Raw genomic sequence first — 115,343 nt, forward strand, 5'->3', positions numbered from 1 at the left:
CAATGGAGAACAAAGGCCTCAATATCTTTAACTCCAGTTGTTTATTGGCAAGCCCTGAAACAACGACTGATGACGGTTACTTGCGTGTTGAAGCAGTTGTTGCACATGAATACTTCCATAACTGGTCGGGTAACCGTGTCACCTGTCGTGACTGGTTTCAGCTGAGCCTTAAAGAGGGTTTTACCGTTTTCCGTGATCAGTCGTTCTCTGCGGATACACATTCAGACGTCGTAAAACGTGTGGAAGATGTGTCTTTTCTGAAGACGGCGCAGTTTGCCGAAGACGCTAGCCCAATGGCGCACCCGATTCGCCCCGCTTCATTTATCGAAATCTCAAACTTCTATACACTGACGATCTATGAAAAAGGTGCTGAAGTGGTGCGTATGATTCATACGCTGTTGGGAGAAGAAGGTTTCCGCAAAGGCTCTGACTTGTATTTCGAGCGTCATGATGGCCAAGCAGTCACTTGTGATGACTTTGTTAATGCGATGGAAGCGGCTAACGGTGTTGATTTGAGTCAGTTTAAGCGTTGGTATTCTCAAGCAGGTACGCCGCGTTTAAAGGTCACGGATCATTATGATGAGCAAGCTCAGGAATATCATTTAACCATTGACCAAATGACGCCGCCAACGCCTAGCCAGCCGACTAAGCTGGCGCTACATGTGCCAGTGAAAGTAGGGCTTGTGGGTCAGAACAACCAAGCATTAAGCTTTACCTTTGACGGCCAAAGTATCGACGAAGTGGTGTTACATGTTAATGATACTGAACAAACTTATGTGTTAGAGAACGTATCTGAGAAACCTGTGCCATCTCTACTGCGCGGTTTCTCCGCGCCAGTGAAATTAGATTATTCCTACAGCACTGAACAGCTATTGCAATTGATGTCTGGTGATCTTGATGGTTTTAACCGCTGGAGTGCATCGCAGCAACTGGCTGTCAATGAGCTTAATGGTTTTGTTGAGCAGTTCCAACAAGGCGGAGCACTGTCAACTGACACTCGTCTAGTCGATGGGTTTAAATCATTGCTTGCAGATGAAACACTTGACCCCGCGATGGTAGCGTTGATTTTGTCATTACCAAGCCAAGCTTACCTATCTGAATTAGCGGATGAGATTGACCCGCAGGCCATTAAAGCCGCTCGCGAGCACCTTCGTCAACTAACTGCTCAGGCTTTAGAGGCCGAGTTCAAACAGGTGTACAAAAGCAATACGGTAACCGCTGACTATCAAGCAAGTGCCGAGCAAATCGCGAAGCGCTCATTGAAAAATGCCGCCTTGATGTACTGGGTGGCGTCAGGCAGTGCAGAAGCGAAAAGCGCAGTGGTGCGTCAGTACCGCAATGCGGATAATATGACGGATCAGTTTGCAGCATTAAGTTGCATTGTGCACTTTGAATTAGCGGAAGCAGATGAGTTACTAAACGCCTTCTTCGAGCAATGGAAGCATGAATCATTAGTGGTTAATAAATGGCTAATGTTGAGTGCTGCACGTGAACAAGATGGCGGTCTTGAGCAAATTAAGCAGTTAATGCTTCACCCAAATTTTGACATCAAGAACCCGAATAAACTGCGTGCGGTGCTAGGTGGTCTTGGTCAAAATGTGGCGACGTTCCATAATCTTGATGGCAGCGGTTATACGTTTTTGGCAGACCAAATCATTCTGATGAATAAGCGTAATCCGCAGATTGCATCGCGCCTGTGTACACCATTGACTCGTTGGCAGCGCATGGTGCCAGCATTAGCTGAGAAAATGAAAGCAGAACTGGAGCGAATCGCAAGAGAAGATCTCTCAAAAGACGTTTATGAGGTGGTATCTAAAAGCCTTGCTTAAATAATAGAAAAGCGCTGGTCATACCAGCGCTTTTTTTTGTAAGGTAAACGTCAAGTAAGCACACTACAATAAAATGATTACCTTTCGGAATAAGAAGATTAGCTGGAGTGGGAGTAATAATAATGAAAAAGCCATATCGCTATGTTGTGCCGGTCGCCTTAGGTGTTGTCTTAACTGCCTGTAGCACCCAAACAACATATCAAGACAGCGCTGTTCAACAAAACAAGTTGCACTCTGTGCCAGCGGCTTCGCAAAATACTTCCGAACAGGTTTCGTCTTCAGATAATCGTTCTGAAATGGAAGCATTGCGTCAACAATTAACTGAGAATGCCGATCAAATGGCTCGTTTGACGGCTAAGTTAGATGATAAAGATCGCCAGCTTTCTCAATTAATGCAGGGAGGCAAAGAAGCCAGCTTGCTGCTTCAGATGCGTCAGGTCGAAGCTGAGCGTGATGCCTTGGAAATTCAGTATAATCAACTGCGCTTGGAGAACGATCGACTCACATCTAAAATTGAGCGCTTAGAAGGTGACGTTCAGACTGCTCAGCAGACGATTTCAGAGCGTAAAGTTGATTTTATGACGCTTAATAAGAGCTTCAGAACCTTAGACAGCGCACACTTTGCTTTGTCAAAAGGTTATCGAGATCTTTCTGTTGAGCATGCGCACCTTAAAAGTCAGTATAAAATGCTGCAAGACAAAAACCTTCAGCTTGCTGAAACCTTGGACTCCTTAGGGCAAGAGAATTTAACGCTTGGTGGTGCATTGTCAGAGGCGCGTGCTCAGCACCAAGTGCTATGGGATAAAATTCGCGTACAAAGCAATGTTATCGATACGTTGCAAAATCAAAATGCCGAGTTACATCGAAAAGGGCGGCTTGTTATTGCAGCGGATGATTCAACACCCAGTGCGGCTTCTAATAGCGCGCAATTAGAAGCGAAAGTAGCGCGATTGCAGGCCGAACTGTCGGCGCAAAACAATTTGATTTCAGGGTACCAATCTGATGTCGTGAAATTAGAAGCGGCTCTTCAACGTCAAGAAGACGATTTAGGTGAGCAGCTACAATCAATTGAGTCTACCTATCAAACAGCAACGCAGCGTAATCGTGAGCTTGAGCGTGAGTTGGAGCAACTTAAACAGGGATTGGCATTACAACAAGGCAAGGCTGAAGCTTTGGCTCAGAAGCTGCAATCAAGCGCAACCGAGAAAGAGCAGATGATGGCTAAGCTAGCAGAGCTTAGAGCGCGCAATGATTCCTCCGCCCAAGCAATTAAAACACTACAAGCTCAATCCGTTGTACAGGCTGAAGAAAAAGCCTTACTTGAAAATCAAGTAAACAACCTTATTCCCTTTGAAGGGGCTGTTTTATCCCTACAAAACCAACTTAAAAGCGAGCTGACCAATGTTCGATGGTCATTGCCTACCTCTGCAAATCTTCATGATACGTTTGAAATACAATTATCTGCCAATGTAGAAAATTCCGTTCAAGGTCAAACTTATTATGCCGAGCTATTTGTCGACAGCGCCTTAAATATGATGAGTGCTGCAGAAGCTGAGTCTATTGTTAATCAAGATCAACTCAATTTCCGTTGGCGTTTAAGTGGTCTAAATGAACGACCTAATGCAACAATGAATGTGTCGGTCACACAAGAAGTGAATTATGACGGTGAAATTATTTTGCGGAAAATATACCGCGACACTGAAAGTGTCGAGCTGATTTCCACTGATTGGCTTGATAAATATGGTTTTTGGGGAGCTGCAATCTTAGGTGGTTTGTTGTTGGGCTTTGCTGTTGGAAAATTAGGTCAAGGTCATCGATCTGAAAGGCGTGTATAAGCAACCACCTTGCTTGATCGCGGCAGTGATCCACAATCACTCAACTTGCCATTACTAAAATTCAACTACTGAGGGTGCGGGTTTGTTATAGTAGGTTCGCATAAATTTTAGAGGTAGTGGCAGTGGTTAAGTCAGATTCGTATGGCGTTATCGAAAGTCGTTTAAAAGATAATATCCTAATTCTGGATGGTGGTATGGGTACCATGATCCAGAGTTATAAATTTGAAGAGCAGGATTATCGTGGCGAGCGCTTTAGCGATTGGCATAGTGAATTAAAAGGCAACAATGACTTACTGTCATTAACTCAGCCTCAAGTCATCAAGGCGATTCATTCAGCATACCTTGAAGCGGGCTCAGATATTATTGAGACCAATACGTTCAACGCTAACTCCATTTCAATGCTTGATTACCATATGGAATCACTCAGCTATGAAATTAATTTTGAGGCTGCGAAGTTAGCTCGTGAAGCAGCGGATGAATTCACCGCACAAAACCCAAACAAACCCCGTTTTGTAGCGGGTGCGGTTGGACCTACCAGCCGTACTTGCACCATCTCGCCAGATGTCAATGATCCTGGCTATCGTAACGTTACGTTTGATGAGCTGGTGAATGCCTATACCACTTCGATTGATGGTTTAATCAAAGGTGGTGCCGATTTATTATTGATCGAAACCATTTTCGATACGTTGAATGCGAAAGCTGCGATCTTCGCTGCGCTGCAATACTTTGAAGATCACAATATGCGTTACCCGATTATGATTTCCGGTACCATTACCGATGCATCAGGGCGCACGCTGTCGGGGCAAACAACCGAAGCCTTCTGGAACTCTATATCTCACGCTCGGCCTATATCCGTGGGTCTTAACTGTGCCTTGGGGCCTAAAGATCTTCGCCAATATGTGGAAGAGTTATCCAATATCGCGGATACCTACGTCTCAGCTCACCCAAATGCGGGTTTACCAAATGCCTTCGGTGAATACGATGAATCACCAGAAGAAATGCTGGAAGAAATTCAGTCTTGGGCGGATTCCGGCTTCCTGAATATCATTGGTGGCTGTTGTGGTACCGAGCCTGCTCACATTAAAGCGTTTGCTGATGCATTTCTGAACGCAGCGCCTCGTGTCGTACCAGAAATACCCAAAGAATGTCGCCTTGCTGGTCTTGAGCCATTTAATATAAGTGATCAAAGCTTGTTTGTGAACGTAGGTGAGCGTACCAACGTAACCGGCTCAGCGATGTTTAAGCGTCTTATTAAAGAGGGCGATTTTGATACAGCGCTAGATGTCGCTCGCCAGCAAGTTGAAAACGGTGCTCAGATTATCGACATCAACATGGACGAAGGTATGTTGGACTCAGAGGCGGCCATGGAGCGCTTCTTGAAGTTGATTGCTTCTGAGCCAGACATCTCTCGTGTGCCGATCATGCTGGATTCCTCTAAGTGGGAAATTTTAGAGACGGGTTTGAAAAACATCCAAGGTAAGGGTGTTGTGAACTCGATCAGTATGAAAGAAGGCGAAGAGAAGTTCATTGAGCAAGCCAAACTGCTGATGAAGTACGGCGCCGCGGTCATCGTGATGGCATTTGATGAAGTAGGTCAAGCTGACACACGTGAGCGTAAAATCGAAATTTGTCGTCGTTCATACGATATCTTAGTGAATCAAGTTGGTTTTCCGCCAGAAGACATTATTTTTGACCCAAATATCTTTGCTATCGCGACTGGTATTGAAGAGCATAACCGCTACGCATTGGATTTTATCGAGGCGACAGCGGATATTAAACGCGAATTGCCATATGCCAAGGTGTCGGGTGGTGTATCGAACGTGTCTTTCTCGTTCCGTGGTAACAACCCAGTTCGTGAGGCTATTCATGCCGTATTCTTGTATCACGCCATTAAAAATGGCATGACAATGGGTATTGTTAACGCTGGTCAGTTAGCCGTTTATGAAGACATTCCTGTGCGTCTGCGTGACGCCGTAGAAGATGCTGTATTGAACCGTACGCCGGATGCAACGGATAACTTGTTGGCCATTGCGGGTGAGTTTGTGGGCACGGGCGAAGCGGTTGAAAAAGAAACGCAAGAGTGGCGAGGTTTACCAGTTGGTGAGCGTCTGACTCACGCTTTAGTAAAAGGCATCACGGAATTCATTGATGATGATACCGAAGAAGCTAGACAACTGTTTGATCGACCGCTACAAGTGATTGAAGGGCCATTGATGGATGGCATGAGCGTGGTAGGGGATCTATTTGGTTCCGGTAAGATGTTCTTGCCTCAGGTGGTCAAATCCGCACGTGTTATGAAGAAAGCGGTAGCTTACTTGATGCCGTTTATCGAAGAAGAAAAACTGCGTAACAAGTCAACGGCGTCATCCAGTGCTGGTAAAGTTATTATGGCCACCGTAAAAGGGGACGTGCACGATATCGGTAAAAATATCGTAGGCGTGGTACTTCAATGTAATAACTTTGAGGTGATTGACCTAGGGGTCATGGTGTCTTCTGAAAAGATTTTGCGTACTGCGAAAGAAGAAAATGCAGACATTATTGGTTTGTCTGGTTTGATCACGCCTTCTTTGGACGAAATGGTGCACGTTGCTAAAGAAATGCAACGCCAAGATTTCCATATCCCTGTGATGATCGGTGGCGCGACAACGTCTAAAGCCCATACCGCTGTTAAGATCGAGCAAAACTATAAAAACAACCAGGTTGTCCATGTGACCAATGCGTCGCGCAGTGTTAGCGTTGCGAGTGCTTTGGTAACTAAAGATGAAGAGCGTCGTGCAAAGTTTATTGCCGAAGTTCAAGATGATTATGAAAAAACACGTATACGTTATAAGGACCGTGCCAAAGCAGGGCGTCGCGTATCGCTTGATAAAGCGCGTTTAAATAAAACGCCCATTGATTTCTCAAGCATCAAAACGCCAAACAAATTAGGTGTCACGGTTTTCGAAGCGGCTGACATCGATTTTAATGAAGTGCAGAACTACATTGATTGGACGCCTTTTTTCCAAACTTGGGAATTGGCGGGGGCTTACCCTAGAATCCTAACGGATAACGTTGTTGGTGAAGAAGCAACGCGCTTGTTCCAAGACGCTAAAGAAATGTTGGCTACGGTTATTAATGAAGGTTGGTTGGACGCCAAAGCAATTGTTGGCTTGTTTCCGGCGAATCAGGTTAATGATGACGATGTTGCTATTTATTCCGATGAAAGTCGTGAAAGTGAAGTGATGCGTCTGAACTTTTTACGCAATCAGAATGAGCTGACAGCCGCTGGCAAATACAACCAATGTTTGTCTGATTTCGTAGCACCAAAAGAGAAGGGTAAAGATTACATTGGTGCGTTCGCATGTGCGGCAGGTTTTGGGATTGACCCGATTGTTGCCCGTTTTGAGGCCGATCATGATGATTACAATTCGATTATGATTAAAGCGGTTGCTGACCGACTAGCAGAAGCAACGGCTGAGTACCTTCACCTTAAAGTACGTAAAGAGCTCTGGGGTTACGCATCGGATGAGTCTTTAACAAACGAAGAGCTGATTAAAGAGCGCTATAAAGGGATTCGACCTGCACCGGGCTACCCAGCTTGTCCTGATCATACTGAGAAAGACAAATTATGGCAGCTGCTAGATGTGGAGGCTAAGACTGGTATCAATCTAACTGAAAGTTATGCAATGTTGCCGACGGCCGCGGTAAGTGGCTGGTACTTTGGTAACGAAGAAAGCAATTACTTCGGTGTAGGTAAAATTGGTCCAGACCAAGTGGATAGCTACGCAGAACGCAAAGGTATGAGCAAAGACGATGCTGAGCGTTGGTTGGCACCTAACTTAGGATATGATCCAGAGGATGACCGCATCTAATTCCCCTTTCTCTCTGCAAGCAGATGTCTTGCTACCGATCCCAAGCCTTATGGCTTGGGATCTTTTAACGTCTCCTACTCAATATCAATGGAACCGTGCGTTGCAGAAGTTTGAAGCGAGCTTGGGTTTTCATACAGGCTCCAAGTTGCATTTAACGCTTCAGTCATTGCGAGGGCCTTCTTCATTAGTTGCGGAAGTGGTTGAGTCGACTCCGGGTAAATTACTTGCTTTCGAGAGTGCGTTTCGATGTCTGTTCTTTGCGCATCAAGAATGTTGGTCATTCACGTTTGTTGAGGAGCGATCTTCAACGGTACGCTTAATAATGAGATACAGTTTATCGGGCCCATTCGCGGCAAGGGTTTGGGATGAAAAGAAATTTACCGTAAATAATATATTAAATTTATGGATGGAAAGTATCAAGCAACAAGCTAAGAGGATGTAGGGCTATGGCTAAAGCAATTCATGATCCAGAGAAGCATGCCGAACGCATGCAAAAAATCAAACAACACGTTGATAAACGCATTGAAAAAGCCCAAGAAGAGAAGGGCACATTTGTGTTATTGACTGGTAACGGTAAAGGTAAATCTAGCTCGGCATTAGGGATGGTGGCACGTGCGTTAGGCCACAATATGAAGGTAGGTGTTGTGCAGTTTCTAAAGGGTGAATGGAACACCGGCGAGATCGACTTTTTCAAAGCCCACCCGAATGTAACGTGGCATATAATGGATACGGGCTTTACTTGGGAGAGTCAGAATCGCGAACAAGATATTGCTAGTTCGGTTGATACGTGGGCAAAAGCAGAAGCCTTGTTAGCCGACGAGAGTTACGATCTGGTTGTATTAGATGAATTGACGTATTTGTTGCATTACGAATATCTTGATGCTGACAATGTGCTGAAAGCGCTTATGAATCGTCCGTTGATGCAGCACTTGGTCGTGACTGGGCGCGGTGCGAGTGAAGAGCTGATTGAGCTAGCTGACACGGTCAGCGAAATCAAAGAAATAAAGCATGCGTTCAAACGTGGAATTAAAGCGCAAAAAGGCCTTGAATACTAAGGTGAGTTAGGATGACTTTGGACTGCAGTTTGATTGACTTAATTGTCAGGATATTTTGGTTGTAGTGACTAATATAACGATTGATATCAGTAAAATAAACTGCATTCAGCCTGTTATTATAGGTCTTTTAACTTAAAGGAGATAGACAGTGTCAAGCATTGAGCGTCTAGAAGTCGGCCAGCGTATGAGCCGTATTGTTAAGCATAACGGCATGGTGTTTTTATGTGGTCAAGTGGCAGCAGATGCAAATGCTGACATCACTGAACAGACACAAACTATGCTCGATAAAGTAGACTTATTGCTGGAGCAAGCCGGCTCTGACCGTGAATACATGCTTTCAGCAACTATCTATGTGCGAGACATGAAAGATTTCGCAGCAATGAATGCCGTTTGGGATGCATGGGTCCCTGATGGTCACGCACCAGCAAGAGCTTGTGTTGAAGCTCGCATGGCGCGCCCTGAGCTGTTAGTAGAAATTTCTGTTGTTGCTGCAGAGAAATAAGTTCTTTTAGTGGTTGCTTAAATCAACGCTAACACCGGCCTTGGCCAAAGTGTGGCTCAAGACTTGAATGTTACGAGCCATATCTCGTGAAAGATTCAATATTAAAATACCAAAATCAAACGCAAAGCGATCGTGAAACTCTCCAAACACATTGTAGTCAATTTCAAGCAATGTTGTGTCTGTATCAGCGACAGCATAACCGTTGCGTGGACACAGTGAGATCATCGTTACATATCCAAGTGCTTGTCCAAATGACACTTTGCGAATCAGTGAAGAAGCATTATTACTGTCAAGGTAATAGTTTAAGGTGCCTTCAATGATGATATAAAAACTATCTCCTTTATCTCCATCAGCAAAAAGTTGCTCTCTTGATTCTATGTGTAGCATTGCACCTCGATTGACTAAAAAATCAATGGCAGAGGGGCTAAGTGCACCAAATATGGATCCTGTCTTTAACGTCTCTGGGCTGAGATCGTAAGGGCAGTTTTTAATGTTGACTGTATTCATGACAATCACCTCCCTTTGAACTTAAGCTTATTCTTGAGCCGAGTAATTAACCACTAGTTTTCCATAGAGTTTCGTATCAAACCGTAATCAAACCACTTAATTGTTCAACTTGAATGTATAAACTGCGTAAGTGACATCGAATTAACGCTTATCTATGTAAGTGTATGATGTTTGATATTCAAGAATTTCGACCTCATCACCAACTGCGATCTTCCCCTCATTTTCTGTCACAAGATTGACCCCAAAAGTCACGCCTTCTTTATCAAATAAACGATATTTTGCCAAAGTTCGAAGTGGCTCGCCTTTTGGGCTACGTTCAGCAGTATCAGGATCTAATGTTATGAAAAGGCATCTTACGCAGGGTTTCACATTTTCAAAAATGACATCACCAATGCGTATGCGTTTCCATGTGTCTTCGTTAAAGGCTTCGTTACCGGAGATAACAATATTGGGTCGAAAGCGTTCCATCTCGTTTATTTGGGGGCCGCTTTTGTTTAGGTCATCCAATGAGGCTTGTGTAGTCAATAGAAACGGATAGCCGTCGGCAAAGGCAACTGGCTGATCAGGCCTGCGGCTGGTAAAGCGTGTCGAATGCTCACCAAAATACACAAGTTCAACCGGTTGATTCAGTAATTCGCTAAACCAAGCATTTGCTGAAGGATGGGTGATGTTCGCTGAAACAGGCTTTTCCCATATTTCGGTTTCTCGATATTCATTCTGAAACTCCTTAACCACTAAAGATAAAGGCGTGCTCATTTGTGGATGTGTTAATACTAGGTTGTGTGGTTCTGCTTTGGCATTAATCAGCGATAATTGAGGGTGTTCTCGAGCCGTTAGAAATAGACCTTCTTTATTAATCACCATAAAGCGTCGGTCAAACAATAAGCCGCTTTTTGCGACTTTGGATGCTTTAAGTGGGACAGCTTGGCAAGATTTAACGGGGTAAATATAAAGACCTGAAACAGTGAAAGGCACGATGTATCCTTGTTGCTTTGAGTTTGAATCGTTAGATTACTATGATCAACAGCGGATAAAAATCCCTAATATAATAAAACTAAAGCCCCTTTGGTAAACACCAAAGGGGCTTTAGAAACGTTTCAGATAACCTAGAGGACGGCTTAAATGCAGTATGACTTCAAAGGAGGGAAACCGTTGAATTCAATGGCACTGTAAGTGGTTGTGTATGCGCCTGTAGAAAGCCAGTACAAGCGATCACCAATAGCTAGGTTCAACGGAAGACCATACTTGTAGTGCTCGTACATGATGTCTGCGCTGTCACAAGTAGGGCCTGCGATAATGACTTCCTCAAGTTCCCCTGTTTTTTCAACATGAATAGGGTACTTGATGGACTCGTCCAATGTTTCAATCAAACCGGAGAATTTACCAACATCGGTAAAGATCCAACGGTTTAATGCTGTATGCGATTTACGAGAAATCAATACAACCTCGCTGACCAAAATGCCTGCGTTAGAAATCAAAGAGCGCCCTGGCTCAAGAACAATGCGTGGCATATTTTCACCGAAATCTTCTTCAAGAAAACGTGTGATCTCTTCAGCGTAGGTTGCTAAGTCGTTTGTTCGGCTGATGTAATTGGCAGGGAAGCCACCGCCCATGTTAATCATTTGTAATTCAATGCCATCTTCATTTTTTAGTCGTTCAAAGATAAAACGAACGCTGGCAATTGCGGCATCCCAGGCACCGATATCACGTTGTTGGGAGCCTACGTGAAAGGATACTCCGTAGGGTTCAAGGCCTAGCTCTTTAGCAAGAATCAAAAGATCCATGGCCATATCAGGACGACAACCAAATTTACGTGATAAAGGCCAGTCCGCGGATACCGTACCTTCTGTTAAAATGCGTACGTAAACACGTGAGCCAGGCGCGGCTTTTGCAATGTTGCGAAGGTCTGCTTCTGAGTCAGTGGCAAACATGCGTACACCATGCTCATAAAAGTAACGAACATCTGCTGCTTTTTTAATCGTATTCCCATAGCTGACTTGATCAGGGGATACATCGCCAATAGCAAACAATTTATCTAGTTCATAACGTGAGGCAACATCAAAGTTGGAGCCACGATCACGAAGTAGGCGTAAAATTTCTGGTGCTGGGTTGGCTTTGATTGCGTAAAAAACATCGGCAGAAGGGAAGCCTTTTGTAAGTTCAGTATAAGCCTCATCAATCATCTGTGTATCGATGACAACAAAGGGTGTTTCTTTGGTGTCTGCAACCGCCTTGATACGGTTGAATTGCTCAGGTGTGTAAAAAGAATGAACGTCAATTGACATGGCGCATTGCTCCTAATCTTGAAAAAACATAATCCGAAATACGCCTTTACCTCCCTCCATCCTACTTTTGGCTGTTACTTATCCGGCTAATTTAGCCTTAAGCGACGAGCGCAGCAGTTGAAGCGGTGCGGAAAATGTTCAGCAACGACGCGAGGCGAAATTTATGATGCAATGTGTGCTGCGTCAAGAATTTTTTGTACTTTTTTAAAGATATAAAAAAGGCCCCGAAGAGCCTCTGATTGTATAGTGTTCTAACTATTTTTTCGATAATTTTGAAAGTGAAATAATCCAGCGCCTGCAATTAATGCTCCGACAAAGTAAACCGCTTCAGCTGGGTTATTGGTAAGTGCCGTTAATCCTGGGCCGGGGCAGTAGCCACTTAACCCCCAACCTATACCAAACATGGCTGAGCCAATGACCAGATTTTTATCTATATCGCGGCGTGATGGCACATACCATTTGTCTGCTAACCACGGTTTCGTATGGCGGTTACGAATGACATATCCCAGCATGCCTATAGCAACGGCGCCTCCCATGACAAACACTAAAGAAGGATTCCAGTTACCAAAAATGTCTAAAAAATCGAGTACTACGGATGGGTTAGTCATTTCCGAAACGGCGAGACCTAAGCCAAACAAGAGGCCTGTTGCAAATGTTACTAACGCGATCATATACAAGCTCCTACTTAGTTAAGAACACAGTTAAAATAGCGGTTGCAATAAAAATGACTGTCGCAACAACAGAGCGAGGCGAAAGCCTTGATAGGCCACACACACCATGACCGCTGGTGCAACCACTGCCCATCCGAGTGCCGTATCCAACCAATAAACCAGATATTATCAACAACATTGGGTTGCGCAGCTCAGGCAAAGGTACGGATGGCTCAATCAATACACCGTACGCACTGCCCCCGATAATTAATCCAGTGATAAATAAAACCGGCAATAGTCGCTCTTTACTGAATAGGGCTTGCGCCAATATACCGCTGATTCCTACGACTTTGCCGGTAAGAAGTAAATACGCTGCGGTTGTAAATCCAATTAATAAACCACCCATGAGAGGGTAAATGTAAGCGTCCATTTGGATAAATACCTCGAAAACTAAATTAAATATAAGGATAAACTAATATAATAAGTATTTGTACCTGTGAATAAGGAAATTGGTATGACAATTTGTGTCTGTCGTTTTATCAATAATAAGCTTATTATCTGGCGATGAACTTCCTGTTACCTAACTCTCCTATGCTACCAGATGGCTGCTCTAATTATTTTCAAAGCAGTCCCGCTGATCTTATTTCGCTCAATGGTAATCACTGGCGTAAAATTCTCACAATCATTGCAAAATTGAGCGCAAAGCCTGATGAAGATTGGCGTATAGTTAGAGATCAATACATTTGGCAGCGTGTGCGGCTGTATTTTTGTTTTAATGACGTTCCAATGACTGAGCAATGCCTTTTTATTGTCGGTAAAACCTTTGAAAAAGAGTGTGCTATTCCGTTAGACGGTATGTTTTTAGGTGATGAGAAACATTATGCAATCAAAAAAGGGGCAACATTCTGGGTGCCATATTTGGATTACAGGCAGTTTCCCAATGCTCTAATTGACACCCTTCGCCAGCAAATATTTCGAGACGAATATTATGATTAACGCTATAAAAAACCTATTTAGTTCAACAAAAGAAGTTGCTGACCCGATAAGCTATCAGCAGGCAGTCACAGCTATGCTACTTGAGGTGGTGATTGCTGATAATGAAATACACCCTGATGAAGAGCAGGCGGCAAAAGACGCAATTAAAGCCGTTAGTGATCTTGGAGACGATGTAGACCGTCTTTTTGATGAGGTTAAGAGTACCATCGAAGATGCAAATGATGCCTATCAATTCACTAAAGTTATTAATGAACAAGCCACGTTAGAGCAGAAATTTGAACTGTTAAAATGTTTATGGCGGGTTGCCTATGCCGACGGCAATTTAGACGCTTATGAAGATCAACGAATTCGTAAAATCAGTGAGCTTTTGTTTATGCAACATTCCGAGTTCATTCAGGCTAAGCTAGCAGTACAAAACGAATTTAAATAAAACACGGCTTAACTTGAGCCGTGTTTTATGAAAATAAGTTAGGCGTCAGGATCTGGTGTTTCTGATTTTTTCTTGGCGTCGTGGCTCATTCCGTCGTTTAAGCCTGCTTCACGATCCACGGCGGCTAACATGCCTCGTAAGATCCCCAGTTCTTGTTTCTCTGGGCGAGAACGGTTGAAGAAGCGTTTGAGCTTGTCCAATACCTTGCCTGGGTGATTGCGTACGACAAAGTTAATACCATAAAGGGTTTCTTCTAGGTGTTCGTAGAATAAGTCCATTTCTTTCTTACGTGGATATTCCGGAACTGACTTCTCGTGAATGGTTTCGTTTTGGTGTGCCATCCAAATTTCGTAGGAAACGATTTGTACAGCTTGAGAGATGTTGAGTACGGGGTATTCGTCATTTGCGTCAATATAAACTTGGCGATGGCACTGAGCAATTTCATCGTTCAATAGCCCCATTGTTTCGCGGCCAAATAAAATCGCAATGTTATGATCTTTCGCTTCAGGAATCACCGCTTCTGCGCACTCACGCGCATTCATAATTGGCAGCTGGAAGGTGCGGTGGCGAGCACTGGTTCCGATGACAAGACTGCAATCAGAAATGGCTTCTTCTAATGTATTCACAACCGTTGCATTTTCGAGTAAATCGACAGCGCCTGCTGCTCGGCTTGTGGCTTCTTCAGAAGGGTAATCATTTGGGTCTACTAAGTATAAATTAGAAAGCCCCATGTTCTTCATGGCGCGAGCGATAGCGCCAATATTACCTGGATGGAATGTATTGATTAGGACAATGCGAATATTGCTGAGCATGAAAATGGTAACTCGTTTACGTTATCGGATTACGGCGAAGTGAGGTTTCTGAGTGTGAGCGATTGTTCAGTGCTGGCGAAAGTCACCTGATCCAACACGACACGTTGTTGCTCATCAAAGAGAAAACGCTGGCAAGCCTGATGATACAGTGAACCTGTCTCTAACACCAACCGGTAGTTACCTTTCGGGATAAAGTTGGCGGCAAAGGGTTGATTGGCATGTAGGTAGACAGAGAAAGGGGGTTGTCCATCTAATGACTGAAAGGTTAGCAAGCTAGAGGTAGGTAGTTGGTTCAAGATACGTAAACGGCTGTTACCAGACGCATCACCTATCACTTGCCCATGATTAGGGGCGATGCCTGGGTGACCGAGACAACCGGTTTGCACAGCTTGTTCAGCGCTGCCAAATGCAAAATTTTCTGATTTTGCCCAGCCAGTAGAACCATTGTAGCTCAATGTCAGCCAATCACTTTCTGCTTTCAGTACATTGACGTTGGTCATGGTTGGTATTGCTGTCTTAATAGAAGAAGCGACACTGGGTTCGGTAAATAAGCGGGTGTCTTGGAGTGTATAATGTTCACCTAATTGAAACTGCGGATATAGGCCACTGATATATGCTGCTCCAGCTTCTTGGTCTGTTTGAAGTGCTTCATCAAAAAAAGCGGCACTGTACAAACCCATTGTAAACGTAGCAATGTAGGTACATGCGACAAAAGCAGATTTAGCCGCATTAAGACGAATGGATTTTTTGACTGGTGTAAAGCGCCTGCTAGGATCTTGTTGAGTTGTGAACGGAGACTTTGGATGCGGTTGGCTTTGCAGTGGATCTGCTGAGGCGTCGTATTCGGCATAGCCTTGCTCAGTTGTTTGCGTGTTGTCTGTTTTACGCATTTCTTCATAGAGCGCATTCATTCTGCGTTGGTGCAAGGTGCTACGGGCTGCTTTTAGCGCTTCTTCACGCGCTCTTTCTTGCTGAGCATTGCCACGTTTCATTTCCTCGTAGGCGCGTTGTTGCTCTTTAACGTATTCCTTTTGTTTTACATCGCTCTCAAATTCATGGCGTGTAAAATCCGACTTATTCGAACGAGTTGCACGTTCAGTAAACGAGTATGGCTCCCAACTTTGTCCCTGACTGCGCTTAATAGCAGATAAAACATTCTGATAGGCATCATGTATGCGTTGGAAGTGCTCGGTTGTATCCTGCCCAGGGTTTTTATCAGGATGAAAGCGACGCGCTAAACGACGGTAGGCGGCTTTGGCTTCCTGCTCCGTTGCATTGGTGGGCAATTCAAGAAGATTAAAATCGTCGATTAGGCTCATAGGTTCAACTTACGTCAATTTGCATGCATTATGCCTTAATAACGTCTGAGTACAAAGACGTAGTCTGTTCAGGGCTTGATTTGTCCTGAAGATTTGCCACTATAGGCGTTTTTTTACGGTAGTAGAGATATGAGCGATACATTGACCCATCTAGATGCGAACGGCAACGCACACATGGTTGACGTAAGTGATAAGCAAATTACCAAGCGAACGGCCACGGCTCGCTCTGTGGTGAAAATGCTACCAAGCACATTGAAAAAAGTCATTGAGGGTGGTTTGCCTAAAGGGGATGTGTTGGCGACAGCGCGTATCGCGGGTATTCAAGCAGCCAAAAAGACCCCAGACTTAATTCCATTGTGTCATCCATTGATGCTAACTAAAGTAAACGTAGATATTAATGTACTCGATGATCAACACATCGAGATCCTGTGTACGTGCTCGCTAAGCGGTAAAACGGGTGTTGAGATGGAAGCTTTGACTGGCGCGAGCGTCGCGGCTTTAACGCTTTATGATATGTGTAAGGCCGTTGACAAAGGCATTGTTATTTGTGAAACGGCTTTGTTAGAAAAGCACGGCGGTAAAAGCGGTTCTTGGAGCGCAAATAATGGCTAGTTTAAAAATTGTATTTTTTGCTTCATTGCGAGAAAGCATGCAGTGTGAAGAATTAGAAAAAAGCTTCGATGCACCGTTAACGGTCCGTCAGTTAAAGGAGCAACTGGCGTCAGAGCTGAATCAACCTTCTTTATTGACTGAAAAAGTGAAAGCCGCGATCGACTTTGATTTTGCGCGTGACGAAGACCTAATTGATATTTCCACCGTGAAAGAAGTGGCTTTCTTTCCACCAGTTACTGGAGGTTAGTGTGATCAGTGTTCAAGAAGCCGACTTTCATGTTCAAGCTCTTTATGAGTCCCTCTGTGTTGCCGATAAAACCGGTGCTGTTGCCATGTTTGTTGGCCGTGTCCGAGATTTTAGCGACGATCCAGCACAATCGAGCTTCATGCTAGAGCATTACCCGGGTATGACCGAACACAATTTAGCAAAAATCGTTGAACAGGCGAGACAGCGTTGGACACTTCTAGATGTAAAAGTGGTGCACCGTGTCGGGAAACTATCAGTCGACGATCAAATCGTTTTTGTAGGCGTTTCATCCGCACATCGTGCTGAAGCATTCGCAGCCTGCGACTATATTATGGACTACCTAAAAAGCCGCGCTGCATTCTGGAAAAAAGAAATCACGCCTGAAAAAGAAGAATGGGTCGAAGCTAAAGCTAGCGATGAAGACAGCCTAAAGCGCTGGAAATAATGTCGTATAGAGATCAAAAAAATTATTGAGGTTGACTGTGCCTAACTGGTTACGTTTTTTAATGCTTAGGGGTCGAGTACCTTCGCTTTGGTTACTCCGGCCTTTATCGCTTATCACTGCTTTTTTACTCGCGACGAAAGCGCCTGAATTGCAAGATTCAACACAACGAACGATTGCTTATGTTGGCCTATCCGTCATTCTATTGTGGAGTTTTATTTGGCTGGTATGGCATTTAAAAGATAGGCTTAACAAGCGTTAAAATTTATTAATGCGGCTTTAACGTTTTTTTACGCCCGCTGGCATGACGTTCACGGTATTCGGTATCAATATACCGGTCGGTTGTGGCCATGCTGGCGTGGCCTGCGTCTTCTCTCACATGTTCTTTAGGTCGAACTTTCACGTCTTCTGAAATGCCCGTATGGCGTAGCCAGTGGACAGTGGCGACACGTAGGTCGTCGGCATCGCTTTTTAGTCCATCATCGCACATACGGTAATAGGCTTGGTCGAAGCAGTTTTGCACGATATTGCGTACTTGCCTTGAGCTGGTCATGGCGCCTTGTCCACGAGTCTTGGGGATTAATGCGGTTTGCTCTGCAACGGTTGGTAAATCAGGTAGTTGTCGAAAGCGTCGGTAACGTGCTAGGGCATTAAGCATTTCATCAGACACGCTTACAAGGCGTTCTTTATTGCCTTTCGATAATACCTTGAACCACCAATGACCGTCTGAATCTTTGATAAAGTCCCCCATTACAGGTGCTGAGCGTTCATCGGCGACCAATTCCGATATTCGCAGGTACATGCCAAGTAATGCATTCATGATGAATAGAGTACGTTCATGGGTTGCTGGATCTTCTTCAGCAAGCAATTCTGCGGTTTCGATCACATAGTCCCATTGTAAGTTTGAAATTCTACGCACTTGGCGTCTTGTTACTTCTTTCTTAACAAACTTACTTTTCTGCCGAATCAACGCAACTGGGTTCTGTTGAACGGCTTCTTCTTGCATTAAAAAACCATAATAAGAAGACAGAATAGAAAAGGTGGCGCGGATAGCTGCTTGCGATAGGTTGTAATGCTGTGAAAGAGGCATTTGCCCGTTGCGAAATTCAATTTTAGAAACGTGAGCAACAAACGGGCGCCATTCGTCATTCGGGACACGTTCGCCCATTTTATTTTTAAAACGCGCGACATTCTTTGTGCCGATCCAGTCTTCAGGAGGAGTGTTACAAAAATGAATGAATTCTTCGATCTGATCACGGCGTAACGATAAAGCAGGTGAGTCCTGCGTGCTCCATGACCATAACAGTAGGCGTTCTACTTCACGACGATAAGAGTTGAACGTCGCCTGAGAGCCGTTGTAGCTGTAAATAAAACAAAGCGCCAGTTGTAAGTCCCTTTGATAATCCATTTCTTTGAGTTGCGGAATATCAGCTTTTAGTGGCTCAAGTATCCCATGAAACTGAGTAAAGGGGTTTGGAAGGTGCTCTAAGTTATCGATCAAAGGTAAAGGTGCTGGCATTATATTTAACGCTATTGAGTGACATGACGTAAGAATTTTAGCATGCCTTCATTGATGAGCCGAACAAAGTTATAAATAATCTAAACAAATCAATAAACTATAAAGTCTGCGTTAACTCGACTCATTAAAAAACCAGTCAGTAAAATGAACTGACTGGTTTTTTAGAAACTGTTAAAAAATCAGTTAAGCGCTGATGTTTTTGAACAATTCAAAATATGTTGGGAACGTTTTAGAGGTACAGCCAGGATCATTTATTGTCACTGGTGTATCAGAGAACGCAACTAATGAGAAACACATAGCGATACGATGGTCATTGTAAGTATCAATGGCCGCATGCTGTAATTGTGCAACTGGGGTTACAGTAATGTAGTCCTCGCCTTCAATGACATCGGCGCCCAGCTTTTTAAGCTCTGTGGCCATGGCGTAAAGACGGTCGGTTTCTTTCACGCGCCAGTTGTAGATATTACGAATAGTCGTTGGGCCGTTTGCGAACAATGCAGTGGTAGCAATGGTCATTGCTGCATCTGGAATGTGGTTCATGTCCATATCAATGCCATTGAGTTCGCCACGTTCCGCTTCGATCCAAGTTGGTCCATAGGTGATTTTGGCGCCCATGGCTTTTAGGGCATCTGCGAATTTCACATCCCCTTGAACACTGTCACTACCAACACCGTGTACTTTGATTTTGCCACCGGCAATTGCCGCAGCGGCTAAGAAGTAAGATGCGGATGATGCATCACCTTCTACCATAATTTCGCCAGGGCTTTGGTAGGTCTGGTTACCTTTGATGACAAATGCTTTGTAATCTTGGTTTTCAACGTCGACACCAAACTGTTTCATAACGTGCAAGGTAATATCGATGTACGGTTTAGACACCAGCTCACCGTCAACTTTGATGGTTAAATCACCTTTTGCAAGAGGAGCGCTCATTAACAAAGCGGTTAGGAACTGACTTGAAATATTGCCTTTAATAGATACTTCGCCACCGGCAATGCCGTTTGCTTTGATCTTCAGAGGCGGGTAGTCCTTAGTACCTTCGTATTGTACATCTACGCCTAACGATTGCAGGGCATCGACAAGGTCGCCAATTGGACGCTCGTGCATGCGTGGCTCACCGTGTAAACGATATTCACCTGTACCCAAACACAATGCAGCCGTAAGGGGACGCATGGCGGTGCCGGCGTTGCCTAAGAAAAGATCTGCATGGTCTACATTAATAGAGCCACCTAAGCCTTCCAGAATACAGGTACGTCCTTCATCTTCTAGTTGATAACGAACGCCCATTGTCTTAAGAGCGTTGAGCATGTGACGAATGTCATCACTGTCTAAAAGGTTGGTGATTTTAGTGGGGCCTTGGGCAAGTGTTGCTAAAAGCAAAATACGATTGGATAAGCTTTTTGATCCTGGGATTTGAATCTCGCCGTTGGCGCTGTTGAGTGGGCCTAAAGTAATGGAATTCATGGATTTTTCCGTATGCTAACTCACGCAATGAAGCGTTAGTTTCGTTATTTTATTACAAGTATCCGTACGATACGTTTAGTCATAGCTAACTGCAATAGTTTTGCTTACGGAAGTGCTTTAACACCTTACAAATGTAAGTGTAAGTGGCGTGCTGAGTTTACATAAGTGGGGTTTGCGTAATGTTTAGTAATTTGCTGCAGACTATTTCTAGTCAGTACGAGTAAGATCCGAATTTAAAGGCTAAGTGTTTTATTCAAGCCCTACTTACTGATTCTTCTTATATGATGGAGACTGGCAATGAAGCAATTATTCAATGTTAACCTATGTGTATTAGCTTTGGGTTCGTTACTATTTTCTCAAGCTACGTTGGCACTTGAAAAGCCAACTGGTAAAGTGATTTTAACAGTGTCTGGCAACATCACAGAAAAGAACAGTGATCAAGGTGCGCAGTTCGATCGCGAGATGTTGCTTGCCCTTGGAAGTGACTCAATGGACACTGGGACACCTTGGACAGAAGGTGTGAATACGTTTTCGGGTCCACGTTTGTCAACGGTACTCGAAAGTGTTGGTGCTGAGGGAGACACTTTATCCGTTACCGCATTAAACGATTACAGTGCTAATGTGCCTGTACATGATGCATTTGATCACAATATTATGTTAGCGATGGATATGAACGGTAAACAGATGTCAGTTCGAGATAAAGGACCTATCTTTGTTCTTTATCCGTTTGACGAGGCTCCTGCACTCAATAATGAAGTCATTCATAATCGGTCCGTCTGGCAAGTCAAGATGATTACGGTCAAATAAATAGGGACATTAATGAAGTCTGTTCTAAAAAATAGATTTGGTACTTTTATCGGAGCATTGGTTGGTACGGCTGCTATTTTTTTAGTTGTCGTAGTGCTTCTTTACGTGCAGCTATTAGAACGGCAAGAAGCATTACTCTCAGCTGCTGAAGAAGATGCCTTGTGGGCATCTTATCAGTTGGATAGGGAAGCGCTCAAACTTCGTAATGCTATACGTCTTTTATTGGATACTTCGGACAATAACGATGAAATTTCACAAAGGCTTGATGAAGCCCAGCTGAGGTTTGATATTCTATACAGTCGTCTTAATATAATTTCTGCTGGTCAGCTTAAGGCGCTTTTTAACCACCTTCCTAATGCAAAGACCTATAGAAGCACTTTGCGTGAACAACTTGATTTGATTGAGCCTCAACTGTTCGTCAATAATCCAAATGACATAAATGCTCATCATTTGTATGAACATGTAGAAGCATTGTTAGACACAACTGAAGCTGTTGTATTCGATGCTTTAGAGCGTCGTTCCGCTGATAAAGTTGCCGAACGCGATAGCATGGCAACGTTGTATCGTTATCTTGGTGTTTTAGTCAGTATGCTGACATTTGTAATGTTAGTGATTATCGGTTTATTAATACGCCAAGTGCGGATTAGTATTTTGTCTTATAATAAGACAAAGAAATTGGCTAACGAATTACAAGAAACTGCAGTGGCGGCTCAAGCGGCTACTCGTGCTAAGTCAGACTTTCTTGCAACGATGAGTCATGAAATACGGACTCCGATGAACGCTATTTTAGGTATGTCCCACCTTGTTTTAGATTCAGATTTGCAGCCAAAGCAACGCAATTACGTCACTAAAATACAGAGCTCAGCCAATAATTTATTATTGATTATTAACGACATTTTAGATTTCTCTAAGGTCGAGGCTGGAAAGCTTCAACTTGAAGATTCGCCATACTCTTTGGATGAAGTGCTTGAGTATGTATATCAAATATGTCGAAACACAGCCGAGGAAAAAGATCTTAAGTTTATTGTCGCGCGAGACTTTGATATTTCTGATGCCCTTGTAGGAGATGCGACTAGATTAAAGCAAGTGCTTGTCAATATTCTTGGGAACGCAGTCAAGTTTACTCATGAGGGTAAAGTCACGTTATTCGCAGAGCGAAAGCACCAATCCATCATTTTCACTGTGGCTGATACCGGCATCGGTATTGCTTCTGGGAATGATATTTTTGAAGGTTTCAGCCAAGCAGATACCAGTACGACTCGTTTATATGGTGGTACAGGGTTAGGTCTTGGTATTTCTAAACGACTACTTGAGCTGATGGGTGGCAGCATTAACTACGATAGCGAAGTTGGGCAGGGGTCTACATTTTATGTGGAAGTTCCATTAGTACCAGCAAAAGATTTCACTACGGTATCTTTGAGAGCTGAGCTATGCGTACTTATGGATGACACTTTAACGTTACAAAAACTTTCATCCCTTCATATTTCACATGAAATTGTTGATGAACAACACAATGCTCGCTCTGACCAGTTTTTTGTGATCAGTGATAGCAAATATTCAGAGTTAACCGCCGATCAAGAGAGGCTATTTCAAAGCTCATTTACTGGTAGGGTAATTATTTTTGGTCGATCTATTACCCATGATACTTTGTATCCATGGCGTAAATTATCATTAATCACCAAAACGAAATTAAATAGTTATCTATCTTCATATCAACCGCAGGATATCGTTCAAGATGCTGAACCACTTGATCGATACCACGAATGTGACAGTCTCTTGGGACGAAGGGTATTGCTTGCAGAAGACAATCCAGTCAATGCTGAGATTGCCAGTGCATTACTCGAAAAACTTGGCGTGATTGTGGTGGTTGCGCATAACGGACAAGAAGCAGTCGAAGCAGCAAGCAAAGAATTATTTGATCTTGTGTTGATGGATGTACAGATGCCCATCATGGATGGCTATCAAGCAACAGAGCAGATCATTCAAAAACTTGGCGATAAACATCCTCCGATACTTGCGCTAACGGCTGGAGCGTTAGATTCTGATCGTGAATATGCTTACAGTGCTGGGATGAGCGACTTTCTAACTAAGCCGTTAGATCCTTTGCTATTGTTGAATAAATTAGAAGAATGGTTGGTTGGTCACAGTGCGGAGTTCGTCAGTGAGGGATCAATAGAGTCAAAGCGAGTCTTCGCCCCTGAATTAGGCTTGTATCGCATCGGTGGCGACCAATCACGTTATCGGCTTATGCTTGAGCGTTTTGTTGCACTGCTACAACCCTATACTAGTCAGTCAAAAGCCAGTACGCCTAAAACCAGTTATGAGCTTCATAGCATTAAAGGTGGCGCTGCCAATATTGGCGGTGAACGTTTTGCGGCTGAAGTTGCTCAGCTTGAATTGGATTTATCTCAAGGAGGAAACAGTGGCGATAAACAGCACACAGTACAACTTGTTAGAGTGCAAGAAGCGGCTGATGAGCTTATTAAATTGATTGCCGACTACATGGAAAAGCAACAAGAACCTCAAAGCTTATTGAAAAGTGGCACTGAGCTGAATCCTATAAGCGATAGCGAGACAATCGTGATTATTGATCAGCTAATTGATGATTTGGATATGGGGGTCGCAGATGTTTCCAAAACGCTTGATTGCTTGATCGCGCAATTTGACCTGAAACACCAAAAAGACCTAAAAAATGTTCAAGACAAGATTAACAACTACGACTATGATTTGGCTATTGACCAACTAAAACAATTAAAAACAAAATTTTAGTAGAGCATGCCTCATAGCAAGAAAATGCCAGGAAGTCATATGGAAGCAGTTAAAAGCCGTGTTTTGGTGGTAGATGATTTAGTAGATAACATCGACATCCTAAAAGAAATCTTAAAAGATCATTATGAAGTTCTGATCGCCAAAAATGGTAAAATGGCGCTTAAGATTATTGATTCACAGATGCCTGATATTGTGCTGTTAGATATTATGATGCCGGATATCAATGGTTATGAAGTCTGTCAGCAGATCAAAGGGAGTTCTGTCACAAAGAATATTCCTGTCATTTTCATTACTGCCATGACTACGATTGAAGATGAGCAAAAAGCCTTTGCAGCAGGAGCTGTCGATTATATAACAAAACCCATCACCCCTTTGACCACACTTGCGCGTGTCGCCAATCACTTAGCATTATCAAATCAAGATAAGGAAAATCGACGCATCATAGCGAAACAAACGGCTCAATTGAAAGAGTCGTTAATATCAGCGGTTAATATGATCAGTGAAGCTGGTACATACAATGATGAAGTCACGGGGGAGCATATGTGGCGCATGGCGGATTACAGTGCTGTGCTCGCACGTGCTGTTGGTTGGTCTGAAGAAAAGGTGGAAACGCTTAGGCTTTCCGCACCTATGCATGACACAGGTAAAATTGGTATACCAGACACCATTTTAAAGGCTCCGCGAAAATTAACTGATGAGGAATGGGAGTTGATGAAACAACACCCGATCATTGGCGCTAATATTTTAGGTAAGAGTCAAGCACCATTGTTTCAATTGGCGGCTGAGATTTCTTTAGGTCACCATGAAAAATGGGATGGCAGTGGCTATCCAAATGGATTAAAAGGTAAAGAAATACCTCTTTCTGCTCGTATCGTCACCATTGCAGATGTGTTTGATGCCCTGACAATGGAGCGACCTTACAAGAAAGCATGGACAATTGAAGAAACCTATCAATATATGCGCGAAAATGCGGGGCTGCATTTTGACCCAGGATTAGTTGAGCTGTTTATTGCTCAAGATGCAGAAATAAAGGCAGTTAAACAAAAATGGTATGCTGCGGGAAACTAATTACCCGCAGCATTTTTTGAATTTTTTACCAGAGCCGCAAATACAGGGATCATTTCGACCGGTGCGTTCAGAGTCGGGCGCAACATACGGCGTATGGCCTTGTATTTCATGCTCTCCTGATATGTAAAACCAAGCTCCATCAATTTTTTCAAACACTGATCGTTCACTTAACTTGCCTGTATTACGGCCTTCCTTAAAGTGGGCTGAGAAAGAGACCATTCCGGTTTTATCTTTGGCTCCACCGTCTTGGGTATTCAAAATTTCAAGTTGAACCCATTGCGTTTCACTATTGCTCCCCTCAACATCTTGAGCAGATTGTTCAGGGGCCTCATTCAATTTCTGAGTGGCGGCAATATAATCAAACCTTTGTAATGCAAAAGCGCTGTAGCGCGAACGCATCAAAGCTTCAGCTGTTGGGGCAGTTCCTGGATTGTTGTGATACATTCCACAACACATTTCATAATGGGCTTTTGAGCCGCAAGGACATTGAGCAGGGGTAGACATATCTTCATCGCCAAGTGCTTGTTTAGATGCGTATAATACCCGTTTTAATAAAACCGAACAGGACTAATTTGTGAGTAATAGCGCGACCACTTCATTTTTTTGGTACGACTTTGAAACTACCGGTGTCGATCCGGCAAAAGACAGACCAATGCAATTTGCTGGCTTGCGCACGGACTTAGATTTTAATCCCATTGGCGAGCCAATTATGCTGTACTGCAAAATTGCTGATGATGTACTGCCACATCCGGATGCGTGTCTGCTAACCGGCATTACGCCACAAGATGCAATACGTGAGGGTTTAACAGAAGCTGAGTTTATGGCTCAAATCGAAAAAGAACTTTCACATCCAGGTACGTGTTCTTTGGGTTACAACACACTGCGATTTGATGATGAAGTAGTTCGACACGGTTTTTATCGCAATTTCATTGATCCTTATGCTCGCGAGTGGCAAAACGCGTGTTCTCGATGGGATGTAATTGATCTTGTGCGTATGGCTTACGCCATGCGCCCAGAGGGTATTAAGTGGCCTAAAAAAGAAGACGGAACGTTTTCTTTTAAGTTAGAAGACTTAACCAAAGAAAATGGCATCGCACACGAACAGGCGCACGATGCTCTATCCGACGTGCATGGTACGATTGCGATCGCTAAGCTTATTAAAGATAAGCAACCAAAGTTATTTGATTACTATTATTCTATGCGTGACAAAGGCTCATTACAGCAGTTTGTAGACCCCGTTCGTATGAAGCCGTTTTTACACATCTCAGGTATGTTTGGGCAAGAAAAAAAGTTTTCAGCCTTCGTAGTGCCTTTAGCGCCACACCCGACCAATAAAAATGGCGTGATCGTTTATGATTTGATGGCCGATGCGCAACCGTTAATAGACCTGTCTATTGAGGAAATTCAAAAGCGCGTCTTTAGCACAAAGGAAGTGCTTGGTGATACTGAGCGCTTACCTTTGAAGACCATTCATTTAAACAAGTGTCCTGCTGTGGCGCCAGCGACGTTTCTAAAAGATGAGCAAGTTGTTACTCGACTCGGTTTGAATGGCGACATATGTCGTAAAAACCTAGCGCTTTTGCGCGACGCCCCAGGGTTAGCAGCCAAATTGTCGCAAGTGTTTATGCAAACTTTTGAGCGAATCGATAAAGACCCTGATCTGATGCTATACAGTGGAGGATTCTTTTCACGTGATGACAAAACTCGTATGGAGGAAATCCGAAACACCCCAAGTGATATCTTAGGTGAACTTGAAATGACATTTGATGATCGTCGTTTACCTGAAATGTTCACACGCTATCTTGCTCGTAATTATCCTGATCAACTCAATAGCGATCAGCGTGAAGAATGGGAAGAGCATCGTCGAGTAAAGTTATTGCAAGAAGATGGGGGGGGCAGCCTAACTATGGATCAATATTTTAAAAGGCTAAATGAACTGGCAATGGATGAGTCAATATCGGATAGTAAGCGCATCATGTTGCAGGACTTGGCGGATTACGCCCAAGGTATTTATCCCTTTTAGCGGGGCACAAAGGAGTAGGGCGAATGAGCGATTCTCGAGGTACAACACAATGGTTAGTAGCGATAGCTGCCTTTATATTGATCATTGCAGGGTTAAAGGAAGCATCGCAAATTATTGTTCCTTTCATGCTATCAGTGTTTATTGCAATTATTTGCTCACCACTGCAAAACGCGTTAAGACGCTACAATGTGCCAATTTGGATCTCGATCATCATCATTGTGCTGATTATATTGGCCTGTCTTGGGTCGATTGGATTATTAGTGGCCGCCTCGCTTGATAACTTTTCGCAACAATTACCAGCTTACCGTGAGCGTTTTGGTCAAGAGATGTCGACGATTTTTGCTCAACTGAATGGCTTAGGATTTAATATCTCTTACCAGCAAATAAAAAGCTATATTGACCCTTCATCTTTGATGAACTTATTTACGAATACATTAACAAGCTTAGGCAGTGTTTTAACCAATGTATTCTTAGTAGTGATGATCGTTGTGTTTATCTTGCTTGAAGCGGCTGAGATACCTAAAAAGCTTAGTTATGCATTAGATGATGCTGATTCATCAATGGAAAAGATGGAGCGATTTATTACAACGGTGAATCGATACTTAATGATTAAAACCTTAATCAGCATCGCGACAGGATTGTTTGTCGGTATCTGGGTATCTGTAATAGGTGTGGATTTTCCAATTCTTTGGGGTGTCTGTGCTTTCTTGCTAAACTTCATACCTAACATTGGCTCTATTATTGCGGCGGTTCCAGCGATGTTCCTAGCCTTTGTTCAATTGGGTACGTTTGACGCATTGCTAACGGGGTTGGGTTTCTTGCTGGTCAATTTAGTGATGGGGAACTTTATCGAGCCTAGATTTATGGGTAAAGGTGTCGGTTTGTCACCATTGGTAGTATTTTTGTCATTAATGTTATGGGGATGGGTATTTGGCCCAGTAGGTATGCTATTATCCATTCCATTAACTATCATTTTAAAGTTTGCTTTTGAGACCAATCCTAAGATGCGTTGGTTGGCAATTCTGCTAGACTCAAAAGCACATCCTTAATCAGTCGTAAAATACATAACATCTAGAATGTTTTGAGTGGCTAGGTATAAGAGCTAGCATAATCTGTGTTTTTACATTAGAATACGCGATTGATTTTTTCGGTGCGAACACTCGCACGTCTCTTATCCTATTTAAAGGTTACAATCTACATGTCTGACGCTGATATTCAGCCTACTTTTGATTCTCTGGGTCTGGCCGCCCCAATTCTTAAAGCGGTAAACGAACTAGGTTACGAACAACCCTCTGCCATTCAGGCGCAAAGTATCCCATTTTTGTTAGAAGGGCATGACCTTCTAGGACAAGCGCAGACAGGTACGGGTAAGACGGCGGCTTTCGCACTGCCATTGCTATCTCGCATTGATGTAGCAAACAAATCTCCACAATTATTGGTTTTGGCGCCAACTCGTGAGTTGGCCATTCAAGTTTCTGAAGCATTTCAAAGTTACGCTCGCCATATTCCAAATTTCCACGTATTACCAATTTACGGTGGTATGTCGTATGACTCACAATTACGTCAACTTAAACGTGGCGCGCAAGTTGTAGTCGGCACACCTGGCCGTGTAATGGATCACATTCGTCGTAAGACGCTTGTACTGGATGGCTTACAAGCTCTAGTACTTGATGAAGCAGATGAAATGCTTCGCATGGGTTTCATCGACGACGTTGAGTGGATTCTTGAGCATACGCCTAAGACACGCCAAATTGCTTTGTTCTCTGCAACAATGCCTTCTGTTATTCGTAAAGTAGCTAATCAGCATCTTAACAATCCTAAAGAAGTTAAGATTCAGACTAAAACGTCTACAGCTATGACGATTACCCAGAAATACTGGCAAGTAAGTGGTCTTCATAAGCTAGATGCGTTAACTCGTATCCTAGAAATGAATGAACATGACGGCATGATCATTTTCGTACGTACCAAAGCAGCAACCGTTGAACTGGCTGAAAAGCTAACAGCTCGTGGCCATGCTTGTGAAGCGTTGAATGGTGATATAAGCCAAAACCTTCGTGAGCGTACTGTTGATCGTATCAAGAAAGGTCAAATTGACATCTTGGTTGCGACAGATGTTGTTGCTCGTGGTCTTGACGTTGAACGTGTAAGCCATGTTGTTAACTATGACATTCCTTACGATACTGAGTCTTACGTTCACCGTATTGGTCGTACTGGTCGCGCAGGTCGTTCAGGTACTGCAATTCTATTCGTTGGTCATCGCGAACGCCGTATGTTGCAACAAATTGAGCGTGCGACACGTCAAACTATCGAGCGCATGCAGCTACCGACAGCGTCTGATATCAATGAGCAGCGTATCACTCGTTTTAAAGACCGTATTACAGATACAATTGATAATGCAGATCTAGACTTCTTTATTGAATTGATGGAAGGCTATCAGAAAGATAACGAAGTTGACCCAACCAAAGTTGCTGCAGCATTAGCATTCATGGCTCAAGAGAAATCGCCATTAGTGTTAAAAGAGGCTGAAGTAAGAGCTCCTCGTGAACGTTCTGAACGTGGCGATCGACCAGATCGCGGCGAACGCTCACCACGTAGCAATAAGCCACGTAATGTTTCTAAAGAAGCAATGCCACTTAAAGATGACCCATCGGTTGAAATGAAGCGTTTCATCCTGAAAGTTGGCTATCGTGATGGTGTAAAACCTGGAAACATTGTAGGTGCGATTGCAAATGAAGCGGATCTAGATAGCCGTTTAATCGGTCACATCGAAATCTTTGAAGATTTTGCAACGGTTGATCTTCCATCGAAAATGGACAAGCAAGCACTTAGCAAATTGGCTAAAACGCGTGTTTGTGGTCAACGCTGTGATCTAACTGCACTTGAAGATGCTGGTGATAAAGCTTTCGAGCCACGCGCTGAGCGTCCTGCAGGTAATGCTCGCCGTCGTCCAAGTAACGATCGCAAGCCACCACGTAGTGGTGCGCCGGGTGGTAAGGAACGCAAACCGCGTCCTCCTCGTTCGAACGACAGTTAATTTAAAAAGCCGAGCCTAGCTCGGCTTTTTAATGAATAATAATTACGCATGGGGTATTTAATAGACTCGTGCGATAACGGTAAAAAAATATAGATAGGCAGGTTTAGTGATGGATCAAATTACGATTATTCGTCCCGATGATTGGCATTTACACTTTCGTGATGGGGATATGCTTAAGGAAACTGTAGCAGCAACAGCACGTTGTTTTGCTCGTGCGATTGTCATGCCAAACCTTGTTCCCCCCGTTATAAATGCTGAACTTGCTTTGGCTTACCGTAGCCGTATTGAAGCTGCCATTCCTGCTGGTTCAGATTTCGCACCATTAATGACCATTTATCTGACAGATAAAACATCGGTAGAAGATATCCGTGCAGCGAAAGCGGCAGGTGTTGTCGCTGCTAAGATGTATCCTGCAGGTGCGACGACAAATTCTGATTCGGGTGTTAGTTCATTGGATTCTTTGTATCCTGTGTTTGAAACACTTGCTGATGAAGGTATGTTATTGCTGGTTCATGGTGAAGTGACGCAGAAACATATTGACATTTTTGACCGTGAAAAAGAGTTTATCGATCAGCATTTAGTTAAAATCGTTGAGCGTATTCCAACATTAAAAGTTGTGTTTGAACACATTACTACCAAAGACGCAGCAGGTTTTGTTATGTCTGCACGTGACGGTGTTGCGGCAACGATCACACCACAGCACTTATTGTTAAATCGCAATGACATGCTAGATGGCGGAATACGTCCACATAACTATTGCTTACCTGTGTTGAAGCGTTCTACACATCAAGAAGCACTTCGAGCTGCAGTGAAATCAGGCTCATCAAAGTTCTTTTTAGGTACTGACTCTGCGCCTCATGCCCAACATCGCAAAGAATCAAGCTGTGGTTGTGCTGGTTGTTACAGTGCGTGGTCTGCGATAGAGCTCTACACGCAAGTGTTTGATGAACTGGATGCATTAGATAAATTAGAAGGCTTTGCAAGCCTACATGGTGCAGATTTCTACGGTTTGCCTCGTAATACGGATACCATTACGCTTGTACGTGATGAGTGGGTGGTGCCTGATTCGATTATGCTTCCATCTGATGAGCCAATCGTACCATTTTACGCGAGTAAAACGGTTGGCTGGCGATTAAAAGTGTAGTCAAAGTTTGAGTCAATATACGATAGTACAAAAAGAGGCTTTGAGCCTCTTTTTTCGTCTCTTTCTCAGTTCAATAAAAAGATATGCACTTTATTCAAATCATGTAAGCATGACGCATAATTAAGGGAAATCATAGGATTTAGAAATTAAGTCAGATTTAATTCATCTCCGAGCTGATAAAATTAGCGCCCTCTATTATTACCGTACATCAATATTTATCGCCTATGAGAGTATTATTTGTGATTAGCTGTCTTTTACTGAGCATGTTCAGCTTTTCTAACTCATTTAACGCAAGCACTCATGAGACGATACGCATTGTGGGTGTAATGACGCGCACGACGCCATCGCATCATTATATTGATGAAAACTGTATAAACGTATCCTGCTGTTTTATATGTCATGCGATTTACGCAATGCCGCTCCAGAACCTTACCAGCCCTAGAGCCAATATTATCAAGCCTGAAAGGTATCCTAACGCAAAACCTTTGTGGTTTTCTGAGCCATTTGAGCGCCCTCCAAAACAAGCAAACGCTTAGATTCAACTGTTATTAAATAGCAATAAAAGTCGCTTATACACGTATGCATTTTGGAGTCATACCATGATAAACAGATCGTCTGTTCTTACCACTTTATTGAGTTTAAATATCTCTTTTTTCGCCGGCGTAGCAATTGCAGCCAGCGATACCAGCGTGGTCCAGAAAGTTATTGATGTACATAAAAGCCCAACATGCGGATGCTGTACGGGCTGGGTAGAGCATATGAAGGAAAACGGTTATAAAACCCTATTACATCATACCTCTAATCTTACAGCGCTAAAGAATCGGTCCGGTGTACCAGCCAATGCTCGTTCTTGTCATACTGCTATTTCAAAAGAAGGGTTTATCTTTGAAGGTCATATACCGGCTAAATTTGTCACTCAGTTCTTAGAAAACCCACCTGAAGGTGCTCGTGGGTTAATTGTGCCCGCCATGCCAGTTGGCTCACCGGGCATGGAATACAACAATCAATTTATGTCGTACTCAGTATTGTTGTTAAATGAAGACGGCTCTGTTTCACCGTACGCAGAAATTGATCAGCCTGAAGACCAATACTAATCAGATAGGCCAGAGTGCTTCAAGGCACCTGGCCTTTTTTTTATTGGTATAGCCACCACACAGTTGCAGCTGAGATTAATGCAATAGGTAATGAAATCAGAATCATTAAGGCTATTTCATCTTTAGGGCCCGCGAACTTAGTTGCTAGCATATAGCTAATGACGGCGACAGACATGCCTTGTAAAGCAATGATGGTCGCTTCCTGAGCAGAGTTGAAACCAAACCACGGTACTATTAATGACGCTATCAAAACCCCAAAGATTGGTCTAAAACAGGCCAATCCAATAGTACGATACAGTTTGCTTGAATCGCTAAAGTTTAAGTTTGCTAACGACTTGCCAAGTAGCATCAACATAATCGGTAAAGTTATTGCGCTTAACATTTCTAGCGTGCTCATTAGGGGAGTTGGTAGTGAAACCCCTAATCCTAGTGACAATAAACCTAACAATAAAGCGACCACAGGCCCATTCTTTAATAGTTGCTTGGGTTGGTAATCGCCTGACATAAAGCCTACACCTAATGTAAAGTGACTAACTTGGACGGCGGAGCTGACGACCACGGCTGTGGCGAGTCCTTCTGTACCAAATAATGCGTAAGCGATTGGAATGCCAAGGTTGCCTGTATTTGGGTTAACCAGCGGTGCTAAGTAGAACTGAATAGAAAGCCTCATTGTTTTCAGAAAAACATATGAGACCGAGGCCATTCCAGCTAAACAGGAAAGGGTGGCTGCTACAATTGAAAGCATTCCCTCAAAATCCATATTCATTTTTAAAACGGCTGTTAGCAAAAGAGCGGGCAAGCCGACATTAGAAACTAAACTGCCCAAGTGTGGACTGTCTAGATACGGTGTGCGTTTTGCCAATAAAAAGCCAAGGCTTGCTAATAATATAACGGGCGTTAATGCCGTGATAAATGCTGTCATCATATAAGATCAAATAGGTAAAAGATAAAAGAGGTCTACTTTACCCAGTCGATTTGCCGCTGTCTGCTTCGTTATTGAGTTAATTTTGAAAATGCATTTGACCTATGTGTTACATGTAGGTTTTAAACTGAAGTTATTCAGTCATTGGAGTCAGTTATGAAAGTCAGTGAATTAGCTAAATTTGCAGATGTGACAAGTGAAACCGTTCGTTATTACACCCGCGAAGGTCTCATTATTGCGAGTCGTAACCCCAATAATGGTTATCAAGAATACAGTATTGAAGCCCGTAGACGACTGCGTTTTATACAGCAAGCTAGAGAACTTGGTTTTAGCGTTAAGCAAATAAAAGAAATTTTAGATCAAGCCGATTCTGGTGATTCGCCATGTCCTCTTGTTAGAGATTTGTTGAGTCAAAAAGTCCCTGAGATTCGACAGCAGATTGCTCAGTTGCAATCTCATCTAGCCAAAATGGAAACCGCGTTAGCCGCTTGGGAAGAGATGGCCGACGGTGTGCCAAATGGGCACTCTATATGTTGTCTTATTGAGGAATGGGAAAACCCTGAATGTTGTTCGAAAGGAGATCAAGCATGAGCATGACAGAGAAGAATACAGCGCGCACTTTGGAGTTTAATGTATCGGGGATGTCCTGCCAGGGTTGCGTGAGTAAGGTGCGTAAAGCCATAGAGCACCATGATCCTCATGCTGACGTGACGGGGTACCCAAAAGAGAATCGCTTAGTTATTGAGAGTATATTAGATTCAGAGCAGATTGTGACTGTCATTGAGTCTTCAGGGTTTCACTATCAAGGGGATTTTGATGAACCTGCTCATCTAGATAACAATACGCAATCGAATGCTCATTTGGATGATGCATCCAGTTCCAAACCTAGTAATGATGATCACGCTCAGTCAAATAAAAACGTCGATGAAAGCATTCAATTATCCTTGTCAGGAGTCACCTGTGCGGGTTGTGTTAACACGATTCAAAAAGCGCTCGACGCTTTACCAACCGTAACGCATGCGGATGTTAATTTTGCGAGTCGTACTGCTCAGGTATCAGGGAATGCCAGTACAGATGAGCTAATTAAAGCGATACAAAACGCTGGTTATGGTGCGGAACAGATTGTTGATCCTGCAAAAGCTCAAGGTGAGCGCGCTCAACGAGAGGTAAAAGAGTATCTGAGGAAGGTTCGCTACTCTGTTGCGGGGTTGACTGTAGGGGGTCCGCTCATGCTTTGGGGCTTGCTTGGTGGCTCCATGCAGGTTGAAACAACCTACGATCAAATAATATGGGGAGCGGTTGGTCTCATTTCTTTGTTAGTGATGGTGTATGCAGGACATCATTATTACAACAGTGCTTGGCGAGCTTTCAAACATCGCCATAGCAATATGGACACCTTAATCGCGATAGGTACTGGGTCTGCATGGCTGTATTCAATGGCCGTCGTCTTAAACCCTGAATGGCTTCCGAGCAATGCGCGACATTTATATTTTGAAGCCAGTACGATGATTCTAGGTTTGATCAATTTAGGACAAGCCCTTGAAGTACGTGCGCGCGGGAAAACCAGTGCAGCATTAAAACGCTTACTAGACCTTCGTCCAAGTAAAGCAACCGTCATTCGTAATGACAAAACTTACGACATAGGCGTATCTGACATCGCTATCGACGATTTTATACGAGTCAGAGCCGGTGAAAAGATTCCAGTCGATGGGTTGGTCACTGAGGGAAGCTCTTCGATTAATGAATCAATGCTTACTGGAGAACCTATACCAGTGGAGAAATCTAAGGGAGATACGGTTTCAGCAGGGACGGTCAATGGTAATGGGAGTTTTGTATATCGCGCAACGAAAGTGGGTGGCGATACGCTATTAGCACAGATCATCAGCTTGGTAGGCAAAGCTCAAAATTCAAAGCCTCCCATTAGTCACTTAGCAGACAAAGTGTCTGCGGTATTTGTGCCAAGCGTTATGATTATCGCAATTTGTTCAGCGCTGGCTTGGTTTAACTTTGGCCCTCAACCTGTCGCCGTTAATATGTTGGTTGCCGCTGTATCCGTACTGATTATTGCTTGTCCATGCGCGTTAGGATTGGCAACGCCTATCTCTACTATGATCGGAGTCGGTAAAGCCGCTGAGTATGGGGGCTTGATTCGCAATGGAGATGCCTTACAAAAAGCCAGTGAAATCACCACAATAGTATTGGACAAAACGGGCACGATCACTGAAGGTAAGCCAAAAGTCACGGACGTAACACTGCACCACGACGAAGATAAAGTGAAAGCAATTGTTTATGCTTTAGAGTCTGGGGCCAATCATCCGCTTGCACAGGCGCTCCTAGAATACGCAGAGCACTCTAACCAATCGGATTCTTTGCAAGTAACAGATTTTGAGTCTGTCACTGGACAAGGGGTTAAAGCAAAAATTGAAAATAAGCTTTATCTTCTCGGTAATGAAGCGCTCATGAAAAGTCATAACCTTGTTATTGAAGACAAAAATGATGCAATAGTGGGTTCTAAGGTTTACTTGGCTAATGAACAGACTATTCAGGCTGTGTTTTTAATAGAAGATGTAATCAAGTCGACGGCTCGTGAAGCAATCACACATTTGCACAAAGAAAATATCACAGTGATCATGCTCACTGGTGATAATGAAGCGACTGCTAAAGCGGTCGCTCAGGATGTATCGATTGATCATTACAAAGCGAACATGCGTCCACAAGATAAGCTGGATTATGTAAAACAATTACAAGCCAAAGGTGAAGTGGTTGGCATGATTGGCGATGGTATTAATGATGCTCCGGCACTGGCTCAAGCGGACGTTGGCTTTGCCATGGGAGGCGGAACAGATGTGGCAATGGAAAGTGCCGACATCACGCTGATTGGTAATGACTTGAACAATATCGCCAGTGTGATCGCCATTAGCAAAGCGACCCTCAGTAACATCAAACAAAATCTTTGGGGAGCTTTTGGCTACAATGCCTTGGGTATTCCAATCGCGGCGGGGTTGTTGTTCCCATTTACGGGTTGGCTACTGAGTCCAGTCATTGCTGGGGCTGCGATGTCACTTTCATCCGTTACGGTCGTATTGAATGCAAACCGATTACGTTTGTTTAAGCCACTTGTGAAATAGGAATAAAATAATGTCACTGTTTATTAATGTGTTGGGCTTTGCGGCGATTGTATTTATTGTTTGGTGGTTTTGGTTCAACAAAGACGCTTAATCATTGCGTGTTTAGCCCGTTTGAGGTGTATATGAATTTGGCTTTTTGTCACACCGTTTGTCTAAAGTTTAAACAAATTTCGTCAGTAGCTGAATCGCTAGTAATGGCGTGTTTAGGCCAACTTGAATATGTGGATCGAATACACTTTGAATCAAAAAAAAGCATCATATCGTTTCGATATGATGCTTCTCAGCTCGAATTAGACATCATTATTGACGTTCTTGATGCATTAGGCATCCGTCTTTATCGAGACTCCTATTGGTGGCGTTGCAAACTGGCTTTCGTCTATTATCTAGAGCGTAACATTCGCTCAAATGCTAGGCATGTACCGCATTGCTGCGGCAAGCCACCTAATGGCTTGCGCCGTTAGTGGCGACTGGAGTAATCCCCATACGAGCAATGTAAATCGCGACAAAGATACCAATAAAGGCAATGGCAGAAGCCACGTAACCAATACTTCCCAATCCCAATTGCTCGATAGAGAGAGAGCCAACTAATGCCCCGGCACCAATACCTAAATTGATGATGCCGGAAAACAGCGACATGATGATGTCCGAAGCGTTGCTATCGACACTCAGTACGCGCGCCTGCATAGACAAACACGTTAATAACAGTGCTGCTCCCCAAACCACTGTAATGATTATCAAGGCAGTTGTGGAAGACAAGGCATAGGCTAAAAAGAACATACAAATGGTCATACCTGCCGCGCTACCAATCATTAGCTGCTTTCCAAACTTCTCACCAAGATAACTAAATAGTGTGCTGCCTATGATACCTGCGAGACCAAAAGTCAGCAGAATAACCGTGGTGAAACGACTTGAGATACCACCAAAATCCATCAAGAAAGGCTCAATGTAACTGTATGAGCCGTAGTGAGCGGTAAAGGCGAGAAAGACAGCGAAGTACATCACAAATAACGGTTTATTCTTAAACACAGACTGGACTTTGTTTTTCAAATCGCCACGAGTCAAACTCGGAAGCTTAGGTAATAAACGAAAGACTAGAAATGTAATCACTAATGCAGCGAGTCCAATCACCTCAAAAGCCATTCGCCAACCCAATGCTTGTCCAATCATACGACCTAACGGTACGCCTAGAACCATGGCCATGCCGGTACCGGTTGCAAGCACACTTAGAGCGAAGTTCATCTTTCCTGGAGGAGCAACACGAATGGCGATAGATGCCGTGATGGACCAAAACACAGCATGGGCGAACGCTACACCAATTCGACTGACCATCAGGCTCTGGAAGTCCCAAGCAATGGTTGATAATCCATGGCTAATAATGAAAACTGTACAGGTTACTAGCAGCAGTAATTTACGTTCCATTCGACTGGTAATCAGCATCATGGGCAATGACATAACGCCCACAATCCATGCGTATATTGTAAGCATCCAGCCTGTCTGTGACGGTGCAATACCGAAATCGTTAGAGATGTCAGACAGTAGGCCAACAGGTACAAATTCTGAGGTATTAAAAATGAAAGCGCAAAAGCCAAGAGCGAATACGCGTAAATATTGTATGCGGCGAGGTGTGTTTTCTGCTGGGGCGAGCTGAGTCATATGAATACCAAGGGCTTATTTAAGCGTATTAGAGCCTGTATATTTTTCATTTTATAGCGATAAGATAAAGCCATAAATGAGAATCTAACATGTATTAGCAACGATGAAAGATCGCTTAAGGACTTTCTAGTGTCGCTTGTTTGTATATGACTCATGTTGGGTGTGATAAAGTGCCCGAAATACTGTTAGTTACTATAGACATCCCATGAGCCATCAAATCAATTTCGTCACGATTCGCCAGCAATTCAATTTTAAGAGTATTGAGATCGGACAGTGGGTTAAACCGAAAGAGCGTGATCGAGCTGCGAGCAATTTTTATTATGCTTTAATGGATCTTATGAACGTATTAAGTGTGCCTGAGTCGGTGATTTCTCTACGTCATTCGTTAGGGTTGCAATACGGTAAAGGAGGGCGGCCAGGTGTTTCAGCACATTATGTGCCTGCAATACGAAAGCTATCATTAGCCAAAAACGCTGGTGCAGGCAGTCTCGCACACGAATGGTTTCATGCGTTTGATCATTATATGGGACAAAAGATGTTTCCCATCGCCGATCGCATGCAATTTGCCTCTAAACTTTGGTTACATGAATACCCATATGGCCCACATGCATTAAATGATTTACTGGCTCAATGTTTTGAAGTGATCTTGTTGTCACAAGATGCAAGGCAAGCCAGTGAGATGTTTGTGGCGTCGCAGGAAACTGATGATCGTTTAGGCGTACTATATTACTCAAGGCCAGAAGAAATGTGCGCCCGTGCGTTCGAAGCATTTATAGAAGATTGCGTTCCTAACAGTCGATTTTTGGTACGTGGTAGCCGTTATTCGGAGGAAGCTGAGCTTGGATTATACCCCAAAGGTGTTCAAAGGCAGATGATTAGTGAAATGTTTCGACAATATTTCTCGTTACTAGGTACGGCTGTAGCTGCACAAGAAAATCGAAAATATCAGGAATTAGCTAATATATAGTGGGTATTGTCTTATTATTAGCTAATTCCTAAGTTGTTCATCAACTATCACTTAACCTTTTTTCGGGCGGTCTACTGCGCTCTTTTTGAGTGCCTGTAAGAGGGCGAATGTTACCTTGGTCACGAATAAAGCCGATATCACGCAATACGTGATCGTCTAAGTGTTTGAACGTTGCGTTAGTACGACGTTGCTCAAGTGAATCTTTAAGGTAGTTCATTAAGGCGATTAAGCTCATGGTAAGTCTCCAAAAGTATGAGACCGATAGAACTTACGAAGAAAGGAAAACTTTGTTGACCACGTAAGCTCCGCGGTCAATGTTGTAATCAAACACTAAACGCGACTAAGACCAAATGTTCGGATGACATTTCGGGCATAGAAATTAGGTTTAGCAATTGATGTCGCTGTGCAATGAAAACGTTCCATAACTGCCTCTTTAATTTCGCGTTATGTTGATAGAATTAAATTGTCTAAAAGACAGTTCTATTAACGTTTAAATAGAGATCTAAGTCAATGAGCCAATTGTTTAAAAAATATGCATATCAATCATAGCTGGTAAGTCATAGACAGCGTCAAGCATTAGGACTGAACAAGCTCAGTTCTTGAGTCGCTAAGGAAAATGATGCTCAGATCAAAGTTATGCATAAGCTTAAATAAAAAGTGTCGAGTTCATTAAAAATGATACGTATTAGAGTATATTAACCTTTTGTTTTTAAAGGGTTTATTATATTCACATTACCAGATTTAGTGTACGAATCAATCAAGTGAGTCAAAGTGATGATTCATGCTTAGCTTCAAATGATTCAAAGACTAAAAAAGCAAATAGAATATATACTTAGTGATAACAACAAAAAGCGTAATTAGAGCCAAAAAGGCCGTATTTTCTAATATTACACTAATTCCGATAATAACATTTATCGGAAATAGTGAGTGTATTTCCGTGTCACCTTAATCTAATATCGTGGGATTTGTTTGCTTAAACATGTCTAGTAACTGATTCAGATTTGTCACGCTGTATGTAGGTTTAATGCCCTGATGACTGGCGTTGTTATGGTTTAGCCAGCACGTATCGATGCCAGCATTAATCCCGCCTTGAATGTCTGACTCAAGCGTATCGCCGATCATCAGAACTTTTGCTTTATCGTCGCTGCTCAATCCTAGTAAATCTAACGTATGTTCAAATACTTTTACGTTCGGTTTCGCCCAACCAATCTGCTCAGAAATAACGATGTGTTCAAACGCTGACTCTAAGCCCGTTGCTTTAAGGCGCTTTTGTTGTAATGCGGTAAATCCATTCGTCACAATGGTTAAGGATTTCTGTTGTGCTAACAAATGTTCAATAAGTTCTTTTGCACCCGCTAATGGTTCACAGATTAACGCCATGCTGTTCAAGAAACGCTCATTAAGATGCTTAGCTGAAACATTTAATGTATTGGCCCAGTATTCGAATCTGGTAATTTGCAGTGTTTCTGCGCTGATATCTCCGTTCTGATATTGCACCCAAAGCGGCTTATTAAGTTTCTGATACGCCTCAAAATGTGCCACATCAAAGTACACGCCAAATTGCTGAAACATATGTTGCAGCCCTGCAAACGCATCAAATTTGAAAAGTGTTTCATCTGCGTCAAATAGAAAATGACTGTAACTATTGATCATTGATAAATCTCTTCATGTAAATATGGTGCTAATGCCAATATCAACGCCTGCATGTAGACACTTTCTCGAGTTGCAATCTGATTGGTAAAAATGCCAATGGCACCGCCTTTTTGGCGAATGTTTTGATCATTGAATAGATCATCCATTACATGAGCGAGCTCTTCACCCTGCTCTAATCTGATGTAAACCTTACGTGGTAAAGGTAAATTTGCGCTGCGTCCCGTGACAATACGGCCTTGTTGATCACGTATGGTGACGTATGCAAATGTTGCAGGACCTTCAGTGAATGAATCCACGCCACCTTCCATGGCAACATAATAATCAAATTGTTGTTTGCTATCGCTGTGAGCGCAGAATGTGGCTCTATTTTGTGAGCCTAGTTTAGTATCCGCTTCATTCATGGGTTGGTCCGCAACGTTAGATGGTGCTGATATCTCTTCACAGTGGATAGCGCGAGTTGGGAATGCTTTAGCAAAAGCCTTCATTGCAGCGCCCTTTTTAACTGGGTTGCTTGAACCAACTAGTATTCGGATGACAACATTAGACATAGATAATCCTTTAAACAGAAAAAGGCCGCCAAGGCGACCTTTTGAAATTACAAACTAGATTATTCCGCGTTTGCTTTGATCACTGGGGTTTCACAGTGTACATCAGCATTTTGGCCGCGGTTACGCAATACATGGTCAATCAACGTCAAAGCCAACATTGCTTCAGCAATGGGGGTCGCACGAATACCAACACATGGGTCATGACGACCTTTCGTGATGACGTCAATTTGGCTACCTTGACGATCAATACTCTTACCAGGCACCGTAATGCTTGATGTTGGTTTAAGGGCCATATGAACGACAATGTCTTGTCCGGAAGACAAACCACCAATAACCCCACCTGCATGGTTACTTAAGAAACCTTCGGGGGTCATTTCATCGCGATGCTCGCTGCCTTTTTGTTCAATAACCTCAAATCCATCACCGATTTCAACGCCTTTTACCGCGTTAATGCCCATCATTGCTTTAGCAATGTCTGCATCTAAACGATCAAATACAGGTTCACCAAGTCCAGGTGTGACATTTTTAGCAACCACGGTAATTTTTGCTCCGACTGAATCACCTTCACGGCGCAGGTTTGTCATGTATTCTTCAAGCTCTGAAATGGCATCCGGATCTGGGCTGAAGAAAGCGTTATCGTATACTTGGCTTAAGTCTTTTACATCAAGCTTGATAGGACCAAGTTGCGACAAGAATCCTTGTATTTCAATACCGTATCGTTGCTTAAGCCATTTCTTTGCAATCGCACCGGCGGCCACACGCATTGCTGTTTCGCGTGCCGACGACCGACCACCACCACGATAATCACGGAAACCAAATTTCTGGTCATAAACGTAATCGGCGTGTGCTGGACGGAACGTATCTTTGATATTGCCGTAATCTTTTGAGCGTTGGTCAGTGTTACGAATTAATAGACCGATCGGCGTGCCAGTTGTCTTGCCATCGAACACACCCGATAAAATTTCAACTTCATCGGGCTCGCGGCGTTGAGTGGTATGTTTAGACGTACCTGGTTTACGGAGATCCAGATCACGTTGAATGTCCGCTTCCGTCAATTCAAGCCCTGGCGGACAACCGTCTACGATTGCTCCTAATGCTAGGCCGTGACTTTCACCAAAAGTGGTGACTGTGAATAATGTACCAAATGTATTGCCAGCCATCGTGTTAGATTACTCTTGTTGTAATGTCTTTAATTCGTCTTTTGTCAGGACAAAAACGCCATTGCCGCCATGCTCTAGGTCTACCCACATAAATGGAGTGTCTGGGTAAGCGTCTTGGAGTGCGACTTCTGAATTACCTACTTCGTAAACAACAATGCCATTGTCTTGTAAGTAGTTCGCTGCTTGCGCAAGAAATGCGCGGGTGAAATCTAAACCATCGTCGCCTGACGTTAACGCCAGCTGCGGTTCATTATGGAATTCTTTAGGTGCTGTTTCGTAATCATTGGCGTCCACATAGGGTGGATTGCATATGATTAAATCGTATTGCTTACCAGCCAATGAGGTAAACATATCAGAGTGAATGGCTGTAACGCGATCAGTCACATCGTGCATAGTGATGTTTTCTGCAGCAACGTCTAGTGCAGCTTCACTGATATCTGTAATGTCTACGGTTGCATCTTCAAAGGTTAATGCTGCCGCTATGCCTAAACAGCCAGATCCCGTGCACATATCTAAGATGTTAAGTGGGTACTGTTGCAACCAAGGCTGAAACTCCCCTTCTATTAACGCCATAATCGGCGATCTTGGTATTAAAGTATCTTTAGTGACTTTAAATGGTAGTCCCATAAACCAAGCTTCACCAAGGATATAAGGCAAAGGTTCGCGCTGTTTAATTCGACGATCAACGTACTTTAAAATGCGTTTTTTCTCGTTTGCGGTGAGTCGGCTGTCTAAATATTCTTTAGGGAAATCCAGTGGTAACGACAAAGAGCCTAAGACAAGCTGTACCGCTTCATCCCAAGCATTATCTGTACCATGACCAAAGAAAATGTCAGATTGTAGAAAGCGTGAATAGGTCCAACGAATAAAGTCTTGGATCGTTTGTAAATCACGTACTGCGGATTGATGTCGGCTCATGGAACTCAGTCTTATAGCAAAGTGACACATTATAACGGTAATAACCGTGAGACTCTACGCGTCAGGTTTATTGGGCTTAAGTGATTTGCTTAATTTTTTTATTTCAGCTAATGCATTGCTCAACATTTGTTCGTGTTGGCTTTGGGTCTGATGTGCTAAATTCGCTAACTGTTGTTGAGTGTTTTTAAGTGTTTCAGTCAGCATCTTGATCTGCTGATCTTGCTTGGCTAAATCCACTTGTGCTTGATTGAGTTTGGTATCTGCTTCACGTAGCTGACGCTTATTGTCGTCAAGTTCCGACTCCAATACTCGCGTTCGTGAAAGCGTATCTTCATAGCGCTGTGTTATCTGTTGATTCTGTTTCAACAAGTCTTGTTCTGATTGCTGCACAGAATCGAGTAAGGCTTGTGTCTCTTCTAACTGTTGTTCAGATCGAACATAGGCATCAGCCAAAGAGTTATCACGCCCTTCTATCGCATCTTTTTTTAACGCCAGCTGATGTTCATTGGCTTCTATTTTTTCATCAAGAAGGACCGCCAGTTGCTGAATGACATCTCGTTCAAAACGTTTAAACGTAGGAGTTAATTGTTCAGTAATGTCTTTTAACTCTGTTTCTTGATGCTCGCGGTAATCTTCTTCCCATTCGTTAATGGCATTTAACAACGTTGTGTTAGAGCATCCACGCCCATCAAGCTCTTTGAAGTATTCACTTAAGCGCGGAATATTTGGAAAAGTATTGGTTTCAATCAAACGCCAACACGCTTCGATGATTTCTTCTTTCGCAATATTTGCTTTTCTTGCCATGTGTGCAGCGCTCTAAATAGTTAAATAAAGTAAAATATAGATAGGTATTTTACTTTATTTACCATTAATATCCAGTGGGTTAGCCACCACTCGGAAAAGAGTAATGACGACGTTCTCGATTGGTTAATTGAGATAACGCTTCTGTGGCGACATCATGACCAAGCTTGATCAATTCTTTCGACCGCCAGAATTCATAGAAACTGCATGCATCTTTAGGAATAGAAATTAAAAGATCCGGCGGATAGCCCGCCACCTTATATTGGGTTAGTGACTCCTGCATCGTTTCAAACATCATGTTAATGGTTTGAATGCGGCCCCAACTTTGTGTGTCGTAGCGTTTTTCGGGCTCCATTACGTCTCCACCATCACTTTCTTCTTTCGCTTTGCTGAAAAAATCTTTGATGTTGTGCCACCACTCAGACTCTTTTTCTGGTGCAACAAAGGGAGGGTTCGCTGTATGTTGGGCCGGGCCATTTAGGTCTACGGCAATGATATAATCTGCGCCGGCTGAAACGGTTGGTATAATAGGTAGAGGATTAAGGACACCGCCGTCAACATAGACGCGACTGCCTATTTGCACAGGACTGACTACCGAAGGTACGGCGGATGAGGCACGCATAGCTTGTAACAAACTGCCTTTTTGAAACCAAAATTCTTTTTGGCTTAAAATGTCGACGCCTATCGCAGTAAAAGGTAATGGGAGCGATTCAATACTGACTTTATTACCAATCAGGTCTTCAATAACTTGGAAGTAGCGATCTCCCCTGACATAGCCCCCCATTAGAACGGCCATATCCAATAGTTTTAATACATGAAATCGATCTAATGACTCTGCCCATTTCTGATATTCCGCTAACTTACCACACAAATATATACCGCCGACGATAGCTCCAATAGAGCAACCGGAAACGGAAACTACTTTATAGCCTTGCTCCTCAATCGCATTAATAACACCGATGTGAGCATGACCACGGGCAGCTCCACTGCCAAGGACTAAAGAGACAGTTTTTTGAGGCATGTATGCACGCTTTCCTAGCTAGTTAGAATCACGCACAAAAATAACACGATGTGTTCCGTATGTAGAGTCACCCATGTTAGCTAAATTAATAAATCGGATACGAGATTGTTCACTAGAGTTCAGAGAGCGTTGAATCTCTTCAATATAAGCATCGCCTACTCGTATTGCACTGCGATTGTCTGCTTCACTGGTAACAAATCCGACTAGACCATCCAATGTATCTAAGCCCGATAAAAACCGGCGAATTCGAGGTACGTCTGTCGCATTGAGTTGAGCGAGAACATCAGTATCTAGATCGCTTCCATTTGGGATGACTTCATCAATTCGAACCATAATATCGCCGGCTCCACGTCTATTTAAGTAGACTACCCAGTAATGCAAGCTTTGGTCTTGAAAAACCCACAAAGATTGGCTTGAATCTGACCCATACAACAAATACTCGTTAAAAAAGTTGTTTGCCCAAGCATTAGAGTTACCGCAGGAACGACTTTGACAGGAAAACAGTAAATCACCATTGGATAAATTCAGGATGGCATCTTGATAAAAACGCTCTACAGATTCCATTTGGACATTGCGGGCAATTTTATAGAGCGTTTTTACTGCTGTACCTTCGATCAGTTCGACCTTTTCTGGCTCCCAGCCTCGACCAGAACGGTAGATTTTTGCTAAAGGAATTTCAATATAGCTATTTTCAACGGGCGTGCTTTTTATGATTTGTGCCCCTCGATAAACAGGAATCTCTGAGCCTTTTGCAATCAGTACTGTACTAGCACTGATTAATAGTAAGGATGACATCATTGCCCCAATAACTCGAAACATAACCACTACTCCTTAGACTGAAATAATCTAATTTTGGTCGATAAATCGATGAATTTCCTGTGCGACGTTAATTGAAGTTGAAGGCTCCAAGTGAAAATGATGATTACCTTCTAATCGTTTAAGTTTAAGCCAGGAAAATGCTTTTGCTCGTTTTTCTACCAGTTCTTGTTGTTGTGCAAAGATCCCTTGATTGGCTACAAGGGCTAAAGTTGGGCATTTTATTGCCTGAATATAAGCTTCAACCGAATCTTCATCCATACGAAATGGGGATGGGAAAGACAACTTATGGTCTGTTCGCCATTTCCATTCATCATTTTCAAAGGTAGCGCCGCGCTCTACGAGTAGCTTAGCTGCCTCATAGGAAAGTTCAGTAAACCCATGCATCCGAGCATGAATGAGATCCTCTTGCGATTGATAACGAGACGATCTAATCGTTCTTTTCTTAAGCATTTTTTGCATTGAGCGCTGCATTGTCGTGACACGCTGATCGGGCGTTGCCGTTGCTGGCCCCATGCTATCCAATATAACAAGGCCGCGGACTTTTTCTGGCACCATCGCTGCTACTAACATGGCAACGGCCCCTCCCATGCTGTGCCCCAGAAGCCAAACATCTTGATTTGACTTCTTAAGCACTGCAATGACATCTAACACATAGTCCCACAAATGGTAAAAGCAGCCATCAGGACGATGTTGAGACTTCCCATGTCCGGCTAAATCTAATGCGGTGATACTAAAACCAGAAAGTTCAGGCGCTAAAGTTGCGAATGACGCAGCATTATCAAGCCAACCGTGTAACATCACAATATGCGTAGCATCTGGGTAAACTGAGAGCCATTGGGTTGCTGCAATGGTTGTATGGCCAAGCTGAAATACTGTGTCGTTGGACATTGTAACGTTGCTTATTTAGTGATTAGGTGAAATTGCCCATCTAAATTGACAGCATGCCGTAGCAAATAGTTCCCCTTCTAAAGACGCCATTGTTGCTGTTGTCATTTGAAAACTATATGGCAAAGGTGCATCAGCAAGCATTTCAACTAATTGGAATGCAAAGGGTTGATGGGTCACTATCAGGATGGACTCATAAGGAAGGTCATTTAGCCAAAGCGCTATATCAAGTTCTTTACCATTGGGTGTGATTGAGTCGAGTGTTTCTGGAGTAGATTGAGAACCTGATATTCTCAAAAATTCATTTGCGGTTTGTTGAGCCCGTAAAAACGGGCTCACAAATACAGCATCAAGTTTATCACCAAGGGCTAAGAATTGTTTGGCAGTGCTGCGCACTTCTTCAATCCCTTGCTTGGTTAATTCACGCTGAGCATCTTGCTCATAGCAATAAGGCTCAGCGTGACCATGACGCAATATATAGAGACGCTTAGTCTTCACGGCTATCTTTTTCAGGCCAAGACTGGAACGGGAAAGGTTTTTCTTCTTTCGAGAACGACAAGAAAGAAATAGTTTGCTTAATAAATACACCCGTTGAAGATAACCAGTAGTTCAACGAAGAAAGCTCTGTTTTAGAGCCAAAACGAACCAATGTGGTGATAATTATTAAAAAACCAAACACTGTTAGTGCGATGTTTAGCAAACCCCAATAAATCAGCATAAAAAACATTCTAATCCAAAATTCTTGATTAGCGTAACCAGGTTTATTCATTTCTATTTACTCCAGCTGTCGCGAACTCAACATCCCATTTTTGTTCACCTGTCATCAGGGTGCCAATTAAGGAGTCTAAACTCGCATTGTCAAAAATCAATTTGTACAAGCCTGACGCAAGCGGCATATAAAGACCGTGTTTATCCGCCTCTTCTACGACCATGCGTAAGGTATTGACACCTTCTGCCACTTCACCGATTGCTCCGATTGCTTTTTCGAGCTCTTCACCAGAACCCAATGCAAAACCGACTCGATAGTTACGACTTAAAGGTGATGTACAGGTAGCAATCAAATCTCCCATGCCAGCTAAACCAAGAAATGTCATTGGATTTGCTCCGAAATGCACAGCAAAGCGGCTCATTTCAGCCAAACTTCGAGTCATAATCATGGCCATGGTATTCTCACCGACCTGTTTAGCTTTTGCTAAACCACAGACAATCGCATAGATATTTTTCAAAGCACCCGCAAGCTCTACACCTTTGCTGTCATGGTTTTCATAAACTCGAAAGGTACGAGATTTCAATAATTCGATCACAGTTTCACGTAAGTCATCATCATCACTAGCAATGACTGAACCTGTCAGTTGGCCTGCGGCAATTTCCTTCGCTAAATTTGGACCACTTAGAACTCCAATTCGATCTGAAACACCATTACGACGCAAAATGTCGCTCATTAGCTCAAATCGACTAGGGTTAAAGCCCTTTGTGGTACTGATCAGAATTTTTTCAGGTGTCAGCAATGGCTTAATGCGTTCAACAACTTGCTCGAATGATTTTGATGGAATGGATACAAAAATAGTATCACTCGCACGAATCGCTTCTTCAAGGTTGTTAGTTGCTAAAAGCTCACGATGCAAAGGAGCATTAGGTAAATAGCGACTGTTTAGACCAGTTAAGTTGATTTCTTCAACCTGCTCTTCATTACGCATCCATTGGCTAACTTGATGGCCATTATTAGCCATAATATTTGCCAAAGCAGTACCGAAGCTACCGCCTCCTAAAACACAAACCGATTGAATATCCATAGTTACATTAATACCTTATCGTTATGAAGAGCAGCTTACTTCTAGGTGGCGAGCCCAATCAGGGGATTGCATCGCCAAAGCATTACTTTCTTCATGCTCTTCAAATGGACTGTTCAGTACGTTAAGCAACTGTCTAAACGGCAAGTAATTACCCGATTCAGCGGCGACAATTGCTTCATGTGCAAGGTAATTTCTTAGAACAAATTTCGGATTTACTTTTTGCATCTGTTGACTGACGGCCTGTTGATCTCGTCCGTCATTTCTAATAGACCAATAATAATCCAACCAATCTGCCATTACTTTTCTATCTACGACTTCATCCATGAGTAATTCCGGCTGGTCCGGATCAATTTGGCTCAATAATCGAAAGAAAGTCGTGAAGTCCAATTGCTCTTTTCTAAGTACAACAAACAGCTTTTCAAGTATAGGTTCAAGCAAATCAGTGCTTGCAAGGCCTAATTTTTCCGTCATTAGTTCGTCATAATGTGATTGAAGAGCAGGTTCATAATGCTTTAGCACCTCAATCAATTCATCACGTGAAAAATGTTTTGAGAAAGCGAACATCAAACAATTCAAATTCCAAAGACCGATACCCGGTTGTCGGTGAAACGCATATCGCCCTTCATGATCAGAGTGATTACATATCCATTTATCATTGAAATTTTCCATGAAGCCGAACGGGCCGTAGTCAATGGTTTCACCCAGAACTGAAAAGTTGTCCGTATTCATCACACCATGCTGAAAGCCAACTGACTGCCATTTTGCTATCATGTGAGCTGTTCGTTGAACAATATCAATCAGCATGGCTTTTAGTGGTTCTGGTTTATCTCTATGATGTGAAAAATAGGTATCAAGAGTGAAGTCGATGAGCTCTTGCAGTTGGTCATACATTTTGTGAGCAAAAAAATACTCAAAATGACCAAATCGAACATGTGATTTTGCGGTACGGATTAACAATGCACCAGACTCAGGGCGCTCTCGATAAACCACTTGCTTACTATCATACAAGGCTAGCGCCCTTGAGGTAGGGATACCCAACGCATACATTGCTTCACTGGCAAGGTATTCACGAATACTGGAGCGTAGCACAGCTCGTCCATCGCCTTGACGGCTGAAAGGGGTCTGCCCTGCACCTTTTACATGAAGGTCATGTAATATGCCTTGCTGATCTTTTACCTCACCAAGCAATACGCCTCGACCATCACCTAGACGAGGGCTAAAGCCTCCAAACTGATGACCAGCGTACACCATACTCAAGGACTGGTCGACTGGTTCTTGACCACTTAGGATCTTATGAACCTCATCATCTGAAAAGTCGATTCCTAACTCACTTGAAAGAGCCTTGTTATACTCTACCAACCGCTGCTCAGCTAAAGGCTGGATTAGGCAGTGAGCATAAAACTCATTACCTAGCTGAGCAAAGTGATGGTGTAGCTTCATGAGTCCTCTTTAGTCTTGGTCGCGCATGTATTCACAACGGATCGATGCACCAATTGTCGCTTCGATTTCAGGAATCATGAATGAGTCATCTTCTGTAGCAAAGCTAACAGATTTACCCATTTCACCACCTCGACCTGTACGGCCAATTCGGTGAACATAGTCTTCAGGATCATCAGGCAACGTGTAGTTAACCACGAGCTCGATGTTGTCAACATGGATACCACGGCCAGCTACATCAGTTGCGACAAGCACTTGGAGACTGCCATCTTTAAACTTATCAAGTGTTTTAACACGTTTTTCTTGAGATACTTCGCCTGATAGCATCGCACAGTTAATGTTCGCTTTTCTTAGCTTTTCATTAAGATCACGTGTTTCGTCTCGGCGGTTAGCAAAAATAATCGTACGTTGATTGCCATTATCTTCGATCAATTTTTTAAGAATTGGCCATTTTTGACCCGCGGAAACCGTATAAATCACCTGATCAATGTTCTTGTTCGTTGTTTCTTTCGGAACAACTGACACTTCTTGAGGGTGGTAGGTCCATTGACGCGCGAGTGCCTGTACATCTTTCGGGAAAGTAGCGCTGAACAGCATTGTCTGACGACGTTCTTTATGAGGCGTCATACGAATAATGCTTTTTACGTCAGGGATAAAGCCCATAGACAACATGCGGTCTGCTTCATCCAGCACAACGCATTCTACTTTATTAAGCATCACTTTCTTGTTGCGGGCAAAGTCGAGCAAACGACCAGGTGTAGCGACAACAAGATCAACGTGCATGGACTCAAGCTGTTTACGCTGCTTGTCATAATCCATACCACCAACCAGAGACACAACGTTTAGGTTTGTGTACTTAGTAAGTTTTTCCGCTTCATCAGAAATTTGAAGTGCTAACTCACGTGTTGGCGCAATAATTAAACCACGAGGAAAGTGATTTTGACGCTCTTGTTTTTCTGGGTAATCCAAGAAATCGCTGATCATAGCAATCAAGAAGGCAGCAGTTTTACCTGTGCCAGTTTGAGCTTGTCCAATCAGGTCATAGCCTTGCAATGTAGCAGGTAGTGTTGCTGCTTGAATTTCGCTGCAATATTCAAAGCCCATGGTTTGAATAGCGCGAAGTACGCGATCTGGAAGATTTAGATCGTGGAAACGAGTTTTGCCTTCTACTTCTTGAACGTTAAAGTCATCAATAGACCAAAGCACATTAGTTTCCTTTTCAGCAGCCGGAGCGTTAGCTCCCGTGGCGTTAGCACTGCTTTTGTTGTGTTTACGACGGGGTCTGCGCTGGCGCTTTGGCCCTTTAGAGGCTGGGCGCGCGGCTTCTTGCTGTTTTTCCATGTGAGAGTCTTTAATCTCTTTTAAATGAATGTTTGTTAACAGGCCTCTGAGTGTACCTAAATGACACTCAGTTATCACCTTTAGTTTGTTAAATCTGCTTATAAGGCGGCAAGCTATTGATCAGCTGCGAGCCATAGCGTTTGGTTCTAAGACGCTTGTCGAGTATGTGGATTTCGCCACTATCATTCTCACTTCGAAGCAAGCGCCCAGTGGCTTGAACTAAGCGCAATGACGCATCAGGAATAGTGATTTCCATAAATGGATTTCCACCACGTTTTTGAATCCACTCAGCTAAAGTCGCTTCAACCGGATCGTCTGGCACCGCAAAAGGAATTTTAGCAATGTATACGCGTGTGAGATAGTCACCGGGAAGATCGACTCCCTCCGCAAAGCTGGCCAAGCCAAATAGCAAACTGCCTTTTTTAGCATCAATCGCATCTTTGTGTGTTTCTAAGATAATGCGTTTGGACTGCTCACCTTGAATTAACAGGATGTCTTTAAGTGCTTCTTTTAAACCTGCGGCCACCTCTTCCATTTGACGGCGTGATGAAAACAAAACCAGCGAACCTAACGATGTATCCACTTTATCATTCAAATATTGAATCAATTCTTTGCTGTGTGCTTCGGCTTGATTCGGCTCCACCTGCATATTGGGTACAATGAGAGTACCTTTGTTAGCGAAATCAAATGGGCTGATAACACGAAGATATTCACTTTCTCTGGGCACGCCAGAGCGCATATTAAAACGATGAAATTCGTTTAACGCCGTCAATGTGGCAGAGGTGACGACTGCCCCAAAGCATTTGTCCCACAACTGCATACGCAGCGTATGAGCGGCTAAGATAGGTGAACCACCCAATTCAATGTCCTGATCCATGCCCTGACCGACGACAAGCAACCAGCGAGCATTAGGAGGATATTGCTGGTCATCCAGCGATGAATAAAGCTTCCACAGTTCGGTGCAGGTTTCTAGGCGCCCTAAAATGACACCTAAGATAGGTAGCCAGCTTTCTGCCGTTTCTTCTTTAATCCCCATACCTTCATTCTGTTTAACTTTTTTGCATTCATCCTGGATGTTCTCAATCTGCTTAAACAGCTTTTGATAGGACATAGCTAAACTGTACGCGAGTTGACGCAGTTCCTCAGGAATGACACCAAATTCAAAGCGATGCTGGCGAGTATCTTGATCCAAGCCTAATTCTTGAATAAACGGAGCCAGTCCTTGTTGCACATACTGAATGAAATTAATGGTGCTTTGGATCTGCTGAGGGATTTTTAGCAAAATCTGGCCAGTTAAACTCACCTCATCTATTAGCTCTTGACGTAAGTTAATTAAGTTCTTATCAAGTTGTTTTAGCCAACTAATACTCTGTTGTAATCTAACTTCATGACGAAAATGACTAATCGCTTTGTCAGGAAGATGATGGCCTTCATCGAACACATATATGGTCTCCTTAGGGTCAGACAATATTGCACCGCCGCCTAACGATAAATCTGCTAAAACCAAATCGTGATTGGCAACAATGACATCAGCGGTTTCTAACTCTGCACGAGCTTTAAAAAACGGACAGACAGAAAAATTAGCACAGTTACGATTCGTACATTGCTGATGATCAGTAGTCAGTCGTCGCCAATCTTGTTCACGGATGATGCCTTCCCAGTTATCTTTGTCGCCGTCCCATTTCCCATTTTCTAATGCTTCATCCATTTCTTGATAAAGCGCTGTATTGACATCATCGGCAGCAAGATGCTGTTCGAATAATCCTGCGAACATATCCTCTGTGGCCTGCTCTTCGGCACCTAAAAAACCTTCTAGGTTATTCAAACACATGTAGCGCCCACGACCTTTCGCCAAGGTATAACGAAAACTGTAATCGGTTAGTTCTAATAGGCTGGGAAGCTCTTTGTGGAGAATTTGCTCTTGTAGAGCCACTGTTGCCGTAGAAATAACCAGCTTGACGCCTTTCTCTTTAGCAATCGGTATTGCGGACAAACAGTACGAAAGGGTTTTGCCTGTACCAGTCCCCGCCTCTACCACAGCAACATGCTTTTCACCTAAACGCTCACCTTCCGTGCCTTGCATGATAGCACCGAGGGTCCGCGCAATGGTGGCGATCATTTGTCGCTGCCCAACACGTGCTTTATGGCCCTTTGCTTCAAGGTAAGCACGGTAAGCCGTTTGAATATTTTGTTTAATTGAGTCTGAAAGCATTGAATTTAGTTGAGCAATTAATTGATAGCTGTATATAATAACAGTAACTGTATAAACAAACAGATGCCATATGATTAAATTAACGAAAAGACAGTCTGATGTACTAGAGACTATACGCGAATTCATTATCGAAACGGGGTTTCCACCGACTCGTGCTGAAATTGCTGCGCGTCTAGGATTTAGATCCCCAAACGCTGCAGAAGAACACTTAAAGGCTCTGTGCAAGAAAGGCGCTATAGAAATGCTTTCTGGCGCATCGCGAGGTATTCGTCTTGTCGATCCTGAGCCGATCAGTGCAAACGATGAAAATGGTACGTTACCCATCGTTGGCCGAGTTGCAGCAGGTTACCCTATTTTAGCGCAAGAAAACATCGATTCACGTATCAGTGTTGCGCCGGAAATGTTTACTCCCAAAGCTGATTATCTATTATCGGTTAACGGCATGAGCATGAAAAATGCCGGCATTATGGACGGTGATTTGTTAGCCGTTCATAAAACCCACACGGTTCGCAATGGGCAAATTGTCGTAGCGCGAATTGGCGACGAAGTAACAGTAAAGCGTTTCGAGCAAAAAGGTCGCGAAGTTCGACTGATTCCTGAAAATGAAGAATTCAGTGACATCATCGTTGATCTTGAAAGTGAAGATTTTGCTATTGAAGGCTTATCGGTTGGTGTTATTCGACGTGGATTGTAGTACGTAAGAACCTCATCATGGCTGCTTTAAGTTCCTGACTTACAGCGGCCATGAATTTTTACCTTTAACTTTATTGTCAGTGCAATATCCGGGGCATGAACTCTTCGTCATACACTTCGGATTCAGAACCATCAAAATCATCTGAATAAACAAAATCTATGCCTGCATGGAACATGCACTTAGCCAACTCAAAATAACGATCCTTCAAGAAGTCTTTCGTGTCATCAGAAATCGTCAGTGTAGCAATCGGCGTTTTATCGTCTTCTTCCCCTGCTGGGCGCAATACAATCTCGCCATTTTCTAATTCTACTATTTCTAAATACGTATCTTTCATCATTAATATTCTGCGGCGTCTTCACGAAAACGTAAGACGAGCTCAGTTAAAGAGCTTAAGATGTGTTTAGTTGAGCCACCAGCATCAGAGCCTCGGCCAATCAGCTCAACATTACCCGATGCGGAGTATGCCTGATTTGCTGCACGACACTCAAGTGCTGCATCAAATGTATCTAATAATTGGGACAACCAAGATTGCTTAGAAGATTTAAGCTGCATTAACTCAGACAAAACTGGGACTGCAATTCCTTTTTCTTGGCTTACACGCACCATGGTATCGATATCAACTTGGCAAGAAAGATTATAAGAATCCATCACCTCTTGAAGTAAACCATTTAAGCCGCTGCGCAGCTGGAACACAGCCGAAGACTCATAGCTATTCATCAGCCATTCTCCTTCTTCCTGCTGACTTTGAGCCAGCAGGCGACGTGCCGCATCTAGACGTTGATTAGTGCTACTGGCCAAACTAGATGCCATCATTTTTTCTTTTTACCGTGATCAATTTTCCACTTGCCAGCTTCATAGAAGGCTTTCCAGCCCGTAGGTTTTCCTTCTACTTCAGTCATAATGTATTGCTCTTTCGTTTTACGACTAAAGCGAATAACAGTTGGGTTACCCTCTTCGTCTTGTAATGGAGCGCTGTCAAAATAATGGTATTTAGGATCAATTTGATCCATGTAAGGTTTTAGCTCTTTTACCAGCGGCGGACGCGTTTCACGTTTACGTGGGAACTGGCTAGCTGCAAGAAAGAGTCCCGTTGCGCCGTCACGTAAAACATAATGATCTTCAACCTTTTGACATGCTAAATCAGGCATCGGAACTGGATCCATCTTTGGTGGCGCAGCTTCGCCATTTTTCAATAGCTTACGAGTGTTCTTACATTCTTCATTGGTACAGCCAAAGTATTTACCAAAACGACCTGTTTTAAGTTGCATTTCAGAAGAACATTTATCACATTCAAGCGTAGGACCATCATAGCCTTTTAGTTTGAAAGTCCCCTTTTCAACTTCAAAACCTGGGCAAGAAGGGTTGTTACCACAGACATGTAATTTGCGATGTTCATCGGCTAGGTAACTGTCCATCGCTGATCCACAAATATCACAACGTCGCTTGTTAATCAGAGCTTTAGATTCGCCTTCTTCATCATCGACGGCAACGGCTTCATCACCACTCACTAAATTGATGGTCGCTTTACAGCGCTCTTTGGGTGGTAATACATAACCAGAGCAGGACAAAAATACACCAGTGCTAGCAGTACGAATCTGCATAGGTCGTTCACACGTTGGGCATGGGATATCCGTTGGCGTTGGCTCATTTGGCGCCATACCACCATCAACGGCTTCGGCTTGATTCAAGGTTTTACTGAAATCAGAGTAAAAACTATTAAGTACTTTTATCCAATCTTTTTCACCTTCGGCTATATCATCCAGCTCTTCTTCCATTTGCGCAGTAAAGCTGAAATCCATTAGATCATCGAAGCTTGCCACTAATCTATCGGTAACGATGTCGCCCATTTTTTCTGCGTAGAAGCGGCGATTTTCAACACGCACATACCCGCGATCTTGGATCGTAGAAATAATAGATGCATAAGTTGATGGGCGACCAATCCCTCGTTTCTCCAGCTCTTTTACTAGGCTGGCTTCGCTGTAGCGTGCAGATGGTTTCGTAAAGTGCTGCTCAGGTTCAAGGTTAATTAATGCTAACTGCTCGCCTTGTTTTACATCTGGCAAAATAGTGTCTTCTACTTTTTTGCCTACCGGCGTGATAACACGGGTATAACCATCAAAGCGTAAGATTCGGCCTTTTGCTCGTAATTCGTATTCATCTGCCATCACGGTAATGGTGGTAGAGGTATATTCAGCAGGGGTCATTTGACAGGCAATAAACTGATTGCGAATCAAATCATAAAGACGGTGTGCATCCTTATCCATGCCTTGCAGCATATCTTGAGTCACATCCACGCTAGAAGGACGAATCGCCTCATGGGCTTCTTGAGCGCCTTCTTTGCTCGAATAACGCAATGCTTCTGGTGGCAAGTAAGCATCGCCAAACTTGCTTTGAATGTACTCACGGGCAGCCTCAACGGCTTCAGCACTTAGATTGGTTGAGTCTGTACGCATGTAGGTGATATAACCACCCTCATACAAACGCTGAGCAAGCATCATCGTTTTCTTAACACCAAAGCTTAAACGAGTACTCGCAGCCTGTTGCAATGTAGATGTGATGAAAGGAGCCGATGGCTTAGAACGGGTCGGTTTATCTTCACGACTAGCAACTTTGAACGCTGCGTTCTCTAGACGTTTTACGTGCTCATCTGACTGTTCTTGAGAAGTCGGACGGTATTCTTTACCTTGATGCTTAACTGTGACAAATGGGATATTAGCTTTATCACCAGTTGCTAAATTAGCATCCAGCTCCCAGAATTCTTCTGGAATAAAAGCACGAATTTCTTTTTCTCGTTCAACGATCAGTCGCACCGCAACTGATTGAACTCGACCAGCAGATAATCCACGAGCTACTTTTGCCCAAAGCAGAGGTGACACCATGAACCCAACTACGCGATCCAAGAATCTACGTGCTTGCTGCGCATTGACGCGATTCATGTCTAATTCTGACGGTGTTTCAAAGGCCGAGGTAATGGCATTCTTTGTGATTTCGTTGAAAACCACACGTTTGTAACGATCATCATCGCCACCGATGGCTTCACGTAAATGCCACGCAATGGCTTCACCCTCTCTATCCAAATCGGTTGCGAGATAAATAGTGTCAGCATTCTTTGCAAGTCGGCGCAGTTCTTCAACGACTTTTTCTTTGCCAGGTAAAATTTCGTATTGGGCAGCCCAGTTATGCTCTGGATCTACACCCATACGATTGATCAGCTGCTTACGTGCTTTTGTGCGTTTGTGTTCCGCTTTTTCTTCCGGGCTCATTTTGCGCGTCAACGCAGCCTGTTTGGCACGTTCCTGAGGTGTAGAGGTGGACGTCGTACCAGCCGGGAGATCACGGATATGACCAACACTCGACTTCACGACAAAGTCGTTGCCGAGATATTTGTTAATTGTTTTTGCCTTAGCTGGCGATTCCACGATAACCAGAGATTTTGCCATTGGGTTGTTCGAGCCTTAATTACTTTTGAAAGATGAACGTGCTTAGAATACCTTAGGGGCGCAGATATTAAGCAAAGCGCTAATATATGACAAGCAATCCCTGAGAGATTCGCAACATTCCTATTGCCGTGTCTAGCATTTGCCCTTTAACATACTGAAATCACTTACAAAGGACAATCATGGCTACGCTTCAGATCCTAACTATAGTCATTCTTTTCATAATCGTACTGGTTTCAGTGGTCGTTGGCTCGCGTGCTCATCAAAAAGAGCTGGAGTTAAAAGAACGTCGATTAAAACTTCTACAGTTACAAAATCGTGCAGATCGTATGGAGCAACATATCATCGGACTACGGTCAATTAACACCGATATGATCGTCAGCGACGTTTTTTATGACTTTTATCTTGAAAATTTAAGAGAGCTCATCTCATATACGGATGACCCAGAAAAAATAGAGCAACGTATCGCTAAAGCTGAGGCAGAACGAGAAGAGGCCCCGGCACATATGGATCTAGAACCCGATGAAATGAGTTTTCATGAAAAAACCAAATACAAGGAGCGATTAACTAAAGCAGCAAAGATGCTGCTCTACATGCGCCGCAAAGGCCGTATCAGCAATACCCATTACAAACTCTGCTATGTCTACTTGCGCTGGCTAAATCTTTGGATTCAATTGAATCGCCAAATTGTTCAAGCCAATAAAAACTTTCACTCAGGTGATATGCGCGTTGCACAAACACTCTACAGTGTTATCCACTCTCATTTAAAATCTAACAACGTGGATCGACCAGAGAAAAAGGAACTAGAAAAATTTGTAGATGGGCGAATGCAAGAAATATTGGCACCACAAATTATGGCGATTCAAGAAGCGGAAAATCCTGAAGAAGTGCTTTCAGAGCTTGTCCACTCCATTGAAGACCTTTCTACTGGCGTTGCTAGCGAAGCGACAAAAGACCAGTGATAATGGCATTAGCATCGTTTACGGTGCTTTCGTCACCCTTTTCCCTCCAATACAAACTCACGCAGTTAGCAGATATCTCTATCGCTACAAAAACAGCATGATGCTTTTCAAGCAGCGCCCCTATATCTGAATCTATTGAAATAGGCTTGTTGGCGTACCAGCCTTCACAAATTGATTCATGCTTCCAAACCTCATAAGGGTAAATATTGATATCAGGAAAGTCTTTGAGGGGCTTTTCACGATATTTATGATAAGCACAAAGCCCTGTTTCTTTGACTTTTACCTTATCCCATTTGTCTGGCAAATTGACACTTGTTAACTGCACGGTAATATTGTGCTTGCGAGCCTGCATGCGTAATGCCATTTTTTCACGTTCACGTCGTGTAGGCATGATCCATAATGCTGACCCCATCAAGGAAAGGGTAATAAATACTACAATTAAAGCTGTCATTGCTTTACTCTTAAAATGTTGAGAATAAATGGAACCCAAAATTGGAGGTATCCCATGCCCTACCAACGTATTATTTTGGCGGTGGATCTAACGGACCAAAGTATCCTAGTTGCTAACAAGGCGGCTGCCATGTGCAAAGCTTTTGATGGCCAACTTACTATTATTCACGTAATTGAATCTTTAAACTACGCTTACGGCGGCGATGTGCCAATTGACGTAAGTGACATACAAGAACAACTTCACAGTACAGCGACAAGCCGTATGGAAGTGCTCGTCGATCAATTAGATGTTCCGGTTCACTCCACTGTCGTCACTCAAGGTGGTATTGAAAGCGAAATCCATCGAGTCGCTGAAGAGTCAAGTGCTGACTTAATTGTCGTTGGCAGCCATGGCCGACATGGTCTGGCTCTGTTACTAGGCTCAACGGCTAATGGCGTCTTACATGGTGCACCGTGTGACGTTCTTGCAGTGCGTGTTAAATCAGAAAGTTAATAACTTGCTGTGTTTCACGGTAAGCAAAAAGGGAGACTCACACAAGTCTCCCTTTTTATGGACTATTGGTTTATCAACCACGAGTCCATGTCGTTCCTTCGCGGCTATCAAGCAAGGTGATACCGTTCTCTAACAATACATCTCGAATCTCATCACCACGGGCAAAGTTCTTGTCTTTACGCGCTTGAGCACGTTCAACAATGTAAGCCTCAATATCAGCCGCTGATAAACCTTCATTGAAAGTGCTATTCTGCATGAAATATTCAGGATCCTGATAAAGTAGACCCAAAACATCCGCAAGCGCTTTCAATTCAGCTGCTAAGGTTGCTGCCGCTTCACTGCCTTCAGCTCGTGCTTTGTTAAGCTCTCGAACCAACTCAAACATTACGGACAAAGCCACAGGTGTATTAAAGTCATCACGCATAGCGTCTTCAAAGCGCTCTGTAAACTCTGTTGCCACATAGTTTGAAGCTATCTCTTGATCCCTAAGCGCCGTATACAAGCGCTCTAAGGCGGTCTTAGCATCTTTCAAGCTGGCATCGGAATAATCTATGCTACTACGGTACTGGCTAGACACCATCAGGTAACGAACTACTTCTGGGTTGAACTTTTCAAGTACTTCACGAATGGTAAAAAAGTTGCCCAAAGATTTAGACATCTTCTCGTTGTTAACGCGAACTGCGCCACAATGCATCCAGTAATTTACGTATTGCTCACCCGTAGCCGCTTCTGACTGAGCGATTTCATTTTCATGATGTGGAAATTTAAGGTCTGGACCCCCACCATGAATATCAAAATGCGAGCCAAGACAATGTGTCGACATAGCTGAACATTCAATGTGCCATCCAGGTCGACCTTTGCCCCAAGGAGAGTCCCAGTGTACCTCACCTGCCTTTACCGGTTTCCATAGTACGAAATCCGCAGGATGCTCTTTAGAAGCTTCTACTTCAATACGAGCGCCAGCAAGCATATCCTCAATTTTACGGTTATTCAGTTTACCGTAATCGGCGAACTTACTTGCGCGGTAATACACGTCACCACTTTCACCTTGGTAAGCGTAACCTTTATCGACCAGTACTTGAATCATGTCGATGATTTGCTGCATGAACTCTGTGGCTTTCGGTTCTAGGTCTGGCGCTTTGTTACCCAGCGCTGTCTCGTCTTCCGTTTGCGCAGCAATCATTCGTTCTGTTAACTGGCTTGGTGTTTCATTGTTTTCAGCCGCACGCTTAATGATTTTATCATCAACATCCGTAATGTTACGTACGTAGGTTAAATCGTAGCCCACATGACGCAAGAAGCGTGTGATCACATCAAATGAAATCATTGCTCGCGCATGTCCAATGTGACAATAGTCATAAACCGTAATGCCACACACATACATTTTTACTTTGCCGTCTTCGATCGGTTTGAATTCTTCTTTCTTACCGCTCAAAGTATTAAAAATTTTAAGCATTACAGAATCATCCCTTTGCTTCGATTTTTACCCAAGAATCACGCAACGTAACGGTACGGTTGAATACCATGCCCGTTTCTTTTAGATCACGACAGAAGTAACCTTCACGCTCGAATTGGAAGCCAACACCGGGCTCAGCTTTCGCTAATGATGCTTCAAGTTTCGCATTAGTTGTCACGGTCATAGACTCAGGGTTAATAAAATCTAAGAAGGTCTTGTCTTCGTGTTTTGCATCTGGGGCTTCTTCGTTGAATAAGCGATCATACAAACGCACCGTCGCATCCACCGCATGATTTGCGCTGACCCAGTGAATCACACCTTTTGGCTTGTAACCTTCAGGGTTCACTCCTAACGTGTTTTCATCATAACTGCATAGCAGCTCAACAACGTTACCCTCTTCGTCTTTGATCGCCTCGTCACAGGTGATTACATAACCCCCACGTAAACGAACAGCAGTGCCAAGACTTAAGCGTTTCCACTTACGAGGGGGGACTTCTTCAAAGTCAGCCGCATCGATAAATAGGTTTTTGCTGAAGGGCACTTCACGCTTACCGGCCTTTTCGTTCTTCGGATGATTCGACACCGAGAAGATCTCTTCTTTATCTTCCGGGTAATTCGTCAACGTAACCTTGATCGGATTTAGCACAGCCATGGCGCGATTGGCGTTCGCATCTAAATCTTCGCGAATAGCGTGTTCAAGCATGCCAAAATCAACCACACTGTCAGATTTTGTTACACCAATACGTTCACAGAAATTACGAATAGACGTTGGTGTAAAACCACGGCGACGCATACCTGAAATAGTCGGCATGCGTGGGTCATCCCATGCTTCAACGTGGTTTTCATCAACCAATTGTTTCAGTTTGCGTTTACTTGTAACTGTGTAGTTCAAGTTTAGGCGAGCAAACTCAATCTGTTGGGGATGGAAGGTTTCAAGCGTATCCAGAGTCCAATCGTACAGAGGACGATGGTCTTGAAATTCAAGCGTACAAATCGAGTGAGTGACATTTTCCAACGCATCGGATAAGCAGTGCGTAAAATCGTACATCGGGTATACACACCATTTATCACCTGTTTGGTGATGGTGTACATGGCGGATACGATAGATGATAGGATCACGAAGATTGATGTTTGGGCTCGCCATGTCAATCTTTGCACGCAATACTTTCTCGCCATCAGCGTATTTTCCGTCACGCATGTCCATAAATAGCGCAAGGTTTTCTTCCGGCGAACGGTCACGGTAAGGACTGTCTTTACCAGGTTCTTTCAAAGTGCCGCGGTACTCACGCATTTGCTCTGCGTTTAATTCACAGACATACGCTTTACCTGATTTAATTAGGTCGCAAGCAAAAGTAAAAAGCTGATCGAAATAATCAGAGGCGTATTTAGGCTCATCCGCCCATTCGAAACCAAGCCACTCGACGTCTCGCTTAATCGATTCAATGTATTCAACGCTTTCTTTTTCAGGGTTAGTGTCATCGAAGCGCAAGTTACATTGGCCTTGGTAACGCTCTGCAATACCAAAGTTTAGGCAGATAGATTTTGCATGGCCGATGTGAAGATAACCGTTTGGCTCTGGCGGGAAGCGCGTATGCACTTTGCCGCCATGTTTGCCAGCTTCGGTATCTTTATCAATGATTTGGGTGATGAAGTTCCCAGGTTTAGACGCTTCTGACATGTTATGTTCGAATCCCAATTGGTGTTCATGTAACGAATAGAAATAATAGCGTTCAAGTATATCTGATTTTATTCAAAGATGGGTACGCCCAAACGCAATTCTAATTGCCCGTTACCATTTTCATCAGAAAAAATACGACCACACCGATACAAATGGTTAATAGCTGTCGTTTGAATACTAACCCTGTTATCAGTGCAGCCAATGCCCCGACAAACCAAGGGTTCAGCAGAGAGACCGCTAATCCCTGATCGTTGGTTAACGCCATTGGGGCAATGATGGCTGTTAAGACCGAGACCGGGACGAATTTTAGCGCTTTATCAAGCCACTCAGGCATTTCAGCACGATTAGCGCCGACGAACAGTGTTACACGAATGCCATAAGTCACCATAAACATGCCTACAATGATTAACAGTAGTTCAACGTTAGACATGAGCCGTCTCCTTGGCATTCTTGTTTGTTGTCATGGTATCCAGAAAATACCCTGTGGCGACGGCTAATAACGTTGCTACGATTAGTCCCATTTGGTTCGGCATGTCGCGGAATAACACCGAGCATACTATAGCGACAACAAACGCCCCCCAATAAGGAGCTGATTTTAAATAAGGGGTCACAATGCCAATAAAAGTGGCCACCATCGCAAACTCTAAGCCCCATTCACTCAGTCCAGGAATATACTCCCCCGCAAGGGCACCCATTATTGTGGTGATATTCCACATCAAGTAAAAACTTAAAAATGATCCAATATAGACCTGATGCCCATTGCTTTTATCTGCCGACCCCATGTCGAACATTGGCCTAACCGCAGCATAGGTTTCATCGATCAATCCAAAGCCCATTAAAAGCCTAAGCTTAAGCGGCAAATGCTTAACAAAACGCAATAAATCGGCTGCATAAAGAATATGACGCAAGTTAACAACAAAGGTTGTCAGTATAATGACCCAAAGTGGCGCGTCTGCAGCAATCAAGCCAAGCGCCACAAATTGAGCGGAGCCAGCAAACACAATGCTAGACATGGCAATTGCAAACCAAATACTTAAGTCGTTTGCCGCAGCAAGAGAGCCAAAAAGAAGGCCAAATGGGATGCCACCAATAATCATAGGGATTGACGCTAAAGCACCACGCTGTGCATTTTGAAATAAATTCACACTTCGCCTCCAAGTTGTTTAGTCATGCGAAGGTTGGCTCTTGGCACGCTAAATACGGCACAGGATTCATCAATTTTAAAACCAAGTTTCTGATATAAATTTAACGCAGGTAACAATGATGTGTGAGTTTCTAAATGGACACATTGCCCACCCCTTTCAACTACTTGGGTCAATGCATCATTCAGCATACGTTCACCAATTCCAAGACGGGTGAAGCGCTCATCTACTGTCAGCTTACCAATTTCAAAGTCATTGTTTGATGGCATAAGGTAATAGCTTGCAATAGGTTTTTCATCGACGAAAGCCAATCGCACAATACCGCCCTGCTCTATGATTTCACTGTAAGGGTCATTAAGAATTCGATGATCGCGCTCATAAATGTCGTTTGGGAAAAAACGTTGCAGCCAAGCCTCATTTAATTGTTTAAACACTAGGGAGTCCATCTTTGAACTCAATGATTGAATGCCAACTTTTTCGGGGTGCAACCTCAAAATGACCCGCATGGCATAAGGGCCATTCAATAAATGTGATTCAAGTCCTGATAGTTGTGTTAAAAACGATCCCGTTTGAGCGTCTAAATAGTATTCTAGCTCTTTACCTATTGCTTCAAGTACCGGTTCAACTTTTACCATTTCTTGGCAACAAAATTCTGATAGACAAATAACAGATCTTCTTTGGTCTTGCTGGTCTGGAACTTTTACTAACAGGCTATCTTTTAACATTTTACTGACCTGTTTGCTGACAGCTGGATGAGACAGCCCCAACCCTTCGGCTATTTGCATAACAGACAAAGCTCCTTGCTGCTGTAACAGGCGTAAAATGGGAAAGTATGTTGATGAAATCATCAACGATTCTGCTAAGTACACGGACTGCACTTCACTGTATAAAAAATCGCTCAATCGCTTTAGACGACTGCCTAAAGACAAAACACCAAACTGTTCCATAGACCTTACTCAAAAACTATTTATCAAAAATATAGGTAACTGGTTACCTATATTATATACGTAACCAGTTACCGACAAGCCATTGCGACTCTTTCCTTATAATTTTTTAACAAAAGCTAGTTACTCAAACGTGATTTGCTATAATCCGCGCCCTTGCAAATAAAGGGGTTTACTCATGTCAAACAAAGCCGTTGTGGTCTATTCAGGAGGAATGGACTCTTACACCGTACTCCACAAAGCACTGGCTGCGGGCAAAGACGTTTACGCACTGTCATTTAACTATGGTCAGCGCCATAGCAAAGAACTTGATATTGCGGCTAAGGTATGTGAAAAATTCAACATTCCACATAAAGTCGTCGATATATCTGCGATTAACAGTCTTATGGCAGGATCTTCTCTAACGGATAACATTGAGATACCGGAAGGTCATTACGCTGAAGACAGCATGAAAAATACCGTCGTACCAAACCGTAATATGGTGCTTTTATCAATGGCCATTGCTTATGCTGTGTCTCTTGAAGCACCTGAAGTTTATTACGGTGCGCATGCAGGCGATCATCATATTTACCCAGACTGTCGACCTGAATTTGTTCATGCTATGAATGCGGTATCGCAAATTGCCAACTATGAGCCAGTTGATATTGTTACACCGTTCTTGAACAACTCCAAAGGTGAAATTTTAGCCGCCGGTTTGGCCATGGGCCTAAACTATGACGATACTTGGACGTGTTATAATGGCCGTGAAAAAGCTTGCGGCAAATGTGGTGCCTGTAATGAGCGTATGGAAGCATTTAACGAACAAGGTGTGACAGATCCTCTGCCATACGAAGTATAGTATTAACCAGCATTAGCTTTTGCCAAGCAATCCGCTAATGATTGTTATCACTGTCAGCCCCGACTGTTTTTGGGTGATTGAAGGATGAATAATGTATTCAGTTAAAGAAGCGTTCTATTCCCTACAGGGAGAAGGCGCACATGCGGGTCGACCTGCAATTTTCTGTCGTTTCACGGGATGCAACCTGTGGACTGGAAAAGAAAAACACCGCGCCACTTCTAAATGTCAGTTTTGTGATACGGACTTTGTTGGTACAGATGGTCAAAATGGCGGAAAATTTCAGGATGCCGATGCTTTGATCGCACATCTTGATGCTCTTTGGCCAGAAAGCGCACAGCATAAATATTTAATTTTTACTGGTGGTGAGCCTGCACTTCAGCTAGATGACGAGCTAATTCAAGCGGCGAAAGCGTCTGATTATATTCTTGCGATTGAAACCAACGGGACGCTACCACTGCCTCTTGGTATTGATTGGATCTGTGTCAGTCCTAAAACAGCTGAGCCATTGGTCGTAAACAGAGGCAGTGAATTAAAGCTTATTTTTCCTCAAACTCACTTACCGCCGAATTTATTCACTGACCTTGAATTTGAGCACTTCTATCTCCAACCCATGGATCAAAGTGCACTTCCAGCCGGTCAGACACGTATCGACGATGCTCAAGCATTAACAATTCGCTATTGTTTACAGAATCCGCAGTGGCGTCTAAGTTTACAAACACATAAAATGCTCGGCATTGATTAATTTATTACACCTAACCTACTAAAGGAAAAGTTACATGATCGTTTTCCATACGAATTTTGGCGACATCACAATTGAGCTTAACTACGAAAAAGCACCAAAGACCTCTAAAAACTTTGAAGAATATGTTACATCAGGTTTTTACGATGGTGTTATTTTTCACCGCGTGATCAATGGTTTCATGGTTCAAGGTGGTGGCTTTGAGCCAGGCATGAAACAGAAAGAAACACGTGCGCCAATTGAAAACGAAGCGGATAACGGCCTAGAAAATGTTGTAGGCTCTCTAGCAATGGCTCGTACGATGGACCCGCATTCAGCATCTGCCCAGTTCTTCATCAACGTTTCCGATAACAGCTTCTTGAACCACCGCGCTAAAACACCTGATGGCTGGGGTTACGCAGTATTCGCCAAAGTGACAGCAGGCATGGACGTTGTAAACAAAATTAAAGAAGTCCAAACAACGATCAAAGCAGGCCATCAAGATGTTCCAGCAGAAGACGTGATCATCGAGTCAGCAGAACTGATCAAAGAATAAGTTCATGACTCGTTACTTCATCTCAGATCTTCATTTGAGTGACAAACGCCTGGATTTGATCCAGGCGTTTGTGTATCTGACGGATCAACTCTGCCAATGCCAAGAGCAGCCTTCAGAATTGTATATTCTCGGAGACTTCTTTGAAGCTTACATAGGCGATGACTACCAGCCTGACTGGATCAAGATTCTAGATGCTCAATTTGCTAAGCTAGCGAGCGCTAACATAGCGACTTATTTCATTGCCGGTAATCGTGATTTTTTAGTAGGTGATGATTGGTTTAAGCGTAATTGCGTTACAGCGTTGGCCGAACAGCACATCATTCATCATAATGAGCAGGCCATTATGCTGACTCATGGCGATGAATATTGTATAGATGATCAGGCTTATCAAGAGTTCCGCGCCATGGTTCGACAACCGGCATGGCAAGAACAAGTTTTAGCCATGCCGTTAGCACAGCGCCTAGCCTTAGCACAAAAGCTGCGTGATGACTCTAAGAACATGTCTGCGGATAAGCAGGATGCAATCATGGATGTTAACTCCTCAGCAGTTGAGGAAAGTGTGGCAGGAAAAGTGGCGCTTTTGGTTCATGGTCATACGCATCGACCTGCGTTGCATAAGACTGATAAGTTTAGCCGTCTAGTTCTAGGGGACTGGGACAAAAATATTTGGCTTGCTACCCTAAAAAACCGAAGTATTGAGCACCGTACAATATCTGTTAACAGCTATCTATCTGATCAGCCAAGTATCAGGGAATGGCAGAGAATCCATTTACTAACTTGGTAAGTTTGCTTCGATAAATGGATTAGGCATAAAAAAAGAGCAGTAAAACTGCTCTTTTATAAATGAAGTAACTCTCGTACCCAATCTGTTTCAGAACGATTTTTTGATCGTTTGTATTCTATATTTCGATCATGGAGGACGGCAATCGCACGGAAAAAAGCATTGTTTACCGTTACCGGACTCAATTCTATACCATACTCAGACCACCAATGTTGCTGGGCTTTGCTAGTTAATACTTGGTATAAGTAATCAAGCTCTACAGTGCCTTGATAAACCTGTTCAAGGTCAATGCCTGGATCGCTTCTGGCGATCTGCAGAGTCAGCCAATACGTTACATCTGGCAGTAAATCATTCATTTGTGTGCCCATCTTACGCCCTCCTCTTGTGAGAGTAGTTACTTCGAGATTAGCACATCAAAACTGTTTGTGAAGGGAAAACTTTACAAACGTTTGTTCTAATTGAGTAAACGTTTGTATCCCTTAATAAGCTTAAGCCGCTTTTGGAGGCCCACTGTGCACACGAAATTCTACATCTGGCTCAATGATTAGTTGGTGTTCGATCTCTCTAAAAAAGGCAATACGATCATCTATAGGGTGCCCTGCGTATTCTTCCGCTAAAGACAGATAGTCTTCAAAATGACGTGCTTCGGACTTCAGTAGAGACTTGTAAAACTTGCCAATTTCTTCATCAAGATGAGGAATCAACACTGCAAAACGTTCACATGAGCGTGCTTCTACAAATGCCCCTATAATTAAAGTATCAATTAACTTAGCTGGCTCGTGAGTGCGGATATGCTTACGTAATCCATCTGCATAGCGAGACGCTTGTAAATGGCAGTACTCCACGCCACGGTTACGCATGATGTTTAGCACTTGCTCAAAATGAAGTAATTCTTCTCGAGCAAGCTGTGACATTTTATGCAGCAAATTTTCCCGATCAACGTAGCGATACATAAGACTCATCGCCGTTGAAGCGGCCTTCTTTTCACAGTGAGCATGATCAATTAATAGTAAAGTTTCGTTTTCTAATGCCCATTGAACCCATTCATTTGGAGATTCGCATGGTAAAAACTCTACCAGTTCGGGATAATCAGTTAACATCAAAGCTACCTTTTCTCTGAAAAAAAACGGATTATACTCTGATTGGGCCTGTTAATCAGCACAAGCAAAACATTGATTTGGATATCAATTCGCCAATGAATCAATATTATGACGTATCAAAACTTAGCATTGGACAGCAAGTTGGCGTAGAGGTTGACCCTTACGTTCTTAACTATCCATTAAGCGATGACAAAAGTGTTTGGGTTGCCGATCAAGGCGGTCAGTCATTTGTGTTGCGCTTTTATCGGTCGGAACGTGGCGACGTAAACCAGTTTCTTTCCATTGCCCGACGTCACGCAAAACTCAAGCATCCAGCAATTACACGAAGCTACCCTCCTTTTTATTCCAATTTGTGGGTATTTTCGATTTACAACCTTTGTGGTGGCGAGCGACTTTTCAGTTATTTGGGGAAATACCCAGATGGCGCTTCACTGAATATTGTGTTGAGTATTTTCGATCCGATTGCCAAAGCGCTAGACCAAGTGCATCAGCATGGTTATATCCATGGCCACTTAGATCTTAGCAGTGTGCATGTTGTAAATGGTGCTGGCATATTAACAGGATTTGGCACCCACAGTTGGTTAGATAAAATTACTGATCAAGACATGGATGGCCGCTTTATCCCGCCTGAATACATTAAGCGCAATCCCAATATTAGTGTGTCTTCTGATCACTACATGTTTATGCGGTTACTAATTGCTTCTCTCGTAGGCGAGTCGTGGCTGGATAACGGTAAGCTTAATAACTTACCTGATCATGTCGAAACGCTTGATCAAGCAACATGGAAAAAAATTAAAGGTTGGGCAAGACCTGCTGAGCGCCATCGTCCTAAATCACTTGTCGAAGTGATGCGTTTTCTTCGTGCTAACTTATTTGTCAACAGCTCCAAGGCTAATTCAGATGCACCGCCTCCAGCACAAAAAAAGAAACCCTTAGCCTTGTATGCTGGTGTAGGGCTTAGCTTAGTTGCCTTATCTACCATCGCAGCAACACTTTTATGGCCGACGTCGCCTCCTGCTAACATAGCAACAGAAAATACTACCGAAGTATCAGTAGAAAGTCGTTTTGATGTTCTACCACAAGTGTTAGAGGAAGACCTAAAAGATGGAGGTAAAGCTCCAAAGGTTGAGAAAATAGCATCAGCGACCTTTCAAATGGGGGATATAAACGGTGCAGGTGATGCAAACGAGTCTCCAGTGCATGAAGTTAATATTCCTAAAGGATTTTACTTTAGTAAAAATGAAGTCACCTTTGCTCAGTATGATCGCTTTGTAGCGGCTACTGGACGGCCTGCCCCCCCAGATAACGGCTGGGGACGTGGTAATCGTCCAGTGATAAACGTTAGTTGGTACGACGCAAAGGCTTATGCAAACTGGTTATCAGAGCAAACAGGGTCAGAATATCGACTGCCAACAGAAATTGAATGGGAATACTCCGCTCGTGCTGGATCGCCGACGGCTTATTGGTATGGCAATGAGGTTCAACCTGGTTATAGCGTCTGTGATAGCTGTGGCAGCCAATGGGATGGCATTTCAACCGCACCTGTGGGCTCTCAAGCCAGTAATCCGCTAGGGATTTTCGATATGCATGGTAACGTTGCTGAGTGGGTCGAAGACTGTTATCACGACAATTATGAGGGTGCTCCAAGTACTAATCAGGTGTGGTTATCTGATCAATGTAAAGGTCGGGTATTGCGGGGTGGGTCTTGGTTTGATGTACCTACAGTCGGTCGAAGTGCCACACGATATAAAGCAGAACCAACCTTACGGGCTAGTAACTGGGGCTTTAGAGTTGTACGACTAATATCACCGTAACTAGTGAACTATTGGCAAGTGAATAAGTAAGGTAAATATCACCTATTCTAAATATGTATGGCGATATTCCCCTCATGATGCTGATTTTTCTATAGAATGTACTTACAGATTAATTTGCCAGTGCTGAGCTTTGCTCGAGTTTAACTTTTGATGGATTAACTCGAACTCGCAGAGTCAACGCTTAACATCATTAGTGATTACACTGATGTCCAGATAAGGGGATCTATTTTGTTAGAAGCATACCGTAAACACGTCGAAGAACGTGCCTCTCAAGGTATTCCAGCGACGCCGCTCGATGCAGATCAAACAGCATCACTTGTTGAGCTTCTTAAAAACCCGCCAGCAGGTGAAGAAGAGTTCGTACTTGAATTACTGAAAAACCGTATTCCTGCCGGCGTTGACGAAGCTGCTTATGTTAAAGCAGGCTTCCTAGCAGCCATCACCAAAGGTGAAGCGTCTTCGCCACTTATCGATAAAAAGTTAGCAACTGAACTACTTGGTAGTATGCTTGGTGGCTATAATATTCAGCCATTGATCGATTGCCTAGACGACGCTGAAATTGCGCCAATTGCTGTAAATGCTCTTTCTCACACACTTTTAATCTTTGATGCATTCCACGATGTAGACGAGAAGTCGAAAGCCGGTAATGAGTATGCTAAGCAGATTATCCAATCATGGGCTGATGGCGAGTGGTTCACTAAGAAACCTAAACTTGCAGATAAAATCACTGTTACGGTATTCAAAGTTCCAGGTGAAACGAACACAGATGATTTATCTCCTGCGCCTGATGCTTGGTCGCGCCCTGATATTCCACTTCACGCTAATGCGATGCTTAAAATGGCTCGTGATGGCATCACACCAGATGATGACGGCGAAATCGGCCCAATCACTAAAATCAACGAACTAAAAGAGCAAGGCTTCCCTCTTGCGTATGTTGGTGATGTCGTGGGTACCGGTTCAAGCCGTAAGTCTGCAACCAACTCAGTACTATGGCACATGGGAGATGACATTCCTTTCATCCCTAACAAACGTGCTGGTGGTGTATGTATTGGTAGTAAAATTGCTCCGATTTTCTTCAACACCATGGAAGATGCGGGTGCCTTACCGATCGAAATGGATGTAGACGGTATGGAAATGGGCGATATCATCGACATTTTCCCATACGAAGGCGTTGTGAAAAAACACGGCACTGATGACGTTATCACGACTTTTGAGCTTAAGACTCAAGTATTGCTAGACGAAGTACGTGCTGGTGGCCGTATTCCTCTAATCATCGGTCGTGGTCTAACCAACAAAGCACGTGAATCTCTAGGTTTGTCAGGTTCTGAGTTGTTCTTAAAACCTGGCGAAGTAGCAAGCTCTGATAAAGGCTTCACACTGGCTCAGAAGATGGTTGGTAAAGCATGTGGTGTTACAGGCGTTCGCCCTAATTCCTACTGTGAACCTAAGATGACCACTGTGGGTTCTCAAGATACAACTGGACCAATGACACGTGACGAACTGAAAGACCTTGCTTGTCTTGGTTTCAGCTCAGACCTTGTTATGCAGTCTTTCTGCCACACAGCGGCTTACCCTAAACCTGTTGACGTAAAAACTCACCACACGCTTCCTGATTTCATCATGAACCGAGGTGGTGTTTCTCTACGCCCAGGTGACGGTATCATCCACTCATGGCTGAACCGCATGTTGCTTCCTGACACAGTCGGTACAGGTGGTGACTCGCATACTCGTTTCCCTCTAGGTATTTCCTTCCCAGCGGGTTCTGGTCTAGTAGCATTTGCTGCAGCAACAGGTGTAATGCCTCTTGATATGCCTGAATCTGTTTTGGTTCGCTTTAAAGGTAAAATGCAACCAGGCATCACACTACGTGATCTTGTGCATGCGATTCCTTACCAAGCTATCCAAGAAGGCCATTTGACGGTTGAGAAAAAAGGTAAGAAGAACATCTTCTCTGGCCGTATCCTTGAGATCGAAGGTCTTGAGCATTTAACAGCAGAACAAGCATTTGAACTTTCTGATGCCTCTGCAGAACGTTCAGCAGCGGGTTGTACCATCAACCTATCTGAAGAATCAGTTGCTGAATACCTACGTTCTAACATCGTTATGCTTCGTTGGATGATGTCTGAAGGCTATGGTGATCCACGTACGCTTGAGCGTCGTGCTAACGCGATGGAGCAATGGCTAGCCAACCCAAGCTTGATGCGCGCGGATGCAGACGCTGAATACGCGCAAATTATTGAAATTGATCTTGATAACCTTAAAGAGCCGGTTCTTTGTGCGCCAAATGATCCTGATGATGCTCGTCTATTATCTGATGTACAAGGTGAGAAAATCGATGAAGTTTTCATCGGTTCTTGTATGACAAACATTGGCCACTTCCGTGCAGCAGGTAAACTGCTTGAATCAGCGGGTAAAGTGGTACCAACGCGTCTTTGGGTATCGCCACCGACTAAAATGGACCAACAGCAATTAACCGCTGAAGGTTACTACAGCATCTTCGGTAAAGCTGGCGCACGCATGGAAATGCCAGGTTGTTCATTATGTATGGGTAACCAAGCACGTGTGGCCGATAAAGCAACGGTTGTTTCAACGTCAACACGTAACTTCCCTAACCGTCTAGGTAATGGCGCGGATGTATTCCTAGCGTCTGCTGAGCTTGCTGCCGTAGCTTCTCTAATGGGTAAATTGCCAACGCCTGCTGAATACTTAGAATATGCGAACAAGATTAACAGCATGTCTGCTGAAGTTTACAGTTACTTAAACTTCGATAAGATGAGTGAGTACGTTAAGAAAGCGTCAACCGTTATTGCTACGGATGCTTCTGAGCCAGCTTAATCGTCTTAATTAAGATTTTAAAAAGCCGATGTTGAATCAACATCGGCTTTTTTTTATCTCTAGATTTTTTGTCTATCTCTTGTTTGCCAAATTCTGTCGGCCAATTCAAGACATTCGGATTGATTTGATTTGTTAAATAATAATCCTGCAACTGAGGCAAGTGTTTGTCGCACTGCCTGTTCACCAAACGAGTCTAAAGCCTCGCCACGCCAGTGACTAATCAATCGAGATAAGTCTAAATTATTTTTTTGCCTTTTGTGAGTCTGTTCAGCTTTTGGCCAAGTTTGCCAAGACACTTTCTCTTTATGCAACTTTCCTAACGTAACATCACGCTCAGGATTGACTTCGACCTCACCGTTCCCTCCACGAAACACCAATACAGAAGGATCACCTAGACGCTCAGAGGATGCGACATGAAGTTCATCATAGCCTTTATGAAATACGCCATGAACACTGTGTGACGCCTGAAATGGGTTCATCATACGTACGACCGTGTTTACAGGTGAACGTAACCCCAATGTGTATTTTAAGTCCATCATTTGTGCCAGCTTAGGGCTAATACTGCTAAGAGGCATATAAGCAAAATGACGCTCTTGCAGTGTTACTTTGGGAGAGCTGCCTGTTAAACAGATAGGCAACGCTAGCGCTGAAATCACTTCATCAACGTAAAGTCGATCCTCCCCTTCAAATGAATGTCCATGCATTAAAACCTTAATACCTGAATCCGCTAAGGCCAATGCAGCTAGCAAAAACCATGGTAACTCGTTGCGTTTGCCTGCGTAAGCAGGCCAATCTAGATCAATACCATGATCATCTGCGTTCTTTGCACTTAAAAAGGCCCTTACGGCTTGAGTAAACCCTACGGTTTCATCCACTGTTTCTTCACGTATTCGGATGAGCATCCAAAAGGCGCCTATTTGTTCAGGTGCTGCCTCTCCTACCAACATCATGCTCATTGCTGTTTGGGCTTCATCAACGGTTAACGAACGTGAACCTTTATTGCCGCGGCCAAGGATCTTAATAAACTGCGTAAACACTAGACTCATGATTCTGTTTCCACGTTGGAAGTGATTAACGCTTTTAGCTCAGGGATACATGAGCCACAATTGGTTCCACACTTTAATTCAATACCAAGCGACTCGATGGAGCAGGCACCTTGTTTTACCGATTTCTCTATTTGTGTCGTTCCCACTTGAAAACAAGCACAAACAATCTCACCTTTGTCTTCCATATCAACAGGCTTACCGACTAATAACGCCATTCGCTCTGAATCAGACAAAGATTGTTGCAAAGATAATCGAGAAATAAGCCAATCAGTTGTTGATACTGTAGGGCTGTCGCTTAGATAAATGACGATTTTAAGATGGTCGTTCTGAACGCCTGCGAGTCGCGTCTGATGATTAATTGGGTTGCTATATTCAAGCCATTGCAAATCAAGTATTGAGTGACTATCAAAACGACTCTTTAAGTCTGACAGGGGAATTTTTTCAGGCCAAGCCACTTCATAACGATGCCCAAATTCGCTAGGGACTTTGCACCAATACAAGCAATCAGAAAGATTAAGCTCCGTTTCTGAAATCAACGAACCATAAGTGGCATTTTTAATGGGTGAAACAGCTGCCTGAGCGTGTTTTGATTCAGGTTGTCCCGAAAGTGGATCAACAACAGGCGGAACTAAAGCGGAAATAACCGATTTACTCGCAAACTGTTTTGTCCAATGAATCGGTACAAACACTGAGCCCTGAGCAGTTTCATCGGATATTTTAGCTTTGACGATTACACGACCATGTGGCGACGTTAGTGTGACGAGCGCTTTATCCTGTATGTCGTATTGAAGAGCATCTTGCGGATGTATCTCAACAAAAGGCTGCGAAATATGCCGTGCTAAAACCGCTGCATCCCCCGTTCTCGTCATGGTATGCCATTGATCACGGATACGCCCCGTGTTGAGCGTCAATGGATACTGCTTACTGGGATGTGCTTGAGGCAGCCTGGGCGTTATTGGGAAAAACTGAGCGCGCCCATTTGGCGTATAAAAGTGCTTATCTTCAAACATACGCGCGGTACCGTAAGGCGCCTGTTGGGTAACAGGCCATTGAATTGGGGTGAATTGGTCATACTGTTCACGGCTTATATTTTTAAATACACCTATATCGAAATCACGCTTCCCATTGTTCTCAAAGGTGGAAAGCGCAGCGTGTTCAGCAAAGATCTCATGTGGTGATGAATATGAAAAGGCCGATTGATAGCCCAGTTTCTTAGCAACATCGCAAATCGATTGCCAGTCATGCATAGCTTGCTCTGGTGCTGGGAGCAATCCGCGCTGGCGAGAAATACGTCGTTCAGAATTGGTCACCGTGCCGTCTTTCTCACTCCAACCTGTTGCAGGAAGTAGCACATCAGCATAAGCAGTGGTATCTGTATGTGCTTTTACATCACTAACAATCACCAAATCACACTTTTCTAATGCTCGCTGTACTTGCGCCGTATCAGGTATGCTTACCATTGGGTTAGTCGACATTATCCAAACAATTTTAACGTCACCCTGCTCCATTGCTTGGAACAAGTCGACGGCTTTGAGGCCATTTTCTGTCGCCATATTCGGTGCATTCCAAAAGCGCTTTACAAGGTCTTGTGCCCCTGGTGTAGCAAAATCCATATGCGCGGCCAGCTGATTAGCCAAACCACCGACTTCTCGTCCACCCATCGCATTGGGTTGACCGGTAATGGAGAAAGGTCCAGCTCCTTCTTTACCTATTCGACCCGTTGCCAAATGACAGTTGATAATGGCGTTGCATTTATCAACGCCGCTAGAAGACTGATTTACCCCTTGTGAATAAAAGGTGACTGTTTTGTCGGTCTTGCGCCATAACTCACAAAGCAGGTTTAATTCATGCGGCGCTATGTTACAAAATTCAGCTGTTGTTTCTAAATCAGGCGTCGATGCTTGAGCTTGATTTAATGCCAAATCGAAATTATCTGTATGGCTGTCAATAAAGCCATGATCCAAAGACTCATGCTGTGCAGTATCGTTCAGCAAATAGGAAAAAATGGCAGCATCAGATCCTGGGGTGATGGCTAGGTGGAGATCGGCGACATCGCACGTTGCGGTTCTTCTTGGATCAATTACCACGACTCGCATTTCGGGGCGTTTAGCCTTAGCGGCTACGATTCTTTGAAACAAAACGGGATGTGTCCAAGCAGCATTTGATCCAACCATGATCAATAAGTCACAGCGCTCAAGATCCTCGTAGTTACACGGCACAGTGTCTGAACCAAAAGCGCGTTTATAGCCGACTACTGCTGAGGCCATACACAAACGTGAATTAGTATCCACGTTGGCAGTGCCAATAAAGCCCTTAGCAAGTTTATTAGCGACATAGTAATCTTCCGTTAAAATTTGACCTGACAAATAGAACGCAAATGCATTAGGACCATGTTTCGCGATCACATCACGTATTTTATGGCTGATCACATCTGTAGCATGTTCCCACGAAGAGGGCTTGCCATTAACCTGAGGTGTGAGCATGCGGTCATCTAAGGTGATGGTTTGCGCTAGACTACTGCCTTTGACACACAATCGTCCAAAATTAGCAGGATGCTGGTCATCACCAGAAACAGGTAATACTGTATCTGAAGGCTCTTTAGAATAAGAAAGATTCACGCCACAGCCTACGCCACAATAAGGGCATGTTGTTTTGACGCTTGAGACAGTCATAAGTATTCTCCTGAGGGTAAAGGCATCAACACATTTTTTAGGCACAAAAAAGGCCCGACCTCTTCTGTAGAAGAGAATCGGGCCTCGTTGCCTTTTGTGATATCTGTTTGCTTTATGTATAAACCAGCGTCGGTTTACGGTGCAACAGTTAAACTATATTAAGCAAGACTCAGGCCAACAAAGTGTTTCTGCCATAATCGCTGTCATTAAGAACTTTCAAACGAATTTTTATTTTATAAGCTGTTATAACTTGCTTTCGAAAGCCTCTCACGCACCAAATTAAGTACTGTACACCCCAAAAATGCACCAAATTAAACCTGTTGAGCCACAAACACGGACCCATCTTCGATTTTTGTTTGCCATGTACAGATCTGAAAGGATTCCTCAAGACAGTTTCCTGTCTTGAGAGAAAAGTGCTGTTTATACAATGGGCTGGCCACTACCCACTCGTCTTGTAAATGAGCCACTATGCCACGGGAAAGCACATTAGCTTGGCCAACAGGATCCCAATTTGAAAGTGCATATACTTGTTGTTCACTTTCAGGCACAAGAAACAATGCGACCTGTTGTCCCTCGACCATTGCCGCAACCCCAGCACCAGTAATTAAATCGTCAGTTTGACATACTTTTGTCCACATCACGTTTGTCTCCTAAATAGCTTTTGCAATCAGTTGGGCTTTTTCATCCAATGTAGCGGGGCGAATTTGATCTCGCTCTTGGACAAAGACAACATTCTCATCTTGAGCATCATGATTGACAAATTGGCGGAAGGTTTTTAAAGCAGCCTCATCTTCGATTGTTGTTTTCCACTCACATTGGAAAGTGTCGACGACATGATTCATTTGCGTCTCCAACTCGTTACATAATCCTAACGAATCGCGAATGACAACGTCTTTTAGGTAAGATAACCCCCCTTCAAGGTTTTCCATCCATACAGAAGTGCGCTGTAATCGATCAGCTGTTTTCACATAAAACATAAGAATTCGATCAATGTATTTTACTAAGGTTGCATCGTCTAAATCCGTTGCAAATAAATCACCGTGACGAGGTTTCATGCCACCATTCCCGCAGACATAGAGGTTCCACCCTCCTTCCGTTGCGATCACACCAATATCTTTACTTTGCGCTTCAGCACATTCGCGCGTACAACCAGAGACAGCGAACTTAATTTTATGAGGCGAGCGCAAACCTTTATAACGATTCTCTAAAGCAATCGCCATTGAAAGGCTGTCATTAACCCCATAGCGACACCAAGTACTGCCGACACATGATTTTACTGTACGTAACGACTTGCCGTAGGCTTGGCCTGTTTCAAAGCCCGCATCGACAAGTTTTTTCCAAATGTCCGGTAATTGGGCCATGGTGGCACCAAATAAGTCGATGCGTTGGCCCCCCGTCACTTTGGTATATAAATTGTACTCTTTGGCGACCTGCCCAAGTACGATGAGCTTGTCAGCAGTAATTTCGCCACCTGGAATTCGAGGAACGATGGAGTAGGTCCCATCCTTCTGCATATTGGCTAGAAAGCGATCATTAGTGTCTTGTAGCGAGATATGCTCTTTTTTCAAAACATAATCGTTCCACACACTGGCTAGGATCGAACCAATCGCAGGCTTGCAGATCTCACAACCATAGCCTTTTCCATGTTTGCCTAACAATTCAGCAAAACTTTTTATACCCTCGACCTTCACCAAATTGAATAGGTCTTGGCGGGTGTAAGCAAAATGCTCACAAATATCTGTGCTGACCTCAACACCCAATGCGAGTAGCTCATGATCAACACACTTTTTCAAAAGTGCCGCACATCCACCACATCCAGTGCTAGCTTTGGTCGTTTGCTTAATATCGCCAATGCTCATCAATCCTGCAGACACCGCGTCACTGATGTCTTGCTTGGTGACATTATGACAACTACAGACAGAAGCCGTGGCAGGCAAAGCGTCTATGCCTAGACCAGCAGGTGCACCTTCCATTGCCGGCAAAATAAGTGATTGAGCCTGCTCAGGCAAATCAATGGCGTTCAAGAAATATTGTAACAACGTGTCATAATAACTGTTGTCACCTACTAGCACTGCACCGAGTAACTTCTTGCCATCCTCAGATACCACCATTTTACGGTAAGCGTTGTTTAGCTCGTCTTGATACACAAAGACTTTACTGCCTTGAGTAGTGGCATGGGCATCACCAATCGAGCCAACGTCGCATCCTAAAAGCTTAAGCTTGGTGCTCATATCGGCACCAGTGAAAGACGTAGTTACATCTCCCATTAAATCAGCCACAGCTGTTTTGGCCATCGTGTAACCTGGCGCAACTAAGCCAAAAATGCGGTTATTCCATAGCGCACATTCTCCGATCGCGTAGATATCGTTATCACTTGTTCGGCACTGGTTATTAATCGCAATACCACCACGCTCACCAATTGCCAAGCCAGACTGTGTTGCCAAGGCATCTTGTGGGCGAATACCTGCTGAAAACAGAATCAAATCGGTTTCAATATAAGACCCATCTGCAAAGTTCATACGATGATATGCGGTTTCGCCATCGACGATTTCGTTAGTTGCCGTATCTGTATGCACCGTTACATCTAAAGCTTTGATCATGCTTTTCAGAACGTCGCCACCCTGCTCGTCTAGCTGAACAGGCATCAACCGCGGAGCAAACTCCACAACATGAGTTTTTAGTCCTAGGCTTTTTAACGCATTTGCGGCCTCCAACCCCAGTAAACCACCTCCGATGACTGTTCCAGTTTTCGCTGTGCGTGCACACTCTCGAATCGAATCCAAATCTTCTAGCGTTCGATACACGAACGTATTTTCGCGCTGATGACCTGGAATTGGTGGCACAAAAGGATAAGAGCCGGTGGCAAGGATTAACTTATCGTAAGCCACTGTCGAACTATCTTGAAGTAACAATTCTTTGCTGTCGCGATCAATACCTGTCACTAAGCAATCTGTTACGTATTTGACGCTATGCTGGTTATAGAGCGAGCCATCCGTCATCGCTAATTCGGCAGCACCTTTGCCAGAAAAGTACTCACTCAAGTGCACGCGATCGTAGGCAAGGTGAGGTTCTGCGCCAAAAACTGTTATTTGGTAGGACTCATGTCCACCTTGCGCAATGAGTGTTTCAATAAAATGGTGCCCCACCATGCCATTGCCTACCACTACGAGTCGTTGTTTGTGTGTTGGTGTCGTCATTGTCTATTCCTCACGCTAGGTGATGCCAAATCGATGGCGTATTTAATGGCTCTGTTTAACTAGGCAACGTTTTGGCAGCAATATGCTTCACCAAATATCAACGTATCCAGTATGTCTGAGACATTTGTTTTATTTTGCATAAGCTGGAAATACCAGCTTCCATCGGCCACATTGCCGTAAAGAATTGCGCCTACTAGCTGGTCGCCGTTGACCAGAAGCTTGCGATAATGATGGGTGGCGATGTCGGTGTAGCAAAGACACACATCGTCCTCATCTGGCTCGATTTTTCCTACTGAAAATAGGTTTATGCCAGACACTTTTAGTTTGGTCGGTACGGCTTCAATTTCAAACACGGATGGTTGTTCGTTGAGCGTTTGTAGTAGTACCTTAATTTGATTCCAGATTGGCGCCACAAGGCCGAAGGTATGTGAGTCAAATTCACAGCATTCCCCTAATGCAAAGATATCAGGGTGTGATGTGCGCATTTGTGCATCAACCACGATAGCTCTATTCACGTTTATGCCTGAGCGCTCAGCTAAAGCTACTTCAGGGGTAATGCCGGTCGCCATAACCACGAGTTGAGTGGGCTGAGTATGGCCATTACACTCAACAGCAACAACGTGCCCTGCTGTCTCTTGCTGTAAACGCTCTGGTGTTTGGCCTAAATGAAATACAATGCCATATTGCTCGAGTGTAGATTGCAGCAATTTCGCAGCATTATTATCTAATTGACGATTCAGTAACCACTTAGAGCGATGGTAAACGGACACGGGGTGGCCTTTTTTTGCTAACCCCACAGCGGCTTCTAGCCCGAGTAAACCACCACCAATCACACTCACATGATCCTTGTTATCTAAATTGGACAATATTTCGGTATCTCGCCAATTACGAAACCCCATAACATTGGGAGCTAAACTCCCCTCAATTGTTAACTGGCTGGCTCTAGAGCCCGTTGCAAATACCAATTTGTCATAGGCAATTTGACGACCGCTTTTAAGTAGGACCTGTTTGTTGCTGATATCTACCGCTTCGGCAGGGTCACCAGCGATGATATGCATACCGGATTGACTCATTTTCAATATGTCAACCAAAAGCATATCGTTTTCTGTAATGTCTTTGGCCAATAACGCAGACAGCATAATGCGGTTGTAACCCACTTGTGACTCTTCGCTAATCAAGGTGATGTGGTAGTTCAACTCAGAAGCCATTGCGTCTTGAGCAAGCTTACTTCCAGCCATACCGCCACCAACTATGACTAAGCGAGCGCATGCTTTGCTTTGATTAGCCATTGACGACTTTGCCTTTATCATTATTTTGTGTGCTTTTAGACGGACTTATTGGCTCAACCTTACGCTGCTTCTCATATAGGAACGTCAGCACTTGGGCGCGATAATCGACATATTTAGGATCGTTTGCCAAAGATAAACGATCTCTTGGTCGCTCTAGATCAACATGCAGCACTTCGCCCACTGTTGCTGCTGGGCCGTTGGTCATCATGACAATCCGATCAGACAATAAAACGGCTTCGTCCACATCATGAGTAATCATAATCACAGTGTTATTTAGGTCTTTTTGAATCTCCATAAGAGAGTCTTGTAAATGGGCACGTGTAAGAGCGTCCAATGCACCAAATGGCTCATCCATCAGTAACACACTTGGCTCCATCGCCAAGGCACGAGCAATACCAACTCGTTGCTTCATACCCCCAGATATTTCATCTGGGCGTTTATCCGCTGCATGGGTCATATGAACCAATTCCAAGTTATGCATGATCCATTCATGCATTTCTTTTTTGGTTTTAGTTTTACGAAAGACCTGCTTTACTGCCAACTCAACATTTTCGTAAGAAGTTAGCCATGGTAATAAGGAATGGTTTTGAAAGACCACGGCACGCTCCGGCCCAGGCCCACGAACCTCACGGCCATCTAACAAGACACCCCCTTCGGTCGCATCATAGAGTCCCGCAACAATATTCAAAACCGTTGATTTACCGCAGCCGGAATGCCCAATCAAAGAGACAAATTCGCCTTTTTCTATTTTGAGGTTTACACCGTCTAGTGCTTTAAAGGGCCCTTTGGGCGTTGGAAATTCGATGGATACTTGACTGATGTCTAAATGTGTCGCCATGATGTTCTCCTTATCAATATTAACTGCTTAACGAAGCACCTGAGTTTTGTCCCATGAGACATAACGCTGAATGGTTAACATGGCTCTATCTAACAAGAAGCCTATGAAGCCGATCGTTAATACAGCCACCATAATGCGACCTAACGAGTTAGAACTGCCGTTTTGGAACTCATCCCAAACAAACTTGCCAAGACCAGGGTTTTGCGCCAACATTTCTGCAGCAATTAACACCATCCATGCTATGCCTAATGACAAACGTAAGCCGGTAAACATCAAAGGAATAGCAGAAGGAATCACGATTTTGATCACATGTGTCATCCAGCCGAGGCGCAATACTTTAGACACGTTAAGTAAGTCCTTCTCCACCGCGGCAACACCTACTGCCGTATTGATAAGTGTCGGCCACATGCAACACAGCGTCACGGTAAACATTGAGGTCAAAAATGATTTTGAAAACATCGGATCGTCTGATACATACGAAGCACTCACTACCATAGTGACCAAAGGAAGCCATGCCAGCGGTGATACCGGTTTAAATATCTGAATAACAGGATTTAACGCACTGTAGACTGAACTGTTTAAGCCAATCAAAATACCGACAGGGATCGCGATCAGGGTTGCTAAGCCAAAGCCCGCCAAAACGGTATATAGGCTGGTAAAAATCTGATCAAAAAAGGTTGGTTTACCCGTATAACTACGAATCTTGCCCACGTAGTTAGGGTCTTTAGCCTGTCTTGCTTCAATACGCTGTTCTTGACGTTCATAAAAAGCGGACTCTTTCGTACGTTCTCGGTGATGATCATCGACTAAACTGTTCCATTGTTCGTATACCACCACAGGGCCTGGGAAAGTACCCAGCGATGTATTAACCCGACTTGCCCCTATTTGCCAAAGCATCAAGAAAACAAGAATACCAATGACAGGGAATAGCGCTTTTTTAATGGATATATCAGATATCCAGTCCTTTATAGAAGCTTTTGAGACGCTCGATAAGGTCATGTTGTTCTCACTATGTTATTGGACGTTTGCCGTGGCTCAATGCTCTGAGCCACGGCGTCGAATAGTTAGATTTGCTCATCACCTTTTAGACCAATGGCAAATTTTTTCAGGTATTCATTCGGTTGCTTACCGTCATAAACCTTGCCATCAATAAAGCCTTCTTGAGGTGGTTTAAAGCCATCTTCAGTTTCAAAATCAGGGAATTCAGAAGCCATCATGAGACCATCTTCAATAAGAGAATTAGCGGCTTGTGCATAGATGTCTGGACGGTAGACGTCCTTCGCTGTTTCCATATACCACTCATCCGATTTGCCTTCTGCAATTTGCCCCCAACGGCGCATTTGCGTTAGATACCAGATGGCATCGCTGTAATAAGGGTAAGTAGCGTTATGACGGAAGAATACGTTGAAATCTGGGATGTCTCGTTTATCGCCTTTTTCATACTCAAATGTCCCCGTCATACTGTTAGCGATCACATCATAATCGGCACCTACGTATTCACTTCGGGATAGAATTTCGACGGCTTCAGGTCGGTTAGCATTGTTGTTTTCATCTAACCATTTCGCAGCACGAATCATGGCTTTAACAACACGAATATGCGTAATCGGATTTTCTTCAGCCCAATCCCCACTTACGCCAAATACTTTTTCGGGGTTGTTACGCCATATCTCATAGTCTGTAATTACTGGTACACCAATGCCCTTGAAAACTGCCTGTTGGTTCCAAGGCTCACCTACGCAGTAGCCCGAAATAGTGCCTGCCTCCATCGTCGCTGGCATTTGTGGTGGCGGGGTCACAGATAAATACGCATCTGCATTTATTTGACCACTTGTGTCCCCTTTAGCAGGTGCATAAAACCCTGGGCTAATACCACCTGCCGCAAGCCAATAACGTAGTTCGTAATTGTGTGTGGATACTGGGAAAACCATGCCCATATTGAAAGGCTTGCCTTGTGACTTATACTTCTCAATCACAGGTTTAAGAGCACTAGCACTGATTGGGTGGATCGGTTTACCTTGTGCGTCATGTGAAATGTTTTTCTTCATATCAGCCCAGACATCATTTGAAACCGTGATGCCGTTGCCGTTTAAATCCATGCTGAATGCCGTAATGATATGGGCTTGAGTACCGTAGCCGATGGTCGCTCCTAACGGCTGGCCTGCCAGCATATGAGCGCCATCAAGCTGTCCATCGATGACTCGATCTAATAGCACCTTCCAATTGGCTTGCGCTTCAAGAGTGACGTACAAACCTTCATCTTCGAAGTAGCCTTTTTCATAAGCGATGGCTAACGGCGCCATATCCGTTAGTTTGATAAAACCAAATTTGAGCTCTTCTTTCTCTGCGTAACCAAGCTCTGCATGTGCTGCACCAGCGAGTAACCCCGCGCTAGCGATGACAGCAAACGTTAACTTTGTTGCTGCACGATTATTAGGTATAGGCAATATGGCTTTTAAAGCGTTAAACGTCATGAAAAACTCCACTTGGTTTTTTAGAAACAAAAAAAAGGCGCGTGTGAACACAATACATTGTGATCACAGGCACCTTTGCCAGTCATTAATGGTTCACCATTGAATACTAATGACTTGAGCGATCTTCCCAACAGTGGGAGTCGCCGAAATGTTATTTACATATTTTAATAAGCACGTAGTGTGCCAAAAATAAAAAGCTTAATTTTTTCAGTTATATAAGATATTTCAATCAGTTTAAGGCCTCGGTTAATCCTTATTGCGCCCTCTAACGATGCATTCCTTATGTAATATGCACCCTATTGATTCGACAATATTTGTGATATTCGCAAAACTTTACTAGACGCCACATCATCCAACCAAGTTTGTTGTTGCTCATCACTGAGTTTCCAATTTGAAGCAATTTCTGGTGCTTGCTCAAAGATTTTGCAATAAAGGTCTTGGCGGTAAACCTGCTCTGCCACATCGTTAAGAGCAGGTACATAAGCGAGTTGCTGCCAGCGATACATTTTTGCCATGATCCATAAAGCGTAACTAGGTTTTGGAAGGTTGACATCTTGCCCTGAAAAACACTGATTAATTTGGCCAGATAGAGAATACTGGCCTGCCTTAAAAGTACTTGTTAACTGCTCTTCTGGACAATTAAGGTAGTCTGGGTGACTCAATATATGCAGTAGCTCTGGTTGATTGCTTGTCTGACTTACCCATTTGCATGCAGCATCCAGTGCTTTAATAATCGCACAGTGTGCTTGGGGATTACGTTCTGCCCATTGGCTGTTCACACCAAACACTTTTTCCGGTGCACTGCCCCAAATATCAAAGCCAGTTGTCAGCATTTTTCCGACTTTTTGTTCTTCGGCTAAACTGTTCCAAGGCTCTCCGACACAATAGCCATCAATTTCACCAAGCTTCAAATAATCAATCATTTTAGTTGGTGGGATAACTATAATTTGAACATCTTTATCTGGGTCGATTCCTGCTTTATCTAGCCAGTCCCTGAGCTGATAATTGTGGGATGAATACGGATAAACGATAGCAAATCGTAATGGCGAATCTTTGCTACATCGCTTACTGACAAGGTGTTTTAAGGCCGTGCCACTTTGCAGGTCACTTACATCATTTGCGTACAGCTTCATTCGTTCATGTAGTCGGTTACTCACGGTAATGCCATTACCGTTATGACTGACAACAAAGCTGGTATGCATCGCAGTTTTAACGGTTCCTACTCCAAGACTCGCAGCAACGGGCATTGAGGCCAGCATGTGCGCGCCATCTAGGACTTTAAATGCAACCTTGTCACGCACACTGGCCCATGACGCTTCTTTGCTTAACAGCACATTAACACCGTGCTCCAAAAAATAACCTTTTTCTTGGGCTATAACGAATGGTGCGCAGTCCATGAGTGGGATGAAGCCAATTTTAACACTTGGACTTGAAGGCATGTGATTTGTTATTGGCAGATTCAAGATTCTTCCCCCATTAATTCCATTACTGAAATGACATTGCGGGCAACGTCGATGATACGCTGGCTTCTATCCATTGCCAGTTTTCGCAGTGCTTTGTAGGCGGCTGGTTCATCACATTTTTGATGTTTCATAATGAGGCCTTTTGCCTTATCGATGGTTTTCCGGTCCTCTAACTGAGATCTCACAGACTCAAGCTCTGATCGCAAAGCGTGAAACTCTCGAAACCGTGCAATGGCAACTTGTAATAACGCGTTGACACTGTTGCTCTGAATACCATCAACCACATAAGCACTAACGCCCGCATGAATAGCCGCCTCTACTTGCTCAGCACTGCCTTCATCAGCAAACATTACAATGGGTCTAGGGTTGTCATGGGTGAGTCGTGACATATTTTCGAGCATGTCGCGATCGGGAGATTCGATATCAATGATGACCATATCAGGCTGTGACTCTGTCACTGCTTGCGTTAAATTTTTCGCATTTTCTAAGCGTCGTATCACTCGATAACCACTATCGGACATGGCTTGCTCAACAATTGCCGCACGAGCTGGTTCATTATCAACTAACATGACGGTTAACGCTTTAGGAACTGTTTTTGTCATTACTACATTTTCCGAACTGCGTTACTTGGTAATAAAAAACAAGCAATTTACATTCCAATAAGTGAATGAGTCAGTTTTTATAGGCATAAAAAAACCCGCCGGGGCGGGTTTCTTTATCTAGATTAGTTCGAACGCTTGTTAAACAACATCGCGACGTTCTAACTCATTGAATTCTTCTTGCTCTTCACGCTCTTCATTTGTTTCTACATCACGAGCATCAGGGTGATGTTTACGGCCTTCATGCTTAGATTTATGTTTTAAAAGCTGCTTCTCAAGTTTTTCAACTAGAGCGTCGACGGCTGCACTCAATTGTTTGTCTGTTGTTACAGAAGCAAATAAATCGTGACCTGGAATATGGACGCGAGCCTCAATAATCAGCTCACTTTTGTTCTGATGACTTTCTGAATTAACAATGACTTTAATAGAGGTAATGTTGCCATTTATCTCTACAAGTTGATCCATTCCTTCTTTTATTGTTTGTTGAACTTCTTCAGTCGTGTGAACATGGTGACCGCTGATATCTAATGTATACATAATTTATATTCCTTCTACCTATCCCATTTGGTTAGGGACGTTTAGCGTTTCATTGCCACAACTAATAACGTAAGGCCGTTGGAATTGTTTTTCAACTCCCTTTGTGTAAAAAGGGAAAGAAATATTAATAAAAATTAAGACCCGCCTATTACAAAGAAACTTTTATAAGACAATTACTTACGTATAGCATTCACTAAATCGATCAAGTATTAATCAATAATACACATTAAACGCGCTCGTTTATGATTTTATCCGATCATTATTTGAACTTTAGTTTCAAGCGGAATTATTTTTAATTGGTCATGCATTTTTCTATGCTAGTAGAACAGGCACTCAAAACTGCTTTGCCAATTAATTCACCAATCAGAGTATGCTTACCACAATAATTAACTACCTCCCCCTGTTTTGTACAGAACACTGCATGACTATCGGTCCCTGTGCCACTGGCAGGCGAACCCGAAATTGGGCTTACAATTCCTGCGTCGCGGATGGCCGTTACTTTACTCTCGGTTACCATCATCAATGCTTCCACTAGCGCGGTATCACTAAGATGATGATTGATGTACAAGCTAATATTGATGGTCCCCGCCTTTGGCTGTTCATCTGAACTGTCTCCAACGCGGCGAACATTACTCAACCCAGCCGTTACCCAGCACTCAACCACTAGTTCCGCCCTACTTTCCTTACAATATCCAAGCGAATCCATTGAGGCCGCTGTCATCATAGCGGTAGTTGGCTGAGGTAGAGCCAACGCTTTTGTTTTATTACTTAAAGTCTCTTCGGGCATCGGCCAAGGTGCAGGAGCGTGTTGATCTACTTTCAAGTTTAAGAAAGACCTCGTACAACTCAACCCGCCATTTAAAACCGACGAGCTTAGTACCTTACATTCAAAAGGTAATAATAAAGCAATATAGTGAACATCTTTGATTAACTGAACTTTAGACATATACATGCCTCCCACTGATGACAGCCAACTCATTAGCCTTTTTTGTTATTGTTCTACTTATAATTAGCGGTTAAATGTATTTTTAAGCTGTGCGCTATTGTATAAAGCGTTCAAGCGTCCGATACTCGCTACTTAAAACATTGTCCATTCAGATTACAAGGTATCAAGTCATTTCAATTTATAACTACACTCGCGCTGTGAGTCGTCAAACTCTACCACAAGGAACCAAATGAAAATTCCTAAACGAATTCAACCTCTTGTTGAAGATGGGTTGATTGACGATGTGATTAGCCAATTAATGAGTGGCAAAGAAGCAACTGTTTATGTTGTGCGCTGTGGCTCCGACATTCGTTGTGCCAAAGTGTATAAAGATGCTGGCAAACGCAGTTTCAAACAAGCCGTTCAGTACCGTGAAGGTCGTAAGGTACGAAACAGCCGTCGAGCTCGTGCCATGGAGAAAGGCTCTAAGTTTGGTCGTGATGAGCAGGAATCACTTTGGCATAACGCTGAAGTCGATGCGCTATACAAACTAGCCCAAGCTGGTGTACGTGTCCCAACGCCTTATGGTTGCTTTGATGGCGTTTTACTCATGGAGCTGGTGACTGATGACAGCGGTGAAGTCGCTCCTCGTCTTAACGATGTGGTACTCTCACCCGAGCAAGCGCGTGAAGACCATGCTCAAATCATTAAAGACGTAGTACGTATGCTATGCGCAGGCTTAGTTCACGGCGACTTATCAGAGTTTAATGTTTTAGTAGACTCGCATGGGCCAGTGATTATTGATTTACCACAAGCCGTCGATGCGGTTGCTAACAACCATGCAGAATGGATGTTAGAACGTGATGTGAATAATATGCGTGACTATTACGGTACCTTCGCCCCTGAGCTGCTAGAGACTAAATACGCAAAAGAAATTTGGTCAATCTACGAAGCTGGCAAGCTGACTACTGAAACTGTTTTAACAGGTCATTTCGATGAGCCCGAAGAAGAAGCCGATGTAGATTCCGTTCTTGTAGAAATTGAAGCTGCTTTTGAAGAAGAACAAGATCGCTTAGACCGGATCGCTAGCGCTAATGATGATGATTAATTAAAGCATTAGTGATTAAACTTTATTAGTCAGCTCAAAAGAATACAAAGGCATGAAGTTAAGCACCTCATGCCTTTTTTGGCTTAGATCAAAGTAGATAGCCACCAAAGCAATGCTGCAATTGCAGTGATAACAACAAAGGCTTTCGTTTTATACTTTCTTATTAGCTCTTCTGCTTTGTTACCCGCAATGAACACTATTAATGCCAATCCAAAATAACGGAGTGATCGAGCTATCGCTGTCGCAATGAGAAAGTACAGCAAAGAAAACTTCGTTGCTCCTGCTGCTAACATCGCAATTTGAAACGGGATGGGGACAATCCCAAGAGTCAGAACAAACCAAAAGCCCTGATTGTCCATTTTGCTGGATATTTGTTCAAATTGATCCTGATTTGAAAACGTTTCAATGATCCAATCCCCTACCAAGTCAAATAGGTAGTAACCCAAAGCATAGCCAGCTAAGGCACCAACAATACAGCCGATAGTTGCCATTAACGCAATTAGCCAAAGTTTTTCTCGACGCGCTTGCATCAGAGGAATCATCACCGCCTCAAGAGGAATCGGAACGATAGTGGACTCTAAAAAAGACGCTACAGTGATACTTTTTAACATGTGTTTAGAGTTCACTGCACTCTTGGTCCGATGTTTCAACGTTTTAATAAGACCCATATTTGTCCTTAAGTTTCGAAAAGTTTCCTGACCTAAATCGTTACTAAGCCGTAGATATGCAATCAATTCATAATATGAGTTTATGAAAAAACTATAAAGACCATGTTAGCTCTTGAGTAATATTTGCAGAATGCTGATGTATCTCTTGAAACGCTTTAGCGAATTAAATCAATTAATGTTTCTTAAAGCTTGAAAGCCAAGCAGGTTAACAACACCTCATAGACTGACTGAAAATGATGTTACTGATCAAATAGTTGATTTAGTCACCTTAATTTCTTCATGTGATATTCATTGAGCCACATTAAAATTGTCGCAAACACTCAAAAGTTGTCGCTTATGTCCAACTTATAATTATTGATAAAAAAATATATATGTTTTTTTTACACATAATTTATTAATTAAATTGATTAATTGTTGGTCGTTATTGATGTTTATAGTGTCGTTTATTGAGATGTAAAATATAAATTTATTAATAAAAAACACTAAAAATAAATAATCACATATATCGTAACTTACTGAAAATAAAAACATATTTTTAATTTTATTATAAAATTTAAATTTTCAAATTAATGAATTTTGTCCACTCATATCAATCTCTATTTTTAATTTAAAAATCAGATTTAAATAAGCATTGTTTATAAAATGCTATTGGCGTGCACAATTTAAGCATGATATGTTTTATTACGAATTTGTTAATTTCAGCCCCAAACATTTGGGCAATAACAAATTAACTCGGAATAAATAATAAATAGGAACGATTTATGATCAAATCCAAAGTATGTTTAGCGCTAGGTGTAAGTGTTTTAGGTCTATCTCAAGCCGCTCAAGCTTTTGAAGTAAACGCTGGTGATGTGACAGCTAACGTATACGGTTATGCTCAACTGAACGCAGTGTATGACATCAACGAAGACATTGGTGGCAACACACAAGGCGGCGACTTTACAGCAATTACAGGTGGCAACAATGTTCGCGAAGGTCACTTTGATGCTGACGCTCAACAGTCACGCATTGGCATCTCTGCTCAACACAAAGACGGTGCTAAAGTAGTAGTCGAAGGTGACTTCCGTGGTGGTACTTTCCGTCTTCGTCATGCCTACGGTTCTTACGACAAGTGGACAATTGGTCGTACTTGGTCGAACTACAACAGCTGGACAGGTTGGACTCCAACTCTAGATTTCGATTCAACAGCTGGTAGCCCAGGCGTACAAGACCGTACTGAGCAAGTACGTTACACAGATGGCGGCCTTTCTTTCTCTATTGAAAAAAATTACGGTTCTAGCCTAAACGGTGGTCAGTCTAAAAACTCACTTCCAGCATTTACTGCACGCTACGAAGGCTCTGCAAGTGATGATGTAAGTTTTGTTGTTGCTGGTCTAGCTCGCCAACTGTCGCATGATACTGGTGTTCAAGACGACACTGCAATGGGCGTTGGCGCTTTCACTGGCGTAAACGTTAACCTTGGCGCAGTAACACTTCACGGTGTAGTCAACTATTCTAATGGCGCAAACTCTTACCTTTACCGTTCTGGTGCAGGCTGGGGTGGCACAGATGCATACCTACATAACGGCGAGTTAGAAACAGTTTCTGGCTGGGGCGGCTCTGTTGGTCTTTCTACTAAAATCGGTGAAGGTGACTTCAACATCGTTTACGGTACAGCGAAAATGGACCTAGACGACATGAACCGTGATCTTGGTAGCGTTGGTAGTAACAACGAAGCTAACACTAACATGTTTGTTAACTACATGTGGTACCCAGTTGACAACGTTATGATGGGTGTTGAACTTGCGCACTTCGAGAGTGATCTTTACGGTGGCGGCGATAAAGATGCCACTCGCGTAATGTACTCTGCACAGTACAGCTTCTAATTAAATCAGATCGACTTTTATAACTACCTTCCCCTAAAGGTAATGGACTAAAGTCCCTTAATACCGAAAGTGTCACAACCGACACTTTCGGTTTTTTTAATTCAACGCCTAATGCCTTAAGGCATTTCTACTTCAGCCAACCCCTAGTGCCTTCCTCTTCAAACACTATTTAACTATGAAATTCATATTCCTTAAGCTTGTACCTTCTCTTTTGTATAACACTATAGAATTGCACAGTTTATCCTCTAAATTTTAATTATAGTTGGGTTACAAACAGCAAAATTCAAAAATTGTCATCACTTTAGCTTCGTACAAATAAACATGAATCTGATATTGTCACGATAAGAATCTCTTAGTCTCATTTGGAATGATATTTTGTACAGCAAAGAGCCGTTCATTGTTTATCTAATGTCGTAATGTCTACCCAAAACGAAGGATGAAAAAGATGGAATCTGAATACAGTCAATATTTACGACGCTTGTTAGCGACTGTAGGTATCATCGCCATAGCGTTGAGCCTATTTTTATTATTGTGGCATTTAGCTTATGTGCTTGTTTTGATTTTTGGCGGCGTTTTGTTTGGTGTGTTCTTGACGGGTCTTGCTAGTCCACTTCAAGCGATTTTGCCACTACCTAGATGGGGGTCAGTATTACTCGTAACCGCCCTCTTTTTAGGTGCCGTACTGATTACTGCTTTAACAATGGGACCTGATATCGCCGACCAGATGGTACAACTAAGCGAACAGCTAAGTGGCGGTCTTAATCAAATTCAAGGGTATCTAACAAATCAATCATGGGGAGAGCCATTTATAAATTGGGCTCGAGAGCAGTGGGAGCAAGCTCCTTTGTCTCCTGGTAAATTAATGGGCAAAGTAACAGGAGCCTTTTCAACCATTTTTGGTGCTTTTGCTGATTTATTCGTCATGATTTTTATCGGTTTCTACTTAGCTCTCCATCCAAAACCTTACATTCAAGGTTTCTTGTACCTTTTTCCACGTGACAAACGTGAGCGGTTGAGAGAAGTTAATAGTTCAGTTTACCATGCTTTAAAGTGGTGGTTGATTGGGCGAGCCACCTCTATGGCTGCTGTCGGAGTGTTAACAGCGCTGGGTCTTTGGCTGCTCGATATGCAATTAGTGATGGCACTCGCATTGTTAGCAGGTTTACTATCATTCGTGCCTTTTATTGGCCCTATTGCTGCAGCCATTCCTGCTGTATTGGTTGGTTTAATAGACAGCCCTACCCAAGCTTTTTACGTTATTATTGTTTATTTTTCAGTACAACTTTTAGAAAGTAATATTCTAACCCCTTATGTGCAGACTAAAGCTGTGTCACTTCCTCCAGCTGTTATGTTGAGTGGCCAAATGTTAATGGGTGCGATTTTTGGCTTACAAGGGTTAGCGTTATCTACCCCACTGCTAGTATCAATGATTGTCCTCGTACAAATGCTTTATGTAAGCGATGTACTAGGCGAAAAGGTGCGTCCTTTGGGTCAATAATCCAATCATGAAACATCGCTTAAAATGGACCGAGTATTGGCCAGCAACAACCTTTTGTCTCTTCGATTCCAAAGATTTTTTGCAGTAAGCATAGCGCAAGATCTGCCTTTTTGATTGATAGATTAAATCCATTCAAAGAGGCAGAGTTTTTTCCATGCCATTCAGCGCCTCTTCCCATTGAGATTTTACAAACTAAAATAGTCGCTATCATAGCTAAGTCATGGTCGGCAGTATTCTTTACTTGGTTTGGTTATACAGAACTGAGATAATAACGGCTAAATACAACAGGCAAATATCTCTATGAAACTTTTAGTTCGCAACCTTGCGCGCACCACTACAGAAGAACAAATCCGCACTCTCTTTTCCGATCATGGTACCGTTGAAGAATGTACCTTGGTGCTAGATCAAGCAACAGGCCTATCTAAAGGCTTTGCATTTGTTGAAATGCCAGATCAAAATGAAGCAAATACCGCGTTAAAAACGTTGCACCACGCTAATATTGATGACAGCAAAATCCGCGTCAAATATTCGCAAAATTAACAATATCTTGAACCAGAACATCAGCTTCTGGTTCAGCTTTCTTCTTTTTCCTTCTAGCAATTTATTAAGTTCTATTCTTTAAGGCTTTTTAGCTCAACAGCATATTTTCGAACATTGCTAATTAGTAAAACGCCTCGCCCTAAAGCGCGTCGTTGTACTGTTAGCAAAAGCCTTTCATTTATTTCCTGCAATTTTATCTTATGATTTGATGCATTTTAATCGTTACATTCTACTAGGTGGGTTGCGTTAGCATCTTTCAAACATTCACAAATTTGATAATGAAGCTTATTCAATGACAACTCTTATCGACAAAACGCTGATCAACAACGCATTAGACAAAGCAAACATCTCTGCACTTTCTCGTGCAGGTATTCGAGAGCTGGTGTCTTTGGTTAATCAACTTGAAACAGAGTCAGGGCAGCGGTTTATTCGAATGGAAATGGGCGTACCAGGCCTAGAGGCGCCTTCAATTGGTATAGAAGCTGAAATTGCAGCCTTAAAATCTGGTGTAGCGTCTAAATATCCTATGATTGAGGGTGTTTCATCTTTAAAGCATGAGATTAGTCGCTTCTGCAAAGCATTTCTAAATATTCAAGTAGACCAAGCTGGCTGTTTTCCAACCGTTGGTTCTGCTCAAGGCGCCCTAGCCTCTTTTGTGGTGGCAAACCGACTTCGCGAAAATGGGAAAACACTGTTTATTGATCCGGGATTTCCTAACCAAAAGCGTCAATTGGCAATGTTAGGGCAACAATGGGGAAGCTTTGATGTTTACGAACACAGGGGTGATGCACTTGAAGAGGCGCTAGAAAAACACTTATCTAGTGGAGAGTATACAACGCTGCTTTACTCAAACCCCAATAACCCAGCTTGGATTTGTTTTGATGAGAAAGAACTGCAAATCATTGCCAAAGTAACAAAACGTTATGATGTTATTGTCATTGAAGATTTGGCGTATTTCGGAATGGACTATCGAAAGGACTATGCAAAGCCTTTCCAAGCACCATTCCAACCAAGCATTGCCCACTATACAGACCAGTATATATTGCTGATTTCTAGCTCTAAGGTATTCAGCTATGCTGGCCAAAGGGTCGGTTGTTTAGTGATATCAGACGCACTGTTTGCGCGAGAATGTCCGACATTAAAACCATCACTTGGTCAAACTTTGTTTGGTAAAGCCATCACATTAGGGGCTTTGCATAACTTTTCTTCGGGTGTCACTCACTCAGCACAATATGGGTTGGCCGCAATGTTAAAGGCTGCTAGTGATGGCGAGCTTCCATTTTTGCAGATCACAAAAATCTATAAAGATAGAGCTCAAGAGATGAAACGAATGTTTCTTGAAAGCGGCTTCAAGTTAGTTTACGAAAATGACAATGGCGAATCATTAAGTGATGGTTTTTACTTCACTTTGTCTCATCCCTACATGGATGGCGACACATTAATGAAAACACTGTTGTGCTTCGGTATCAGTGCAATTTCCTTAGCAAATACCGGTTCGAAACATACCGATGGCATTCGAGCTTGTGTTTCTCAAGTTCAAGACGAACAGCTAGACGATCTAGCCGCGCGCCTTAAAGCGCTTCACGATTCGCTTAAAAAATAAAGATGATCTATCAGTAGTTAGTTAAAAAAGAGGGATCTCACCCATATTAAAAGTGAGATCTCTTTTTTAGTATAAGGCAATTTAAAAGCACAGCTGGGATTGTGTCGATTCAAGATCAAACATCCGAATTATTAACGTTAATACCTATTTTTACTGTCTTCACAATCTTTTGTCATTCGTACTCCTGCACTAACCAAAGTAAACTATGCGCATATTTTTAGCTAGAGATTACACGTGACGAAGGTTTGTAAAAATATTGGCATTGTGGCCCATGTAGATGCGGGCAAGACCACCTTAACTGAACAGCTGTTATTTGCTTCGGGCGCGACGCGAAAAGTGGGCAGTGTCGATGACGGTACGACAGCAACGGACTCTCTAACAGTAGAACGTGAGCGAGGCATTTCTGTTCGATTAGCAACTGAAACCTTCTATTGGAACGATCATCAAATCAACCTGATTGATACCCCAGGGCATGTTGATTTTAGTGCAGAAGTGGAACGCTCTTTGCGAGCGTTAGATTGCGCCATTCTTGTAGTTAGTTCAGTCGAAGGTGTTCAAGCTAATACCAGCAGCATTTTTGATGCGCTACAGTATCTCAATATCCCAACGCTCATTTTTATAAACAAGCTTGATCGAGCAGGTGCAGATGTTGAACGTGTCATGGATGAAATCCATCAAGAACTCAGCCCTAATGCTGTCTTATTACAGCAACCAAGCAATTTAGGTCAAACCGATGCCGGAATATCGGATGGCTGGTTAAAAGCAAGCACCCCTAGCCAATTCACAAGTGAAGAACTTGAGCCATGGTTACAGCCGTTGCTTGAACGCTTGACCGAGTTAGATGATGAGTTGCTTGAGGCCATTATAGAAAGTGTGCCAGTAACATTCGAGGAAGTGGACCAGAAACTTAGTCATGCTATTTCCTGCAACGAAATTTATCCTGTATTCACGGGTGTTGCCAAAGCAGGAATTGGCATCAATGAATTTCTAAACGCCATAATTCATTACTTACCTAATGCCAAACAAAATATTAATGCCGCACTTTCAGCGGTCGTTTTTAAAATTGAGCATGATCAGCGTATTGGCAAAATGGCTTATGTTCGAGTGTTTGAAGGCACTCTCAACGCAAGAGATAAAATTCACAACGCTACTCGTAGTCACGAAGCACATGTTATTGAAGACAAAGCAAGCCAAGTTAAGCGCGTGATACGCGGTAAATATCATGATATGGATTGTATCGAAGCAGGTGATATTGGCGTTGTCAGTGGTCTTCATTCCGCAAAAATAGGCGATATATTAGGGCTTGGTGATGCTGTTCCTGATGCCTATCAGCTCTCCGCACCACTTTTAACCGTTCAAGTAATACCAGATAATGAAAAAGATTTTAGCGCGCTGGCAAGTGCGCTAACAGAGCTTGCTGATGAAGATCCGCTGCTTAATCTAGAATGGCTAGTCGAACAGCGAGAGCTTCACGTCAACATCAATGGCTGGATTCAAGTTGAAGTGTTGCAAACAATACTTCAACAGCGTTTTGCTATTCAAGCTACATTCAAACAACCCAGTATTATCTATAAAGAAACTCCGACCCAACCTGTTGAAGGGTACGAATGTTACTGGATGCCTAAACCTTGTTGGGCTATTGTACGCTTCTTGATTGAGCCAGCTCAAAGAGGCTCAGGTGTGCATTACGAATCAAAAGTCAGCGTTAATCAAATCGCTGCAAAGTATCAAAATGAAATTCAAGCCAATCTCACTAAAGCGTTAAAACAAGGTATCAAAGGTTGGAGCATCACGGATGTCAAGATTACCCTCATCGATGGCTCCGATCATGTTCAACACAGCCGCCCTGGTGACTTTATAATTGCCACACCTATGGCGATCATGAATGGTTTAAACGAATCTGATACCGATTTACTCGAGCCTATTCTAGATTTTCAGATTCAAGCGGATAGTGAGCTGCTTGGTACCCTCACCAGTGACATCACTAAAATGCGCGGGCATTTTGACGCCCCAGAGTTTCAAGGGAATCGCGTTATCATACGAGGAAAATTCCCTGCTGCTACATCACTAGACTACGCAATAAAACTTGCTTCATTGAGTGGGGGCCATGCAAAAATGAGCACACGCTTATCAGGCTATGAGATCTGCTCACCGGAACAAGGACAAACTACAGCTTACCGTGGCATCAGTCCATTAGAGCGAGACAAGTACATACTTTGGGCTCGTGGCGCACTGCAGTAAGGTGTGTGTTCGCCTGACAATCAGCCAGATTTTAAAAAATTAAATAGATATATTACTTTATTTTTTATTGGATGGTGCTTAGTACCTACTAATTCCCTCTTCATCTTTTACACGTATTTTTCAAGTCCAAGTTCTATTGCAGAGATGGCGATACTATTGATCGCAATAAGGGGCCATTCCATAATCAATTCATTTGCGTAGGAGGCGTTCCTGCTTTGGTCTATAATCGACCTAAAATATGCACCCAACCAGAATGCTAAGGCATTCAAGTTTCAGTCTTTTTAAGGAGTATACGGATGAAATTTATTGAGCCTCTGCACGAGAAAGCTCACAACATGTGGTTGGGAACGATTGAAATGTTGCCTTTGTTCTTTATTGCAATCATCGTTTTAATACTTACGTGGTGCATTTCGGCTGTTTTAACGCACCTTTTAAGGCAGTCCTTTAAGCGCTCCAATATACGCCCTTCTTTACGAGATCTTTTTGTCACTTTAACTAAAGTGACCCTATGGACGATAGGCGTATTGTTTGCAGTCACCGTTATATTTCCAAGTCTAACCCCAGCCAAATTGCTTACAGTGTTAGGCTTAGGTTCTGTGGCAGTAGGATTGGCGTTTAAAGATATTTTCGAGAATTTTTTTGCTGGCATCTTAATAATGCTTCGAAAACCTATGCGCATTAATGATTACATCGAGTGCGAAGGTATCAGTGGACGAGTTGAAAAAATTACAGTTAGAGAAACTTATCTTCGTGAAGTCGACGATCAGCTTATTGTCGTACCAAACAGCTTTTTGTTTAAAAATCCTCTTTATATACTCACAGATCTCACCAAACGCCGTTTTGACCTAGTTGTTGGCGTAGCCTATGGCGAAGATGTTAATAAAGCGCGTGACATTATCATTGAAGCACTCGAAAACATTGAAGAGATAGATCAAGACCGCGGTATTGAAGTTTATGCCAGAGAATTCAACTCTTCTTCACTAGATTTCACCGTCCGCTGGTGGGCGAAATCCGACCCGCTGAGCATGCACGTAAGTAGGGATCGAGTCGTCACTGCCATCAAATATGGGCTTGATAACGCTGGTATTGAAATTCCGTTCCCATATCGTACACTGACGTTTAAGGAATCTTTGAGCCTAACGAGTCGAGAAGATGACTCTACAAACTAATGCTCATTTATGTGTAAAGTTAACCTCTTTGGTTCAAAGATTTTTTAAATCAAGCTACTGATTTGGGTTGTACTTTAAATGACACACTTTGCTCAACTTAGCCAACGCACACAAACTAAGCTCATGACTTTGGCTCGACCATTGGATGCGAACAAAAGTGACCTTTTGCTTTCTGCAGAGGCGCCTTGGACTTGTGTGTATTGGCTAAGTGAAGGTGTCGTACGCATGTATTATCTTGATCAAGACGGCCAAGAGCATAATAAACGTTTCTTTTTAGCGGGCGACTTATTTTGGCCTGTGACTCACTCACTTCGCACTAAAGCCATTGGTTTCTCAATTGAGACACTTAGCCCAGTTTTAGGGCAATATTGGTTGTTTGATGAGTTCAAATCTGCATTCAAAGACAATTTTGAGTGGCTAATCTTTAATCAGATTTGGATGGAGCGTCTATTAGAAGCCAAGCTTTCACGCGAGCGAGATTGGCTTCAGCTAACAGCTATAGCACGATACAGACAGCTGCTCGTCGATCAGCCGACACTGATAGATCAAGTCCCCGCTCACCACTTGGCAAGTTACTTAGGCATCACGCCTGTCACGCTATCTCGCTTGAAAAAAACGCATAATCTTAACAAATGATAAGGCGCTCGTTGTAAGTTCTCAGGATACTAAACGTCTCAGCACCGTTAGTTCAAAAGGAGCGCTATGATGACGAAGTTTCTATTAAATCAAAGCAAATTTATAAGCATTCTGTTGTTTGGCATGATGGCTGGATTCTTTGCCACCTATTCATTCAATGTGAACTATGCCATGCTGCAAGTAGACGGTGCGACATATGCCACAGTCCAATCCTTGTTTAATATCAATGTACGCCATTTAGGATTTTTTCTATGTTTCTTTGGCGCTGCCGTTGCTCCATTGATTACCTCTCTTTTACTATTTATTATTGCAAAGCGTAGAAAGGCTTTGATATGGGCTGTGCTAAGCTTGTTTTATATTTTTGCCATTATTGTATTTACAAAATTTGTTAATTTACCGCTTAATTATTACACCGAATCTTGGGCCCCCAATCACTTGCCGAACGACTGGCAAGAAATACGTGATAACTGGAACCAAGCCAACCTTTATCGCACATGGATAAGCATTGGCCTATTCAGCATAGCCCTGTCTCTTTCTATACAACGCACCTAGCCGAAGCATAGGTAGAGGTCTAAAAAACCACCAACACTTGCCAGTATTGGTGGTTTTACAGTTAGTAAAATAATGGCTGCGCAGAACTGGAGTTTCTAGCGAAGAAAATTATCTTTAAGCAAATTTGTCACTTCACTCATACGACCATTTAACACCGCTTTAATACCAAACAAAGCGGTTGAAGCTACCTGCCCTGCCTCGATTTTAGGAGGCATAACCAGTTCCATTGGGCTGACTTTAACATCTAATAAAGCGGGTTTATCAGAAGCTAGCCATTGCTTCATGGCGTTATCAATGTCTTCCGGCTTCTCAACTCGCCAAGCATCCAACCCCATTGCTTTTGCCACTTCTGAAAAATCAGGGTTTTTCAACTTAGTGAAGCTGTCTAGCTGGCCTTCAACACGCTGTTCCATTTCAACAAAGCCAAGGGACTCATTGTTGTAAATGAGCAGTTTAACCGGGGTGTTTTCCTGCACCAAGGTTAATAAATCCCCCATCAACATGGTCATGCCACCATCACCACATAGTGCAATGACTGGACGATCAGGATACGCTTTCGCAATCCCCATTGCCTGAGGATAAGCATTGGCCATGGTGCCATGAGATAAACTAGTAAGAAAACGGCGTGACCCTTTTGCTTCTAAATGGCGCAACAACCATACCATTGGTGAGCCACCATCTGCGGTAAAGATAGCATTATCACCTACTAACTCATTAAGTCTTCGTGTTACTGTTTGTGGATGTATCAAAGAGTGATCTGAAACTTCTTCTTTGCGATAACCCTCTAAATCTTTTTGCCATTGCTTTAGAGCTTTATCGAGATGGGCTTCATCGCTGCGTTGACTCAATTTTGGCAACAGCTGTTGGATGGTTGCCTTTACATCACCCGTTAAACCTAAGTCAATTGGGCAGCGTTTACCCAGATGGGTGGTGTCGAGATTAATCTGTGCGATTTTGGCATTAGTTGGGTAGAACTGTGTATAAGCGAAATCCGTTCCTAAACAGATTAATAGATCACAATCCAGTACGGCTTCCATACCTGCTTTATTGCCTAAAATCCCCGTCATTCCTGCATGATAAGGGTTATTTGGCTCAATAAATTCTTTCGAGCGTGTACTGTGGACGATCGGAGCATTAAGACACTTTGCTAACTGAATAAGCTCTTCGTTGGCACCTTTTGCACCAATGCCCGCATAGAGGGTAATCTTTTCAGCCTCATTAATAAGTCCAACTAACTGATCCATTTCTTGTGGATTCGGATGAGTAACAGGCTGAGTGCGATGCACCGACCAATGCATATCACTGTGCATCTTTTCTTTGAACATATCACCATTTACCACCACAACGGCCACACCTTGATGGGCTAATGCTGCTTGAGCCGCTTGAGTGACAATTCGTTGAGCTTGATCAGGATGAGATATTCTTTCACAAAACACAGAGCATTGTTCATATAACTTGGTTTGATCGACTTCTTGAGGAAAATTAAGCCCCTCTTCTTGGCGATCCACGTTTGAAGCAATAAATACTAGGGGCGATCCATTTCGATGAGATTCAAAAATACCATTGATGAAGTGAAGACTGCCTGGGCCACATGTTCCTGCACAAAGCGCTAATTCTTGAGTCATGTAGGCTTCTGCGCCAGCAGCAAATGCCCCAACCTCTTCATGACGCACATGCACCCAGTCTATTTCAGAGATTCGAATTTTATCTGTAAAGTGGTTGATTGTATCACCAACAACGCCATAGCAGCGTTTTGCACCTGCGCTAGCTAATGTTTCAACGATTACTTCAGCAACATCTTTGCTCATCTTCATTTACTCCTTCATAAGGTATAAATTTATAATGACGCTGTAATTCACCTATGTCTCGTTTATAGAGCGACTTTCTTCGAATATGCAAAGAAGTACGTTAAAAACACAATGTTCAAAGAATACGGCTTAACAACCATATAGTTCACGAAAAATGACCCTCATAGATAAAACTAATACGTAACTTTTTACTAAAGATGTCATATTTGATAGCCTTCTGTACGACTTCTTTGCACTCCTTCATTAGCCCTGTTTCAAAGGATATAGAATGCACAAAACTGTTCGCCGATGGGTATATCGCCTTGAAAGACGCTATAACAAGTTCAAGCATCGTTTCAAACGTTGGCGGGGTTACGCTCCAGTGATTGTTGAGCCTTATATGACCTATGGTACAAAAGATGAATTATGGGTTTCCGGTCGACTATTAGAGGCTAAAGGTGTGCAAGGAACCATCGAAGACAGTAACTGGAAGAACTTCGTACACATGATGCGTCGCTACCTAAGCGCAGAAATTCCATTTACAGAAATTCAACTGACACTCGGTGCAGATAAACGTAATGTCTATACCGATGGTAATGGCTACTTTCATTACCGTTGGCCAACCCCTCCAAAAAAAGATGTTGAACAACCTTGGACAAATGTCACGTTACAACCCGCTGACACAGGGCTACCTAAAGCCCAGAAGCATACCGTGGCACAAATATCCATACCCGACGATAATGCTGAGTTTGGTGTAGTCAGCGATGTGGACGACACCATAATGCACACAGGTGCCACAAGCTTTTTGAAACATACCAAAACCGTCCTGTTTAACAATGCCCACAGCCGCACGCTATTACCCGGTACGTCTGAGTTTTACAGTGCGTTGCATAAAGGTGCTACGGGTAACGCTAATAACCCATTCTTTTATGTTTCCAGCAGCCCGTGGAATATTTACGATTTGATTGCCGAATTTATACGCATCAACAACCTTCCAAAAGGGCCTGTATTGCTAAAAGATTTTGGTTTACGTGAAGATCGCTGGTTTAAAAGTGGTCATCAAGATTATAAAACTGATCGTATTAAAACCATCTTAAAAACATACCCGAATTTAAAATTAGTCTTGGTTGGTGATTCAGGACAGCAGGATGTTTATGCCTATTTAAAGATTGCTAAAGCTTATCCAGATAGGATCTTAGCCGTTTATATTCGCGACTTAAAACCGAACGATCGATCGGAAAAAATCACGTCTGCAGCCAATGAATATGCCGACTACCAAGTACCTTTTGCTTTCATTCAAGACGCTGGTGATGCCGTTGAGCATGCTAAAGAACTCTGCTTGGTAACAGATCAAGCCGTCAAATCCGTTAAAATAGATGCCGCGGCAGATAAGTATGAAAATACTATTGATTAGTGCAATTACGAAATTTACTTTTTAGCAAGCAGATACCTTATCTAGGATTTGGATGCTGAAAATGTAGACTTTAATCAAAGGTCCAAAATATGGCTATGCCGCTTTAATGGCATTATAAAAAAGCCAGCTGTTAATGAAGCTGGCTGATTGCAAAAAATGTCAGTGGAGGTTATTAATATTTAAGAATCTGCATGTGACGTAGCTTCAAATGTTTCGATGTCTTCAAAACTTCCAAACCAAAATTCAGAGCTCAGCAAGCTGAATTTACGAGATGAACCGTTATCAGTGATTTGTTGCAATTGCCAAATAATGCCCGGTGCTTCTGCGAACGTATCACCTTGTATCTGATCTTCATAAAGGCGGTGTATTAAAGCATCTTCACTTTGACCGTTGGCCAATAAACGCACCATCGCAGACTGTGGTGAGGTATCAAAAATACCCATTTCTTCTTCATTGGTCGCTGACACCGTCAGCGCTAATGCAACGCCTGTTGGCTGCGCAAAGGTCCCATTGAAGGCTTCTCGCAACAGTGCGTATGCACTAAACAAAGCTTCATGGTAAAGGCAATTTGGATACTGCTCCCAAGCGCGATCATCCAGCATGTCGTGACTTAGCTGATCTACTTTGCCTTCTGTCAATTCTGGGAAAAGGTGCGTTAATACAATCGCTGCCGCTTCTTGGGGCGTTTGATCGTTAAAAGACATCATGCACATTTCGCGCAGCTCGGACGAACTCATGGATTCAACATCCTCTTCAAAGCCCATCAACGCTAGCATGGCTTTATAATCAGAATCGGACCACGCATTATCGATCTGCTTAATTTTTTTGAACGAATCAATTTGAACAGTAAATTTAGGTTGCATCGGGTACTCCTTGTTGGAACGCCTGCATTCAATAAAAGACGCTATTGATCTTTAATCATTTAATTCATGCTACGCCTAATAAAATGCTTTGAATAGCGACCAACGTTAAGATCCACTTTGTGCGCTAAATTGACAAATATAATCAAAATATACGATTCAAATTAGTCTTTAGCGTTCTCTGGTGAACTTTTCTGAGCCAATAACTTCGACACAACTGGGTCATTCTTATCTTCCCAGTCCAAATCATTCAGAGCTCCAGTCCCGTCTAAAAAAGCATATGCCGCTGCTTGCGCATCTAGGCCTCCTAGCTCCCTGCCATACACATAGTAAGCGATCATTTTCGATACCACACGATAGGCTTGAAACTCATCAAGCCTTAGCTTGAGCTCTTCTAATAGCAAGGTTGCATTCTTCCAACCATAGGCTTTCACCACAGCATGGCATGCATTTTCCTTCATCGAAGCTCCCTGCTCTACAGTTAATCCATGCATGACATAACCAATCTTACCGGCTGTATTCCAGTTATTAAAAAAGCCCAAAACAACACCTAAATAGACCTATGAATGTGCTGATAATTTTATCGCATTAAAAGAAGCCATACCCATTCGGATACCCCTCAAAAAATGCTTTTTCGCGTCAATCTAGATTTGTGGAGCCCAAAATTTTACTAAAAAAATAAGGCGGAAGACCTGACAATGGCAATAGAACTCATTATGGAACACACTCTATATCGGATAAATTATCGACCAAGAATACGTTTAAAATTTAAGCAACCGAGAAGCTATCATATAAGTTGAATTCGCCTGCTATCTATTATGGTAAACGTTTATTCAGTCGTCATTAGCTCAACAATTTTTGCATTCAAATCACGTAGGAATACAGAACGATTAAACCCTTCAGGATCTTTAGCAACAGGAATATCTTCCTCCTCTGTTAGCCACTTAGAAAAAGGCGCTATAAAATCGTAATGATGCCCTTTTACAACATCACTTTTTAAGTAAGTGTCTCGATTAGCTCAACCTAATAACTAGGTTAAAGTTGACGCAAGTGCTACAATAAATGTTGCAAGTGAAACAAGCGCAATGAGGTATATATGTCAATTAGAATATTTAAACCAAGCGGCAAAGCAAGAGATGGACTTATGGCAACACTGTCATTGTCAAGTGATCCAATTAGCGCTTCTTTGCAATTAGAAGAAGGCTTTGACACCTCGTTTCTAGATCAGATTGTTCAAAACTCAAGATTGGCACAAGCTACTGTGGTCAAGGTAGTCGGTATTGACCGAGCGACACTTAGCCGGCATAAAAAATCTCATTCTAAATGGCAGGGAGCGACAGCCACTAAAGTTTATAATGGTGCTCGTGTATTAGATGCCGCATTAGATTTATTTAATCAGGATCCTCAGAAAACTGAGCAATGGCTTAATACGCCGGCAATTGCGCTAGGCAATGTCTCCCCTTCTGACTACGCGAAGAATCCTTTAGGGCAAGAGGCCGTACTAGACCTCATTGGCCGTATAAAACATGGTGTAATCAGCTAGTGAAGCTGTTTCGTTTATGCAGAACGGAATTTGTTGACTCAGCATTTGATGGGTATGGCGCTCGTACGTATGGCGGCCGATGGAACCCAAAAGGTAAAAGCTGCGTTTATTTAGGCGAATCAAAATCCGTTTGCTTACTTGAGACGGTCGTTCATTTACATGACGCCAGTGCTCTCGATCAATTTACCATGCTTTCCATCGAAGTACCTGACAACTTGATTCTAAAATTTCCAGACGATGCTCTACCAAATAATTGGCACGCATACCCAGCCCCTCAGGAATTAGCCGATTTAGGTGCTGAATGGCTAGATAGCCAAGCCAGCCTCATTCTATTAGTACCCAGCGTTATTTCTGGTGACTACTGCGCCCTACTGAATCCAAACCATTCCCGCTGCAAAGAGTTTACTTCGCTAGCTCAAAGTGAAGCCTTTCGTATTGATCAACGCTTAGTTCAAAAACCCTAAACACAATAACTGTATATTTATACAGTTATTGTGTAAGCTTACCCAAAGACCTCAAGGAACGAGGAGTTGAGTATGCCAAAACCCAGAAATCAATTAATTAGCATCACTGACACGCCCTACTACCACTGTGTTTCCCGTTGTGTTCGTCGAGCCTTTATTTGTGGCGAAGACCCAGTGACTGGTCAAAGCTATGAACACCGAAGGGAGTGGGTTGAAAAACGATTGCTATTTCTAAGCCGTACCTTTGCCATCAAGGTTTGCGCTTATGCGGTCATGAGCAACCACACTCACCTAGTTCTCTTTATAGATCATGAAGCTGCAGAGAGCTGGACAACAGAAGAAGTCCTAACCCGATGGCATGCCATTCATAAAGGCACCATGATCACCAAGCAATATATGCTGCAAGGTCAAGTACCGGAATATCTACTGCCATTACTGGATGCAACTGTCGAATCATATCGCCAACGGCTAATGGACATCAGCTGGTTTCTGAGAGAGTTGAACGAAAATATCGCACGTCAAGCCAACTTCGAAGACCAATGTACCGGTAGGTTCTGGGAAGGTCGATTCAAATCCCAAGCCTTACTCGACGAAGCCGCGCTCATGGCGTGTATGGCCTATGTAGATTTAAACCCAATCCGCGCCAAGATGGCCGACACACCTGAAACCTCAGACTACACCAGCATCAAAAAACGCATCCATAGCGCCAAGCAAAACCAACAGCCTAAAACACTCTATCCATTTATTGGCAACCCACGAAAAAATCAACCCAAAGGTCTACCCTTTAAACTGGAAGACCACCTAGAACTTGTCGATCTCACTGGACGTATCGTGCGCCAAAATAAACGCGGTAGCATAGACCTATCCTTCGCCCCAATATTACAACGCCTCAATATCCCATCGGAAAACTGGCTTACCATCGCCACCCAATTCGAACAACACACCTTCGCCGCCGTCGGCACAGAAGCCATTCTATCCAACTACTACCAAAACGCCGGCTACAAACGAAGGCCAAAGATCAGTAAATCTAAAAAGCTACTGGCCTAATCGAGCTATTACCCTCCACACTTTTGCCATTACCTAACGGGTAAGACACCTGCTCGATTTAACACCATGAAAACAGCGAATATACAGCTAATTTCTAAACTAATGGCCACAAAAAAGCTAATTTCGAGTTAAACAGGCAAGTTGTTTAGTTCTGGTTAAAATTGAGTTACGAGTCACTTTTTATGGTGAGTGTTCTAATAACTGCGAATTCAACTCCTTTAAAGTGTGTACCTCATCTAACAGTTAATAAAATCCATTAAAATTAAAATTTTTACTTGTGCTAACTTAGATAAAGCTAATAAACTGCAAAACTTTATCTATTTAGCCATTATTGGTACATCGATTGAAATGGAAGTAATTAAAAAATCTGGTTCATAGTAGATATTTTGATCATTCAGTTAGTATTTATAAAAAGGAGAAAACATGCTTAAAAAACAAATTTTTGCATTAATAGTTGCATCATTTTTAGGTGGATGCGCCAATAACGCTATCGTTGACTTACAAAAACTTCAACCTAGTAGTATTGAAAACAAAACCATTCAGGTCATAGACGATGGCCGCACTAAGGATTCAATCAAAAATATCATTGCAAGCAAACTTGATCAGTATGGATTTCAATACCAAGTAGTTGATGTTACTGAATCTAATTCAGATGGAACCTCAAACCCTAAGCTAAGCTACTCCGCTAACTGGTGGTGGGATCTAGCAACTTATATGCGCTATTTAAACGTTGAAATTAAAGATCGTAACCAAACAATTGCTCTTGTTAAAATTGATACTGTAATGTGTGGTGGTTTTGATAAATTTGGATCTGCTCAAAAACGGACGGAAATCACTCTAGATCTGCTATTGAGCGACTTAAGCAAGGAAGACGCAAATCGACTTATTTGCTTAGGCTCCTAACGAAAAACCGCTACCTTTGAGTAGCGGTCCCTTACAAACTCAATCAATTCAAATTAATATCAAGTGGGTGTCCTGATTAATTCCCGAACAACACTCCTTCGCCGCCGTCGGCACAGAAGCCATTCTATCCAACTACTACCAAAACGCCGGTTATAAACGAAGGCCAAAGAGACAGCTACTAGTCTAACAAATCCCCTTCGCCCTTTTGCTATTACCTTACTGGTAAGGCACCCACTCGCCTCAAATTCAACAGAACAGTTCAAATAAAGCCTATTTTCCAACTAACACGCACAAAAAAGCCAGTCTCGATTGAAACTGGCTAGATATTTGGTGCTGCTTAAAACTGAGTTAAGAGTCACTTTTTAAGGTGGGTGTCTCAATTAACTAATCGATTCTGTTTCGGATAAAACTGGTCTGATCTTTGGCGCTTACCAGAATTGAATGATCAGTCACTTTTTAAAGTGGATGTCTCAATTAACTAATTCGAACAACACACCTTCGCCGCCGTCGGCACAGAAGCCATTCTATCAAACGCCGGCTATAAACGAAGGCCAAAGAGACAGCTACTAGTCTAACAAATCCCCTTCGCCCTTTTGCTATTACCTTACTGGTAAGGCACCCACTCGCCTCAAATTCAACAGAACAGTTTAAATAAAGCCTATTTCCCAACTAACACGCACAAAAAAGCCAGTCTGGATTGAAACTGGCTGGTTGTTTGACACTTTTAGAACTGAGTTATGAGTCACTTTTTAAGGTGGGTGTCTTAATAACTTATTTTAAGGTGGGTGTCTCAATTGACCATTAAATTATCATCGATACTTTTTTGTAGGGTTTCGATATATCGCTGTTTTGTTGAACTGGTTCTAGCTGCATCCCTCTCTATTTTAAGAAGACCATTATCCTCTATAAAAGTCTCCATATCATAATGTACTCCCTGTGATGGAAGCCAGCATAAACTTTTTAGCCAATTATGAAACTTATCCAAGCTATTAAACTGCTTAATACCTTTACAAAAAATATCTAAAGTAACAATAGGAAAATTCATATCGTGAGAAATAGTCCCTCCAAAACCGTGTATAACTACTATCCCTTTAGCCTTCCAATCTTCTATATTACCAAAATCAATTTTATTCTCAAAAGTACGGCTTAGAATTACAGAAGAGTTAGATTCAACAAATTCAACCTTTCTTTTTACTTGATCAACTTTCTTTGAAATTGAACTAATTCTATTGTAAACCTCTCTAGAATCACCAGGCTGAAGAACCCATCTCATTTCTATCACTAACATTACTTTATTTTCTGTATCAAAAATTATAGCGTCTAATTCTTCTTTTTTCCGATTAACGCTAAACTCTTTATTTAATTCTTTATAATTCCACTTTTTTAATGAAGGCAACATTCTTGAAATCATATTTTTTTCAAAAAGATCGCTTTGTGAATCAAAATGACTTTTATCCACCTTTGCCATAAGAGACAGTAAATTCCTTTGCATATTACTATTTAATATAAAATAGCAAGGTACCATTAGCATTCCGCATTTAGACTTATAAAGTGGCTGAATTGCAATATCAGGAGTATGAGCGCTATTTCCAAAGGTTATGTAATCAATGAAAGACATGACATCTACTTCAGAAAAATCTGCTAAAACCTGTAGATCTTCACAAAGCTGTTTTCTGGAAATTAACAAGACTAAACAAGACTCAGCTCCGCCATCTATGGAAAGTTTCCTAGCTGCGAGTTCAACAGCTAGAACATGATAAAAACAACGGACAAACAAAGAGTTTATAAGAGAGTGAGTTTTATATGCTTTACCCCATTTAAATTCAAAATCAACAGGTATAATTTGATCTCTTTGCGGAAAACTTCTTGAGAGGCCAAAGCTAATAGCTGGTTTATAGCTATAGCTAACTTTCCCTTTTTTCAGATATACTGAGTTACTAATAGTCGAATCAATTACATTTTCTTTGAGATTAATTGGCCCTGACTTTAACCAACGATAAAGCACTCCAGTGATGTCGCTAACAATATCAGCCCCATGTCCAAAGCCTTCTAAGACGCTATATCGTATATCTACAAGCTCATTTACTTCTAATTTATATGTATCGCCTTTTTTTAAAAACACCCCCCTGTTGTTATATGTTGAAGCGATCAACCGACAAATATTCTCGTATTTATCCGCCTCTTCAAGAAGAGCTGCAGCCTTAGTATATGCTTGCGGTATAGTTTTTTTGGGTAATTTTACTTTTGCGTTAACATTTTTTTTCACTACATGAGAAATTGAGTGTCTTAATGAGTACTTAATTCCATCAACAAAATTAAAAATATGAAACTCATCAGCCTCTATCCAGCTAGCAAAAAACATACGTGTTCTATCTTCACTAACAGTAAGTAAATGCCAAATAGAGAAATCTAAAAGAGAGTGTGGGGGCTCAGTTTGATCAAGTGCTTCATCTGTAATTTTTTCAATAGCATCTCTGAAGTTGTTTTGATAACACATTTTTCAAGTCCATTTAATTAATACATAAACAAAAAACCCGCCATCTCTCGACAGCGGGTCTTTCTAACTCAATCCAACCAAAAGCCAATTAGCCTTCAATCAGGATACGCAACATACGACGTAGTGGCTCTGCTGCACCCCACAGTAGTTGGTCACCGACTGAGAAGGCGCTGATGTACTCAGGGCCCATGTTCAGTTTACGGATACGACCAACTGGGATACCAAGTGTGCCAGTCGCAACTGTTGGCGTTAGACGCTGCATTGTTGCTTCTTTGTCGTTTGGTACCACATCAACCCATTGGTTGTGCTCGGCCAACAAGCCTTCGATATCCGCGACTGGGATGTCTTTGTTTAGCTTGATGGTATACGCCTGGCTGTGACAACGCATCGCACCGATACGGACACATAGACCGTCCACTGGGATTGGCTTGCCGTCGATGCCTAGGATCTTGTTACATTCCGCTTGTGCTTTCCACTCTTCACGGCTTTGGCCATTATCAAGTTGGCTATCGATGTAAGGGATCAAAGAACCCGCTAGTGGTACGCCAAACTGGTCAGCTGGAAGCGTACCAGAACGCATTTTCTCTGCCACTTTACGGTCGATGTCTAGGATCGCACTGGCTGGATCAGCCAACTCAGACGCAACTTCTGCGTTCAATAGACCAAACTGGTTGATCAATTCGCGCATGTGACGTGCACCGCCACCCGAAGCCGCTTGGTATGTCATGGATGTCATCCACTCGATGTGGCCTTTTTCGAACAGGCCACCCAGTGCAAGAAGCATCAATGAAACAGTACAGTTACCACCCACGTAGGTTTTAACGCCATCTTGCAAACCTTGCTTGATCACGTTTTGGTTAACTGGGTCTAGGACGATGATGGCATCTTTGTCCATACGCAGCGAAGACGCGGCGTCGATCCAGTAGCCATTCCAACCAGCATTACGCAACTGTGGGTAGACCGCTTTGGTGTAGTCACCACCTTGACACGTAATAATGACATCCATCTTTTTAAGTGACTCAATATCCATTGCGTCTTGTAGAAGTGGAATGTCCTTACCAATATCTGGGCCAGCTTGACCCGTTTGGGACGTAGAGAAGAACACTGGATCAATGTGATCGAAATCGTTCTCTTCACGCATACGTTGCATCAGCACAGAACCTACCATTCCGCGCCAGCCGACTAAACCTACAGTGTGTTTTGACATGGTTTTTTACCTTTTTTAGGGTGGGTCTACTCATACCAAGAGCAGTATCCCGAGTTAATGCTTAATTATTATGAATTAAGCGCTTAATGCAGCAAGTACAGCATCACCCATTTGTGATGTGCTTACTGTTTCGCTTCCCTCTGAAGCGATATCTGCTGTGCGAAGACCTTGGTCAAGCACGTTGCTTACAGCGGCTTCAATCGCGTCCGCTGCATCTTTTGCATTTAATGAGTAGCGCAACATCATAGCAACAGAAAGGATCGTCGCCAATGGGTTTGCGATACCTTTGCCTGCGATATCGGGTGCTGAACCGTGACAAGGCTCGTACATGCCTTGACCTTTTGCGTTCAGAGAAGCAGAAGGTAGCATACCGATAGAGCCTGTCAACATGGCTGCCGCATCTGACAAAATATCACCGAACATGTTGCCGGTTACCATGACGTCAAATTGCTTCGGTGCGCGCACCAGCTGCATTGCAGCGTTGTCAACCAACATGTGCGACAGTTCAACATCTGGGTATTCTTTGGCGACTTCTTCCATAACTTCTTTCCAAAGAACCGTCACTTCCAGTACGTTGGATTTATCGATAGAGCACACGCGTTTGCCACGCTGACGTGCTGCTTCAAAGGCAGAATGCGCGATACGGCGAATTTCAGACTCGCTGTACACGTAAGTGTTGAAACCTTCACGCTCGCCGTTTTCTAGCGTGCGGATGCCTCGTGGTTGACCGAAGTAAATACCACCAGTCAATTCACGTACGATCAAAATGTCTAGACCCGCCACGATTTCAGGCTTCAAGCTCGACGCATCGGCCAATTGTGGGTATAGGATCGCTGGGCGCAAATTGGCAAATAGCTCAAGATTAGAACGCAGACCCAATAGACCTTTTTCAGGTCGAACGGACATGTCTAGGCCATCCCATTTCGGGCCGCCTACGGCACCCAGCAGGATAGAATCTGCGGCTTTAGCTTTGTCTAACGTTGTTTCAGGTAGTGGAGAACCCGTTTCATCGTAGGCAGAACCGCCTACTAATGCGGATTCATGCTCGATACCTAAGTCAAAAGAAGCGTTTACTGCGTCTAGTACGCGAACCGCTTGTTCAACGATCTCTGGGCCAATACCGTCACCCGGCAATACTAATACTTTCTTAGACATGTTCTTTCCTTACAATGCGCGCGCTTCGAATAACCAAGGCGCTGTTTGAATGCGTTTTTCTTCGTAGGCGTGGATCGCGTCGGCTTGCTGTAGTGTTAGGCCGATGTCATCCAAACCGTTTAATAGACAATGTTTACGGAACGCGTCTACTTGGAAGCTGAATTCTGTGCCAGACGGTGTTTTAACCGTCTGATTTTCTAGGTCAACGGTGAGCTCGTAACCTTCGTTTGCTTCGACTTCTTCGAACAACTGATCCACTTCTTCTTCCTTAAGTACAATCGGAAGTAAGCCGTTTTTGAAACAGTTATTGTAGAAAATGTCGGCGAAGCTTGGCGCGATCACAGAACGAATACCGAAATCATCCAATGCCCAAGGCGCGTGCTCACGGCTTGAACCACAACCAAAGTTACTGCGAGCAAGTAAGACGCTGGTGCCTTGGTAACGGTCTTGGTTTAGAACGAAGTCTTTACGTAGCGGACGGCCAGTACATTCTTGGTCTGGCTGACCTTCGTCTTCGTAGCGTAATTCGTCGAATAAGTTTTTACCAAAGCCTGTGCGCTTGATGGATTTCAAGAACTGCTTTGGGATGATCATATCAGTATCAACGTTGGCCAAGTCTAAAGGCGCTGCGATACCTGTGTGTGTTGTAAATGGGCGCATCGCTGACTCCTAGTGTTTAACCAATTCGTTTACGTCTACAAAGTGACCGGCAATCGCAGCGGCGGCTGCCATTGCTGGGCTCACCAAATGCGTACGACCACCGAAGCCTTGACGACCTTCAAAGTTACGGTTTGATGTTGACGCACAATGTTCGCCGTGACCCAGTTTGTCAGCGTTCATCGCAAGACACATGGAACAGCCTGGCTCGCGCCATTCAAGACCTGCTTCAGTGAAGATTTTATCTAAGCCTTCTTTCTCGGCTTGCTCTTTTACCAAACCAGAACCTGGTACAACGATGGCTTGCGTCAACGTGTCAGCGACTTTGCGGCCTTTTACGACTTCCGCTGCTGCGCGTAAATCTTCTATACGAGAGTTGGTACAAGAGCCGATAAATACGCGATCTAGCGTAATGTCCGCAAGGGTTTTCTTGCCTTCAAGGCCCATGTATTTCCAAGCACGAGCATAACCGTCACGTGTCACTGCATCAGCTTGGTCTTCTGGACGCGGGATGTCTTGATCGATGGCGATTACCATCTCAGGCGACGTACCCCAAGTTACTTGTGGCTTGATGTCGGCACCATTTAGCACAACCACTTCGTCAAATTCTGCGTCTTTGTCAGACACTAAATCTTTCCATGCTTCGACAGCCATGTCCCAATGTGCGCCTTTCGGTGCGTACGGACGATCTTTAACGTAGTCGATGGTCGTTTGGTCAACGGCGATCAAACCTACGCGTGCACCGGCTTCAATCGCCATGTTACACACGGTCATACGACCTTCCATTGACAGCGATGCAATCGCTGAACCGCCGAATTCGATGGCGTAACCGGTACCACCGGCCGTACCGATTTCACCGATAATCGCCAACACAACGTCTTTTGCCGTGACATAAGGCGATAACTCACCGTCTACACGTACTAGCATGTTGCGCATTTTTTTCTGAACTAGACACTGAGTGGCTAGCACGTGTTCCACTTCTGACGTACCGATGCCGTGTGCTAATGCGCCGAATGCACCATGAGTCGATGTATGTGAATCACCACACACAACCGTCATACCCGGAATCGTTGCGCCCTGCTCTGGGCCCACTACGTGAACGATACCTTGACGGATATCGGTCATTTTGAATTCTGTGATACCGAATTCGTCACAGTTATCGTCCAAAGTAGTCACTTGGATTTTCGATACTGGATCGGCGATGCCATTCACGCCACTCTTACGTTCTTCCACTGTTGTTGGAACGTTGTGATCTGGCGTAGCAAGGCTTGACGTTAAACGCCAAGGTTTACGGCCGTGAAGACGTAGACCTTCAAACGCCTGCGGCGACGTTACTTCGTGAAGCAGTTGTAAGTCGATGTAGATTAATGCACTACCATCGTCACGCTGTTGAACAAGGTGGCTATCCCACAACTTGTCGTAAAGTGTTTTTGCCATTGCTTTCT

105 protein-coding genes (1 of these 105 running past the window's edge) are annotated in these 115,343 nt (G+C 43.1%); 46 read left to right on the top strand and 59 right to left on the bottom strand.

What is annotated here, in order from left to right; genetic code table 11:
* The 6 genes from pepN to AYW75_RS11070 all read left to right on the top strand — a co-directional run.
* Positions 1-1,829, top strand: partial view of an aminopeptidase N gene (pepN, locus tag AYW75_RS11045; protein ID WP_067099388.1) — the 3' portion only. The gene continues 805 nt to the left of window position 1, outside the view; the window shows 1,829 of its 2,634 coding nt (coding positions 806-2,634); the start codon falls outside the window, past its left edge; the stop codon is at positions 1,827-1,829.
* A gap of 122 nt (positions 1,830-1,951) precedes the next feature.
* A complete protein-coding gene (locus AYW75_RS11050; RefSeq protein ID WP_067099389.1) occupies positions 1,952-3,664 on the top strand; it encodes a coiled-coil domain-containing protein in 1,713 nt (570 codons plus the stop codon).
* Between the two features lie 122 nt (positions 3,665-3,786).
* A complete protein-coding gene (gene metH / locus AYW75_RS11055) occupies positions 3,787-7,515 on the top strand; it encodes a methionine synthase (protein ID WP_067099391.1) in 3,729 nt (1,242 codons plus the stop codon).
* The gene (locus tag AYW75_RS11060) at positions 7,502-7,957 is read left to right on the top strand and encodes an SRPBCC family protein (protein WP_067099392.1); all 456 of its coding nucleotides are present in this window, start codon (positions 7,502-7,504) and stop codon (positions 7,955-7,957) included. The genes metH and AYW75_RS11060 overlap by 14 nt, the downstream gene beginning before the upstream one ends.
* Positions 7,958-7,961: 4 nt before the next feature.
* Entirely contained in the window at positions 7,962-8,570 is a 609-nt protein-coding gene (gene cobO / locus AYW75_RS11065) for a cob(I)yrinic acid a,c-diamide adenosyltransferase (RefSeq protein ID WP_067099394.1), read from the top strand.
* Positions 8,571-8,718: 148 nt separating this feature from the next.
* Positions 8,719-9,072 carry a RidA family protein gene (locus AYW75_RS11070; protein ID WP_067099396.1) on the top strand — a complete coding sequence of 118 codons (354 nt, stop codon included), beginning with the start codon at positions 8,719-8,721 and terminating at the stop codon, positions 9,070-9,072.
* A 6-nt stretch (positions 9,073-9,078) separates the two neighbouring features.
* Here AYW75_RS11070 and AYW75_RS11075 read toward each other — a convergent pair whose 3' ends face one another.
* The 5 genes from AYW75_RS11075 to AYW75_RS11095 all read right to left on the bottom strand — a co-directional run bounded on the left by AYW75_RS11075 (position 9,079) and on the right by AYW75_RS11095 (position 12,944).
* Positions 9,079-9,579 (bottom strand): Crp/Fnr family transcriptional regulator, encoded by a 501-nt coding sequence (locus tag AYW75_RS11075; RefSeq protein ID WP_067099397.1) that lies wholly within the window; start codon positions 9,577-9,579, stop codon positions 9,079-9,081.
* Between the two features lie 141 nt (positions 9,580-9,720).
* Entirely contained in the window at positions 9,721-10,554 is an 834-nt protein-coding gene (locus AYW75_RS11080) for an MOSC domain-containing protein (protein ID WP_067099399.1), read from the bottom strand.
* Positions 10,555-10,697: 143 nt separating this feature from the next.
* Entirely contained in the window at positions 10,698-11,864 is a 1,167-nt protein-coding gene (locus tag AYW75_RS11085; RefSeq protein WP_067099400.1) for a type III PLP-dependent enzyme, read from the bottom strand.
* 251 nt (positions 11,865-12,115) lie between these two features.
* A complete protein-coding gene (locus AYW75_RS11090; RefSeq protein ID WP_067099402.1) occupies positions 12,116-12,535 on the bottom strand; it encodes a DUF6691 family protein in 420 nt (139 codons plus the stop codon).
* A 10-nt stretch (positions 12,536-12,545) separates the two neighbouring features.
* Entirely contained in the window at positions 12,546-12,944 is a 399-nt protein-coding gene (locus tag AYW75_RS11095; protein WP_067099403.1) for a YeeE/YedE family protein, read from the bottom strand.
* A gap of 134 nt (positions 12,945-13,078) precedes the next feature.
* On the opposite strand from AYW75_RS11095, the gene AYW75_RS11100 reads away from it, so the two are divergent.
* The gene (locus AYW75_RS11100) at positions 13,079-13,510 is read left to right on the top strand and encodes a DUF6942 family protein (RefSeq protein WP_067099405.1); all 432 of its coding nucleotides are present in this window, start codon (positions 13,079-13,081) and stop codon (positions 13,508-13,510) included.
* Positions 13,503-13,940, top strand: coding sequence for a tellurite resistance TerB family protein (locus AYW75_RS11105; RefSeq protein ID WP_067099406.1), 438 nt, complete (start codon positions 13,503-13,505; stop codon positions 13,938-13,940). The genes AYW75_RS11100 and AYW75_RS11105 overlap by 8 nt, the downstream gene beginning before the upstream one ends.
* Before the next feature lie 38 nt (positions 13,941-13,978).
* On the opposite strand, the gene trmJ is transcribed toward AYW75_RS11105, so the two are convergent.
* The gene (gene trmJ, locus AYW75_RS11110; RefSeq protein WP_067099407.1) at positions 13,979-14,752 is read right to left on the bottom strand and encodes a tRNA (cytosine(32)/uridine(32)-2'-O)-methyltransferase TrmJ; all 774 of its coding nucleotides are present in this window, start codon (positions 14,750-14,752) and stop codon (positions 13,979-13,981) included.
* Positions 14,753-14,781: 29 nt separating this feature from the next.
* Entirely contained in the window at positions 14,782-16,071 is a 1,290-nt protein-coding gene (locus tag AYW75_RS11115; protein ID WP_067099409.1) for a J domain-containing protein, read from the bottom strand.
* Positions 16,072-16,200: 129 nt separating this feature from the next.
* On the opposite strand from AYW75_RS11115, the gene moaC reads away from it, so the two are divergent.
* From moaC to moaE, 3 genes are read left to right on the top strand one after another with little or no spacing between them, the layout of a single operon-like run.
* A complete protein-coding gene (gene moaC / locus AYW75_RS11120) occupies positions 16,201-16,683 on the top strand; it encodes a cyclic pyranopterin monophosphate synthase MoaC (RefSeq protein WP_067099410.1) in 483 nt (160 codons plus the stop codon).
* Positions 16,676-16,930: a MoaD/ThiS family protein gene (locus AYW75_RS11125; protein ID WP_067099412.1), complete on the top strand. Its 255-nt coding sequence runs from the start codon at positions 16,676-16,678 to the stop codon at positions 16,928-16,930. The genes moaC and AYW75_RS11125 overlap by 8 nt, the downstream gene beginning before the upstream one ends.
* Before the next feature lies 1 nt (position 16,931).
* Entirely contained in the window at positions 16,932-17,375 is a 444-nt protein-coding gene (gene moaE / locus AYW75_RS11130) for a molybdopterin synthase catalytic subunit MoaE (RefSeq protein ID WP_067099413.1), read from the top strand.
* A gap of 265 nt (positions 17,376-17,640) precedes the next feature.
* Here moaE and AYW75_RS11135 read toward each other — a convergent pair whose 3' ends face one another.
* The gene (locus tag AYW75_RS11135; protein ID WP_067099415.1) at positions 17,641-18,891 is read right to left on the bottom strand and encodes a tyrosine-type recombinase/integrase; all 1,251 of its coding nucleotides are present in this window, start codon (positions 18,889-18,891) and stop codon (positions 17,641-17,643) included.
* Positions 18,892-19,074: 183 nt separating this feature from the next.
* On the bottom strand, positions 19,075-20,352 hold the full coding sequence (gene aroA / locus AYW75_RS11140; RefSeq protein ID WP_067099416.1) for a 3-phosphoshikimate 1-carboxyvinyltransferase: 1,278 nt from the start codon (positions 20,350-20,352) through the stop codon (positions 19,075-19,077).
* A gap of 297 nt (positions 20,353-20,649) precedes the next feature.
* Between aroA and AYW75_RS11145 the strand changes: the two genes are divergently transcribed.
* From AYW75_RS11145 to AYW75_RS11155, 3 genes are read left to right on the top strand one after another with little or no spacing between them, the layout of a single operon-like run.
* Entirely contained in the window at positions 20,650-21,159 is a 510-nt protein-coding gene (locus tag AYW75_RS11145; RefSeq protein ID WP_067099418.1) for a molybdopterin-dependent oxidoreductase, read from the top strand.
* Positions 21,160-21,171: 12 nt separating this feature from the next.
* Complete coding sequence (locus AYW75_RS11150; RefSeq protein WP_067099419.1) at positions 21,172-23,928, top strand: hybrid sensor histidine kinase/response regulator; 2,757 nt, start codon at positions 21,172-21,174, stop codon at positions 23,926-23,928.
* Between the two features lie 39 nt (positions 23,929-23,967).
* The gene (locus tag AYW75_RS11155) at positions 23,968-24,996 is read left to right on the top strand and encodes an HD domain-containing phosphohydrolase (RefSeq protein ID WP_231886193.1); all 1,029 of its coding nucleotides are present in this window, start codon (positions 23,968-23,970) and stop codon (positions 24,994-24,996) included.
* On the opposite strand, the gene AYW75_RS11160 is transcribed toward AYW75_RS11155, so the two are convergent.
* Entirely contained in the window at positions 24,997-25,500 is a 504-nt protein-coding gene (locus AYW75_RS11160; RefSeq protein WP_067099422.1) for a YchJ family protein, read from the bottom strand. It abuts the gene before it with no gap.
* Positions 25,501-25,570: 70 nt separating this feature from the next.
* Here AYW75_RS11160 and sbcB point away from each other — a divergent pair, with 70 nt between their 5' ends.
* From sbcB to AYW75_RS11185, 5 genes are all read left to right on the top strand, one after another.
* Positions 25,571-27,019: an exodeoxyribonuclease I gene (gene sbcB / locus AYW75_RS11165; protein WP_067099425.1), complete on the top strand. Its 1,449-nt coding sequence runs from the start codon at positions 25,571-25,573 to the stop codon at positions 27,017-27,019.
* A gap of 23 nt (positions 27,020-27,042) precedes the next feature.
* Entirely contained in the window at positions 27,043-28,068 is a 1,026-nt protein-coding gene (locus tag AYW75_RS11170; RefSeq protein ID WP_082856491.1) for an AI-2E family transporter, read from the top strand.
* Positions 28,069-28,217: 149 nt separating this feature from the next.
* The gene (locus tag AYW75_RS11175) at positions 28,218-30,053 is read left to right on the top strand and encodes a DEAD/DEAH box helicase (RefSeq protein ID WP_067099426.1); all 1,836 of its coding nucleotides are present in this window, start codon (positions 28,218-28,220) and stop codon (positions 30,051-30,053) included.
* A gap of 109 nt (positions 30,054-30,162) precedes the next feature.
* Positions 30,163-31,197, top strand: coding sequence for a dihydroorotase (gene pyrC / locus AYW75_RS11180; protein ID WP_067099427.1), 1,035 nt, complete (start codon positions 30,163-30,165; stop codon positions 31,195-31,197).
* 599 nt (positions 31,198-31,796) lie between these two features.
* Positions 31,797-32,291, top strand: coding sequence for a DUF411 domain-containing protein (locus AYW75_RS11185; protein WP_067099429.1), 495 nt, complete (start codon positions 31,797-31,799; stop codon positions 32,289-32,291).
* 40 nt (positions 32,292-32,331) lie between these two features.
* On the opposite strand, the gene AYW75_RS11190 is transcribed toward AYW75_RS11185, so the two are convergent.
* Positions 32,332-33,216, bottom strand: a complete 885-nt coding sequence (locus tag AYW75_RS11190; RefSeq protein ID WP_067099431.1) for an AEC family transporter — start codon at positions 33,214-33,216, stop codon at positions 32,332-32,334.
* A gap of 153 nt (positions 33,217-33,369) precedes the next feature.
* Here AYW75_RS11190 and AYW75_RS11195 point away from each other — a divergent pair, with 153 nt between their 5' ends.
* The 3 genes from AYW75_RS11195 (at position 33,370) to AYW75_RS11205 (ending at position 36,802) form a co-directional block, all read left to right on the top strand.
* Complete coding sequence (locus AYW75_RS11195) at positions 33,370-33,804, top strand: MerR family DNA-binding protein (RefSeq protein WP_067099432.1); 435 nt, start codon at positions 33,370-33,372, stop codon at positions 33,802-33,804.
* Complete coding sequence (locus AYW75_RS11200) at positions 33,801-36,341, top strand: heavy metal translocating P-type ATPase (protein WP_082856492.1); 2,541 nt, start codon at positions 33,801-33,803, stop codon at positions 36,339-36,341. Before AYW75_RS11195 ends, AYW75_RS11200 begins: the two co-directional genes overlap by 4 nt.
* Positions 36,342-36,463: 122 nt before the next feature.
* Positions 36,464-36,802, top strand: coding sequence for a hypothetical protein (locus AYW75_RS11205; RefSeq protein ID WP_067099434.1), 339 nt, complete (start codon positions 36,464-36,466; stop codon positions 36,800-36,802).
* Here AYW75_RS11205 and AYW75_RS11210 read toward each other — a convergent pair.
* Entirely contained in the window at positions 36,783-37,994 is a 1,212-nt protein-coding gene (locus AYW75_RS11210; protein WP_067099436.1) for a sugar transporter, read from the bottom strand. The genes AYW75_RS11205 and AYW75_RS11210 overlap by 20 nt on opposite strands.
* A 205-nt stretch (positions 37,995-38,199) precedes the next feature.
* Between AYW75_RS11210 and AYW75_RS11215 the strand changes: the two genes are divergently transcribed.
* On the top strand, positions 38,200-38,961 hold the full coding sequence (locus AYW75_RS11215) for a CLCA_X family protein (protein ID WP_067099438.1): 762 nt from the start codon (positions 38,200-38,202) through the stop codon (positions 38,959-38,961).
* 40 nt (positions 38,962-39,001) lie between these two features.
* Here AYW75_RS11215 and AYW75_RS11220 read toward each other — a convergent pair whose 3' ends face one another.
* The 15 genes from AYW75_RS11220 to dinG all read right to left on the bottom strand — a co-directional run bounded on the left by AYW75_RS11220 (position 39,002) and on the right by dinG (position 53,549).
* On the bottom strand, positions 39,002-39,196 hold the full coding sequence (locus AYW75_RS11220) for a hypothetical protein (RefSeq protein ID WP_067099439.1): 195 nt from the start codon (positions 39,194-39,196) through the stop codon (positions 39,002-39,004).
* Positions 39,197-39,906: 710 nt separating this feature from the next.
* Complete coding sequence (gene yjjG, locus AYW75_RS11225) at positions 39,907-40,614, bottom strand: pyrimidine 5'-nucleotidase (RefSeq protein ID WP_067099441.1); 708 nt, start codon at positions 40,612-40,614, stop codon at positions 39,907-39,909.
* Positions 40,611-41,162, bottom strand: a complete 552-nt coding sequence (gene yjjX, locus AYW75_RS11230) for an inosine/xanthosine triphosphatase (RefSeq protein ID WP_067099442.1) — start codon at positions 41,160-41,162, stop codon at positions 40,611-40,613. The genes yjjG and yjjX overlap by 4 nt, the downstream gene beginning before the upstream one ends.
* Positions 41,163-41,221: 59 nt before the next feature.
* On the bottom strand, positions 41,222-42,322 hold the full coding sequence (aroC, locus tag AYW75_RS11235) for a chorismate synthase (RefSeq protein ID WP_067099444.1): 1,101 nt from the start codon (positions 42,320-42,322) through the stop codon (positions 41,222-41,224).
* Positions 42,323-42,331: 9 nt separating this feature from the next.
* Positions 42,332-43,240: a 50S ribosomal protein L3 N(5)-glutamine methyltransferase gene (prmB, locus tag AYW75_RS11240; RefSeq protein WP_067099446.1), complete on the bottom strand. Its 909-nt coding sequence runs from the start codon at positions 43,238-43,240 to the stop codon at positions 42,332-42,334.
* A gap of 54 nt (positions 43,241-43,294) precedes the next feature.
* Positions 43,295-44,044 carry a hypothetical protein gene (locus tag AYW75_RS11245; protein ID WP_067099448.1) on the bottom strand — a complete coding sequence of 250 codons (750 nt, stop codon included), beginning with the start codon at positions 44,042-44,044 and terminating at the stop codon, positions 43,295-43,297.
* Between the two features lie 79 nt (positions 44,045-44,123).
* The gene (locus AYW75_RS11250) at positions 44,124-45,062 is read right to left on the bottom strand and encodes a patatin-like phospholipase family protein (RefSeq protein ID WP_067099450.1); all 939 of its coding nucleotides are present in this window, start codon (positions 45,060-45,062) and stop codon (positions 44,124-44,126) included.
* An 18-nt stretch (positions 45,063-45,080) separates the two neighbouring features.
* A complete protein-coding gene (locus AYW75_RS11255) occupies positions 45,081-45,881 on the bottom strand; it encodes a DUF4892 domain-containing protein (RefSeq protein WP_067099452.1) in 801 nt (266 codons plus the stop codon).
* A gap of 27 nt (positions 45,882-45,908) precedes the next feature.
* Positions 45,909-46,769, bottom strand: coding sequence for an alpha/beta hydrolase (locus AYW75_RS11260; protein ID WP_067099454.1), 861 nt, complete (start codon positions 46,767-46,769; stop codon positions 45,909-45,911).
* Between the two features lie 15 nt (positions 46,770-46,784).
* A complete protein-coding gene (gene sixA, locus AYW75_RS11265; protein ID WP_067099456.1) occupies positions 46,785-47,264 on the bottom strand; it encodes a phosphohistidine phosphatase SixA in 480 nt (159 codons plus the stop codon).
* A complete protein-coding gene (locus tag AYW75_RS11270) occupies positions 47,254-47,535 on the bottom strand; it encodes a DUF4389 domain-containing protein (protein WP_067099458.1) in 282 nt (93 codons plus the stop codon). Before AYW75_RS11270 ends, sixA begins: the two co-directional genes overlap by 11 nt.
* A complete protein-coding gene (locus AYW75_RS11275) occupies positions 47,528-48,559 on the bottom strand; it encodes an NAD(P)H-dependent glycerol-3-phosphate dehydrogenase (RefSeq protein WP_067099460.1) in 1,032 nt (343 codons plus the stop codon). The genes AYW75_RS11270 and AYW75_RS11275 overlap by 8 nt, the downstream gene beginning before the upstream one ends.
* A gap of 21 nt (positions 48,560-48,580) precedes the next feature.
* Entirely contained in the window at positions 48,581-49,999 is a 1,419-nt protein-coding gene (locus AYW75_RS11280) for a protein adenylyltransferase SelO (RefSeq protein WP_067099462.1), read from the bottom strand.
* 9 nt (positions 50,000-50,008) lie between these two features.
* Positions 50,009-51,337, bottom strand: coding sequence for a DEAD/DEAH box helicase (locus tag AYW75_RS11285; RefSeq protein WP_067099464.1), 1,329 nt, complete (start codon positions 51,335-51,337; stop codon positions 50,009-50,011).
* An 88-nt stretch (positions 51,338-51,425) separates the two neighbouring features.
* On the bottom strand, positions 51,426-53,549 hold the full coding sequence (dinG, locus tag AYW75_RS11290) for an ATP-dependent DNA helicase DinG (RefSeq protein WP_067099466.1): 2,124 nt from the start codon (positions 53,547-53,549) through the stop codon (positions 51,426-51,428).
* 70 nt (positions 53,550-53,619) lie between these two features.
* Between dinG and lexA the strand changes: the two genes are divergently transcribed.
* Complete coding sequence (gene lexA / locus AYW75_RS11295; protein ID WP_067099468.1) at positions 53,620-54,243, top strand: transcriptional repressor LexA; 624 nt, start codon at positions 53,620-53,622, stop codon at positions 54,241-54,243.
* A 76-nt stretch (positions 54,244-54,319) separates the two neighbouring features.
* Here lexA and AYW75_RS11300 read toward each other — a convergent pair whose 3' ends face one another.
* From AYW75_RS11300 to topA, 3 genes are read right to left on the bottom strand one after another with little or no spacing between them, the layout of a single operon-like run.
* Positions 54,320-54,580: a hypothetical protein gene (locus AYW75_RS11300; RefSeq protein WP_231886194.1), complete on the bottom strand. Its 261-nt coding sequence runs from the start codon at positions 54,578-54,580 to the stop codon at positions 54,320-54,322.
* Positions 54,580-55,056, bottom strand: a complete 477-nt coding sequence (locus tag AYW75_RS11305; RefSeq protein ID WP_067099470.1) for a DUF6586 family protein — start codon at positions 55,054-55,056, stop codon at positions 54,580-54,582. Before AYW75_RS11305 ends, AYW75_RS11300 begins: the two co-directional genes overlap by 1 nt.
* Positions 55,053-57,683 (bottom strand): type I DNA topoisomerase, encoded by a 2,631-nt coding sequence (gene topA, locus AYW75_RS11310; RefSeq protein WP_067099472.1) that lies wholly within the window; start codon positions 57,681-57,683, stop codon positions 55,053-55,055. The genes AYW75_RS11305 and topA overlap by 4 nt, the downstream gene beginning before the upstream one ends.
* Positions 57,684-57,862: 179 nt before the next feature.
* Between topA and AYW75_RS11315 the strand changes: the two genes are divergently transcribed.
* The gene (locus tag AYW75_RS11315; RefSeq protein ID WP_067099474.1) at positions 57,863-58,642 is read left to right on the top strand and encodes a DNA topoisomerase I; all 780 of its coding nucleotides are present in this window, start codon (positions 57,863-57,865) and stop codon (positions 58,640-58,642) included.
* On the opposite strand, the gene AYW75_RS11320 is transcribed toward AYW75_RS11315, so the two are convergent.
* A complete protein-coding gene (locus AYW75_RS11320) occupies positions 58,617-59,093 on the bottom strand; it encodes a hypothetical protein (RefSeq protein ID WP_067099476.1) in 477 nt (158 codons plus the stop codon). The genes AYW75_RS11315 and AYW75_RS11320 overlap by 26 nt on opposite strands.
* A gap of 54 nt (positions 59,094-59,147) precedes the next feature.
* Between AYW75_RS11320 and AYW75_RS11325 the strand changes: the two genes are divergently transcribed.
* On the top strand, positions 59,148-59,585 hold the full coding sequence (locus AYW75_RS11325) for a universal stress protein (protein ID WP_067099478.1): 438 nt from the start codon (positions 59,148-59,150) through the stop codon (positions 59,583-59,585).
* A gap of 73 nt (positions 59,586-59,658) precedes the next feature.
* Here the strand turns inward: AYW75_RS11325 and cysS are convergent, their stop codons facing one another.
* The 5 genes from cysS to AYW75_RS11350 all read right to left on the bottom strand — a co-directional run bounded on the left by cysS (position 59,659) and on the right by AYW75_RS11350 (position 64,808).
* Positions 59,659-61,041: a cysteine--tRNA ligase gene (gene cysS, locus AYW75_RS11330; protein ID WP_067099480.1), complete on the bottom strand. Its 1,383-nt coding sequence runs from the start codon at positions 61,039-61,041 to the stop codon at positions 59,659-59,661.
* A 7-nt stretch (positions 61,042-61,048) separates the two neighbouring features.
* Positions 61,049-62,719: a glutamine--tRNA ligase/YqeY domain fusion protein gene (locus tag AYW75_RS11335; RefSeq protein WP_067099482.1), complete on the bottom strand. Its 1,671-nt coding sequence runs from the start codon at positions 62,717-62,719 to the stop codon at positions 61,049-61,051.
* Positions 62,720-62,819: 100 nt separating this feature from the next.
* Entirely contained in the window at positions 62,820-63,149 is a 330-nt protein-coding gene (locus AYW75_RS11340; RefSeq protein ID WP_067099484.1) for an AzlD domain-containing protein, read from the bottom strand.
* Positions 63,142-63,864, bottom strand: coding sequence for an AzlC family ABC transporter permease (locus AYW75_RS11345; RefSeq protein ID WP_067099486.1), 723 nt, complete (start codon positions 63,862-63,864; stop codon positions 63,142-63,144). The genes AYW75_RS11340 and AYW75_RS11345 overlap by 8 nt, the downstream gene beginning before the upstream one ends.
* A complete protein-coding gene (locus AYW75_RS11350; protein ID WP_067099488.1) occupies positions 63,861-64,808 on the bottom strand; it encodes a bifunctional helix-turn-helix transcriptional regulator/GNAT family N-acetyltransferase in 948 nt (315 codons plus the stop codon). The genes AYW75_RS11345 and AYW75_RS11350 overlap by 4 nt, the downstream gene beginning before the upstream one ends.
* Before the next feature lie 175 nt (positions 64,809-64,983).
* Here AYW75_RS11350 and queC point away from each other — a divergent pair, with 175 nt between their 5' ends.
* The 4 genes from queC to AYW75_RS11370 all read left to right on the top strand — a co-directional run bounded on the left by queC (position 64,984) and on the right by AYW75_RS11370 (position 67,701).
* Positions 64,984-65,643, top strand: coding sequence for a 7-cyano-7-deazaguanine synthase QueC (gene queC / locus AYW75_RS11355; RefSeq protein WP_067099490.1), 660 nt, complete (start codon positions 64,984-64,986; stop codon positions 65,641-65,643).
* A 91-nt stretch (positions 65,644-65,734) separates the two neighbouring features.
* Positions 65,735-66,385 (top strand): 7-carboxy-7-deazaguanine synthase, encoded by a 651-nt coding sequence (gene queE, locus AYW75_RS11360; RefSeq protein WP_067099492.1) that lies wholly within the window; start codon positions 65,735-65,737, stop codon positions 66,383-66,385.
* A 34-nt stretch (positions 66,386-66,419) separates the two neighbouring features.
* On the top strand, positions 66,420-66,917 hold the full coding sequence (locus AYW75_RS11365) for a peptidylprolyl isomerase (RefSeq protein ID WP_067038026.1): 498 nt from the start codon (positions 66,420-66,422) through the stop codon (positions 66,915-66,917).
* A gap of 4 nt (positions 66,918-66,921) precedes the next feature.
* Positions 66,922-67,701, top strand: coding sequence for a UDP-2,3-diacylglucosamine diphosphatase (locus AYW75_RS11370; RefSeq protein WP_067099494.1), 780 nt, complete (start codon positions 66,922-66,924; stop codon positions 67,699-67,701).
* Between the two features lie 53 nt (positions 67,702-67,754).
* Here the strand turns inward: AYW75_RS11370 and AYW75_RS11375 are convergent, their stop codons facing one another.
* Positions 67,755-68,066: a hypothetical protein gene (locus tag AYW75_RS11375; protein ID WP_067099496.1), complete on the bottom strand. Its 312-nt coding sequence runs from the start codon at positions 68,064-68,066 to the stop codon at positions 67,755-67,757.
* 120 nt (positions 68,067-68,186) lie between these two features.
* The gene (miaE, locus tag AYW75_RS11380) at positions 68,187-68,798 is read right to left on the bottom strand and encodes a tRNA-(ms[2]io[6]A)-hydroxylase (protein WP_067099498.1); all 612 of its coding nucleotides are present in this window, start codon (positions 68,796-68,798) and stop codon (positions 68,187-68,189) included.
* A 95-nt stretch (positions 68,799-68,893) separates the two neighbouring features.
* Between miaE and AYW75_RS11385 the strand changes: the two genes are divergently transcribed.
* Both AYW75_RS11385 and acnB read left to right on the top strand, forming a co-directional pair.
* The gene (locus tag AYW75_RS11385; RefSeq protein WP_067099500.1) at positions 68,894-70,612 is read left to right on the top strand and encodes an SUMF1/EgtB/PvdO family nonheme iron enzyme; all 1,719 of its coding nucleotides are present in this window, start codon (positions 68,894-68,896) and stop codon (positions 70,610-70,612) included.
* 228 nt (positions 70,613-70,840) lie between these two features.
* Entirely contained in the window at positions 70,841-73,447 is a 2,607-nt protein-coding gene (gene acnB, locus AYW75_RS11390; RefSeq protein ID WP_067099502.1) for a bifunctional aconitate hydratase 2/2-methylisocitrate dehydratase, read from the top strand.
* 59 nt (positions 73,448-73,506) lie between these two features.
* Here the strand turns inward: acnB and AYW75_RS11395 are convergent, their stop codons facing one another.
* The 12 genes from AYW75_RS11395 to AYW75_RS11450 all read right to left on the bottom strand — a co-directional run bounded on the left by AYW75_RS11395 (position 73,507) and on the right by AYW75_RS11450 (position 88,505).
* Positions 73,507-74,493, bottom strand: coding sequence for a glycosyl transferase family protein (locus AYW75_RS11395; RefSeq protein ID WP_067099504.1), 987 nt, complete (start codon positions 74,491-74,493; stop codon positions 73,507-73,509).
* Positions 74,490-77,165, bottom strand: a complete 2,676-nt coding sequence (locus tag AYW75_RS11400) for a nitrate reductase (protein ID WP_067099506.1) — start codon at positions 77,163-77,165, stop codon at positions 74,490-74,492. Before AYW75_RS11400 ends, AYW75_RS11395 begins: the two co-directional genes overlap by 4 nt.
* A gap of 311 nt (positions 77,166-77,476) precedes the next feature.
* The gene (gene nirD / locus AYW75_RS11405) at positions 77,477-77,803 is read right to left on the bottom strand and encodes a nitrite reductase small subunit NirD (RefSeq protein ID WP_067099507.1); all 327 of its coding nucleotides are present in this window, start codon (positions 77,801-77,803) and stop codon (positions 77,477-77,479) included.
* A gap of 12 nt (positions 77,804-77,815) precedes the next feature.
* Positions 77,816-80,362: a nitrite reductase large subunit NirB gene (gene nirB, locus AYW75_RS11410; protein ID WP_067099509.1), complete on the bottom strand. Its 2,547-nt coding sequence runs from the start codon at positions 80,360-80,362 to the stop codon at positions 77,816-77,818.
* Positions 80,363-80,421: 59 nt separating this feature from the next.
* A complete protein-coding gene (locus AYW75_RS11415; protein WP_067099511.1) occupies positions 80,422-81,651 on the bottom strand; it encodes an NAD(P)/FAD-dependent oxidoreductase in 1,230 nt (409 codons plus the stop codon).
* Positions 81,644-82,489, bottom strand: coding sequence for an ABC transporter ATP-binding protein (locus AYW75_RS11420; protein ID WP_067099513.1), 846 nt, complete (start codon positions 82,487-82,489; stop codon positions 81,644-81,646). Before AYW75_RS11420 ends, AYW75_RS11415 begins: the two co-directional genes overlap by 8 nt.
* Positions 82,490-82,516: 27 nt before the next feature.
* The gene (locus tag AYW75_RS11425; RefSeq protein WP_067099515.1) at positions 82,517-83,488 is read right to left on the bottom strand and encodes an ABC transporter permease; all 972 of its coding nucleotides are present in this window, start codon (positions 83,486-83,488) and stop codon (positions 82,517-82,519) included.
* A gap of 65 nt (positions 83,489-83,553) precedes the next feature.
* Complete coding sequence (locus AYW75_RS11430) at positions 83,554-84,960, bottom strand: CmpA/NrtA family ABC transporter substrate-binding protein (protein ID WP_067099517.1); 1,407 nt, start codon at positions 84,958-84,960, stop codon at positions 83,554-83,556.
* A 296-nt stretch (positions 84,961-85,256) separates the two neighbouring features.
* On the bottom strand, positions 85,257-86,423 hold the full coding sequence (locus AYW75_RS11435; RefSeq protein ID WP_067099519.1) for a CmpA/NrtA family ABC transporter substrate-binding protein: 1,167 nt from the start codon (positions 86,421-86,423) through the stop codon (positions 85,257-85,259).
* On the bottom strand, positions 86,420-87,025 hold the full coding sequence (locus AYW75_RS11440; RefSeq protein WP_067099521.1) for an ANTAR domain-containing response regulator: 606 nt from the start codon (positions 87,023-87,025) through the stop codon (positions 86,420-86,422). Before AYW75_RS11440 ends, AYW75_RS11435 begins: the two co-directional genes overlap by 4 nt.
* Before the next feature lie 138 nt (positions 87,026-87,163).
* The gene (gene hpf, locus AYW75_RS11445) at positions 87,164-87,559 is read right to left on the bottom strand and encodes a ribosome hibernation-promoting factor, HPF/YfiA family (RefSeq protein WP_067099522.1); all 396 of its coding nucleotides are present in this window, start codon (positions 87,557-87,559) and stop codon (positions 87,164-87,166) included.
* Positions 87,560-87,851: 292 nt separating this feature from the next.
* Positions 87,852-88,505, bottom strand: coding sequence for an adenosylcobinamide amidohydrolase (locus AYW75_RS11450; protein WP_067099524.1), 654 nt, complete (start codon positions 88,503-88,505; stop codon positions 87,852-87,854).
* 229 nt (positions 88,506-88,734) lie between these two features.
* Here AYW75_RS11450 and AYW75_RS11455 point away from each other — a divergent pair, with 229 nt between their 5' ends.
* Positions 88,735-89,592 carry a PA4780 family RIO1-like protein kinase gene (locus AYW75_RS11455; protein ID WP_067099526.1) on the top strand — a complete coding sequence of 286 codons (858 nt, stop codon included), beginning with the start codon at positions 88,735-88,737 and terminating at the stop codon, positions 89,590-89,592.
* A gap of 83 nt (positions 89,593-89,675) precedes the next feature.
* Here the strand turns inward: AYW75_RS11455 and AYW75_RS11460 are convergent, their stop codons facing one another.
* Positions 89,676-90,260 carry a YqaA family protein gene (locus AYW75_RS11460; protein WP_067099528.1) on the bottom strand — a complete coding sequence of 195 codons (585 nt, stop codon included), beginning with the start codon at positions 90,258-90,260 and terminating at the stop codon, positions 89,676-89,678.
* Between the two features lie 761 nt (positions 90,261-91,021).
* On the opposite strand from AYW75_RS11460, the gene AYW75_RS11465 reads away from it, so the two are divergent.
* The 8 genes from AYW75_RS11465 (at position 91,022) to AYW75_RS11500 (ending at position 100,364) form a co-directional block, all read left to right on the top strand.
* Positions 91,022-92,125 (top strand): hypothetical protein, encoded by a 1,104-nt coding sequence (locus tag AYW75_RS11465; RefSeq protein ID WP_067099530.1) that lies wholly within the window; start codon positions 91,022-91,024, stop codon positions 92,123-92,125.
* Between the two features lie 445 nt (positions 92,126-92,570).
* Positions 92,571-93,623, top strand: a complete 1,053-nt coding sequence (locus tag AYW75_RS11470) for an AI-2E family transporter (RefSeq protein WP_067099532.1) — start codon at positions 92,571-92,573, stop codon at positions 93,621-93,623.
* A gap of 300 nt (positions 93,624-93,923) precedes the next feature.
* Positions 93,924-94,163 carry an RNA recognition motif domain-containing protein gene (locus AYW75_RS11475; RefSeq protein WP_067099534.1) on the top strand — a complete coding sequence of 80 codons (240 nt, stop codon included), beginning with the start codon at positions 93,924-93,926 and terminating at the stop codon, positions 94,161-94,163.
* 292 nt (positions 94,164-94,455) lie between these two features.
* Positions 94,456-95,766: an aminotransferase class I/II-fold pyridoxal phosphate-dependent enzyme gene (locus AYW75_RS11480; RefSeq protein ID WP_067099536.1), complete on the top strand. Its 1,311-nt coding sequence runs from the start codon at positions 94,456-94,458 to the stop codon at positions 95,764-95,766.
* A gap of 234 nt (positions 95,767-96,000) precedes the next feature.
* A complete protein-coding gene (locus AYW75_RS11485) occupies positions 96,001-98,007 on the top strand; it encodes a GTP-binding protein (RefSeq protein WP_067099538.1) in 2,007 nt (668 codons plus the stop codon).
* A gap of 296 nt (positions 98,008-98,303) precedes the next feature.
* Entirely contained in the window at positions 98,304-99,176 is an 873-nt protein-coding gene (locus tag AYW75_RS11490; protein WP_067099540.1) for a mechanosensitive ion channel family protein, read from the top strand.
* Positions 99,177-99,254: 78 nt separating this feature from the next.
* On the top strand, positions 99,255-99,812 hold the full coding sequence (locus AYW75_RS11495; protein ID WP_067099542.1) for a Crp/Fnr family transcriptional regulator: 558 nt from the start codon (positions 99,255-99,257) through the stop codon (positions 99,810-99,812).
* Between the two features lie 69 nt (positions 99,813-99,881).
* On the top strand, positions 99,882-100,364 hold the full coding sequence (locus tag AYW75_RS11500) for an anthrone oxygenase family protein (RefSeq protein WP_067099544.1): 483 nt from the start codon (positions 99,882-99,884) through the stop codon (positions 100,362-100,364).
* A gap of 95 nt (positions 100,365-100,459) precedes the next feature.
* Here the strand turns inward: AYW75_RS11500 and AYW75_RS11505 are convergent, their stop codons facing one another.
* Positions 100,460-102,172, bottom strand: coding sequence for a thiamine pyrophosphate-dependent enzyme (locus tag AYW75_RS11505; protein ID WP_067099546.1), 1,713 nt, complete (start codon positions 102,170-102,172; stop codon positions 100,460-100,462).
* 268 nt (positions 102,173-102,440) lie between these two features.
* On the opposite strand from AYW75_RS11505, the gene AYW75_RS11510 reads away from it, so the two are divergent.
* Positions 102,441-103,565, top strand: coding sequence for an App1 family protein (locus AYW75_RS11510; protein WP_067099548.1), 1,125 nt, complete (start codon positions 102,441-102,443; stop codon positions 103,563-103,565).
* 179 nt (positions 103,566-103,744) lie between these two features.
* On the opposite strand, the gene AYW75_RS11515 is transcribed toward AYW75_RS11510, so the two are convergent.
* Together AYW75_RS11515 and AYW75_RS11520 are read right to left on the bottom strand one after the other, a co-directional pair.
* Positions 103,745-104,428 carry a hypothetical protein gene (locus AYW75_RS11515; protein ID WP_067099550.1) on the bottom strand — a complete coding sequence of 228 codons (684 nt, stop codon included), beginning with the start codon at positions 104,426-104,428 and terminating at the stop codon, positions 103,745-103,747.
* A gap of 161 nt (positions 104,429-104,589) precedes the next feature.
* Positions 104,590-104,967 (bottom strand): hypothetical protein, encoded by a 378-nt coding sequence (locus tag AYW75_RS11520; protein ID WP_067099552.1) that lies wholly within the window; start codon positions 104,965-104,967, stop codon positions 104,590-104,592.
* A gap of 554 nt (positions 104,968-105,521) precedes the next feature.
* Here AYW75_RS11520 and parS point away from each other — a divergent pair.
* The 4 genes from parS (at position 105,522) to AYW75_RS11540 (ending at position 108,382) form a co-directional block, all read left to right on the top strand.
* Complete coding sequence (gene parS, locus AYW75_RS11525; RefSeq protein ID WP_082856495.1) at positions 105,522-105,968, top strand: type II RES/Xre toxin-antitoxin system antitoxin; 447 nt, start codon at positions 105,522-105,524, stop codon at positions 105,966-105,968.
* Positions 105,968-106,432, top strand: coding sequence for an RES family NAD+ phosphorylase (locus tag AYW75_RS11530; RefSeq protein WP_067099554.1), 465 nt, complete (start codon positions 105,968-105,970; stop codon positions 106,430-106,432). Before parS ends, AYW75_RS11530 begins: the two co-directional genes overlap by 1 nt.
* 72 nt (positions 106,433-106,504) lie before the next feature.
* Entirely contained in the window at positions 106,505-107,479 is a 975-nt protein-coding gene (locus tag AYW75_RS11535) for a transposase (RefSeq protein ID WP_067099556.1), read from the top strand.
* A 423-nt stretch (positions 107,480-107,902) separates the two neighbouring features.
* A complete protein-coding gene (locus AYW75_RS11540) occupies positions 107,903-108,382 on the top strand; it encodes an Sbal_3080 family lipoprotein (RefSeq protein ID WP_067099558.1) in 480 nt (159 codons plus the stop codon).
* A gap of 790 nt (positions 108,383-109,172) precedes the next feature.
* Here the strand turns inward: AYW75_RS11540 and AYW75_RS11545 are convergent.
* From AYW75_RS11545 to leuC, 5 genes are all read right to left on the bottom strand, one after another.
* Entirely contained in the window at positions 109,173-110,879 is a 1,707-nt protein-coding gene (locus AYW75_RS11545; protein ID WP_067099560.1) for a hypothetical protein, read from the bottom strand.
* A gap of 88 nt (positions 110,880-110,967) precedes the next feature.
* On the bottom strand, positions 110,968-112,086 hold the full coding sequence (gene asd / locus AYW75_RS11550) for an aspartate-semialdehyde dehydrogenase (RefSeq protein ID WP_067099563.1): 1,119 nt from the start codon (positions 112,084-112,086) through the stop codon (positions 110,968-110,970).
* 75 nt (positions 112,087-112,161) lie between these two features.
* On the bottom strand, positions 112,162-113,241 hold the full coding sequence (leuB, locus tag AYW75_RS11555) for a 3-isopropylmalate dehydrogenase (RefSeq protein WP_067099565.1): 1,080 nt from the start codon (positions 113,239-113,241) through the stop codon (positions 112,162-112,164).
* Positions 113,242-113,250: 9 nt separating this feature from the next.
* Positions 113,251-113,901: a 3-isopropylmalate dehydratase small subunit gene (gene leuD / locus AYW75_RS11560; RefSeq protein WP_067099567.1), complete on the bottom strand. Its 651-nt coding sequence runs from the start codon at positions 113,899-113,901 to the stop codon at positions 113,251-113,253.
* A gap of 9 nt (positions 113,902-113,910) precedes the next feature.
* Complete coding sequence (leuC, locus tag AYW75_RS11565) at positions 113,911-115,335, bottom strand: 3-isopropylmalate dehydratase large subunit (RefSeq protein WP_067099569.1); 1,425 nt, start codon at positions 115,333-115,335, stop codon at positions 113,911-113,913.
* Positions 115,336-115,343: the final 8 nt, after the last annotated feature.

The sequence above is a fragment of the Marinomonas atlantica genome, from assembly GCF_001639725.1.
Lineage (GTDB): Bacteria > Pseudomonadota > Gammaproteobacteria > Pseudomonadales > Marinomonadaceae > Marinomonas > Marinomonas atlantica.

Excerpts from the sequence above, each read along its gene's own strand:
- AYW75_RS11050 (WP_067099389.1), top strand. The coding sequence starts at position 1,952 with ATGAAAAAGCCATATCGCTATGTTGTGCCGGTCGCCTTAGGTGTTGTC.
- AYW75_RS11060 (WP_067099392.1), top strand. The coding sequence starts at position 7,502 with ATGACCGCATCTAATTCCCCTTTCTCTCTGCAAGCAGATGTCTTGCTA.
- cobO (WP_067099394.1), top strand. The coding sequence starts at position 7,962 with ATGGCTAAAGCAATTCATGATCCAGAGAAGCATGCCGAACGCATGCAA.
- AYW75_RS11075 (WP_067099397.1), bottom strand. The coding sequence starts at position 9,579 with ATGAATACAGTCAACATTAAAAACTGCCCTTACGATCTCAGCCCAGAG.
- AYW75_RS11085 (WP_067099400.1), bottom strand. The coding sequence starts at position 11,864 with ATGTCAATTGACGTTCATTCTTTTTACACACCTGAGCAATTCAACCGT.
- AYW75_RS11090 (WP_067099402.1), bottom strand. The coding sequence starts at position 12,535 with ATGATCGCGTTAGTAACATTTGCAACAGGCCTCTTGTTTGGCTTAGGT.
- AYW75_RS11095 (WP_067099403.1), bottom strand. The coding sequence starts at position 12,944 with ATGGACGCTTACATTTACCCTCTCATGGGTGGTTTATTAATTGGATTT.
- AYW75_RS11100 (WP_067099405.1), top strand. The coding sequence starts at position 13,079 with ATGAACTTCCTGTTACCTAACTCTCCTATGCTACCAGATGGCTGCTCT.
- AYW75_RS11105 (WP_067099406.1), top strand. The coding sequence starts at position 13,503 with ATGATTAACGCTATAAAAAACCTATTTAGTTCAACAAAAGAAGTTGCT.
- trmJ (WP_067099407.1), bottom strand. The coding sequence starts at position 14,752 with ATGCTCAGCAATATTCGCATTGTCCTAATCAATACATTCCATCCAGGT.
- AYW75_RS11115 (WP_067099409.1), bottom strand. The coding sequence starts at position 16,071 with ATGAGCCTAATCGACGATTTTAATCTTCTTGAATTGCCCACCAATGCA.
- moaC (WP_067099410.1), top strand. The coding sequence starts at position 16,201 with ATGAGCGATACATTGACCCATCTAGATGCGAACGGCAACGCACACATG.
- AYW75_RS11125 (WP_067099412.1), top strand. The coding sequence starts at position 16,676 with ATGGCTAGTTTAAAAATTGTATTTTTTGCTTCATTGCGAGAAAGCATG.
- AYW75_RS11135 (WP_067099415.1), bottom strand. The coding sequence starts at position 18,891 with ATGCCAGCACCTTTACCTTTGATCGATAACTTAGAGCACCTTCCAAAC.
- aroA (WP_067099416.1), bottom strand. The coding sequence starts at position 20,352 with ATGAATTCCATTACTTTAGGCCCACTCAACAGCGCCAACGGCGAGATT.
- AYW75_RS11145 (WP_067099418.1), top strand. The coding sequence starts at position 20,650 with ATGAAGCAATTATTCAATGTTAACCTATGTGTATTAGCTTTGGGTTCG.
- AYW75_RS11150 (WP_067099419.1), top strand. The coding sequence starts at position 21,172 with ATGAAGTCTGTTCTAAAAAATAGATTTGGTACTTTTATCGGAGCATTG.
- AYW75_RS11155 (WP_231886193.1), top strand. The coding sequence starts at position 23,968 with ATGGAAGCAGTTAAAAGCCGTGTTTTGGTGGTAGATGATTTAGTAGAT.
- AYW75_RS11160 (WP_067099422.1), bottom strand. The coding sequence starts at position 25,500 with ATGTCTACCCCTGCTCAATGTCCTTGCGGCTCAAAAGCCCATTATGAA.
- AYW75_RS11170 (WP_082856491.1), top strand. The coding sequence starts at position 27,043 with ATGAGCGATTCTCGAGGTACAACACAATGGTTAGTAGCGATAGCTGCC.
- AYW75_RS11175 (WP_067099426.1), top strand. The coding sequence starts at position 28,218 with ATGTCTGACGCTGATATTCAGCCTACTTTTGATTCTCTGGGTCTGGCC.
- pyrC (WP_067099427.1), top strand. The coding sequence starts at position 30,163 with ATGGATCAAATTACGATTATTCGTCCCGATGATTGGCATTTACACTTT.
- AYW75_RS11185 (WP_067099429.1), top strand. The coding sequence starts at position 31,797 with ATGATAAACAGATCGTCTGTTCTTACCACTTTATTGAGTTTAAATATC.
- AYW75_RS11190 (WP_067099431.1), bottom strand. The coding sequence starts at position 33,216 with ATGATGACAGCATTTATCACGGCATTAACGCCCGTTATATTATTAGCA.
- AYW75_RS11195 (WP_067099432.1), top strand. The coding sequence starts at position 33,370 with ATGAAAGTCAGTGAATTAGCTAAATTTGCAGATGTGACAAGTGAAACC.
- AYW75_RS11200 (WP_082856492.1), top strand. The coding sequence starts at position 33,801 with ATGAGCATGACAGAGAAGAATACAGCGCGCACTTTGGAGTTTAATGTA.
- AYW75_RS11205 (WP_067099434.1), top strand. The coding sequence starts at position 36,464 with ATGAATTTGGCTTTTTGTCACACCGTTTGTCTAAAGTTTAAACAAATT.
- AYW75_RS11210 (WP_067099436.1), bottom strand. The coding sequence starts at position 37,994 with ATGACTCAGCTCGCCCCAGCAGAAAACACACCTCGCCGCATACAATAT.
- AYW75_RS11215 (WP_067099438.1), top strand. The coding sequence starts at position 38,200 with ATGAGCCATCAAATCAATTTCGTCACGATTCGCCAGCAATTCAATTTT.
- AYW75_RS11220 (WP_067099439.1), bottom strand. The coding sequence starts at position 39,196 with ATGAGCTTAATCGCCTTAATGAACTACCTTAAAGATTCACTTGAGCAA.
- yjjG (WP_067099441.1), bottom strand. The coding sequence starts at position 40,614 with ATGATCAATAGTTACAGTCATTTTCTATTTGACGCAGATGAAACACTT.
- yjjX (WP_067099442.1), bottom strand. The coding sequence starts at position 41,162 with ATGTCTAATGTTGTCATCCGAATACTAGTTGGTTCAAGCAACCCAGTT.
- aroC (WP_067099444.1), bottom strand. The coding sequence starts at position 42,322 with ATGGCTGGCAATACATTTGGTACATTATTCACAGTCACCACTTTTGGT.
- prmB (WP_067099446.1), bottom strand. The coding sequence starts at position 43,240 with ATGAGCCGACATCAATCCGCAGTACGTGATTTACAAACGATCCAAGAC.
- AYW75_RS11245 (WP_067099448.1), bottom strand. The coding sequence starts at position 44,044 with ATGGCAAGAAAAGCAAATATTGCGAAAGAAGAAATCATCGAAGCGTGT.
- AYW75_RS11250 (WP_067099450.1), bottom strand. The coding sequence starts at position 45,062 with ATGCCTCAAAAAACTGTCTCTTTAGTCCTTGGCAGTGGAGCTGCCCGT.
- AYW75_RS11255 (WP_067099452.1), bottom strand. The coding sequence starts at position 45,881 with ATGTTTCGAGTTATTGGGGCAATGATGTCATCCTTACTATTAATCAGT.
- AYW75_RS11260 (WP_067099454.1), bottom strand. The coding sequence starts at position 46,769 with ATGTCCAACGACACAGTATTTCAGCTTGGCCATACAACCATTGCAGCA.
- AYW75_RS11270 (WP_067099458.1), bottom strand. The coding sequence starts at position 47,535 with ATGAATAAACCTGGTTACGCTAATCAAGAATTTTGGATTAGAATGTTT.
- AYW75_RS11275 (WP_067099460.1), bottom strand. The coding sequence starts at position 48,559 with ATGGATATTCAATCGGTTTGTGTTTTAGGAGGCGGTAGCTTCGGTACT.
- AYW75_RS11280 (WP_067099462.1), bottom strand. The coding sequence starts at position 49,999 with ATGAAGCTACACCATCACTTTGCTCAGCTAGGTAATGAGTTTTATGCT.
- AYW75_RS11285 (WP_067099464.1), bottom strand. The coding sequence starts at position 51,337 with ATGGAAAAACAGCAAGAAGCCGCGCGCCCAGCCTCTAAAGGGCCAAAG.
- dinG (WP_067099466.1), bottom strand. The coding sequence starts at position 53,549 with ATGCTTTCAGACTCAATTAAACAAAATATTCAAACGGCTTACCGTGCT.
- lexA (WP_067099468.1), top strand. The coding sequence starts at position 53,620 with ATGATTAAATTAACGAAAAGACAGTCTGATGTACTAGAGACTATACGC.
- AYW75_RS11300 (WP_231886194.1), bottom strand. The coding sequence starts at position 54,580 with ATGATGAAAGATACGTATTTAGAAATAGTAGAATTAGAAAATGGCGAG.
- AYW75_RS11305 (WP_067099470.1), bottom strand. The coding sequence starts at position 55,056 with ATGATGGCATCTAGTTTGGCCAGTAGCACTAATCAACGTCTAGATGCG.
- topA (WP_067099472.1), bottom strand. The coding sequence starts at position 57,683 with ATGGCAAAATCTCTGGTTATCGTGGAATCGCCAGCTAAGGCAAAAACA.
- AYW75_RS11315 (WP_067099474.1), top strand. The coding sequence starts at position 57,863 with ATGGCTACGCTTCAGATCCTAACTATAGTCATTCTTTTCATAATCGTA.
- AYW75_RS11320 (WP_067099476.1), bottom strand. The coding sequence starts at position 59,093 with ATGACAGCTTTAATTGTAGTATTTATTACCCTTTCCTTGATGGGGTCA.
- AYW75_RS11325 (WP_067099478.1), top strand. The coding sequence starts at position 59,148 with ATGCCCTACCAACGTATTATTTTGGCGGTGGATCTAACGGACCAAAGT.
- cysS (WP_067099480.1), bottom strand. The coding sequence starts at position 61,041 with ATGCTTAAAATTTTTAATACTTTGAGCGGTAAGAAAGAAGAATTCAAA.
- AYW75_RS11335 (WP_067099482.1), bottom strand. The coding sequence starts at position 62,719 with ATGTCAGAAGCGTCTAAACCTGGGAACTTCATCACCCAAATCATTGAT.
- AYW75_RS11340 (WP_067099484.1), bottom strand. The coding sequence starts at position 63,149 with ATGTCTAACGTTGAACTACTGTTAATCATTGTAGGCATGTTTATGGTG.
- AYW75_RS11350 (WP_067099488.1), bottom strand. The coding sequence starts at position 64,808 with ATGGAACAGTTTGGTGTTTTGTCTTTAGGCAGTCGTCTAAAGCGATTG.
- queC (WP_067099490.1), top strand. The coding sequence starts at position 64,984 with ATGTCAAACAAAGCCGTTGTGGTCTATTCAGGAGGAATGGACTCTTAC.
- queE (WP_067099492.1), top strand. The coding sequence starts at position 65,735 with ATGTATTCAGTTAAAGAAGCGTTCTATTCCCTACAGGGAGAAGGCGCA.
- AYW75_RS11365 (WP_067038026.1), top strand. The coding sequence starts at position 66,420 with ATGATCGTTTTCCATACGAATTTTGGCGACATCACAATTGAGCTTAAC.
- AYW75_RS11370 (WP_067099494.1), top strand. The coding sequence starts at position 66,922 with ATGACTCGTTACTTCATCTCAGATCTTCATTTGAGTGACAAACGCCTG.
- AYW75_RS11375 (WP_067099496.1), bottom strand. The coding sequence starts at position 68,066 with ATGGGCACACAAATGAATGATTTACTGCCAGATGTAACGTATTGGCTG.
- miaE (WP_067099498.1), bottom strand. The coding sequence starts at position 68,798 with ATGTTAACTGATTATCCCGAACTGGTAGAGTTTTTACCATGCGAATCT.
- AYW75_RS11385 (WP_067099500.1), top strand. The coding sequence starts at position 68,894 with ATGAATCAATATTATGACGTATCAAAACTTAGCATTGGACAGCAAGTT.
- AYW75_RS11395 (WP_067099504.1), bottom strand. The coding sequence starts at position 74,493 with ATGAGTCTAGTGTTTACGCAGTTTATTAAGATCCTTGGCCGCGGCAAT.
- AYW75_RS11400 (WP_067099506.1), bottom strand. The coding sequence starts at position 77,165 with ATGACTGTCTCAAGCGTCAAAACAACATGCCCTTATTGTGGCGTAGGC.
- nirD (WP_067099507.1), bottom strand. The coding sequence starts at position 77,803 with ATGTGGACAAAAGTATGTCAAACTGACGATTTAATTACTGGTGCTGGG.
- nirB (WP_067099509.1), bottom strand. The coding sequence starts at position 80,362 with ATGACGACACCAACACACAAACAACGACTCGTAGTGGTAGGCAATGGC.
- AYW75_RS11415 (WP_067099511.1), bottom strand. The coding sequence starts at position 81,651 with ATGGCTAATCAAAGCAAAGCATGCGCTCGCTTAGTCATAGTTGGTGGC.
- AYW75_RS11420 (WP_067099513.1), bottom strand. The coding sequence starts at position 82,489 with ATGGCGACACATTTAGACATCAGTCAAGTATCCATCGAATTTCCAACG.
- AYW75_RS11425 (WP_067099515.1), bottom strand. The coding sequence starts at position 83,488 with ATGACCTTATCGAGCGTCTCAAAAGCTTCTATAAAGGACTGGATATCT.
- AYW75_RS11430 (WP_067099517.1), bottom strand. The coding sequence starts at position 84,960 with ATGACGTTTAACGCTTTAAAAGCCATATTGCCTATACCTAATAATCGT.
- AYW75_RS11440 (WP_067099521.1), bottom strand. The coding sequence starts at position 87,025 with ATGACAAAAACAGTTCCTAAAGCGTTAACCGTCATGTTAGTTGATAAT.
- hpf (WP_067099522.1), bottom strand. The coding sequence starts at position 87,559 with ATGTATACATTAGATATCAGCGGTCACCATGTTCACACGACTGAAGAA.
- AYW75_RS11450 (WP_067099524.1), bottom strand. The coding sequence starts at position 88,505 with ATGTCTAAAGTTCAGTTAATCAAAGATGTTCACTATATTGCTTTATTA.
- AYW75_RS11455 (WP_067099526.1), top strand. The coding sequence starts at position 88,735 with ATGAAAATTCCTAAACGAATTCAACCTCTTGTTGAAGATGGGTTGATT.
- AYW75_RS11460 (WP_067099528.1), bottom strand. The coding sequence starts at position 90,260 with ATGGGTCTTATTAAAACGTTGAAACATCGGACCAAGAGTGCAGTGAAC.
- AYW75_RS11465 (WP_067099530.1), top strand. The coding sequence starts at position 91,022 with ATGATCAAATCCAAAGTATGTTTAGCGCTAGGTGTAAGTGTTTTAGGT.
- AYW75_RS11470 (WP_067099532.1), top strand. The coding sequence starts at position 92,571 with ATGGAATCTGAATACAGTCAATATTTACGACGCTTGTTAGCGACTGTA.
- AYW75_RS11475 (WP_067099534.1), top strand. The coding sequence starts at position 93,924 with ATGAAACTTTTAGTTCGCAACCTTGCGCGCACCACTACAGAAGAACAA.
- AYW75_RS11480 (WP_067099536.1), top strand. The coding sequence starts at position 94,456 with ATGACAACTCTTATCGACAAAACGCTGATCAACAACGCATTAGACAAA.
- AYW75_RS11490 (WP_067099540.1), top strand. The coding sequence starts at position 98,304 with ATGAAATTTATTGAGCCTCTGCACGAGAAAGCTCACAACATGTGGTTG.
- AYW75_RS11495 (WP_067099542.1), top strand. The coding sequence starts at position 99,255 with ATGACACACTTTGCTCAACTTAGCCAACGCACACAAACTAAGCTCATG.
- AYW75_RS11500 (WP_067099544.1), top strand. The coding sequence starts at position 99,882 with ATGACGAAGTTTCTATTAAATCAAAGCAAATTTATAAGCATTCTGTTG.
- AYW75_RS11505 (WP_067099546.1), bottom strand. The coding sequence starts at position 102,172 with ATGAGCAAAGATGTTGCTGAAGTAATCGTTGAAACATTAGCTAGCGCA.
- AYW75_RS11510 (WP_067099548.1), top strand. The coding sequence starts at position 102,441 with ATGCACAAAACTGTTCGCCGATGGGTATATCGCCTTGAAAGACGCTAT.
- AYW75_RS11515 (WP_067099550.1), bottom strand. The coding sequence starts at position 104,428 with ATGCAACCTAAATTTACTGTTCAAATTGATTCGTTCAAAAAAATTAAG.
- parS (WP_082856495.1), top strand. The coding sequence starts at position 105,522 with ATGTCAATTAGAATATTTAAACCAAGCGGCAAAGCAAGAGATGGACTT.
- AYW75_RS11535 (WP_067099556.1), top strand. The coding sequence starts at position 106,505 with ATGCCAAAACCCAGAAATCAATTAATTAGCATCACTGACACGCCCTAC.
- AYW75_RS11540 (WP_067099558.1), top strand. The coding sequence starts at position 107,903 with ATGCTTAAAAAACAAATTTTTGCATTAATAGTTGCATCATTTTTAGGT.
- AYW75_RS11545 (WP_067099560.1), bottom strand. The coding sequence starts at position 110,879 with ATGTGTTATCAAAACAACTTCAGAGATGCTATTGAAAAAATTACAGAT.
- asd (WP_067099563.1), bottom strand. The coding sequence starts at position 112,086 with ATGTCAAAACACACTGTAGGTTTAGTCGGCTGGCGCGGAATGGTAGGT.
- leuB (WP_067099565.1), bottom strand. The coding sequence starts at position 113,241 with ATGTCTAAGAAAGTATTAGTATTGCCGGGTGACGGTATTGGCCCAGAG.
- leuD (WP_067099567.1), bottom strand. The coding sequence starts at position 113,901 with ATGCGCCCATTTACAACACACACAGGTATCGCAGCGCCTTTAGACTTG.
- leuC (WP_067099569.1), bottom strand. The coding sequence starts at position 115,335 with ATGGCAAAAACACTTTACGACAAGTTGTGGGATAGCCACCTTGTTCAA.